The organism is Sphingobacterium daejeonense (assembly GCF_901472535.1).
GTDB lineage: Bacteria > Bacteroidota > Bacteroidia > Sphingobacteriales > Sphingobacteriaceae > Sphingobacterium > Sphingobacterium daejeonense.
Window position 1 is genome coordinate 1,036,146 of sequence record NZ_LR590470.1, and the last position, 115,343, is coordinate 1,151,488.

Annotated in this window: 110 protein-coding genes, 1 tRNA gene and 5 pseudogenes (2 of these 116 cut by a window edge); 77 read left to right on the plus strand and 39 right to left on the minus strand. The window is 37.5% G+C overall.

What is annotated here, in order from left to right; genetic code table 11:
- Positions 1 to 524, plus strand: partial view of a potassium channel beta subunit family protein gene (locus tag FGL31_RS04990; RefSeq protein ID WP_138089913.1) — the 3' portion only. Its footprint begins 466 nt before the window's first position; the window shows 524 of its 990 coding nt (coding positions 467-990); its start codon lies off the left edge, out of view; it ends in the stop codon at positions 522 to 524.
- 74 nt (positions 525 to 598) lie between these two features.
- On the opposite strand, the gene rplS is transcribed toward FGL31_RS04990, so the two are convergent.
- Positions 599 to 943 (minus strand): 50S ribosomal protein L19, encoded by a 345-nt coding sequence (gene rplS, locus FGL31_RS04995; RefSeq protein WP_099369672.1) that lies wholly within the window; start codon positions 941 to 943, stop codon positions 599 to 601.
- Between the two features lie 308 nt (positions 944 to 1,251).
- Between rplS and FGL31_RS05000 the strand changes: the two genes are divergently transcribed.
- A tRNA-Pro gene (locus tag FGL31_RS05000) sits at positions 1,252 to 1,325 on the plus strand.
- A gap of 256 nt (positions 1,326 to 1,581) precedes the next feature.
- On the opposite strand, the gene FGL31_RS30250 is transcribed toward FGL31_RS05000, so the two are convergent.
- Positions 1,582 to 1,965, minus strand: coding sequence for a phage lytic cycle repressor MrpR family protein (locus FGL31_RS30250; RefSeq protein WP_317130965.1), 384 nt, complete (start codon positions 1,963 to 1,965; stop codon positions 1,582 to 1,584).
- A gap of 70 nt (positions 1,966 to 2,035) precedes the next feature.
- Positions 2,036 to 2,350 (minus strand): phage integrase N-terminal SAM-like domain-containing protein, encoded by a 315-nt coding sequence (locus FGL31_RS24575; RefSeq protein WP_232046280.1) that lies wholly within the window; start codon positions 2,348 to 2,350, stop codon positions 2,036 to 2,038.
- 338 nt (positions 2,351 to 2,688) lie between these two features.
- Here FGL31_RS24575 and FGL31_RS27530 point away from each other — a divergent pair, with 338 nt between their 5' ends.
- The 13 genes from FGL31_RS27530 to FGL31_RS05065 all read left to right on the plus strand — a co-directional run bounded on the left by FGL31_RS27530 (position 2,689) and on the right by FGL31_RS05065 (position 9,641).
- The gene (locus FGL31_RS27530) at positions 2,689 to 2,967 is read left to right on the plus strand and encodes a penicillin acylase family protein (protein WP_138089914.1); all 279 of its coding nucleotides are present in this window, start codon (positions 2,689 to 2,691) and stop codon (positions 2,965 to 2,967) included.
- Positions 2,968 to 3,064: 97 nt separating this feature from the next.
- Positions 3,065 to 3,340 (plus strand): penicillin acylase family protein, encoded by a 276-nt coding sequence (locus tag FGL31_RS27535; RefSeq protein ID WP_138089915.1) that lies wholly within the window; start codon positions 3,065 to 3,067, stop codon positions 3,338 to 3,340.
- Between the two features lie 227 nt (positions 3,341 to 3,567).
- A complete protein-coding gene (locus FGL31_RS05020; protein ID WP_171017550.1) occupies positions 3,568 to 3,792 on the plus strand; it encodes a hypothetical protein in 225 nt (74 codons plus the stop codon).
- Positions 3,761 to 4,642, plus strand: a complete 882-nt coding sequence (locus FGL31_RS05025) for a penicillin acylase family protein (RefSeq protein ID WP_138089917.1) — start codon at positions 3,761 to 3,763, stop codon at positions 4,640 to 4,642. Before FGL31_RS05020 ends, FGL31_RS05025 begins: the two co-directional genes overlap by 32 nt.
- 2 nt (positions 4,643 to 4,644) lie before the next feature.
- Positions 4,645 to 5,094, plus strand: coding sequence for a hypothetical protein (locus FGL31_RS05030; protein ID WP_138089918.1), 450 nt, complete (start codon positions 4,645 to 4,647; stop codon positions 5,092 to 5,094).
- Positions 5,079 to 5,555, plus strand: coding sequence for an arginine deiminase-related protein (locus FGL31_RS05035; RefSeq protein ID WP_138089919.1), 477 nt, complete (start codon positions 5,079 to 5,081; stop codon positions 5,553 to 5,555). The genes FGL31_RS05030 and FGL31_RS05035 overlap by 16 nt, the downstream gene beginning before the upstream one ends.
- Positions 5,555 to 5,764 (plus strand): phosphatidylserine decarboxylase, encoded by a 210-nt coding sequence (locus FGL31_RS29625; protein WP_394366123.1) that lies wholly within the window; start codon positions 5,555 to 5,557, stop codon positions 5,762 to 5,764. Before FGL31_RS05035 ends, FGL31_RS29625 begins: the two co-directional genes overlap by 1 nt.
- Positions 5,676 to 6,245, plus strand: coding sequence for a phosphatidylserine decarboxylase (locus FGL31_RS05040; protein WP_138089920.1), 570 nt, complete (start codon positions 5,676 to 5,678; stop codon positions 6,243 to 6,245). The genes FGL31_RS29625 and FGL31_RS05040 overlap by 89 nt, the downstream gene beginning before the upstream one ends.
- Positions 6,246 to 6,263: 18 nt before the next feature.
- Positions 6,264 to 6,602: a hypothetical protein gene (locus FGL31_RS05045; RefSeq protein WP_138089921.1), complete on the plus strand. Its 339-nt coding sequence runs from the start codon at positions 6,264 to 6,266 to the stop codon at positions 6,600 to 6,602.
- A gap of 58 nt (positions 6,603 to 6,660) precedes the next feature.
- Positions 6,661 to 6,786, plus strand: a complete 126-nt coding sequence (locus FGL31_RS29630; RefSeq protein WP_394366180.1) for a hypothetical protein — start codon at positions 6,661 to 6,663, stop codon at positions 6,784 to 6,786.
- Positions 6,755 to 7,549, plus strand: coding sequence for a hypothetical protein (locus tag FGL31_RS05055; protein ID WP_138089922.1), 795 nt, complete (start codon positions 6,755 to 6,757; stop codon positions 7,547 to 7,549). The genes FGL31_RS29630 and FGL31_RS05055 overlap by 32 nt, the downstream gene beginning before the upstream one ends.
- On the plus strand, positions 7,522 to 7,821 hold the full coding sequence (locus FGL31_RS05060; protein ID WP_138089923.1) for a DUF6804 family protein: 300 nt from the start codon (positions 7,522 to 7,524) through the stop codon (positions 7,819 to 7,821). Before FGL31_RS05055 ends, FGL31_RS05060 begins: the two co-directional genes overlap by 28 nt.
- Positions 7,822 to 8,426: 605 nt before the next feature.
- Positions 8,427 to 9,641, plus strand: coding sequence for an HNH endonuclease (locus FGL31_RS05065; RefSeq protein WP_197734096.1), 1,215 nt, complete (start codon positions 8,427 to 8,429; stop codon positions 9,639 to 9,641).
- 160 nt (positions 9,642 to 9,801) lie between these two features.
- Here FGL31_RS05065 and FGL31_RS05070 read toward each other — a convergent pair whose 3' ends face one another.
- Positions 9,802 to 10,359, minus strand: coding sequence for a hypothetical protein (locus FGL31_RS05070; RefSeq protein ID WP_138089924.1), 558 nt, complete (start codon positions 10,357 to 10,359; stop codon positions 9,802 to 9,804).
- A 235-nt stretch (positions 10,360 to 10,594) separates the two neighbouring features.
- On the opposite strand from FGL31_RS05070, the gene FGL31_RS05075 reads away from it, so the two are divergent.
- From FGL31_RS05075 to FGL31_RS05130, 15 genes and pseudogenes are all read left to right on the plus strand, one after another.
- The gene (locus tag FGL31_RS05075; protein WP_138089925.1) at positions 10,595 to 11,161 is read left to right on the plus strand and encodes a hypothetical protein; all 567 of its coding nucleotides are present in this window, start codon (positions 10,595 to 10,597) and stop codon (positions 11,159 to 11,161) included.
- The gene (locus FGL31_RS05080; protein ID WP_138089926.1) at positions 11,162 to 11,437 is read left to right on the plus strand and encodes a hypothetical protein; all 276 of its coding nucleotides are present in this window, start codon (positions 11,162 to 11,164) and stop codon (positions 11,435 to 11,437) included.
- A 32-nt stretch (positions 11,438 to 11,469) separates the two neighbouring features.
- On the plus strand, positions 11,470 to 11,745 hold the full coding sequence (locus tag FGL31_RS05085) for a hypothetical protein (RefSeq protein ID WP_138089927.1): 276 nt from the start codon (positions 11,470 to 11,472) through the stop codon (positions 11,743 to 11,745).
- Positions 11,746 to 12,224: 479 nt separating this feature from the next.
- On the plus strand, positions 12,225 to 12,320 hold the full coding sequence (locus tag FGL31_RS29635) for a hypothetical protein (RefSeq protein ID WP_394366181.1): 96 nt from the start codon (positions 12,225 to 12,227) through the stop codon (positions 12,318 to 12,320).
- A pseudogene (locus FGL31_RS05090) lies at positions 12,287 to 12,487 on the plus strand (DUF932 domain-containing protein); the annotation flags it as partial. The gene FGL31_RS29635 and the pseudogene FGL31_RS05090, both read left to right, overlap by 34 nt.
- Before the next feature lie 281 nt (positions 12,488 to 12,768).
- Positions 12,769 to 12,906 (plus strand): helix-turn-helix domain-containing protein, encoded by a 138-nt coding sequence (locus FGL31_RS05095; protein WP_171017551.1) that lies wholly within the window; start codon positions 12,769 to 12,771, stop codon positions 12,904 to 12,906.
- A gap of 305 nt (positions 12,907 to 13,211) precedes the next feature.
- Complete coding sequence (locus FGL31_RS05100; RefSeq protein ID WP_262709230.1) at positions 13,212 to 13,598, plus strand: vWA domain-containing protein; 387 nt, start codon at positions 13,212 to 13,214, stop codon at positions 13,596 to 13,598.
- A 58-nt stretch (positions 13,599 to 13,656) separates the two neighbouring features.
- Positions 13,657 to 13,833: a hypothetical protein gene (locus tag FGL31_RS22520; protein WP_171017552.1), complete on the plus strand. Its 177-nt coding sequence runs from the start codon at positions 13,657 to 13,659 to the stop codon at positions 13,831 to 13,833.
- Entirely contained in the window at positions 13,814 to 14,701 is an 888-nt protein-coding gene (locus FGL31_RS05105) for a protein phosphatase 2C domain-containing protein (RefSeq protein WP_138089930.1), read from the plus strand. The genes FGL31_RS22520 and FGL31_RS05105 overlap by 20 nt, the downstream gene beginning before the upstream one ends.
- Positions 14,679 to 15,074, plus strand: coding sequence for a hypothetical protein (locus tag FGL31_RS05110; protein ID WP_138089931.1), 396 nt, complete (start codon positions 14,679 to 14,681; stop codon positions 15,072 to 15,074). The genes FGL31_RS05105 and FGL31_RS05110 overlap by 23 nt, the downstream gene beginning before the upstream one ends.
- On the plus strand, positions 15,013 to 16,710 hold the full coding sequence (locus FGL31_RS05115; RefSeq protein ID WP_171017553.1) for a protein kinase family protein: 1,698 nt from the start codon (positions 15,013 to 15,015) through the stop codon (positions 16,708 to 16,710). The genes FGL31_RS05110 and FGL31_RS05115 overlap by 62 nt, the downstream gene beginning before the upstream one ends.
- Before the next feature lie 2 nt (positions 16,711 to 16,712).
- A complete protein-coding gene (locus FGL31_RS05120; protein ID WP_138089933.1) occupies positions 16,713 to 18,101 on the plus strand; it encodes a DUF4407 domain-containing protein in 1,389 nt (462 codons plus the stop codon).
- Between the two features lie 957 nt (positions 18,102 to 19,058).
- Positions 19,059 to 20,519, plus strand: a complete 1,461-nt coding sequence (locus FGL31_RS23120) for a DEAD/DEAH box helicase (protein WP_197734097.1) — start codon at positions 19,059 to 19,061, stop codon at positions 20,517 to 20,519.
- Positions 20,520 to 21,203: 684 nt separating this feature from the next.
- Positions 21,204 to 23,255 carry an Eco57I restriction-modification methylase domain-containing protein gene (locus FGL31_RS23125; protein WP_197734098.1) on the plus strand — a complete coding sequence of 684 codons (2,052 nt, stop codon included), beginning with the start codon at positions 21,204 to 21,206 and terminating at the stop codon, positions 23,253 to 23,255.
- 12 nt (positions 23,256 to 23,267) lie between these two features.
- On the plus strand, positions 23,268 to 24,194 hold the full coding sequence (locus FGL31_RS05130) for a restriction endonuclease subunit M (RefSeq protein WP_138089934.1): 927 nt from the start codon (positions 23,268 to 23,270) through the stop codon (positions 24,192 to 24,194).
- 207 nt (positions 24,195 to 24,401) lie between these two features.
- Here the strand turns inward: FGL31_RS05130 and FGL31_RS05135 are convergent, their stop codons facing one another.
- From FGL31_RS05135 to FGL31_RS05150, 4 genes are read right to left on the minus strand one after another with little or no spacing between them, the layout of a single operon-like run.
- Complete coding sequence (locus tag FGL31_RS05135) at positions 24,402 to 25,076, minus strand: hypothetical protein (protein ID WP_138089935.1); 675 nt, start codon at positions 25,074 to 25,076, stop codon at positions 24,402 to 24,404.
- 4 nt (positions 25,077 to 25,080) lie between these two features.
- Entirely contained in the window at positions 25,081 to 25,992 is a 912-nt protein-coding gene (locus tag FGL31_RS05140; RefSeq protein ID WP_138089936.1) for a relaxase/mobilization nuclease domain-containing protein, read from the minus strand.
- Positions 25,973 to 26,362 carry a plasmid mobilization protein gene (locus FGL31_RS05145; RefSeq protein WP_232046281.1) on the minus strand — a complete coding sequence of 130 codons (390 nt, stop codon included), beginning with the start codon at positions 26,360 to 26,362 and terminating at the stop codon, positions 25,973 to 25,975. The genes FGL31_RS05140 and FGL31_RS05145 overlap by 20 nt, the downstream gene beginning before the upstream one ends.
- A 47-nt stretch (positions 26,363 to 26,409) precedes the next feature.
- Positions 26,410 to 26,739 (minus strand): helix-turn-helix domain-containing protein, encoded by a 330-nt coding sequence (locus FGL31_RS05150; RefSeq protein WP_099369678.1) that lies wholly within the window; start codon positions 26,737 to 26,739, stop codon positions 26,410 to 26,412.
- A gap of 958 nt (positions 26,740 to 27,697) precedes the next feature.
- Between FGL31_RS05150 and FGL31_RS29640 the strand changes: the two genes are divergently transcribed.
- Both FGL31_RS29640 and FGL31_RS05155 read left to right on the plus strand, forming a co-directional pair.
- Positions 27,698 to 27,886, plus strand: coding sequence for a DNA topoisomerase IB-related protein (locus tag FGL31_RS29640; protein ID WP_099369679.1), 189 nt, complete (start codon positions 27,698 to 27,700; stop codon positions 27,884 to 27,886).
- A 25-nt stretch (positions 27,887 to 27,911) separates the two neighbouring features.
- Positions 27,912 to 28,706 (plus strand): DNA topoisomerase IB, encoded by a 795-nt coding sequence (locus FGL31_RS05155; RefSeq protein WP_171017554.1) that lies wholly within the window; start codon positions 27,912 to 27,914, stop codon positions 28,704 to 28,706.
- A 69-nt stretch (positions 28,707 to 28,775) separates the two neighbouring features.
- On the opposite strand, the gene FGL31_RS05160 is transcribed toward FGL31_RS05155, so the two are convergent.
- The 8 genes from FGL31_RS05160 to FGL31_RS23140 all read right to left on the minus strand — a co-directional run bounded on the left by FGL31_RS05160 (position 28,776) and on the right by FGL31_RS23140 (position 34,820).
- Positions 28,776 to 29,054 (minus strand): hypothetical protein, encoded by a 279-nt coding sequence (locus FGL31_RS05160; protein ID WP_099369681.1) that lies wholly within the window; start codon positions 29,052 to 29,054, stop codon positions 28,776 to 28,778.
- A gap of 589 nt (positions 29,055 to 29,643) precedes the next feature.
- Positions 29,644 to 30,240: a DUF892 family protein gene (locus tag FGL31_RS05165; protein WP_099369682.1), complete on the minus strand. Its 597-nt coding sequence runs from the start codon at positions 30,238 to 30,240 to the stop codon at positions 29,644 to 29,646.
- A 52-nt stretch (positions 30,241 to 30,292) separates the two neighbouring features.
- Entirely contained in the window at positions 30,293 to 30,985 is a 693-nt protein-coding gene (locus FGL31_RS22525; protein ID WP_171017555.1) for a KGG domain-containing protein, read from the minus strand.
- A gap of 246 nt (positions 30,986 to 31,231) precedes the next feature.
- Positions 31,232 to 32,305 carry a Rossmann-fold NAD(P)-binding domain-containing protein gene (locus FGL31_RS05180; protein WP_138089938.1) on the minus strand — a complete coding sequence of 358 codons (1,074 nt, stop codon included), beginning with the start codon at positions 32,303 to 32,305 and terminating at the stop codon, positions 31,232 to 31,234.
- Between the two features lie 156 nt (positions 32,306 to 32,461).
- A complete protein-coding gene (locus FGL31_RS29645; protein WP_138094675.1) occupies positions 32,462 to 32,824 on the minus strand; it encodes an FAD/NAD(P)-binding protein in 363 nt (120 codons plus the stop codon).
- Positions 32,825 to 33,711: 887 nt separating this feature from the next.
- Entirely contained in the window at positions 33,712 to 34,149 is a 438-nt protein-coding gene (locus tag FGL31_RS27540; RefSeq protein ID WP_262709045.1) for a transposase, read from the minus strand.
- The gene (locus tag FGL31_RS27545; protein WP_262709046.1) at positions 34,043 to 34,504 is read right to left on the minus strand and encodes a transposase; all 462 of its coding nucleotides are present in this window, start codon (positions 34,502 to 34,504) and stop codon (positions 34,043 to 34,045) included. The genes FGL31_RS27540 and FGL31_RS27545 overlap by 107 nt, the downstream gene beginning before the upstream one ends.
- The gene (locus FGL31_RS23140; RefSeq protein WP_197734101.1) at positions 34,464 to 34,820 is read right to left on the minus strand and encodes a DUF4372 domain-containing protein; all 357 of its coding nucleotides are present in this window, start codon (positions 34,818 to 34,820) and stop codon (positions 34,464 to 34,466) included. Before FGL31_RS23140 ends, FGL31_RS27545 begins: the two co-directional genes overlap by 41 nt.
- 514 nt (positions 34,821 to 35,334) lie before the next feature.
- Here FGL31_RS23140 and FGL31_RS05195 point away from each other — a divergent pair.
- The 10 genes and pseudogenes from FGL31_RS05195 to FGL31_RS05235 all read left to right on the plus strand — a co-directional run bounded on the left by FGL31_RS05195 (position 35,335) and on the right by FGL31_RS05235 (position 43,570).
- Positions 35,335 to 36,216: pseudogene (locus FGL31_RS05195) on the plus strand (IS982 family transposase).
- Positions 36,217 to 36,399: 183 nt separating this feature from the next.
- Positions 36,400 to 36,957, plus strand: a complete 558-nt coding sequence (locus FGL31_RS05200; RefSeq protein ID WP_076549609.1) for a hypothetical protein — start codon at positions 36,400 to 36,402, stop codon at positions 36,955 to 36,957.
- A gap of 17 nt (positions 36,958 to 36,974) precedes the next feature.
- Positions 36,975 to 38,333, plus strand: a complete 1,359-nt coding sequence (locus FGL31_RS05205) for a Dyp-type peroxidase (RefSeq protein WP_076549608.1) — start codon at positions 36,975 to 36,977, stop codon at positions 38,331 to 38,333.
- Positions 38,334 to 38,392: 59 nt separating this feature from the next.
- Positions 38,393 to 38,797: a catalase family protein gene (locus tag FGL31_RS23145; RefSeq protein ID WP_197734102.1), complete on the plus strand. Its 405-nt coding sequence runs from the start codon at positions 38,393 to 38,395 to the stop codon at positions 38,795 to 38,797.
- A gap of 231 nt (positions 38,798 to 39,028) precedes the next feature.
- Complete coding sequence (locus tag FGL31_RS23150; protein WP_197734103.1) at positions 39,029 to 39,307, plus strand: catalase family protein; 279 nt, start codon at positions 39,029 to 39,031, stop codon at positions 39,305 to 39,307.
- A gap of 311 nt (positions 39,308 to 39,618) precedes the next feature.
- Positions 39,619 to 40,502: pseudogene (locus FGL31_RS05215) on the plus strand (IS982 family transposase).
- A gap of 236 nt (positions 40,503 to 40,738) precedes the next feature.
- Complete coding sequence (locus FGL31_RS27550; protein WP_171017556.1) at positions 40,739 to 41,374, plus strand: cation:proton antiporter domain-containing protein; 636 nt, start codon at positions 40,739 to 40,741, stop codon at positions 41,372 to 41,374.
- Between the two features lie 25 nt (positions 41,375 to 41,399).
- Positions 41,400 to 41,915, plus strand: coding sequence for a cation:proton antiporter domain-containing protein (locus FGL31_RS27555; protein WP_171017557.1), 516 nt, complete (start codon positions 41,400 to 41,402; stop codon positions 41,913 to 41,915).
- Positions 41,916 to 42,446: 531 nt separating this feature from the next.
- The gene (locus tag FGL31_RS05230; protein ID WP_138089941.1) at positions 42,447 to 42,893 is read left to right on the plus strand and encodes a hypothetical protein; all 447 of its coding nucleotides are present in this window, start codon (positions 42,447 to 42,449) and stop codon (positions 42,891 to 42,893) included.
- 404 nt (positions 42,894 to 43,297) lie between these two features.
- Positions 43,298 to 43,570, plus strand: coding sequence for a DUF4145 domain-containing protein (locus tag FGL31_RS05235; RefSeq protein WP_138089942.1), 273 nt, complete (start codon positions 43,298 to 43,300; stop codon positions 43,568 to 43,570).
- A gap of 632 nt (positions 43,571 to 44,202) precedes the next feature.
- On the opposite strand, the gene FGL31_RS05240 is transcribed toward FGL31_RS05235, so the two are convergent.
- The 3 genes from FGL31_RS05240 to FGL31_RS05250 form a co-directional block, all read right to left on the minus strand.
- Positions 44,203 to 45,162 carry a hypothetical protein gene (locus FGL31_RS05240; protein WP_197734104.1) on the minus strand — a complete coding sequence of 320 codons (960 nt, stop codon included), beginning with the start codon at positions 45,160 to 45,162 and terminating at the stop codon, positions 44,203 to 44,205.
- 146 nt (positions 45,163 to 45,308) lie between these two features.
- Positions 45,309 to 45,506, minus strand: coding sequence for a sigma factor-like helix-turn-helix DNA-binding protein (locus FGL31_RS05245; protein WP_138089943.1), 198 nt, complete (start codon positions 45,504 to 45,506; stop codon positions 45,309 to 45,311).
- Positions 45,507 to 45,516: 10 nt separating this feature from the next.
- Positions 45,517 to 46,119 (minus strand): RNA polymerase sigma factor, encoded by a 603-nt coding sequence (locus tag FGL31_RS05250; RefSeq protein ID WP_138089944.1) that lies wholly within the window; start codon positions 46,117 to 46,119, stop codon positions 45,517 to 45,519.
- 1,434 nt (positions 46,120 to 47,553) lie between these two features.
- Between FGL31_RS05250 and FGL31_RS05255 the strand changes: the two genes are divergently transcribed.
- Positions 47,554 to 48,015, plus strand: a complete 462-nt coding sequence (locus FGL31_RS05255; RefSeq protein WP_197734105.1) for a helix-turn-helix domain-containing protein — start codon at positions 47,554 to 47,556, stop codon at positions 48,013 to 48,015.
- 119 nt (positions 48,016 to 48,134) lie between these two features.
- Here the strand turns inward: FGL31_RS05255 and FGL31_RS05260 are convergent, their stop codons facing one another.
- Both FGL31_RS05260 and FGL31_RS05265 read right to left on the minus strand, forming a co-directional pair.
- Positions 48,135 to 49,040, minus strand: coding sequence for a hypothetical protein (locus FGL31_RS05260; protein WP_099371607.1), 906 nt, complete (start codon positions 49,038 to 49,040; stop codon positions 48,135 to 48,137).
- A 4-nt stretch (positions 49,041 to 49,044) separates the two neighbouring features.
- Positions 49,045 to 50,376: a site-specific integrase gene (locus tag FGL31_RS05265; RefSeq protein WP_099371606.1), complete on the minus strand. Its 1,332-nt coding sequence runs from the start codon at positions 50,374 to 50,376 to the stop codon at positions 49,045 to 49,047.
- 1,402 nt (positions 50,377 to 51,778) lie between these two features.
- Here FGL31_RS05265 and FGL31_RS05270 point away from each other — a divergent pair.
- Both FGL31_RS05270 and FGL31_RS05275 read left to right on the plus strand, forming a co-directional pair.
- Positions 51,779 to 51,961, plus strand: a complete 183-nt coding sequence (locus FGL31_RS05270; protein ID WP_138089945.1) for a hypothetical protein — start codon at positions 51,779 to 51,781, stop codon at positions 51,959 to 51,961.
- A gap of 355 nt (positions 51,962 to 52,316) precedes the next feature.
- Entirely contained in the window at positions 52,317 to 52,700 is a 384-nt protein-coding gene (locus FGL31_RS05275; RefSeq protein ID WP_138089946.1) for a hypothetical protein, read from the plus strand.
- Between the two features lie 1,006 nt (positions 52,701 to 53,706).
- On the opposite strand, the gene FGL31_RS22530 is transcribed toward FGL31_RS05275, so the two are convergent.
- The gene (locus FGL31_RS22530; protein WP_171017558.1) at positions 53,707 to 53,997 is read right to left on the minus strand and encodes a hypothetical protein; all 291 of its coding nucleotides are present in this window, start codon (positions 53,995 to 53,997) and stop codon (positions 53,707 to 53,709) included.
- A gap of 480 nt (positions 53,998 to 54,477) precedes the next feature.
- Here FGL31_RS22530 and FGL31_RS05280 point away from each other — a divergent pair, with 480 nt between their 5' ends.
- The 6 genes from FGL31_RS05280 to FGL31_RS05305 all read left to right on the plus strand — a co-directional run bounded on the left by FGL31_RS05280 (position 54,478) and on the right by FGL31_RS05305 (position 60,362).
- Positions 54,478 to 54,927: a hypothetical protein gene (locus FGL31_RS05280; RefSeq protein WP_138089947.1), complete on the plus strand. Its 450-nt coding sequence runs from the start codon at positions 54,478 to 54,480 to the stop codon at positions 54,925 to 54,927.
- Between the two features lie 80 nt (positions 54,928 to 55,007).
- Positions 55,008 to 55,607: a response regulator transcription factor gene (locus FGL31_RS05285; RefSeq protein ID WP_232046282.1), complete on the plus strand. Its 600-nt coding sequence runs from the start codon at positions 55,008 to 55,010 to the stop codon at positions 55,605 to 55,607.
- 390 nt (positions 55,608 to 55,997) lie between these two features.
- Positions 55,998 to 57,866, plus strand: coding sequence for a DUF4838 domain-containing protein (locus tag FGL31_RS05290; RefSeq protein ID WP_138089949.1), 1,869 nt, complete (start codon positions 55,998 to 56,000; stop codon positions 57,864 to 57,866).
- Positions 57,867 to 58,257: 391 nt separating this feature from the next.
- Positions 58,258 to 58,656, plus strand: a complete 399-nt coding sequence (locus FGL31_RS05295; RefSeq protein WP_138089950.1) for an RNA polymerase sigma factor — start codon at positions 58,258 to 58,260, stop codon at positions 58,654 to 58,656.
- A gap of 66 nt (positions 58,657 to 58,722) precedes the next feature.
- On the plus strand, positions 58,723 to 58,947 hold the full coding sequence (locus FGL31_RS05300; protein WP_138089951.1) for a hypothetical protein: 225 nt from the start codon (positions 58,723 to 58,725) through the stop codon (positions 58,945 to 58,947).
- A 131-nt stretch (positions 58,948 to 59,078) separates the two neighbouring features.
- Entirely contained in the window at positions 59,079 to 60,362 is a 1,284-nt protein-coding gene (locus tag FGL31_RS05305) for a Gfo/Idh/MocA family protein (protein WP_138089952.1), read from the plus strand.
- 45 nt (positions 60,363 to 60,407) lie between these two features.
- Here the strand turns inward: FGL31_RS05305 and FGL31_RS05310 are convergent, their stop codons facing one another.
- The 3 genes from FGL31_RS05310 to FGL31_RS05320 form a co-directional block, all read right to left on the minus strand.
- Positions 60,408 to 62,810 (minus strand): ABC transporter permease, encoded by a 2,403-nt coding sequence (locus FGL31_RS05310; RefSeq protein ID WP_138089953.1) that lies wholly within the window; start codon positions 62,808 to 62,810, stop codon positions 60,408 to 60,410.
- Positions 62,811 to 62,997: 187 nt separating this feature from the next.
- Positions 62,998 to 64,620: a SusD/RagB family nutrient-binding outer membrane lipoprotein gene (locus tag FGL31_RS05315; RefSeq protein ID WP_232046283.1), complete on the minus strand. Its 1,623-nt coding sequence runs from the start codon at positions 64,618 to 64,620 to the stop codon at positions 62,998 to 63,000.
- Positions 64,621 to 64,749: 129 nt separating this feature from the next.
- Positions 64,750 to 67,665: a SusC/RagA family TonB-linked outer membrane protein gene (locus FGL31_RS05320; RefSeq protein ID WP_171017559.1), complete on the minus strand. Its 2,916-nt coding sequence runs from the start codon at positions 67,663 to 67,665 to the stop codon at positions 64,750 to 64,752.
- A 313-nt stretch (positions 67,666 to 67,978) separates the two neighbouring features.
- Between FGL31_RS05320 and FGL31_RS24595 the strand changes: the two genes are divergently transcribed.
- The 4 genes from FGL31_RS24595 (at position 67,979) to FGL31_RS05335 (ending at position 69,737) form a co-directional block, all read left to right on the plus strand.
- Positions 67,979 to 68,146 carry a VOC family protein gene (locus FGL31_RS24595; RefSeq protein WP_232046284.1) on the plus strand — a complete coding sequence of 56 codons (168 nt, stop codon included), beginning with the start codon at positions 67,979 to 67,981 and terminating at the stop codon, positions 68,144 to 68,146.
- On the plus strand, positions 68,143 to 68,337 hold the full coding sequence (locus FGL31_RS24600; RefSeq protein ID WP_232046285.1) for a VOC family protein: 195 nt from the start codon (positions 68,143 to 68,145) through the stop codon (positions 68,335 to 68,337). Before FGL31_RS24595 ends, FGL31_RS24600 begins: the two co-directional genes overlap by 4 nt.
- 77 nt (positions 68,338 to 68,414) lie before the next feature.
- Positions 68,415 to 69,443: an SDR family oxidoreductase gene (locus FGL31_RS05330; protein ID WP_138089956.1), complete on the plus strand. Its 1,029-nt coding sequence runs from the start codon at positions 68,415 to 68,417 to the stop codon at positions 69,441 to 69,443.
- Positions 69,444 to 69,737 carry a Crp/Fnr family transcriptional regulator gene (locus tag FGL31_RS05335; RefSeq protein WP_138089957.1) on the plus strand — a complete coding sequence of 98 codons (294 nt, stop codon included), beginning with the start codon at positions 69,444 to 69,446 and terminating at the stop codon, positions 69,735 to 69,737. It abuts the gene before it with no gap.
- A 289-nt stretch (positions 69,738 to 70,026) separates the two neighbouring features.
- Here the strand turns inward: FGL31_RS05335 and FGL31_RS05340 are convergent, their stop codons facing one another.
- Positions 70,027 to 71,349: a PQQ-dependent sugar dehydrogenase gene (locus FGL31_RS05340; protein ID WP_138089958.1), complete on the minus strand. Its 1,323-nt coding sequence runs from the start codon at positions 71,347 to 71,349 to the stop codon at positions 70,027 to 70,029.
- A 278-nt stretch (positions 71,350 to 71,627) separates the two neighbouring features.
- Between FGL31_RS05340 and FGL31_RS05345 the strand changes: the two genes are divergently transcribed.
- From FGL31_RS05345 to FGL31_RS05375, 9 genes and pseudogenes are all read left to right on the plus strand, one after another.
- On the plus strand, positions 71,628 to 73,199 hold the full coding sequence (locus FGL31_RS05345) for an arylsulfatase (protein ID WP_232046286.1): 1,572 nt from the start codon (positions 71,628 to 71,630) through the stop codon (positions 73,197 to 73,199).
- 46 nt (positions 73,200 to 73,245) lie between these two features.
- Positions 73,246 to 74,577: a sulfatase family protein gene (locus tag FGL31_RS05350; protein ID WP_232046287.1), complete on the plus strand. Its 1,332-nt coding sequence runs from the start codon at positions 73,246 to 73,248 to the stop codon at positions 74,575 to 74,577.
- 18 nt (positions 74,578 to 74,595) lie between these two features.
- Positions 74,596 to 75,951 (plus strand): sulfatase-like hydrolase/transferase, encoded by a 1,356-nt coding sequence (locus FGL31_RS05355; protein WP_138089961.1) that lies wholly within the window; start codon positions 74,596 to 74,598, stop codon positions 75,949 to 75,951.
- 1,188 nt (positions 75,952 to 77,139) lie between these two features.
- Positions 77,140 to 77,811 (plus strand): ATP-binding cassette domain-containing protein, encoded by a 672-nt coding sequence (locus tag FGL31_RS05360; protein WP_171017560.1) that lies wholly within the window; start codon positions 77,140 to 77,142, stop codon positions 77,809 to 77,811.
- A gap of 96 nt (positions 77,812 to 77,907) precedes the next feature.
- Positions 77,908 to 79,243, plus strand: a pseudogene (locus FGL31_RS05365) (dihydroorotase).
- 2 nt (positions 79,244 to 79,245) lie between these two features.
- A complete protein-coding gene (locus FGL31_RS24605; protein ID WP_262709047.1) occupies positions 79,246 to 79,680 on the plus strand; it encodes an LD-carboxypeptidase in 435 nt (144 codons plus the stop codon).
- 10 nt (positions 79,681 to 79,690) lie between these two features.
- Complete coding sequence (locus FGL31_RS27560) at positions 79,691 to 79,807, plus strand: hypothetical protein (protein WP_262709231.1); 117 nt, start codon at positions 79,691 to 79,693, stop codon at positions 79,805 to 79,807.
- Complete coding sequence (locus FGL31_RS24610) at positions 79,797 to 80,294, plus strand: S66 peptidase family protein (protein ID WP_232046288.1); 498 nt, start codon at positions 79,797 to 79,799, stop codon at positions 80,292 to 80,294. The genes FGL31_RS27560 and FGL31_RS24610 overlap by 11 nt, the downstream gene beginning before the upstream one ends.
- Before the next feature lies 1 nt (position 80,295).
- Positions 80,296 to 81,804, plus strand: a complete 1,509-nt coding sequence (locus FGL31_RS05375; protein ID WP_138089963.1) for a M14 family zinc carboxypeptidase — start codon at positions 80,296 to 80,298, stop codon at positions 81,802 to 81,804.
- A 331-nt stretch (positions 81,805 to 82,135) separates the two neighbouring features.
- Here FGL31_RS05375 and FGL31_RS05380 read toward each other — a convergent pair whose 3' ends face one another.
- From FGL31_RS05380 to FGL31_RS05405, 8 genes are all read right to left on the minus strand, one after another.
- Entirely contained in the window at positions 82,136 to 83,557 is a 1,422-nt protein-coding gene (locus FGL31_RS05380; RefSeq protein ID WP_138089964.1) for a SusD/RagB family nutrient-binding outer membrane lipoprotein, read from the minus strand.
- A gap of 11 nt (positions 83,558 to 83,568) precedes the next feature.
- Positions 83,569 to 85,908 (minus strand): SusC/RagA family TonB-linked outer membrane protein, encoded by a 2,340-nt coding sequence (locus FGL31_RS05385; RefSeq protein ID WP_232046289.1) that lies wholly within the window; start codon positions 85,906 to 85,908, stop codon positions 83,569 to 83,571.
- Positions 85,909 to 85,918: 10 nt separating this feature from the next.
- Positions 85,919 to 86,308 (minus strand): TonB-dependent receptor plug domain-containing protein, encoded by a 390-nt coding sequence (locus tag FGL31_RS24615; RefSeq protein WP_232046290.1) that lies wholly within the window; start codon positions 86,306 to 86,308, stop codon positions 85,919 to 85,921.
- 60 nt (positions 86,309 to 86,368) lie between these two features.
- Positions 86,369 to 86,725 carry a carboxypeptidase-like regulatory domain-containing protein gene (locus tag FGL31_RS24620; protein ID WP_232046291.1) on the minus strand — a complete coding sequence of 119 codons (357 nt, stop codon included), beginning with the start codon at positions 86,723 to 86,725 and terminating at the stop codon, positions 86,369 to 86,371.
- 244 nt (positions 86,726 to 86,969) lie between these two features.
- Positions 86,970 to 88,421: a RagB/SusD family nutrient uptake outer membrane protein gene (locus FGL31_RS05390; RefSeq protein WP_138089965.1), complete on the minus strand. Its 1,452-nt coding sequence runs from the start codon at positions 88,419 to 88,421 to the stop codon at positions 86,970 to 86,972.
- Positions 88,422 to 88,440: 19 nt separating this feature from the next.
- Complete coding sequence (locus FGL31_RS05395; protein WP_138089966.1) at positions 88,441 to 91,614, minus strand: SusC/RagA family TonB-linked outer membrane protein; 3,174 nt, start codon at positions 91,612 to 91,614, stop codon at positions 88,441 to 88,443.
- A gap of 38 nt (positions 91,615 to 91,652) precedes the next feature.
- Positions 91,653 to 92,708 carry a dipeptide epimerase gene (locus FGL31_RS05400; RefSeq protein ID WP_138089967.1) on the minus strand — a complete coding sequence of 352 codons (1,056 nt, stop codon included), beginning with the start codon at positions 92,706 to 92,708 and terminating at the stop codon, positions 91,653 to 91,655.
- A 2-nt stretch (positions 92,709 to 92,710) separates the two neighbouring features.
- Positions 92,711 to 93,922 carry a C40 family peptidase gene (locus tag FGL31_RS05405; RefSeq protein WP_138089968.1) on the minus strand — a complete coding sequence of 404 codons (1,212 nt, stop codon included), beginning with the start codon at positions 93,920 to 93,922 and terminating at the stop codon, positions 92,711 to 92,713.
- A gap of 175 nt (positions 93,923 to 94,097) precedes the next feature.
- On the opposite strand from FGL31_RS05405, the gene FGL31_RS05410 reads away from it, so the two are divergent.
- From FGL31_RS05410 to FGL31_RS05445, 8 genes are all read left to right on the plus strand, one after another.
- Positions 94,098 to 95,138, plus strand: coding sequence for a glycosylasparaginase (locus FGL31_RS05410; RefSeq protein ID WP_138089969.1), 1,041 nt, complete (start codon positions 94,098 to 94,100; stop codon positions 95,136 to 95,138).
- 288 nt (positions 95,139 to 95,426) lie between these two features.
- Positions 95,427 to 96,986 carry a DNA/RNA non-specific endonuclease gene (locus FGL31_RS05415; RefSeq protein WP_138089970.1) on the plus strand — a complete coding sequence of 520 codons (1,560 nt, stop codon included), beginning with the start codon at positions 95,427 to 95,429 and terminating at the stop codon, positions 96,984 to 96,986.
- A gap of 29 nt (positions 96,987 to 97,015) precedes the next feature.
- Positions 97,016 to 98,173, plus strand: coding sequence for a fimbrillin family protein (locus tag FGL31_RS05420; RefSeq protein WP_138089971.1), 1,158 nt, complete (start codon positions 97,016 to 97,018; stop codon positions 98,171 to 98,173).
- A gap of 2 nt (positions 98,174 to 98,175) precedes the next feature.
- A complete protein-coding gene (locus tag FGL31_RS05425; RefSeq protein WP_138089972.1) occupies positions 98,176 to 98,409 on the plus strand; it encodes a hypothetical protein in 234 nt (77 codons plus the stop codon).
- 122 nt (positions 98,410 to 98,531) lie between these two features.
- Complete coding sequence (locus tag FGL31_RS05430) at positions 98,532 to 101,231, plus strand: carboxypeptidase-like regulatory domain-containing protein (RefSeq protein ID WP_232046292.1); 2,700 nt, start codon at positions 98,532 to 98,534, stop codon at positions 101,229 to 101,231.
- Positions 101,232 to 101,243: 12 nt separating this feature from the next.
- Positions 101,244 to 102,590, plus strand: coding sequence for a DUF5689 domain-containing protein (locus FGL31_RS05435; protein ID WP_138089974.1), 1,347 nt, complete (start codon positions 101,244 to 101,246; stop codon positions 102,588 to 102,590).
- A gap of 35 nt (positions 102,591 to 102,625) precedes the next feature.
- Positions 102,626 to 103,636 (plus strand): endonuclease/exonuclease/phosphatase family protein, encoded by a 1,011-nt coding sequence (locus FGL31_RS05440; RefSeq protein WP_197734106.1) that lies wholly within the window; start codon positions 102,626 to 102,628, stop codon positions 103,634 to 103,636.
- Positions 103,637 to 103,651: 15 nt separating this feature from the next.
- Positions 103,652 to 104,815 carry a clostripain-related cysteine peptidase gene (locus FGL31_RS05445; protein ID WP_232046293.1) on the plus strand — a complete coding sequence of 388 codons (1,164 nt, stop codon included), beginning with the start codon at positions 103,652 to 103,654 and terminating at the stop codon, positions 104,813 to 104,815.
- A 115-nt stretch (positions 104,816 to 104,930) separates the two neighbouring features.
- Here the strand turns inward: FGL31_RS05445 and FGL31_RS05450 are convergent.
- Positions 104,931 to 107,736 (minus strand): annotated as a pseudogene (locus FGL31_RS05450) (DNA gyrase/topoisomerase IV subunit A).
- Between the two features lie 123 nt (positions 107,737 to 107,859).
- Here FGL31_RS05450 and FGL31_RS05455 point away from each other — a divergent pair.
- From FGL31_RS05455 to dinB, 3 genes are all read left to right on the plus strand, one after another.
- Positions 107,860 to 108,396 carry an alpha/beta hydrolase gene (locus tag FGL31_RS05455; RefSeq protein ID WP_317130966.1) on the plus strand — a complete coding sequence of 179 codons (537 nt, stop codon included), beginning with the start codon at positions 107,860 to 107,862 and terminating at the stop codon, positions 108,394 to 108,396.
- Entirely contained in the window at positions 108,350 to 108,664 is a 315-nt protein-coding gene (locus FGL31_RS28805) for a hypothetical protein (RefSeq protein WP_317130967.1), read from the plus strand. Before FGL31_RS05455 ends, FGL31_RS28805 begins: the two co-directional genes overlap by 47 nt.
- 61 nt (positions 108,665 to 108,725) lie before the next feature.
- Entirely contained in the window at positions 108,726 to 109,916 is a 1,191-nt protein-coding gene (gene dinB / locus FGL31_RS05460) for a DNA polymerase IV (RefSeq protein WP_138089976.1), read from the plus strand.
- On the opposite strand, the gene FGL31_RS24625 is transcribed toward dinB, so the two are convergent.
- Genes FGL31_RS24625 through FGL31_RS05475 form a run of 4 tightly spaced genes read right to left on the minus strand, consistent with a single transcriptional unit; the run spans position 109,913 to position 113,292 of the window.
- Complete coding sequence (locus tag FGL31_RS24625; protein ID WP_232046294.1) at positions 109,913 to 110,668, minus strand: glycosyltransferase family 4 protein; 756 nt, start codon at positions 110,666 to 110,668, stop codon at positions 109,913 to 109,915. The two genes, dinB and FGL31_RS24625, sit on opposite strands and share 4 nt — an antisense overlap.
- Positions 110,649 to 111,116 (minus strand): glycosyltransferase, encoded by a 468-nt coding sequence (locus FGL31_RS24630; protein ID WP_232046295.1) that lies wholly within the window; start codon positions 111,114 to 111,116, stop codon positions 110,649 to 110,651. The genes FGL31_RS24625 and FGL31_RS24630 overlap by 20 nt, the downstream gene beginning before the upstream one ends.
- Complete coding sequence (locus FGL31_RS05470; RefSeq protein WP_232047130.1) at positions 111,097 to 112,089, minus strand: lysylphosphatidylglycerol synthase transmembrane domain-containing protein; 993 nt, start codon at positions 112,087 to 112,089, stop codon at positions 111,097 to 111,099. The genes FGL31_RS24630 and FGL31_RS05470 overlap by 20 nt, the downstream gene beginning before the upstream one ends.
- A gap of 27 nt (positions 112,090 to 112,116) precedes the next feature.
- Complete coding sequence (locus FGL31_RS05475) at positions 112,117 to 113,292, minus strand: glycosyltransferase family 4 protein (RefSeq protein WP_138089978.1); 1,176 nt, start codon at positions 113,290 to 113,292, stop codon at positions 112,117 to 112,119.
- A 207-nt stretch (positions 113,293 to 113,499) separates the two neighbouring features.
- On the opposite strand from FGL31_RS05475, the gene FGL31_RS05480 reads away from it, so the two are divergent.
- The gene (locus FGL31_RS05480; RefSeq protein WP_138089979.1) at positions 113,500 to 114,516 is read left to right on the plus strand and encodes an endonuclease/exonuclease/phosphatase family protein; all 1,017 of its coding nucleotides are present in this window, start codon (positions 113,500 to 113,502) and stop codon (positions 114,514 to 114,516) included.
- Between the two features lie 90 nt (positions 114,517 to 114,606).
- A protein-coding gene (locus FGL31_RS05485) for an endonuclease/exonuclease/phosphatase family protein (protein ID WP_138089980.1) crosses the window boundary here: on the plus strand, positions 114,607 to 115,343 show its 5' portion. Its footprint extends 193 nt past the window's final position; 737 of the gene's 930 nt are visible here — the first part of the coding sequence; its start codon is at positions 114,607 to 114,609; its stop codon lies off the right edge, out of view.

Genomic DNA, 115,343 nt, shown 5'->3' on the forward strand with positions numbered 1-115,343 from the left:
CAGAATGGTCTGCTGCAGAGATTGTAGAGGCTCATATGATTGCGCGAGAATTTGGATTGGAAGGTCCTGCTGTGGAACAGCCCGAATACAACCTCTTCAATAGAAGAAAAATAGAGATTGATTATGCTCCCATTTTCAAGAATATAGGGATGGGTACTACTATTTGGAGCCCATTGGCGTCAGGGTTGTTGACTGGAAAATATAATGATGGGATTCCAGAAGGTTCAAGGATGACTTTAGAGGGCTATGAATGGCTTCGTGACAAATCTGTAGTTGATGACAAATTAAATCGTGTAAAGGCTTTAGGTGAGTTTGCAAATGAGTTAGGCGTAACATTACCTATCCTTAGCATTGCATGGTGTATTAGCAATCCAAATGTGACGACTGCTATATTGGGAGCAACAAAAGAAAGTCAACTTACTGAAAACCTTAAAGCATTGGATGTTCTTCCTTTGTTGACGGAAGATGTTAAGCAAAGGATAGATTCCATTATGGGTACTAGTCCGGTTGTTATCCAAAACTAGCTGGCGTATAGAAACAATAAATAAGGGCTTCGCGCATTGCCAAGCCCTTAAATATAATTTTTTGAGTTACTCGATTATCTTTTTGATTTGATACGAGCAGCTTTTCCGGTAAGACCACGTAAATAAAATAATTTAGCGCGACGTACTTTACCAATGCTGTTAACTTCTATTTTCTCAATGTTTGGAGAGTTTACAGGAAAAATACGCTCTACACCAATACCGTTAGAGATTTTACGAACGGTAAAAGTAGCATTAGCTCCTTCGCTGTTTAATTGAATTACCACACCTTGGTACACCTGTACACGCTCTTTATTTCCTTCGCGAATTTTATAATGAACGCTGATGGTATCTCCGGCTTTGAAAGCGGGAATTTCATTTTTTACTACCGCTTGTTCTTCTACAAATTTTACTAAATCCATGATTCTGAGTAATTAATAACGATATTTAACCTGTAAAAATCGGAATGCAATATTACAGCTTTATTTTGATATTTGAAAATACTTTTTTAAAAATATTCTAGATTTTCTAGAATGCCTGCAAAAGTAATCAAATTCTCTTCGATTTCCATAGGATTGAATCAATAAAGTCCAAATAATTGAAAAATAATATTTGTCACAAAAAATAATCCTCATAAAATGAGTGGATTAGGAAATTTTATTAAAAAATCCTTGACATAATTAATTTTCGCCGTATATTTGTGCCACACAAAACAAAGGTGATACCTTTTCGGGGTGTAGCGTAGCCCGGTATCGCGCCACATTTGGGATGTGGAGGTCGTAGGTTCGAATCCTGCCACCCCGACAAAAGCCACTGATAATCAGTGGCTTTTTCTTTTTTCGGACACATTTCGGACAAATTATATCTGAATATTGATTATTCAATAACTTAAGCAAAGTTAAGTTAAACTAGAAGAATAACCCTTCTTAAAGAATGATTGGAGCATAATGCTTGTTTCTATAGAGCGTGAAAAGTTCATCTTATTCTTATAAAAAATCAAGAGGGCTAGGAGTCTTTTGCTTGTCTATGTCAGTGATATGAGTGTAGATCATAGTCGTTTTTATATTTTCATGACCCAAATAACTCTTTTACAATTCGGATATCGATACCTGATTGGATTAAATGTGTGGCATAAGAATGTCGCAATGTATGTACAGAGCCTTCCGACTGAACATTTTGCTTTGATCAATGCTTTTTTCAGAATCAACTGTACACTTCGTTCGCTATACTTGCCACCCTTCTCACCTTCGAAGAGGTACTCCTTTGGCTTGAATGCTTGATAATAATGTCTCAAAGTCGCCAGCAATTTGTCTGGTAATGATACAATCCGATCTTTACTACCTTTGCTTTGATGGATTCTGATAATTCCATCGGAAGATTTTATGTCTTTGATTTTGAGATTCAACAGTTCGCTAAGACGTAGTCCACGACTATAGATTGTCATCAGAATAGCCTTGTGTTATAGATTTTGAGTGTTATCGAGAATATTTCTTACTTCTTCTTTTGAAAAGAATTTAGGTAATTTTAGAAAATGAGCGTTTCGGGTATAAGTAATCCAGTTGGATTTTTTTGTCCAATATCAGTTCGTACATCTTCTTGATTGCGCCCACTAATCCTTTTTGATAGGAAACACTAATTTTCCCATTTTGAACTTTTTCGTTTATAAACGCCTCAATATCTGACAGAGGAATTTCTTCAAGGGAGGGATATTTGCTAACATGTTTAAGAAATATACTAGCGTAATCCTTGTACGATCTAATGGTATTGCCAGCATATCTCTGCATCAGCAATCTCTTTTCGAAGGTTTCAAGTATGATTTCGCTATTCATATCAGGGAAATAGTATTTTATAATATTTTGTTTCGCTAATTATGCGGTTTTATTTTTAAAAATACAAAAAAAATCAATATCTTATGTAGAAAGAAAAGTCAAATAACGAAACACGTATATAGGGTTGGTTAAGCGAAATTTTCCGTATATTCGTTTCGTTAAAACAGATGTTAGCTGTCACCCTAAACCAGCGAAAGTGCATAAAATTAAGAGAGGAACAATTGACCAGACAAGCCAACGCTTCGGCAAAATCAAAAGAGCTGCAGCCAACCGCACAAAGCAAACGCTTTCCAGCACATTTGCTTTTGCCCCACCCACTCTAATACACCAATAATTAAATGACAAAAATTTATAGAGACAATTTTGGCGTTCCACACATTGAAGCTAACAAATATAGTGAAGCTGTTTATAGTATTGCGTATGTACATTGCGAAGATGACTTTTATACCATTCAACAATGGCTATTGGCAAGTCGTAAGCAAAGCGGACATATAGATGATTGGGATGCTCCATACATAGATTTTATTTGTGAATTTTTAGAAATTGAAAAGTATGCTAATTGCTTAAAAAAAAATATTTCCGAAGAATATCTTGATTTAATTCAGTCATATTGTTAGTGGAATAAATGAATATGCAAAAGAAAATCCAAAAGAAGTGCTAAAAGGAAATCTGTTTCCAATTTCGGATATAGATATTATCAAAACTCAACACCTAATGGAAATCTTAGGAATTCAGTTAGACAAACCGTATTCTTACATAAGTAATAACAGAAAAATTGAAATCCCAAAACGACAAGGTTCTAATATCATAGCAATCACTAAAAGTAAGTCTGAAAATGGTAATGCACAAATAGCTATAAACCCACATCAACAAATGGAAGGATTGTTTTCCTTTTATGAAATACATCTAAAAATTAAACAACCCAATATTGAACTATACGGATTTATTTTGCCTTGTACTTTTACCATTTTTATGGGAACAAATTTTTAAAACAGCTTGGGGATTTACAGCTAATTATCCCGAAATGTATGATGTATATAAATTGAATGTTTTGGGATTAAGAGATAAATATTTCACTATTGACGGACATAAGGAAACGATAACACCTCAATACTACAAAAACTTCACAAAAACTATACGGCAAATTTCCGTTTCCAATCTTGAAGAAATATTATAAATCAAAATTTGGAAACATTTTAAAAATCAATGACGAATACTTGCTTATCAAAATACCATTATTGGGAAAAACACTTGGTTCTGAAATCAATTACGAATTAGCAAAGTGTACATCAAATTCTGAAATAAAGCAATTATGTTTTGAAAAAAGATATGGCTATCTAAATTTGGTATCAATTGATACTGACGACAACATTCTATTTGTCCATAACGCTCTTGAACAAGTGAAAGAAGATGATGACACACATTATCAAAAACTTTATTAAACTTAAATCTGAAAGACAGATCACAAATCAATTTTACGATTTTGAAAACCTGATTTACAAAGAAAACCCTAAATGTGATTTTGTTGTTTCTTCAAATCAATCTCCTTTCAAAGTAACAGATGAAGACGATACACAATCTTCAAATTATAAGGGTTTACTCTATTTTAATGAAAATTCAAGGTCTTTGAGAATTAAAGCTCTCATAAGAGAAAAAGAAAAGTTAAATATTGAAGACCTTAAACAAGTTCTATTTGACACAAAAGTCATTAAGCCAATTATCCGAAATGTTGATTTTAGCACTTTGTTCAGCTTAAATGAACAAGAATATCCAAAATTATCTCAGTTATTATCCATACTAAAGAATTGGGACGGAAATGCAGATTTAAATTCCAAGGGTGCGGCTTTGTTTTCATTGATTTATCATCACTATAAAGAAAAGTATTATGTGTCATCCAAAAATCCTGATACAATCCAAATAGCAGGAATTGAAGAAATAATAAACTGTTTGATTTGGACTTCAGAATACCATAAACCAGAAATGACATTGAAAGACATTCAGTTTATCAAACGAGGTAATATTGTCTTTCCAATTAATGGTATACCCGACTCTGTAAATAGTGTTAGACCTTATTTTCAAAAAGGCAAATTATATGCAGAAGAAGGAGGTGCTTTCCGTTTAATAATAAATTTGAAAGATAGGCAAATTTTTGTATGTCATCCTTTCGGTAGTTCAACCAATTTGGACGATGAGAACTCCATTAATCAAATGAAGTTGTTTGTTAACAATCAATATCGAGAAATCAAAGATTTTGATTTCTATAAAAAGAATTATAAATATTATAACCTGTGATTATGAATGAGGCTTTACAGACACCTACTTTTATGATGAATATTCCAACTTCGTTTTCTACTGATGTAAGAAACAATGTATGGATGGAAGATTACAGCGATGAGGAAATTATCGTAAATGTTCCAAAAGCTATTCGGGAAATGTGGGAAGTTTATTCTTTCATTGCTAATCAAGGATTTGTTTACCTACTCCCAAATCCTCTAAATAGCAAACTTCAAGACCTAACTTATGTTGCAAACAATGGAATAGTGTTGCATAACCTTAAAAAACCAATATTCGTCGGTTCAAATTTCAAAGCTAAAAATAGAATTGGAGAGGAAATTTTAGGTTTAAATTTCTTTGAACAATTAGGGTATGATACAATCAAATGCCCCCACGTTTTTGAAGGAGAGGCAGAGATGAAGTTCATCAAAGACAAACATTTATATTGGTGGATATGGGGTCAGAACTGAAAAAGAAGCCTTCACTTGGTTCAAGGAATAATTTCGGACTTGAAATTATAGAACTTGAACTAAAAGACCCTTATATGTATCATTTAGACTGTGCTATATTTCCTTTGACTAAGGATAAAGTCATTGTTGCAACAGAAGCTTTTTCAAGAAAAGAACTCAAACAACTGGAAAAGTATGTTGAAATTATTCCTATCACAATCGACCAAGCTCATACAGGATTAACGAATAGTGTGCGAGTAAACAACTATATTCTAAATGCTTCGGATATTGATTTCTTAAAGAAAAATAGCACTGATTATAAACTTGAACGTAATAAAAACAACAGACTTGAAGAAATCGCATCAGCAAATGCTATGGAAGTATGTTATTTCAATTTAGAAGAATTTCTTAAAGGCGGTGGTTTACTTTCTTGCTTGGTTTTAAATATAAATTATCAGTCATATAAAAATGACTTACTGTAATGGCACAATCTGTTTCAACTTGGTCGAAAAAAGCAAAATCCGAATGTAAAAATAAGAGCATTGAAGAATTATCTTCGAGCTATTTTTTCAGAGACCCAATACGTCCAATCAAAAATAATAATGAACTTATTTATTCTCCAGCAGACGGTATTATATTGGATTGCAAAAGAGGTTTCTTCAATTCACGAAAGTATATTCACAAAATATAATGATGTAACCTTAGATAATCTTTCTTATAGTCAAATAGAAGATGGTGCTTATTGGATTGTAACTATTTTCCTAACTTTTTATGACCCACACATTATTAGAATTCCAACGAATGGTAATGTAAATAGACTTGACCTACCTGCTTTTTATTCTGAAAATAAGGCTATGCTTGATATAGAAAACAAACTTTTAAACAATAATATTGCAAACATAAAACAAGAGCTATTAGCATCAATTTCATTCAATCAAAGAGTACTGCTTAATATAAAACCACCATTGAAAAAGGAAAACTATCATATCATTCTTACAGCAGATTATGATATTGATACTGTTGTTTCTTTTTTCTCTAAACCCGAATTTTTCAAACAGAATAAACGAATTGCATCTGTAAGATATGGCAGTATGGCAACTTGCATATTGCCAAAAGAGTGGAATATAAATCCGTTGCAAAAAACCAAACATTCACATCGAAGCAGGGATTGACCCATTATTTGAATTTTTATGAAAACAGATAAATTATCATTATTCAAATACACATTACCATTGATATTTAGTGGTTTGGCAGAACAATTATTGCTCTTAACAGATGTATTTCTAATTTCATTCAAAGGAGAAATATATTTGGCAACAATCGGACTGATTGATGCATTTTTATTATGCTCATTGTCTTATGGTTTTGCCCTAAATGATACTTTTCAAAATTTTTATTCCAGAAACATTGAAAAATCAACATTAACAAAAAGTGTTTATCAAAAATCAATATTGGTGTTTCTCAAACATTCAATCATAATTTCTGTATTATTTTCGATTATAGCATATTGTGTAAATATCTTGGTTTAGCAATGATATTTATCAATTATTCTTAGAAAATGTTCCCATCGTAATTCCACTCATTATTCTGAACTACATTTCAATGTCGATGAACGCATTTTTATTGGGATTGGGAAGGACAAAACCCATAGGGATTATATCTTCTATTTGTATTGTAATCAATGCGTTATTGGGATATTTTTTTTCTGTTTGAAATTAAACTACAAATATCGCCATTAGCAATCATTCTATACACTTCAATCATTGCCGAAATTATAGGAATAATGATGATGTGGAAAGTTATTAGAAAATCAACTCCTGAAATTTTAAATCCAGCACCTATTAAACAAAAATTAGTGGTAACAATGAGAGATACTTCATACTATCCAGCATTTTCTGATCTATCATTTCATATAGGTTCGTTTATTTTATTCTTGTTTTGTTCTACATATTTTGAATTGAATGAAGTTGCATTATTGACAATGGTTTTATCTTATTGGGGAGTATTGCTTGTACCTACGGAAGCTTTTTCAGAAACTGCATTAAATTATTTTTCGTCCATTTATTCAAAAAAGAAGCCTGAACTATACCAAACCTTAAAAGAAAACATCATTGAAACGTCTCTTGTTGTGTCGGGAGGTATTTTAATAGTTTTAGTTTTATTAGATTACATTCTTTACGGAATTGACATTAATAAACTAATCCTACTTTTGATAGTGTCAATTATCATTTTTATTACAAACTTCAATGAAATATTTTCAATATCATTAATAGTAAGGTTGAAAAACAATTTATTTGCAACATCAAAAGTCATTTATGGATGTGTTGCGGTTATTTTAATTGTTACTTTAACATTCTTATGGAGGAATGGAGCAATTTCAATTCTTCTATCATTATTATTTGCACAAATAGCGATGTGCTTATTTCTAAAAACAAAATCAAATGAAATATGGAAAAACTCATCAAAATTACGTTAGCAATTCTTTTTTTCTTGTGCTTGGCTAAAATGCCTTACGGCTATTATCAATTTGTACGTTTTGCTGGTTTAATCGGTTTTGCAATTCTTGCTTATCAAGCAAACCAACAAAACAAGCAAGCAGAAATGATTGTTTTTGGAGCTTTAGCGTTACTTTTTCAACCATTTTTCAAGATTGCATTAGGCAGAGAACTTTGGAATATAGTAGATGTAATTGTGGGAACTGGACTTATAATATCATTATTTATAAAACGAAGTGAAAATCCACGCTAAAGCAAGCACATTTGCAATTTGCACAAGCCAACTACACAATTCAAAAATTGCAAAAGAGCTTGCTTTGCCAACGCAGCACAACAGACCCAAAATGAGTGAACAACCAACATTAATAGAAGATGGGCGAACAGCTAACAAGGTATTGCCAAAAGTGGGGGCTAAAGTGCTAAATACAAAGTTTGTACTTCTCTAGCCGCCAAAAAACGAATTATATTCGTTTTTTTATTAAATTTATCTCATATAAATTCGTTTTGGCTAGCCTTGGTGCAAAATAGAAACTTTTTGCTTCGATTTCCCCGCCTTCGGCAATACCCAAAACCTTACCTGTAGTGTAGAACGACATAACAATGACAATAAACACGGACATATTAGAAAGAAATTTTTTAGCATTTTCTGACTTCATTAAGAATCAGGACGGACAACCGTTTAAAACATTCGCAGACTCAAAATTCATTGACGACCGAGAAAATTACAAAGACAGCGTTTACAATGAAGCAAGAGAGAATTTAGGAAACAAATGGTGGAAACCTGAAGATATTGGAACGGGAAAAATACAAAAGGCGGTTAGTTCTGCCATTCAGACGAGAGTAAACCATAACTACCAAATGGTTGACAACAATCTTGTTGATTGGAGAAAGAAAGATGATTTCAACAAGCAACCAAAGAAAAAATCTCTTGAAAGTTTACTTTTCGACTTCTACAAAAGCAAACGAAAAGACAGTGACTGTTTTCAAGATTTTATAGACGAAGGGCTTTCCTATCAATTTATTGCTTACTTGTATTTCATTAAAGACTATCAGCGGTTTATGCCAATTTCACAAAGCCGATTTGATTCAATTTTTGAGATTTTAGGTGTGGACGATTACAAAACAAGTGGCAACGCTTCTTGGGAAAATTACGCTTCATACTTGGACTTAATTAAACAAACAAGAGATTTTTTAAGAACAAAAGACAAAAACACAACCCTTTTAGATGCACATACTTTTCTATGGATACTTGGTCAAATTCACTTTGATATAAAAGAAAGTGAAAGAACAAAGCCAACAGAAAAACCAAAAGAAGATATTGAAATCAAAAATGAAGTTGTAGAAAGACCAAAAATAAAACCTTCAAATGCAACCGAACTAAATGTTTCAGAATGGTCAGACATACTTTTAGATAATGAACTTACAAACGAACTTGACTTGTCAATTTTTCAAGCTTTGTATTCATTTCAAGACCAAAAAGCATATGCAAGTCAAATTGCCCTAATCTTAGAAACTACACACCCACCATTAAATCTTGAAATTGGCAGATATGCAAAAAGAATATCAACCAAGTATGACATAAATTTCACAGAGAGAAGTGAAAAACAATACAAGTTTTGGGACTTGTTTTTTAATGGTTGGGATGAAGGAACAAGATTCGTTTGGCAATTAAGACCAGAGTTAAAAATTGCATTAGAAAAGACAAATCTCACGGGTGACATTTCTTATGCAGAAGAACTACCACTCGAAATTGAAACCGATTTTTACGAAGGTTTAAAAAAGACAGTAACAGTCAATTCATACGAACGAAATTCAAAGGCAAGAGAATTATGTGTTAAACATTCGAAAGCGATATGTGCAGTTTGTGATTTTGACTTTGAAAAGGCATACGGAGAAATTGGGAAGGGTTTTATTCACGTTCACCACTTGACACCAGTTGCTAAAATTGGCAAGACCTATCAAGTTGACCCCATAAAAGACTTGATTCCAGTTTGCCCAAATTGCCATTCAATAATACATAAAAAAGAACCACCTTTTTCAATAGACGAAATGAAGAAAATGCTAAGAAAATGAACGAGTTAACAAACAAGAAAATAAGAACACCAGCAGGTAACAGGCGTTTGGCTCAATGGCGGGTGAAGTGGTTAATTGAACATTCTACCTCGCATCAACTTTTGTGGTGTATTGACAGTTTTGTGCTCCGAAATCCGCCACTGCGCCAAGCGCCAAAACGTTATTCAACCTCTTTTAGCTTTTTGATTTCTTCTCGCCTCCTATCTATACTGTATAATAGTTTGTTTTCCTCTTCTCTTTTAATCACCAAATCGTGGAATTTATCAGAGTTTAGAGAGTATGCGGAATCGATGTGCGCAGTAATATCTGGCTTTTCTAAAGTCATCATCCGGTACCGAAGTTCATACGATGTCTTATCACCGATCTGTCGATCCTTTTCCAGTAACATACCTAATCCCAATGAAATAATGACCGAAAATAATATCATGATAATAATCACGGGTGTGGATTTAAGGTCAACACCGTAAACGTGTTTTATATTCACGCTGTCGGGTATCTTGGATAATTTGGCAACTATTTCATTTTCCTTTTCAGTCAATATTGAAAGGTGTTTGCGTGTTGCTTCGGAACTCCTGTTTGCTACATCTTCCAAAGAGCCGTAATCCTTGATGATCTTGGATAAGATGTTGTGTTCCTGTTTGATAAAGGCTTTTATCTGGGTTAGATGTTCCTGATCCTTTGCACGCAATATCGTGAAATTCCTGCATCGCTTTTTCATTTGCCGAGAGCAACGATACAATGGTCGGCAGGATGCGTACAATATCCTCCTGTAAATAATAAGATTTGTTTTCGCTATTCATGATTTTTAAATTAATTAATCGGTTAAATAATAACGTATTGCATTATATTTAATGCTTGTGACACGCAATTCGTCTATAGTGTGGATTAGCTAATATTTTTGTAGATTAGTTTCGTGAAAAAGAATTGTTGTACACAATTTTAAAATCGAACCGATGAACAAAACTATTTTCGTAATTACCTTTTTATTTTTTTCAAATTTCATTTTAGCTCAATCTGTAAATGATTTGGATGTAAAAAATGGATTTAGACACCTTAAGTTAGGTAGCAGTCCTTCACAAATTAAAAATATAGTAAAGACGGAAAATCAATTTTCAAAAAATCCAAACGTGGTAGAATATGATTATGTAGGAAGTGATATTGACAATGTTTTTAATGTAAAAGTTGATAAAGTAAGTTTAAGCTTTTTCAAGAATAAACTTTTCAATATTTCTGTTACATTTGGAAATTTAGAGTATTCCAAAGATTTTGAAGTTTATGAATTTAATAGCATATTTTCAGCATTAGAAAAAACATATGGAACTGATTGGTTCAGACCTCAAAATAATGATGGTATAATTTTAAACGGAGCTATTTGGGATGGGAAAAATATTAGGCTTGAATTATTTAGATTAGATTTTAATAAAAGTAAATCAAATCCACAAGATTATGGCTTCATAAGTGGATACATAAACGTTTTTGATAAAAAATTGACTAACGAAATGTTTTCAAGTGATTTTTAAATGTGGTACAAAGAAGAACTTCCAAGCGAAATTAACAACGAAGATTTAGATAAATTGACAGCTTATGTTGGTCATTCAAATTCTGATATGAACTTGGTTGGTCAATATGAAAATGCCGTAGATATTTTGATAAATCAAATCATAAAAGAAAAACATAGAGTTGATACTATTGCTCATCCTTTGCTTTATTTAATGCGACATTCAATAGAACTCAGTTTAAAAGAGAATATTAAATATCTCAAAAAATATAGTAAGCTACCATTTCTCAAAAAGTAAAACTCACACTTTAAGTAATTTGTTTTTAGAATTTGAAAAAGCATTACAACAAAATTGCAATTGAAAATAATTTTGAAAAAGAACTAAATGAAGAATATAAAAAATACTCTTCTGATTTGAAAGACATCATTAAAGCTCTTGGAGAAGAAGCAAGTTCATTCAGATATATTTACGCTATTGACGGAAAAAAAGTTTTTCAAAATTCGGAAACTATCAATGTTTATGAACTAAAGAAAAAATATGACAGTTCCATAGTTTTCTTAATACATACAGTTGAATGTAATTTCACCCTATACAGATTTTATTGATTATCTAAACTTTGATAAAACTATAGAATATGACAGTTTTGGTTTTGTAAGATATTGTTTTGATAAAAGCCAAAAAGATTGGTTAATTGAAAAGTTAAACGAACAACATAAAATTATAACCGAAAAAAGCATTTGGTTTGATGAAGAAGAAAAGTACTTTTTGCATCTAAAAATAGTAAATAAAAAATGTTACGTCATTCCAATGAAAAAATAAAAAACTGTGTACAACATTGTATTGGCGAAGTGGCGGGATAAGGGAGAAATTGAAAGTTTCTCCTTTTTTTGTCGCAACAGCCTTTTACATTTCCTTTTTTCATAAATTTAGAAAATAATAAAAGCCTGTTGCTTAGCTTAGTGCAAAATTGAAAACTAAGGCTTTCTAATCCGCCACTAATCGCCAATACGCGGCCCGTTATGTGTCAGCTTAAAAAAACAAAATGGAGAAATTGATTAAAATAATATTGGCAATTCTTTTATTAATGTGTCTGATTGATTTTCCGTATGGATTTTATCAATTAGTTAGATTTTCAGCTTTAATTGGATTTGCACCGATAACAATGCAGTATTGGGTGTAGTCGGCAAGGATAACCACATTGTACAAAACCGTGAATCCTTTAATTTCTTTGATTGCATTGTAGGCGGTGGCGAGGGCATTCTGTACGAAACCGCAGGTGCATTAGGGAATGGAGAACGCATTTTCATCACAGCCAAACTGCCAGACTATATCCGTGTAGGTAATGGTGGATATTCTGGAGTAATCTGACCCCAGCAATCTGGACAAATAAGACGCCATCTGTATTTAGAGACTTTTAAAGCATGGCATTCTTGCGGATATTGACCGCTCAAATATGGGTTTGAACAATTTATTCTGGAGCAAGCTGACCCCTCTTTCGAGATATGATCATTTTGTTCTGGACGATGTTGAACCCTTTATAACCCACTCATTTTTCATGGGTTTCTGTTTTTTGGTTTATTTGGACTAGACCTAATCGATATATTCCAATGGCCGGTAAATCAAGACCTATGAGTCAGATCAAACAGTTAATACGATTGCACAGGGAGGATTATCCCATTAAAACAATAGCCCGTCATCTTTCCATCAGTAAGAATACGGTGAAGTCCGAATGGATTAGCGAATATTTTTGTATATTAGTTTCGTGAAAATGAACTGTTAGCTGTCACCCTAACAAGCGACAGTGCATAAATCAACGGACGGACAAATGACAAAAAAAGCCAACGCTCCAAGAAACAAAAGAGGTGCAACCAACCGCACCAAACCAACACTTTTGCACCACATTTGTTTTTTCCAACATACGACAGCCACGTTTACGGAAAACCGTATTTTTCATTCACAACAACTTTCTATATTTATAACTAAGAAATTTTAAAATCAAATACAATGAGTAACATTACAGAAATTCCAGACGTTTCATCGCCAAGAACATTTCATCAATTAGGTATTTTTGGTGCTTGACGGCAGTGGCTCTATGCAACACTATATCGGGGATGGAAACCGACCTTTAGCGGACAACGTAAACGTTTCTGTAAGGGACTTTTTAGGTTTTTTCAAGAATAGTTCAATCAAAAATAACTTCTCAATTGCAGTTGTAACTTTTGATGACAATGCAACTATTCACACTCCTATTACTCCATTAGAGGACATTGACGATTATGCCGACTATAATCCGGTAAATAACGGACACGGTGGCAGAACCTTTATTGGTGGTGCATTGCAAAAAGCGGAAGAACTTGCCAAAGAGTTTTTATCTTCTCCCGAAGCTCTGCAAAATAGTATTGACCACAAAGTAAGTATTATCGTTTTGTCTGACGGTTTATGTTTAAAAAGCGGATGAAACGCTTAACATTTCAAAACAAGTAAAAGAAAACAACAAAATTCAAATTTGCACAACCTTGTTTTTAGCTAAAGAACAAATTGGAGAAGAAGAAACCAAGTTGGCTAAAAACGTTCTTCTTGATGTTGCTTCTGCACCTAACTTTTTCAAGACAAGTTATTCAGAAAATGATTTGAGACAATTTTTCACATCGTCTCTATCTGCAAATACGAAGTATGGAAAATCAGACATTTAATTTACTTACCGCAACAGGAACGATTACAAATAAGTCGGAAAATCAAGATGCACATATTGAGCTTGAAAATTCAATTATTGTTGCTGACGGTTTAGGAAGTCTATCTTTTGCTGGGGTGGCTTCTCAAATAGTTGTACAAAGTATCAATGCAGAATTGCTGAACAATTTCGAGAAGTCTGAAAGAAATGGCTTCAAACAAATTTTTGAAAATGCAAAAAGAAAATTGATTAATCAAGCAGCAGAAACGGGCAATGATGCCAATCACTACGGAACAACTGTAATAGTTGCATTAGACAATCAAGAAGAATTGGAAATTGCCTACGCAGGAAACGGAGCAATTTGGCATATAAAAGGAAATTTTAACGAATTTCCAAGTACCTATATATTTCCGTGGAATGCTGTAAATCTATTAAATCCTCATTCTATACCACAAGGAGGAAAAGAAGCTTTGTATAGATTAGTATCAGCGAATTCTTCATTTCAAGAAGCAGAACCAAGTATAATCAATTTGAGGAAAGATAATTTTTTCGGAGATATTTTAATGATTTGTACGGACGGTATTTTTTCTAATGACCAATTGAATATGGGAAGCAATTCTGCTGGTAAATGGATAAAATTAGAAGAAACAATGAACATGTTTTTTCAAAAGCTAAAGATATATTTTGAAGAAGTAACGGAACCTAATCGAGAAAACTTAAACGAGTTTGTTACGAATTATTTAGAAGCAATTAAACCAATAATTGATGATGATGCAAGTATTGGCATTCTAATCACACCTCAGGTTTTGCAGTATCAAAATAATAAAAGAGTTGAAAACAACAATAACCTTTCAAATGATGTAGTAATTGAAAACAATCCAGCTCAATAGTAATCGTTACAAGACTACCAATCTAAACAATGAGTTTGACAACATCAATCACATTGTTATTGAAGACAAACCTTTTGCAAGTGGTGGGTTTGGCGAAGTATATCTATGCAAATCAGCCAACGGTAAAACACTAAAAAGCATTCAAGTAATAAAAATACTGCTGAATGATGGAACAGGTAGCGATGAAAGAGGATTTAATACCATTAGAAGATTTCAAGAGGAAATTTCAAAATACAATCAAAAACTAAAAGACAATAACGAAAAAACTTTAGACAAGGTAAACGGACTTGGAGCTTTACCACAATTTAGTTTTGAAGGAACACTTAATAATAAAAAGAGTAATTGGCTATTCTGCGAATCTCTTGGAGAGTAAAAAATGGATTGAATTTGATAGTTTTTTCAACGAAGCAGACATTGATAAACGAAAAAGATTAAAAGGAGAATTTTACAATCTTTCTGCAAATCATAGGTTAAAAATGGCTTATGATTTAGTTGAAGCTTTCAAACACTTAGGCAATATGAATTTCATATATGCCGACCTTAATCCCAAGAACTTCTTCGTTAATATGACCGAAGGAAAACTCTGCCTTATAGATTATGAAGGAGGTGCAATAAATGACAATCCTGAAACATTTGGAAAACCTGGCGACTGGCTTGCTCCCGAAATTCAAGAACAGTTGAGAAGTGGAAAGTCTCTGATTACTGTTGATTTTAATACTGATACTTGGGCTGTTGCAATTGGTGTACATTTTCTTCTATTTCCTTTTCATCCATTATTTTTCTTAAAAACAGTTGGACGAGATGAGATGAATAATTATTTGTTTAAATACAAATATCCATCCATCGACAAAAAGGATAACAACTTTAGAGAAGAGAAGGCTTATGATTGGTATATTGAGAGATTAAAACAACTTCCCAATGGCATCTTAAAGGCTTTTGACGATACTGTAAATGCTGGTTACAAAAATCCAAGTAAAAGGTTAAGCTATAACCAATGGAATAGAGTAATTGGTAGTTTAATGACTAAACCAATTATAAAAAGTTTTACTTCCAATTCTTCTACAGTTCTAAATGGGAAAAGTATAGAATTATTGTGGGAAGTTGACGATTTTGAAAGCATCAATATTGCTGGAATAGGAAATATAATAGGCAAAAATTCAATTTCTGTAACTCCTACTCAAACAGAAACATATAAATTAACAGCTGAAAACGTTTTCGGAAAAACAGAACAAGAAATTAAAATTGTAGTTCTTCCTTTACCCAAAATAAATGAGTTCAGAAGTAAGCAACATAAAATCGAGTTTGGAAAATCAACAGATTTAAAATGGGATGTAGACAATGCTGAAAAGGTTGAACTATTTTATGACGGCAAAAGTGAAGTGTTAAACATTGGTGGAGAAAAAAACATTGAGCCAGAAAAACACACACACTATAAAATAGTTGCGACAGCTTTAGACGGTATTACAAAAATCGAACAAGAGGTAATTGTTGAAGTTTACAGCCGTATTAAAATAAAAAGTTTCACTTCAAATTATTTATTCGTGGTTGCTTCTGTTCCTGTCACTTTGAATTGGGATATTGAGAATGCAAGTGAAATTATCTTGGAAGACAATATTGGAAACAAAACAGATGTATCAAACAAAACAGAATTTACAGAGCATATTAAACAAGATGGCACATACAGATTATGGTGCAAAAATGAATTATTCAATGAATCATCTGTAAAACTTCATGTCACAGTTATTCAGAACAAATATGAACTTGAATTACAAAATTTAGTACCAAGCTTTGACCAAGTCGTTCCCGATATTGGCAAAGCCGTAAATCTCGATTTCAATTTCATTCCTGCAATAGATTATGATACAACTATTAATTTTGAAACAATTGACTGTAATCTAACCATAAACCACAGCGACGGCGATATTTCATCAAATATTGCAAAAAAAGTGACGAAGCCAAAAAATATAAAATCAATAGTAGATAAAATCAAATCCTATATTCAACCTTAACAATGAGAGATTTTTTTATTTGGTGCAGTGGTGCCAGTGTTGAAATCGTCAAAAAATGTGACGATAAAGAAATTAGCAAATACACCAACATTGGAATTGTTGTTTTTTGTGTGGCATTTTTGTCCATTTTTTCAGCGACTTATTTTTTGTCTTTCGCATTTAATACCGAAGGCACAAACTTCGTTTGGCTTTATTTGCCGATTGGCATTATTTGGTGTTTTATTATCTTGTCGCTTGACAGAGCAATTGTTTCTACAATTAGCAAAAATGACACGTTAAATATTCAAATATTAAAGTCAATTCCACGTGTAGCATTGGCTTTGATGATTGGAATTGTGGTTGCAACACCACTCGAATTTAAAATTTTTGAGAAGGAAGTAAATAATGAAATAAATGCTACCGTTTCAAAAAAGGTTGAAGAGGAAAGTGCAAGAACCATTCAAAACGAAATTAAGACGAAGAAAGATGAAGTTGCTAATAGAGAAAAGACTAAAGAAGATGCAAGGATTAATCTAAAAAACGAAGTTGAAGGAAAAACAGGTCAAGGCGTTGGCTACGGAACTTACGCAAAGCTTTATAAGGAGGAATTTGACAAAGCCACCCAAGAACTAAATAAAGTCAGCAATGAATTAGCAATATTAGAAAATCAAAAAGTAACCTTGCTCAACACAATCGACTTAGAAAGAAAAGTAAATGAATACAAGGCTCAAAAAATAGGAGTTATAGAACGTGTAAAAGTTTTGTATTCTCTGGGCGGAACACATTTGGCAATTACAATTCTATTTGTTTTGATTGAACTTTTACCATTATTGACAAAGCTGATGAGTAATAAAGGTGGCTATGACGAACTTATTTTGGAAGAAGAAAATAATAAATTAGAACTGGCGAGAATGGAACATCAAAAAGAAACTGCACTTAAAAATGAATTGAAAGACCTTGAGAACCAAAAATACACACAGAAATCAAAAATCAAACTTGAAATTGAAAAAGAATTACAAGAAAAAATATTAAAAAAATTGGCGGAAGCACAAAATGAAATTGCCATAAAACGAATTGAAGAGTTCAGACAAAAAAATATTGCCTACCCGAATATTCCGAATAGTCAACAACCAATAAATAGAGCTAAATTGGAAGACAAATTTTGGAAACAGAAAAATGCTTTGGACAATATCGAATATTTTTTCAGAAATGGTCAGTCACACGACAACGAACTTATCTATTCGGAAGCAGGAAATGTTAGTAAAGGTGTTTGGAATTACAATCAAACCAAAACAGAAATATCAATTGACATCAACAATCAAAAGACAGACTTCGAAGTCGCAGATATTAAACAAGATTATTTAAAGCTCAAATACAAAGGTTTAGATGACAGCCTAGAATTTGAAAGTTAGCAACTATGTGCTATCGCTTTTGGTAGCACATTTGCATTTTAGCCAACGCACAAAGCCAAGAAAAAAGGCAAAAGAGCTACCAAGCTAACGCACCACGAAACGACCAAATGAATGAACAAACTACCCACGAACAAAAGGGCGAACAGCTAACAAGGTATTGGCTGGTTAAGTGATTCGATTGAGCATTTTTGCAAGGTTCAATATTCGTTCTCCGATTGAACTTTTGTGCTAAAAATCCGCCACTACGCCAATACCCGAAAGGTTAATGGCAACCTTAAACGAACAACGCTCAACGAAATGATATTACTATTAGATTTATACGGAACTTTGACGAACACTGCACACGAAAAATTCAACCCATACAAGTATGGACTTGAAGAAACATATATGACAACTTAGTAAAATGAGTAAATGAAAAGTTAGGACACCTTGAAAGAGCCGAATATTTTTGCTGCAAATGCAAATTTGAAACGACGGAAATAAGCAATGACATTTTTCAATGTTCAAATTGCAATGTGAAATATGACACAACAAAATACAAATTCAAAAAGACCACATATTCATTTAAAAAAAGCTAGAAAAACGACAGAGAGTAACGGGATTGACAATGAAAGCGATGACTTTTACTTTCCATTTTAACCAACGCTTTTGGTGGCACATTTGCTTTTTGTCGGCACACAAAGCCAAACAAAAATGCAAAAGAGCCACCAAGTCAACGTACCACGATAGACCAAATGAACGGACAAAAGACATATATACAAACAGGGCGAACCGCTAACAAGGGTTTGCCAAAAGCGGGCTGAAGGGGTTTGATTGGACATTTGTGCAAGGTTCAACAGTAGTATTTCTATTGAACATTTATGCTAAAAATCCCCCCCTTCTGCAAGTCCCAAACCGTTAGGCAACATGCTAAAAGACACCCGAACAACAATGCAAAATAAGTTATAAAAAGAGATTATGAGTAACATAACACAAAACATAAAAACTTATAAAGTTGTATATCCTCAGATATATTCCTACACTCTTCCTGAACTAAAGCCAAATGAAGGTTCACAAAAAATCGGATATACTGAGCATAAAGATGTACGCAATAGAATATTACAGCAAATAAAAACAGCTGCTATTAGATTAAAATATGAATTGTTATGGAGTGCACCTGCTTTTTTTAAGGACAGTGATGAGTCTTTTATTGACAAAGTATTCCACAGATTTCTTGAAAAGAAAGGCATTGAAAGAAAATGGGAACTAGGGCAAGAATGGTTCTACTTTAATGGAGAACCGCTCAAGTCAAAAGATTTATTTGATTTATTCCGTAAAGAAAAGTTTTCAGCTTTACAAAACGATAACGGTAAAATTGATTACACCTTGCGTTTTGAACAAAATGAAGCTGTTGAAAAAGCTATTGACTATTTCCAGAAAACCGAAAAAGGAGAATTTCTATGGAATGCCAAGCCTCGATTTGGTAAAACCCTTGCAAGTTATGACTTAGCAAAACGACTAAGGGCTAACAAAGTGCTTATTGTAACCAACAGACCTGCCATCGCCAACTCTTGGTTTGATGATTTTGAAATGTTTGTTGACGGATATAGTTTTATTTCAGAGACCTCTTCTTTAAAAAATAGAACTACTATCACAAGAGAGCAGCATATTGCTATAAAACCAATCAAACCACAGATTACATTTCTTTCTTTGCAAGATTTAAAAGGCTCTAAATACTTCGGAGGAAATTACGAGAAATTACGCTGGGTGGCTGATTTGGAATGGGACTTATTAATTATTGACGAAGCACACGAAGGAGTAGATACAGGAAGAACAGATGCCGCTTTTGATGTTATTAAACGTAAAAATACCCTTCATCTATCGGGAACTCCGTTCAAAGCATTGGCTAATGAAAAATTCCCCAAAGAAGCCATTTACAATTGGACCTATCTTGATGAACAAAAGATTAAGCAAATAGAAATTGAAGAAGGCGAAATTGGAGAGCATACAGATTTACCCGACCTAAAACTGTTTACTTATCGCATTTCCCAAATGATTACAGATGAGGTAAATGAGGGAATACAAATTGATAATGAAACTCGTGATTATGCTTTTGACCTGAATGAGTTTTTTAGAGCGAAAGACAAAAAGTTCATTCATGAGGGCGAGGTAAAGGAGTTTTTGAAGAACCTTTCCACAAATAAAAAATATCCATTTTCCACACCAGAACTAAGGGAAGAGTTAAAACATACATTTTGGTATGTGGGTAATAGAGTTGATTCTGTTAAGGCTTTAGAAAAACTGCTTAAGGAGGATCCTATTTTCAAAGATTATAAAGTAATTGTTGCAGCGGGTGACGGAAGAAGTTTTGAAGAAGAAGAAAATGATTTTAAAGGCAACGAGTCTTCTTTTTCAAAAAGTAAAAACTGCAATTGTTAAAAATGATAAAACCATCACTTTGTCATGCGGACAATTAACCACTGGGGTAACTGTTAAAGAATGGACAGCTGTTTTAATGCTTACCGACATTAAAACGCCTTCACTTTATATGCAAGCGGCTTTTCGAGCTCAAAATCCTTTTCAAAGAATTAAGAAATGGCGAATTATACTTTAAAAAATCCGCTTATCTTTTTGATTTTGCTCCTACTCGAGTACTTGAAATTTACGACCAATTTGCAAATGGCTTAAATCCAAAAGCCGTAAAAGGTGAAATCACAGAAAAAGACAGAGAAGAAAACATCAAAGAACTTCTGAACTTCTTTCCGGTAATATCAGAAGATGTTAATGGGGAAATGATCGAGCTTGATGCCAATAAAGTGCTGACTTTCCCGAATGCACTGGCAGCAACAGAGATTGTGCAAGCTCGTTTTTATGACCAATCTACTTTTTAATGATAGCTTAAAGGGTGTTTTCAATTTCCCTAAAGAGGTTGAGGACATCTTGGATAAAATGCAGGTTGAAAAGAATAAACGTGTTCAAAGATCAAGCAACACCCTTGATTTAAATGATGCCAAAGCTGTAAACAATAATAAAACCAAAGAAATAAATACCAACACAGAAATAATTCTTGGTGAAAAGATATTCAAAACAAACACTGAAAGGGTTGTTGACAATTTATTGGAATTGAATACTGAACAAATTCACGCTGAAGAATTAGTTCAAAAAGTTTCAGAGGTTGCCGAGCCACTCATAGCCAAGTATAAAGAAGTATATAAAGCAACCGTTGCAGAAACCAACGAGGTGACCAATCAAATAAAAGAAAAAGTAAAAGCTCTTGCCGAAGAATTTAATAATGCCGAGGTAAAAGACAGCGAGGCACTTAAACAAAAATTGATTGATACTATTGAATTGGATTTTGTTACGAATAAAGTCACTCAAAAGGAAGATGAAAAGGTAGAAAAAGTTCAGAAAACTAAGGAAGACGAAATAAGAGATAGATTGCGTTCTTTTACACGCACCATTCCGATGTTCATCATGGCAAATGATTCGAAAGATGAAATTACCATTGATAATTTTGATTTAGAAATTGACGACAATGACTTCCTTGAATTGACAAGTATTACCAAAGAAGAATTCCACAAACTGCGAGATGGTTTTGATTACGAGGAAGACGGAGAAAGAAAAACCTTTCAAGGTGTATTTAACAAATATCGATTCAATGCGTCTATTGCAGAATTTAGGCTTAAAAAAGACCAACTTGCCAACTATTTTACTGCTGAAGAAGATATTTTTGAGTTGTTACCTAACCAAAAAACAAATCAAATATTTACACCAAAAAAGGTGGTTCAGATGATGATTAACCAACTGGAAGAACATGACCCCAGTTTGTTTACCCGCATCGACTGTACCTTTATAGACTTGTACATGAAATCTGGCATGTACATAACCGAGATTGTAAAAAAACTGTTTACCAATACCCGAAAGCACTACAATAGTGACGATGATTGCTTGAAACACATCTTGGAAAACCAAGTATATGGCTTAGCCCCAACACCAATTTTGCAAGGTATTACTCAATCATACATTTTTGGGTTTGATTTGGGGAGTAAAATTTCTCGCAAGAATTTTATTCAACATGATATTACACTCGAAGCCAAAGAAGGCAAAGCAAAAGAAAAATTACAAGAACTTTTAAATCTTACAGTAAATATGAAGTTTGATGCAGTAGTAGGCAATCCACCTTACCAGGAGAGTAGAGATAATACTCGTGATGACGCTATTTATAACTATTTTTATGATTTAGCGGAACGAATCGCATCTAAGTATTGCTTAATTTCACCAGCTAGATTCCTTTTTAATGCAGGTAGTACTGATAAAAAATGGAATCAGAAAATGCTTCAAGATAAGCATATCAAAGTATTGTATTATCAACAAAACTCATCTGTTGTTTTTCCTAATACAGATATTAAGGGTGGAGTAGCGATTTTATATCGTAATGCAACAAAAAATTTTGGTGCAATAAATACATTCACAAGCTTTGAAGAGTTGAATGCAATATCAATTAAAGTAAGTAAGTTTACTACCGAAACTCTTGATTCAATAATGTCAGGTCAGGGAATATATAGATTTACACCTAAAATGCATCATGAAAACCCACAAGTTAAAAGCATTTTATCAAAAAGTCACCCAAATGATGTTGGAACAGGAGTATTAGAAACTCTAGATGGAATATTGTTTTTTGAAACTATTCCAGATAACAATTACGAGTATTCCCAAATTTTGGGAAGATATAAAAATGGTAGAGTTTATCGATGGATTAGAAAAGACTATGTGAATGAACCGTATGCACATTTTAAGTACCGTGTAGTATTACCAAAAGCAAACGGTTCTGGCGCAATAGGTGAAGTTCTGAGCACCCCCTTAATCGGGGAACCCTTAATCGGTTTTACTCAAACTTTTATTTCTATCGGGTCTTTCGATACAAGAGAAGAAGCAGAAAACTGTTTAAAATATGTGAAATCAAAGTTTGCTAGAACAATGCTAGGTATTTTAAAAATTACACAAGACAATCCAAAGGACAAATGGCAAAAAGTTCCACTTCAAGATTTTACAAATAATTCAGATATTGACTGGTCAAAAACTATTTCAGAAATAGACCAACAGTTGTATAAAAAATATGGTTTATCGGCAGAGGAAATTACATTTATTGAAGAGAACGTTCAACCAATGGACTGAATGCGGTATTAAATGAAAGAAGCAATTGATATATCAATTATAGACATTCGTGAAGATTATCTTTTAAAAAAAGACAATCTTCTGGAAATACTATTGCAAGATAAAACCACTGGTAATAATATTTTATGGGCAACAGATTCTTATGATTCTAATGGGCACTTGTTTGCTCCTACTGCAAATATTACTACTGATTTAATAACAGGTGCCTTAGGTAATTTAATACAACCAAGGGCTTTAAAGAGTAAAACAGAGCAAATTTACAGAACCAGAGATAAGGCAGAAGTTTTTACGCCACTTTCTATGGTCAAACAAATGAATGATGCTTGCGATACCAAACGAGTTACTAAAAACAACTGGCAAGAGTATGTGGCTTTGCTCAAATTAGAAATTACTTGTGGCGAAGCACCTTTTATTGTATCTCGTTATGACCCAATTTCTGATAAACAGGAATTACTGCCTTTAGCAGAGCGTGTAGGATTTTTAGATAAAAAGTTGACTGTGGTTTCAAAATATTGCAACACAAAAGAAGAATGGATAAAGTGGTCAAAAATAGCTTTTCAAAGTTCTTACGGTTATGAATGGCAAGGCGATAGTTTGCTCATCGCTAGAGAGAATTTGCTTTATACGTTTATTGATTATTATCAAGACAAATTTAAAGAAACGCCAAGCACAGAGCTTCAAAAAGAAATTGCTGAAATCGTTGTGTGGAACATCTTTCAATTGGACGGTTTGAAGTATGTGATTCCTATGAGTTGTAAAACAGAGGCCATTACTATCAAAGGCGTAGAAACGTTATTTGGCAAAGAGGATGACCAAATAATAGAAAAACCATGTGAAGGCTGTGAAAAAAAGACAGCTAAAAATCATAATGGGACTTATGTGCGAATCATGAACTGGAAGGAAGACAAAGTCATAAGGTTTGTAGACATTGTAAATTAAGATATCTATGCAAAGCGGATATATACATTTGACAGAATACCAAAGTGTTCAAGTACTAAACACACATGAAAAGAAGCACGATTGCCTAACTAAGATTTTGCAAAAGGGGGGGGCGTGCTTCTATGACAGTGAAGTGGTTAATCAAAATTTAGTGCTACGAATTAAGTTTAGAGATATAAATCGCCACCTTCGCAAAGCCAAAAAACGTTATTCAGAATTGCTTAAGTTCTCAATCTCTTGGCGTTTTCGTTCGATGCTGTTTAATAATTTGTTTTCCTCTTCCCTTTTAATCACCAAAGCCTGGAATTTATCGGGGTCAAGAGAGTAGGTGGAATCGATATGCAATGTAACATTTGGCAACTCCAATTCCATCATTCGGTAACGCATCTCGTATGATTTTCTATTATCCAGTTGCCTGTTTTTCTCATGTAGAGTTCCTAAGCCCAGTGAGGTAATGATCGATAATAATATCATTACAATGATCACGGGCGTTGATTTTAGATCGATACCATAATGATGTTTTATATTGACCTGATCAGGGATTTCAGCGAGCTTTGAAGCAATCTCTTTTTCCTTGTCAACCAATCTGTTTACCTCTTGCCCTGTAGCATCGGCAATCTGAACAGCAAGATTCTGCAATGAACCATAATCCTTAACGATCCTTGACAGAACATCATTTTCACGCTTCATAAAAGTTTGTATCTGGCGTAACAGTTCCTGATCCTTCACGCGTGTATCATGAAATTCCTTCATATTCTTCTCGTTCTCGGAAAGCAGGGATAAAATTGTCGGCATGATCCGTACGATGTCCTGCGTAATAAGGTCTGTATTCTCCTCTAAAGTGTTTACCTGTTGCTGTAGGTTTTCTAATTCTGTTCGCATATTCCTAACGTTTTAACCTGTAATTTTCTTTCTTTTTTCTCTTCTTGATAAACGGATCTTCCTGCTCCGGTGCAATTTCAGGGACCGAAAACAGAGCGGATGCTAAGTAACCGATAGTTTCCCCAATATTGGTATCCATAGACCGATCTGTCGAAACATTGCCTTCCATCCGATGGGTTCGTTCCATAGTATTATCGATCCCGTTTAAAGCCCTGTCGATCTGTCCATAGCTCAATGAGCGGTCAATGGCTGATCCCCGAAATGTCTGTCCGTTTTTGCTGAACGAAATGCCCTGAACCTCATTCGTTCCCGATCTGTATTTAAACTGCATTTCCACCCCTCTGTAGCGGATATAGTTCTTTAGTTCCGACCAGTTCCTGCTGTTACGGATTCCCGCCTTCACGGTATCGTAAATCTGGTATCTTGTCCTGTCATTGCCTTTGAGCCTTCCCCTGTTGACATTCTGCTTCCCCTCGGATTGCTTGAAGCCATACATGGCGTTGAGTTCCTTACAGGCTTTAAAACTCTTGTACCGCCCATTGCTGTTGGAGATAGTCTTGCCATAATCGTTCACCCGATTATAGATGATGTGGATATGATCATGTTTGCGGTCGTGATGTCTGACCATCAGGCACTGTGTATCCCTGATGCCCATTTTGGAAAGGTAGCGTTTAGCAGATGATACCATGATGTCGTTGTTCAGCATATTCTTATCTGCCGTATTCCACGAGAGGATGATATGCCCTACCGCCTTTCCCAATCTGGGGTTCAGCATCCGCTGAAAATTAAAGTCCTGTACGATGGTCTTTGCCGAATCCGTCCGCAATCCATTTGCATGGATAATCTCACTGTCTTTCTTTAGCACGTACCCAACGCATCCCCCAAATGACCGCCCCTCAATTATCTTCGCTATCATGGTGCAATAGTTTATCGATACAGTGGTTGATATGGCCGATCGTATTCCGGCATTCCTGTGCCAGCTCAAACAATCCGGTCTGGTGTGCTTTTTTCGTCAGCTGGTTAAGGTTGTTCGAAGCACCTGTGATTGCCCTGAACGCTTTGATCTGCTCTTCGTTAAACCTCGGTACGACCTTTCGCAGGATCGCACTTTTGCGCACCCATTCCGATTTGCTCATACCTGCGGTCTCTGCGTTCTGCAGAACCCTTTTATGTTCCATTTCATCGAAGCGGACGTTGATCCTGAACTTCTTTTTATTTTCCAGTGCGGGTCTCCCGCCTTTCTTCTTGGAGTCTTTCATTTTATTGTTACTTTTAGCTGTGACCATCGGGAGCTAATAGGTTTTGGGGTCACCAAAACACAACCTTGCTCCTTTTATCTACGATCAATTTCCTGGGATAAACCACGACCTGAAGAGGTCTTTCTGTTGTAACCTTCCATGGATTCCAATACCTCCCTTTTTCTGAAATATACCCGCTTACCCATACGCATATAGGGGATGCGTCCATTTTTCATCCATTCGGTCAGGCTGACAAGTGAAATATCGAGTTCGTCCGCCATCTCCCTCTTGGTCAGGAGCCTTTCGGGCAATCCGTTTCTTTCAGTGTCAGAAAAGCCCCTTATCTTTGAAATAAAAGGCTGGAGTTCTTCCCTTATCGCATCCTTGATACATTCCCTAAGGGCTTTTTGATCAAATTGAATCATACTTTGTTCATGTTTGCACGTTTAACGGTCCGAAGTCGTGGCCACTTTCTTCGAGTGAATTAACATGGACAAATTTGGGAATTGAAGAAATTAAAAATCCCCATGAACCTAAAGTGTATGGGGATTTTTAATTATGGATCTCAGAGGTAATTTTGCTGAGACAGCCATTAACTGTTGTGTTCGATCAACTTTTCTCAGAGATAGATATATGTTAGGTCCAACCCGGTTCATTTACCAGCTCTAGGTTTCGATTTGATCAGTCTCTTTCTGGTCTTTATCTATTGCTCATTTAAATTGATTTTAGTTAGCTGTTAAATATTGTCAGATATTATCCTGCCTCATTCGACGATTACGTTAATACCTGCCATGTTCGCCTTGTACCTGATCTTTTCGATCAGGCCATAGTAACCCCAGTTGCGCAACAGGAATCTGTCCTCTTTAGCGGCCTCTTCTTTATTGGATTGATTACGAACTTAAATTCAAAAGCCGAGTAATATATATCTGGTAAATAGGTTCTCTTAAATGCCAGCCATTTAGGTTGGCATTTAAATTTACAGAACGATACTATCTTAAGAGCCATAGCGCGGAATCTTCATATACCCAAAAAAGGCCTGACAATAGAAGAAAATTAGCGCCTAAAGCGAGTTCCCATTTCTAACATTCAGAAATATCATTTAAAACTGAAATTCTCAATGGGAATTGATTTCCGACCCTTTCTGATCATCATGTCTGATAAAAAAAGTTAAATACCCCATGAAAGTTGTATCGACATTCACGGGCAGAGAATTGATCTTAAACCTGAAAATACATCAGGAATCCGCAAAATGAAAGGCACAGGTGCTAAAAATTAATGGTGGTGCCTCATCTATAGCGTGATTTATATCCTTAAATCATACATGCTTAAAACAATATACCCAGGAAACAGATTAATGGAATAGGAATAATTCAATGATATTGTATGGAAACAAAGAAACCTTTTAAATATGTAAACAGCAATTCAAAGGGATTCTCCAGGATCCACAAAGGTGAGGTATTTGAATACCACGACAAAAAAAAGGTGAGGATCGTGGATCCAGCGGTCCTATCTCGGATCCATTCCCTTGTGATCCCTCCAAATTGGACCGACGTATGGATCTGTCCACCATAAAAATGGTCATATCCAGGCTACGGGCTTGGACAATAGGCAGCGAAAGCAATATATCTACCATCCGCTCTGGACAGCTTTTCAGGACCGGGATAAATTCAGCAGATTATATCTGTTCGGAAAGAGCCTGCCAGTCTTGAAAAAACAGTTGGAAAAGGATATCAAAAGGGACCTGTGTGACCAGAGATATGTCTGTGCACTGGCCATCATGATCATCCAGCACACCTCCATACGCCCAGGGAATACCATCTATAGAAATTCCAATGGTTCCTTTGGTCTTACCACGCTCCAGAATAGACATGTTAAATTACATCAAGGAAAGGTAATATTGAGATATAGGGGCAAGAAGGGCGTAAAGCAGGAGAAAACATTTAGGAACAAAAGGCTGTATGATAAGGTTGAAAAGATATTGCAACACTCTGGAAACCAGTTCCTCCAATACCTGGATGAAAGGAATATAAAAAGGGCCATAAAGCCATGCCATCTGAACAGCTATCTTTCTGAAATATATGGCGGGGAGGTGACCATTAAAACCATTAGAACGTGGAATGCATGTTTTTTGGCTCTGTTACATCTTTTGGAAACCTTTCCTGAAAACACCAAGAACAGGAACAAAAGTTGCAGGGAGCTTGTCAGTTATGTCGCGCACGTTTTGGGAAACACGCCATCGGTGGCACGAAAGAACTACATCTGTCCCGTTATCTTAAAAAAGTTCGCAGAGGGCGGTCTTGACGGCTGGATGAGGAGGTATGCAAACATTGCAAACAGGGATAAGGATACCATTGTCCAAAAAAAGCTCCTGATGCTATTGAAAGAGTGTTAGATAGACCATCTTTCTTTTTATCCTGAAAATCTGGGGAATTTGCTAAGGTGGAAAAACTTGCGTCACCGATCAAACGAACCTGAGACCATGGTTTATTCCGTGATCTAGGGCCTCTTCGTACATATTCCAATAAACTGTGGAGCTAAGGGGGGGATGGTGATAATAGATTGATGAAGGTTCAAAAACCTGATAGGAAAACCTAAAGTCCCCCTCATCAACCTCCCGGAGCGTTACCAATACGATCACATCCTTATTTCTAAGCCACCTTTGGATATCTGTCGGGTCGGGATATCCGTCAAAACCTTTTTCTTTCGCATATTCAAGGATGTTCATATTATTGCTTTCCATAGGGTGGTGGTGTAGATTTAGTGACCTTTAATACTAAAATATATAAATTCCATCCTTCGGAGAGAATTCTGGGGGAAATTGGATGATTTGATCAAAAAATTGTAGACAAGGAGCTACGGCCTATCGATTCTAGCCATTGTTGAGGACAAGATTTACAAAAGTAGGTGATCTTTTTTCCATGAAAAAAGTCGATTATAAAATATTTCAAGAAAATCCCTTAAAAAAATATAAAGTTGAACGGTCTTTGAAATAATATCTAAAAATAAATCAACTAAGGGAACTATTTATGGAAAATTTTAAAAACAGCAGAAGAACTTGGTCTGGAAAAGGGATATTATCTATTACTGTTAGCTATCTTGGAAGAGAATGGTCAAGAGCATGGTTCTAAGGAAGATAGATGGAGTGGAAACATTCCCGGTTAATTAAATCTTTTGAGAATGTCGCCCTTCGAATTGCAGAAAGTTTGTTGGCTCTTATTTCTGAGTAGAGGGAGAGCCGTATAATTCGAAAAAACCCAAAGAATGAAAAACGTCCATAAAAATGGACGTTTTGTGATATTAGAGACTATGGATATGTTCCAAATGTACGCTTAATCCTCTTTTTCAGCTTCTGGATTTATATGGTTCTCTGCAATAAATGTCAGATCCTGATCTGTTTCTTCTTCTTCTTCAAGCGTTCTTTCCAAAAGATCCGCAATCTTATCAAATCCCAGGGTAATTGCCAATTGGGCAAGCCCTCCATAGGTAGCGATCTCATAGTGCTCGACTTTTTGGGCCGCAATGATAAGACCTACGTCCCTAGTGGCCGAACCCTCGGGGGTATTCTTGATGATCTCCCTTGCCTCTTCTAGGATACCTTCTATTGCCTTGCACTCCTTGGCTTCCGCCTTTTCCTCCAATATACCGAATATCTTGTTGAGCCTGCTGACGTGCTTCTTGGTCAACAGATGATGATCTTCAAAGGCATCTTTAAGCTCCTCTGAAGAGGCTGCACCTTCCATCTCCAGGAGAGCTTCAACCAATTTGTTTTCAGCATAGAGAACATCCTTTAGGCCAGAAAGAAAAAAAACATATAACTGAGAGCCCTTTTGAGGAGATTGCTCAGCTTTTTTATCAGTTTCGTTTATTTGATCGGTATCCTGGGTACCTGTGGTCTGCCCTTCTTTGAGCGATTCTTTTTTTGCCATAAGTATTTTTTTTTTCAGTGCCCTTAATAGGGCACCGAAAGGATGATATTAATTAAGAATTCCTTCTGCCCCCGATTCCCGATCGGCCGGATGAGCGTCCTCCACCGTGGGATGCCTTGCCTCCCATACGGGCGATACGCGTACGTTCAGCCTTGCTCATCGATGCAAATCCGCGTTTTGAGCCTGAACCAGAATTGTTAGAGGAAGAATCCATACTGGATGAGGAGTTCCCTGATCTCCCCCTGGAGCCCGAAGAACCTCTACCTGAACTGCTTGAGCTACTTCTTCCTGAATTTCCCGATCTTCCCCCGCCCGAGCTATTTGATCCACGGTTTGAGCTGCTGGATCCACGGTTCGAACTGCTGGATCCGCGGCGTGAACCACTTGAGCTCCGTCCCGAACTGCTTACTTTCCTTGAACCAGAGCTGGTTGAGGTAAACCTTCCATCGCTATCGCGGCGTCGGTTTGATGATCTTCCGCCCGAGGAGTCGTCATCATCCTCATCATCCTCCTCATCATAATCATCCTCATCCTCATCGTAATCGTAGTCTTCGTCCTCGTTATCATAATCCTCGTCCTCATAGTCATCATATTCCTCTTCGTCGAATTCATCATCATAATCTTCATCATTTGATGCGTCGCGGAATCCATGACTATACCCTAATTGGTAAATGTTTTCCAATGAATGTTCGTTATTGTCGGAAGATCCTCCTCTTGAGCTGTTGCCTGAATTATTTCTTTTCATGATAAATTACTTAAATTAAACTGCTTTGAAACAGTGGTTTATAATAATAATTAACGAAACACTCTCTAGAACCGGTTTCTTGAGATTGAACACGTGTAAATATAAAAGGTTCATAAATAGTGTAAATATTACAATATATTCTTAATCTGGGAGAATTGTCAATCTCCCCCAAAAAAGAGACTTTCCCTAAATTCCCTAAATTCCCTAAATTCACTAAATGGGCCCATTGGTCTGCTCTATAGTATTTCATTCCATTCCGTTAATCACCAACGTCCTGACAATTCTCTCAGCCGCCGTATCGCAAAAATCGAGTCCAGAAAAATCTGGATTTATTCCACTGATAAATGGCACTGCCATAATGAAGAGTGCCGGATCTGCTACCCCGAACCTGTCCAGGGCCTGAAAGTTATCATTTATGGCCAGTCCCGTCACCCTCATAAAATACTTGCCCATGTCATCCCTGTAGACATTCGCTGCACCTTCTTCAATAAGTTTTTTGGCATTTTCCTCTTCCTTGAAATATAGGAATCCGGAGGTGACCTTACCCTTCTTAAGTCCGTCAAAGGGAAGGTCGTTGAAGTGCATGGGCCTCTGCCCAATGGCATCTACAAAAATCTTATAGTTTTCTTCAAATCTGTTATCTTCGTCCTCGAAAGTAACCTTGCATCCGTTACCTGTTTCATTGGGAACGAACTCGCCTTTCTCACCAACGGCATATGTACGAAGCAGATCCTGTTCATACAGGGCAATGATTTCATGGTAGGAAGCTTGGGGGAGGGATGCGATCACAATTGAAATGAGCGGCATAAGCACTTTTTTGTGCCGGACCATATCTTCTGCACTGAAATGCTTTGCCGGATAGTTGACGGCATAGCTAAAGGCAGACAGAGCTTCCTTCCAACTTATCGACTGCTTACGCTTTATGGACTTTTCAGCTTCCTTAAATTCTGCCATAAATAGCTTTATGGCATCGATATCTTCCCGGAGTTGAAGCATTGTTTGGGTAAACTCCTCAATTTCAAGGCCTTTCACCGTAGCGTAGAAATCAGGGTCCCTCTGACTGAGGGGGATCAGGAAGTTCCTTTCAAATATATGGTCGAGGTCCACGAATCCTCCGTGTTCCGCTTTATATTCAATGATTTCGTCCCTATCCATCGTCCACCCACTTGAAAATGACTTATCCTCCGAATGGAACCTCAGTGCGGGCAGGAACCCTCTAATGGAAAACAGGTCGATCCGAAAACCGACGCTCTCTTCGCTCAATTCGAAATCATAACCACCCTGAGGTCTTTCCTTGAATTTTCCGTTTGCCCTGGCCAAAGTTTTTTATGGCATCAACTGCCGTAAGTGAGGCCCCGCGGATCGCTACCGGAAAATCTGCTTTCAAGGACAGCTTGGATGGCGGATAGGGAGAATCGTACCATGACTTGGTCTTCCCTTCATTTTTACGGGGCCAGACGTGACCCGTGCACAAGATCACAGCGTGCGCCTCGATGATCCTTGGGTTGTCACGATCCTATATGGTAATCCTCCATTCCCGGGAATAATGTCCTCCACACATGTGTTCAGACGTATATCTACGGAAATCCCCAAAGTCCTAGCCATTTCGATATAACTATGGAAAGAATGTTCCAGATAATCCCCCAATAATCTCCGGGGGATCACCTCAAAAGGATTTACTTTGTTTTCTTGAAAGAAAGAATCAAACCCCTTTGGCGGATATCTCTGAACGTATGATTCAAAATCCTCAGCAAGTAATGGAAGTTCATTTGCAGAAACATTTGCCAGGTGTTTTCCGTTCCCGCGCCCATTTTGCCGTAGGGCATACCCACCCCCAATCTGTCGAAACTTTCAAAAATGGTAAGCTTTTGAGGGGTGATTTTGCTTTCAACAAGGTGCTTGACAATAAAAAGTGCTGCTGGGCCGCCTCCCGACAATCGCAATATTTTCCTGTATCTTATTTGTGTCCATGGATTTATTATAAATTAATTTGATATTAGCCAACTGCTAATCTTAGCGTCCCATGATTAGGGCGACTAACCTTAAACATAAACGGTATGGAAAAGTTAGATGTAAATGCACTTTTAAAATGGCGATATCCTCTATTTCAGATATTTCCTTTAAAAAGCACATATTCCCGTTAATATTTTGATATCAGCGTGTTATTTATATATTTATATAAATGTTGCGCCAAGCTGAACAATGACCAATGAACTAAATCTTTTGAAATATAAAAAACAGTAGGGAAAATGAAGTATGAGAGATTTTATACGGAGACTTAAGGAATACCTATGGGAGGCAGGATATGAAATAGATCATGAAGATAGGAGAATGAGATATTTTTTCTATTCCTATATCTTATTAACGGTACTTTTCATGCTTAGTATGTTATATATCTTACTTAAAAGGCCATGGTAAATTAATGGGGCCCTGGATCGGCGGCCCAGGACCCTATTAACCAAAACAATTATTATCCTATAAATAAACTCATAATTATAAAGATAACATGACATAACTGATCATATTCACATTATTTAACTTTAATATTTAAAGATTTGGGAAGGTATTCGGGTTCAAACGGTAGGAAATATGAACTTGAAAATCATTATAAAATTATAGAAGTAAAATCAGTACTGTCCTAAATAAATATTTTGGCATAAAAAATCCTTCTCCATTCGTGTTCAATTGAAGAATTCGGTTAATTACTGGCAAGTTATTCTGTGTTACTAAATGAGCGTATATTGTCCTTTTTTATCAGGTGGTTTTCCTGAAATGAACGGATCATCAGCCCATTTCCATAGATCAATTTTCACGAATATGTTCATCCTGATAAAGTTGACCAGATTCGAGAGGTTCCAATTGTATTTTGCCTTCTTCTGGATGTACTTAAAGAGCAGGATCCCGATAAGTGCAGTCCATATTTGGATGTACACTGCATTTTCAGATGTTCCCACAAAACTGGTTACCTTAAGCCGTTGTTTGAGGTGCTTGAAGAAGGTTTCAATCTCCCAACGTTCTTTATAGAGCGCTGCTACGGTGGCTGGTTTCCAGGAGAAATTATTGGTCCAGGAACTCGTATTCCACGTTTTTGGTGCTGTCCCAAACGCGAACCAAACGCATCTTCTTTCCTGCATACCTTTGATTGGCAAGTCCGTCAAGCTCAACAAGCTGATCTTCAAGGATCCCGCCAGTACGAAGCTCTTCGCTCTTTACCGTTTTCACTAGTGTGTATTTCATGTTGGATTTCGCTCGGGTGACAAAGAAACAGCCGGTGCTGTCCAAAACGTTCATCCAGGCATAATCCACATAGCCCCGGTCTACAATAACCACGCAACCTTTGGGAAATGACATCGACTTAGCAATTTTGGATTCATGCTGTTTGCCATCTGTAATATGGACGAAACTTGGCATACAGCCATCGTAATCCAATACGGTGTGTAACTTCACCGCTCCCTTGGCACTACGGAACTTGGCCCAATCAAATACACTCAAGCACAATGGAATAACGGTAGCATCCATCAAAAAACACCTTACGTTGTAATCTTCGCAAGTCCGCCCTTTTATGAGTATGCTGTTGCCATAGGTGATCCAAAAGCTTATAATACAGATCCCTGAAAAGACCGTGATCCCGATGAGCGTTCATATAGGAAAGATTGGACTTGCTCGGCGTTCTGGAGATACCCATATGGTTCATGTTGCCAGTAGTGCTGCGGAGTCCATTAGAAATGTCACGAACCGAATCTGCCGAAGAGAGATGGCAGAATAGCATGCTCACAAAATGCGTCCAACTGTTGATGCCCTTGTGATGTTTGTCAGATTGATGTTCGTGAACCATTTTTTTTTTTGAAAATGTTCCGATCTACGAGTCCCAAAATCTTAGAGAATACGTTTATATTTACCATGGCGATGGATCAATTTTGGCGAATTAAATATAGCATTCCCTGCTGTATAAATCCACCGCCATTTTTTCCCTCGTTTAGGACGCTACTGAAGTAAAATAATAAGAATTATTAGTAATTAAACAATAAAAAAAATATTTAATTTAATTTTAAGTAAATTATGTTGTATCATATTTTTAAAAACCTTATTTAACCTTTATTTAATGTCAATAAAACCTTACATACAGCGTAAACTTGAGAATTCCTTGGAAGGCGTGGCCAGTTTCTTCAATATACATCATCGTAAATCCGATCAAAATATGCAAATGGAAATGGGCATACCCTTAAATACAGATATTTTTATAGTTTGTTTATTAAACAAACTATATAAATACCCGTAGTGCATTATAAAAAAGGTTACTCATAATACGAAAATTTCGTATATTGTATTGACTACCAATCTAATACATTATGAATAACCTAGATGCAATTTACGATTTTATTTTAAAGGAATTAAGAAAATTAACCATCAAAGAAAATTTTTATTTCAAACCAATTAAACCAAAATTATCTGATTTAGAACTCATTGCAATAAATATTTCTGCAGAATATTTATCGATAGATTCAGAATATCAGTTGTTTAGATACCTCTCTAATTCAAAACTAAAGGGAATGATTGAGAGAAGTGTGTTTAATCGCAGAAAAAGAAAGGTTTTCTTACACTTGGAAAATATAAGAAAACTTATGGTTGCTAAATTTAATGAGATGGAAACCACTTTTATTGTAGATTCGATGCCTTTAGAAATCTGCAAAAACGCAAGAGCGAACCGCTTCTAAAATTTGTAAGGAAAATGAATTTTCGTTTCCCAGCAAAGGTTATTGCGCTTCTCAATCGAGTTATTATTATGGTTACAAATTACATACAGTTTGTTCTGTTTCCGGAGTTTTCCAAAGTTTTGATATTTCTACAGCAAGCATTCATTATATTCATTTTTTGCAAGATATCAAGCATCAAATGAACAATTGTATGTTGATTGGAGACAGGGGTTATTTATCCACCCAAGTGCAAACAGATTTGTTCAATTATGCGAATATAAAGCTGGATACACCCATGAGAAACAACCAAAAAAATTATCAAAAACAAAAATATATTTTCAGAAAATCCAGAAAAAGAATTGAGACTTTATTCTCTCAACTTTGCGACCAATTTAAAATCAGAAACAATTACGCAAAATCTTTTAACGGTTTTAAAACAAGGGTATTGAGCAAAATAACAGCATTAACTTTCATTCAGTTTGTAAATGTTTTTGTTTTCAATAGAAAATGAATAGATTTAAAATTGAATTAATTTAATAATGCACTACGAGTATATTTAATATAAAAATAGGACCAACTAAGAACTGAGCAATGTTAATTTAATTGAATTTTTTATTTCTATTCAATGAATAGTTTTAATAAATAATTTTAATTAAAAAATTAAATGATGGTTTAGTTTTTGATTTTAAGTAAATAATTATTAAAATAAATCTTTTTGTTATGAGTTTCATCGACAATGTAAAATTAACAGCAGAGCTTATTAAAGCAAATTTTTCAGAAGGTATTGATGATGGATATGATCATTCCACAACTTCTGCAGGTAGAAAAGGATTACGATCAGGTCGGGTTTCTGAACTGACTGCAATGGCAGATTTGAAGCCCGGCGGCGCTGATAATCTCCGAAAAATTATGGAGATTGCAAATGGTAATTTGAAAGGTGCTACAAAAGTTGGAACCTTACACGATTTACGAATTGTTCTTTTTGATAATGATACTAAGATTTTGTTCTGTACAGCTTATGATGGGGATTGGGATGCTTATATCGATGATTTTGCAACCAAAATTCCCCAATTGATGGATATTATTTTTGGAAATGTGGAAGGTTGGCCTGGAATTAAAGATCCAACAGTTAAAGATTTTATTCTTAGCAAACAGATTACTGCGACAGGTTGGTATGTGGGAGTACCACATCTTACTGTAAACGACATTAGACGTAACGATAAGATTATTACTGGCTTAAATAAAGCCATTGACGATTCTAATAAAATTGAAAAATAATTTTTAATAAATAAATTATGGCATTTGATTTTATAAAAAGAATTTTCAATCCGGACAAAGTTAATATAGAGTTGAAGGAAATTCAATCTTTAATTTTGAGAAGTAGGCCAATTCCTTATTTTGGAACAGTGGCATTATTAGAAATCACGGATAAAGAAAGTGCGAAAAAGATGTTGAAAGATTTGATTCCATTAATTGATTCTGCAGAGGAATGGAACAAAAACGAAGGAGCATCTGTATTTCTAACTTTTACCTATAAAGGTTTAGAAAAAATTGGTGTACCAAAAGAAAGTTTAGATTCTTTTCCGGAATCTTTTAAAGAAGGAATGGCTAAAAGATCGTCTTATCTTTATGATATTGGCGTGAATGATCCCAAAAATTGGCAGAAAGAATTTAAAAATCCTAACATTCATATTGCTTCTGCAGTGATCTCCAATAATGAAGCCGATTGGAAAAGCAAATTGGAAGAATTTCGTACTAAAATTTCGGAAAACAATGGAGTTGAAGTTTTGGTGAGTGAAGATTTTGGTGCTACAGAAGAGGTGAAAAATGTTTTCGGTTTTCGCGATGGAATCAGTAATCCCGAAGTTGAAGGTAGTGGGATTGATGTACCTCAAGGTTTTGACCGCCCGATTGCAGCTGGCGAATTTATATTAGGTTATCCAGGAGAAGGTGATATTACAAAACCTTTTCCTCAGCCGGACATTTTAGGGAAGAATGGGTCTTTTATGATTTTTAGAAAATATCAAAGCCAGGTTGCAGAGTTTAACCAGTTCATTAAGGATAATAGTTCTTCTCCAGAAGAAGGCGAACTTTTGGCTGCGAAAATGGTAGGCAGATGGAGAAGCGGAGCTCCACTAGTTTTATCGCCAGAAAAAGATGATAAAGTGCTTGGAGAAAATCCTGAAAAAAATAATAATTTTTCATTTAAGAACGATGAGTTTGGAAAAAAATGTCCTTTCAGTTCTCACATCCGCAGGATGAATCCGCGAGATTCCAAAACTTTTGTCTTGGAAGATGAAAGGCTTCACCGCATTATACGTCGCAGCGTAACTTTTGGGGATATTGTTCCGCCGGAAGTGACAAAAAATGACGGTAAAGAACGCGGTCAATATTTTATGGGAATTAGCGCGAATGCAATGGGGACTTTGGAATTTTTGCAAAAACAATGGATTAATGATGGCAATTCACAAAATCTGGGTAGTGAAAAAGATCCTATGGTTGGTTTGCAAGATCAAAATAGTTTGTTCAGTATGCCTGCAGACCCGCTAATAAAAAGATACCGAGGTTTACAAACTTATAATATCGTGAAAGGTGGTGAATATTGCTTTATCCCAAGTCTTTCAGCTCTCAAATGGATCAGTGAATTAAATTAATACTTATAAAAATTTAACTATTTTTTTTTAAAAAATCACTAACAAAAAAATCTAATTGCATGGAATACGTTAAATATGATTATAAATTGGAAGAAATTCCTGAAAATTTCGAAGAGTATATCAATAAAATTAATAAGGATATTGTAGATTATATTCGAAACACGCCGCAACTAAGCCGCGCTCATAATTATACAAGAGATGCGCACGCCAATGGCTATGCAGCATTAAAGGCAGAGGTGGAAATTCTGCCTAATTTGCCTGAAGAATTGGCTCAAGGTATTTATAAAAATGCAGGAAAACACGAAGCGGTGGTTCGTTTTTCAAACGGATCCTCTCGTGTGTTGCCTGATAAACTAAGTGGAAATGCGCAAGGTTTTGCACTTAAAATTTTTGGAATTGAAGGCGAAAAAGTTGCTCCTGGTGAAGAGTCATCACCAAATGTGGATTTTCAACCTAATCAATAATCCGGTATTTTTTTGCAATACTGCGGAACATTATGTTTTCATCTCCAAACTGTTTCTTAAAATCACCGATTTTTTTGAAAAAGGTGCATTAGGAAAATTGGAATTTGCTTCAATCTGGGTTACAGAAAATAAAAAGCTTTCCCAAATTTCGAAGCATTAAAAGAATTAGCCGCACTAAAAACTTTTGAAAAAATCCCATCAATTAACAGTTTTTTATACGAGTATTACAGTATGGGCGCAGTTCGTCACGGAGATTATATGGCAAAAGTAAGAATTGAACCTACTGACGAAACGAAAAACTTAATTATTGATAAGGATATTGATATTGACAGCGAAGATTGGCCTTACAGAAAAGCTATTATTAAAGAGATCGCAAAAAACGATCTTACATTCAATCTACAAATTCAATTATGTAACGATTTGAAAAAAATGCCAATTAATGATCTTACAGAAGAATGGTCTCAAGAACTATCGCCATTTCGCACGGTAGCTAAAATCAAAATATTTTAAACAAGAAGTTCCTGAAGATGGTAATTTTAATGTGATGGACAATCTTTCGTTTACGCCGTTTAGAACTCTAGAAGAAAATCGTCCCATAGGTAATTTGCAAAGTACGAGAAGATCGGCCTATGTAACCTCTTCAACGACCCGTCACGAATTAAATAACAAAAAAAGAAAAGAGCCAAACAATTTGCAGGAGGCATTTGATGAGAAATTTTATCAGAAATAGTTTTTATATTTACACCCGTAGTGCATTATAAAAAAGGTTACTCATAATACGAAAATTTCGTATATTGTATTGACTACCAATCTCATACATTATGAATAACCTAGATGCAATTTACGATTTTATTTTAAAGGAATTAAGAAAATTAACCATCAAAGAAAATTCTTATTTCAAACCAATTAAACCAAAATTATCTGATTTAGAACTCATTGCAATAAATATTTCTGCAGAATATTTATCGATAGATTCAGAATATCAGTTGTTTAGATACCTCTCTAATTCAAAACTAAAGGGAATGATTGAGAGAAGTGTGTTTAATCGCAGAAAAAGAAAGCTTTTCTTACACTTGGAAAATATAAGAAAACTTATGGTTGCTAAATTTAATGAGATGGAAACCACTTTTATTGTAGATTCGATGCCTTTAGAAATCTGTAAAAACGCAAGAGCGAACCGCTCTAAAATTTGTAAGGAAAATGAATTTTCGTTTCCCAGCAAAGGTTATTGCGCTTCTCAATCGAGTTATTATTATGGTTACAAATTACATGCAGTTTGTTCTGTTTCCGGAGTTTTCCAAAGTTTTGATATTTCTACAGCAAGCATTCATGATATTCATTTTTTGCAAGATATCAAGCATCAAATGAACAATTGTACGTTGATTGGGAGACAGGGGTTATTTATCCACCCAAGTGCAAACAGATTTGTTCAATTATGCGAATATAAAGCTGGATACACCCATTGAGAAACAACCAAAAAAATTATCAAAAACAAAAATATATTTTCAGAAAATCCAGAAAAAGAATTGAGACTTTATTCTCTCAACTTTGCGACCAATTTAAAATCAGAAACAATTACGCAAAATCTTTTAACGGTTTTAAAACAAGGGTATTGAGCAAAATAACAGCATTAACTTTCATTCAGTTTGTAAATGTTTTTGTTTTCAATAGAAAAATGAATAGACTTAAAATTGAATTAATTTAATAATGCACTACGAGTTAATTATTGTTCTGCCGGAGTTCTAATTTCAAAAACAGTAAAATAAGCCGTGGCGGGATATTTGATATTTTCACCTCAAGCCGCTTGAGTATTACAGCTTCGCCTAAACGTACTGAATATTACAGCAATTCAAAAAATACTTTTAGCAATAATAAATTTACGTTCTCTATGGATCAATATCTGATTATTTTAGTAATACTCGGCGCTGCCATTTTCAGTGTGTGCATGGATGCCCAAAATTTTCAAAAAAAACTGGCATCTCGTACTCTATTTTTTATGTAGCAACAGGGTTTGCCCTTTATCTACTGGCTCCCGATCTTCTGCCAAACCCAATGCCTCAAAAAAATGAAAATCTGACGCTTCATTTAACCGAGTTGATTGTTATTATTTCGCTTATGGGTACTGGGATCAAGATCGACCGAAAATTTTCTTTTAAAACCTGGTCTTCCCCGTTGAAACTTGTAAGTTTTACCATGTTATTGTGTATTGGTGCAGCAGCGGTAATGGGCTATTATTTTTTAGGTTTCAGTCTTGCTTCAGCAGTACTTCTTGGTGCTGTTCTTGCTCCGACGGATCCTGTCCTCGCATCGGATGTACAGGTGGGACCTCCAAATGAGGGAATGAAATCAGAGACCAAATTTGCGCTCACGTCAGAGGCTGGACTCAATGACGGAGTCGCTTTCCCATTTACCTGGCTTGCCATTACTATTGGTCTTATGTTCACAGGCAAAGAAAGCAGCTTTTTAGATTGGTTTGCTCTTGATGTTATCTACCGAATAGTTGCCGGTATTGTGATCGGATTTCTATCAGGCAAAGGTTTTGGCATTTTGTTATTCAGAGTGGTCCAAAAAATATGAGATCCTAAGAACCAGAGATGGTCTGGTGGCAGTTGCTGCTACTTTACTAGTGTATGGTATAACAGAAATTGTTCATGGTTATGGATTTATTGCAGTTTTTATCTGTGCAATCACACTAAGGCATTTTGAGAAAGATCACCAGTATCACGATACACTTCATTCTTTCACCGATCAGATAGAAAGGCTGCTAGTCTGCCTGCTACTGATTATTTTCGGAGGAGCATTAGCAATGGGTATTCTAGAACCCATAACTTTGAAAATGGTTGTGTTTTCGGTAACTTTCCTGCTAATAGTAAGACCTGTCTTTGGATGGCTGGCATTGAGTTCCTCAAAAATGAAAAACAAAGAAAGGCTGGCGATCGGATTTTTTGGCATCCGTGGGATGGGTTCGATATTCTATCTTGCATTTGCTTTCAGCAAATATAATTTTGAACATCAGGATGAATTGTGGGCTGCTGTTTCTTTAACGATCCTCTTTTCAATTTTGATTCATGGCCTTACGGCGACGCGTGTCATGGAATATCTTAAAAGAGAAGCATAGGATCAGTAATACAGGGTTCTACAGAAAAAAACCTCAAATTTTAAGAAAATATATTGTTCCTGACCGCAGTAACGTATCCTTAGCGTATTGATGGCCTTGAATTCAATTATAATGATTTTGAATCTACATAATAAATTCTCTGTAATACTAAATGATATATTAGCGCACCTGAAAAGTAGCAGATAATATCTATAAAATCAGCTGTATATCTTGCTGATAGTAACGGACATATAATTTCAAATACAATGGTCAGATTAAGTGCAGCTCCCAGCAAAAACTTCAGATCCGGTCTCCAATCCGGATAATAGGTGAGCTTCATGATTTTCATTATCGTATAAACTGAACATAGGGACACTATATAGATCAGTCAAATGATCATTGATTAGAGGTATGAGTATTCCATTCCTTCTCAAAAATGCGATAATTCCCCAAATGATAAGCCCTCCAATAAACCAATATGAAATATTTAATTCTTTAAACATGCATTGCGCCTAAGATGATGCTCTATAAGACTAACCTAACACAATATAAATGGATAAAAAACTCTACAACTTACAAAGGTTTTTACTTCTTCAAACGAAAATATATCCGCAAACAACAAATGCAATTCCTGACGCTTATGCTTATGCTTGGTATGAGGAATGCTATCCAATGTTTGATGAGGGAGTACATCAAGAGTATGAAAATAATTTCAAAATTTCTAGAAAGCAAATTGAAATCATCTCGGCTTATGCAGACAGTGAATGGCTTGCGAAAAGATATTATACCTTCTATCAATATGAAGATCACTTTGCAGTTAGGAATGGAAATTCAAACGGAATAGACCGGATTTCTTTGACACGTGCCTTCAGATATATGTTTTTAAATAACCTTTTTGATAACCAATTTTGGGATACACTTCTAAAACCTACGGAACATCCAACGGAAGCCAGTGGAATAACAAGAGGTTTTAACCTATCTGATATTTATCTAGTCTAACAATCTTCTCATTGCAAAGATTTAAGATTTTAAGAACATATAAAAACTGCAAGTTTTAATAGCTAGCTTTCGGTCTAAATTTGGCGCTGTCTCACAAAACAAATGTTTCGAAAGTGGATCAATTAGTAGAGATCTTACAAAGTGTTCTTATAAATGCGTGAAGTTTCGCACCACGGATGGTATTTTAAAGAAATTAGTTTACGAATAATGGCAGATTCCGAAATTATCGCATGTAAACACTGTGGAAATATCTCCAAAATGTATATTGAGGGAGATACATGTGTAAATGAGACCCGTCACAGCTCGGATGATGATTATCATCCAGTGTCAGGAACTCATTATGAGGTGTTGCGTTGTCCAGCATGCAATAAGATTAGTATCGTATCATATTTTGGCACGAATATATGGACGAAGAGGATTACAACGAATATACATTCCTATATCCTGAAAAGCCAGAGTATCCAAAAGGACTTCCAGATCATATTTTGTCGTCTTTTATAACAGCTGAAAGAGTAAAATCTATCGATGTAAATGCTTGTGCAATGTCGATGAGAAGATTTTTAGAGCAAGTTTGTATTGATAGATCAGCTAAAAAAGGTTCATTGGCGCAGATGCTGGCTGACCTGGCTAATAAAGGTGAAATTCCTACAAAACTTGTAAAGGTTGCAGAGGGTTAAAAAAACTTTGGCTATATAGGGGCTCACGCAGATAGTGGTGACTTAAGCCAATACGAATTACCAATTGTTTATGCCCTGACAAATGCAATCTTAGATTACGTATACAGTGCTCCACATTTAGTAATGATTGCAGAGGAAAAATTACGTGAAATAAAAGCTAAAAAATCTAATAATGCCACAAACTTATAATTCAGTAGATTGTCGAGCGGGTAAACGTTAGACGATTTCGGATATCTATTCCGTAAATCTCGTCCAAATTCATCTGATTAAAAAATTATTAATCCCCTTCAGGATTTTCGAATTTATGATCTATCGTAGACGGTCTGTCTCAAAAAACGAACGTATATTGAAGATACTTTTGATCAAATTGGATTATCTCAAAACGAACCTACTTTTAGGTTTTTGATGAGAGAAGATATTGCTGGGGATCACATAATCATCAAAGAGGCGGCTAAAGATCAACATAATAGATTAACGCTTTTTCTTATCCCGAACTCACGTTATGTTAGGTCCAACCCGGTTCATTTACCAGCTCTAGGTTTCGATTTGATCAGTCTCGTTCTGGTCTTTATCTATTGCTCATTTAATTTGATTTTAGTTAGCTGTTAAATATTGTCAGATATTATCCTGCCTCATTCGACGATTACGTTAATACCTGCCATGTTCGCCTTGTACCTGATCTTTTCGATCAGGCCATAGTAACCCCAGTTGCGCAACAGGAATCTGTCCTCTTTAGCGGCCTCTTCTTTATTGGATTGATTCACCAAAAGCAGCGTGCCAGCACCTGAATTGACGCAGACATCTATCAAACGGCGGCTATAGAGATGGAGTTTGCTATCGACATAGCGCTTTTCCCTTTCGGTAAAATGCTCCAAGCTTTTCAACTTCTTCCTGCGTCCATGTCCCCCCCTGTTGAATGCCACAGCTTTTTGTATACGGTGCCTTGCGGCCTGGATGGCCAATCTCCGGTATAGGAACTCCTCTTTGTTCCCTATCTGAAAATTGTCCCTGTCTATGGAAACGGTGATGGGATGTTCGACCGAAAGCGAGGCTTCCGCAATGATGTGTTCTTTGAGGTCATGTTGCTTCTTAGGGAGTTCCAGTGCCAGTAAAAGGAATATTTTGCCCTTCACCATCTTGATGGAACTGGTGCATATCTTGATCTGTCCCACCAAGCATCTCTGTAACAGGATCCTTTTATCGGACCGATCTTTCCCTAGGTAAGTGCGGAAAGGGATCTTGAATAGCGTGAACCTGAAATCCCGTCCTTTCTCGTCATTGCCCAGCTTCAACTGATCTCCACCGAAGGGAATGGGCATGTCTTTCCTATAATTGCGCAACGACTTTTCACCCTTCCAATAAGATGATCGGTCAGTGCTATATGCCCTGTTCAACGTCATGTTCATGGCCGAGATAATTTTTGAAGGCAGCTTACCTTTAAAGTACAGCGATAGTATACGATAGGTGGTATTCATTTTCGAAGAATTGAATATACCTTCGGGATCCTTTTTGAAGTCTGCCAGCTTTACCTTCACATCATCGCGCAGATAGATCAGGTCCTTTATCTGTTCCTGTACAAATTGATGTGTCATTACCATATTGGCGCCACGATAGACCATGTCCTGCCACTCGAAGAGCTGCTTGAAATATGCCGAGCGCTGCCCTTTGTCGTCGCAGTCCAGATATATCTGTACTTTCCGTGTGAGAATGATGCTTTCCTTTTCCATATTTTCTATATTTATGTTCTCTGTGCTGTCCTTATCTTGGTGTGCGCCTGTACAAAAATCTTCCTGACCGTGGATGGATCAAGATGCAGTGCTTCTGAGATCTGATCGAATGACAACTGCAACTGGTAGCGCATGTGAAAGATCTCTGCCTGTTGTTCATCAAGTTCCCCCTGCGCCACGATCTTGCTCGACCTGTTCATCTGCTCCATTTTTTGCGAACTATTGAATATAGAACGTAGGGTATCGATCGTTTTTCTCTACCTGTAGACTGACCTGGTAATCCGAGATCCCGCCAAGGTAATAGGCTATACGTTCATAGTTGAAGCTGTATTTCAGACAGAGTTTGATGAACATTTGCTGCTGGCCGTTCAGGCTTGGCATTAAATTATCAAGTTGTATCAGGCGTTGCTGTTTTTCTTGATCTAATCTTTCGAGATACACTATGTCCATTTCTTCCTCTTCTTCCATTTCATGGCCGAGAAGGAATTCCTGATAATCCTCGATGGAATCCAACCGGAGCAGACTTCTATGGAACCTATTCCGTGTCTTATTATAATAGGCATTGATTGAGGACCTGACCTGTGCCTTTAAGAAAGCCTGGATATCTTCAGCATCTTTTAGCTGCTTTCTGAAAAGCCATAGACGCAATAAGGCTTCCTGGGCGATGCTTTTTGCTGCACAGTCGTCTTGTGTTGCACGGAATGCCCTTGCGAAGATATATCCGTAAAAACGCCGGTAGAAAAAGTTCAGCCCTTTCTCATCTCCCTTTCGGAGCAGAGCGATATGCCTATCTGTTTCCTGTTGCCTTAAAGTTTCGTTCATGATGGATCTATTGGTCATGTACCTACCCAGGTCCCGGCCGGCCCTAACGGATTTTCTGGAAAACCGAGATCATGTGATAGGTTTATAGTAAAAGTGAATGATACAATGATGTTATCTGTATGGAAGGATTTGATCTGATCAAATATTCTTTAAACAAAAGCGTTGGTTTTTAATCAAGCGTCATGTTTTATATAAATTTTTTTGATCTGAAAAATAAAAGGGGAGCAAGGGTCAATTTTGTATAGGTCACTATAAAATTCGATCAAAAAGAACCGACCTTATGGTGTATTCTAATCATAGCCTTCCATATATCAATATACCTGAAAAGGCGATGGTAATTCTATGACCTGAACTCTATTTAGATTTACAGCAGACCTAGCTGCGTATAATATCAATGGGTCTACAGCAAGGCCCACTCTTTGTTCATACCGATGCATTAAACCACCGTCTGTTGCATATAATTAGTATTTAGTGAGTGAAATTTTCCTCACCCTGTGGCCTCACAAGCGGCCTCAATATCATTCAATTTTTATGATTTTATAGCTTCCTCCTGGACAAACATATTTACTTAAAAAATAATAGGATGAGCAGAAGCCCACTAAAATTATCCCATCGGTTAGAAATAACGCAAGAGGTTCATAAAAAAAGTTTTTTAGATAATCTATTCCAAAACTTACGGACGTACCACCGATTTCAGTCCTATGCGATAAGAAGGATTCAATAGAATTTTCCCTGTTTTCAATGTCAGAAAGAACCAATTTATTTTTCCCTATATGCTATCGGTTGAGACCATAAATTTATTTGTGGTACCGTCTAGAACGTTGTGTTTTTCTATAGAAGAATTTAGTGAGTGAACATTGTCCTCACTCTGCGGCTCCACAAGAAGCCTCCTTATTATATTTTCTCGATCAAAATCAGGTTTCGTTAAAACTGCTCTAAAACAACTCTATAGATGATCGTAAATATCCAATATAGGCTGTTATCTGGATACCATGAATTAACCTATTCTAAGTTGATTTAAGGACAATCATCGAAGTCGGTATAGTCCTTTATCCATTTTTACGATATCATCTAAATTATTTTTAGATGATCGCAGTATTCAACAGGCCGTTGTGCATAGATAAATAGTCTAAATCTCTATATGTTTACGGTTTATCGGGAAACCGCTAAGTAACATTGCAAAATATGATAATATTATTTAGTGAGTGAAATCTGTCCTCACCCTACGGCGTCACAAGCAGCCTCAATATATACATTTTTATAAATACAAGCTAAAATACCTTTCAATACCAATAAGTCAAAGAAAATCCAGCTATTGCTGTTCGTTACAATAATGCGTAACTTTAGACCAAAGTTATTCCATTACATGTTATTTTCAGGTATGGTATCCTACCGATTTACCGGTAAAAAACCAGTCCATAAATTTGCTTGATCATGAATGCTATTTTTAGAGAAAAAAACGAAAACATGCACATCGGCCATAATATAAAACGTATCCGTGAAATCCAGGGGATCAAGCAGGAAGCTTTCGGTCAGCTCTGTCGAAATAGGTATTCACAACAACGGATTTCTGACTTTGAAAATATGGTCGCCCTGGACGAACCTCTTTTAAACGAGTTGGCTTCTGCTTTGGGGGTTACTCCCGAATTCGTTAAATCTTTCAAAGAGGAAAATGTAATTTATAATATCCAACATTCACATACCTTCAACGATCACTCGACCAATTCTAGTCAACATACTCAACCAACCTTTAACAGTGATGGATCGGACAAGCTTGTTGCACTGCTCGAAAGATTTATCGAAGAAGATCGTGCGAAAACCCGATCCATTGCCGAATTGAGCAAAGCTGTGTTGGATCTCACAAATGAGGTAAAGAAAATAAAGGAAGGTAAATAAAATCTTATGTATTCCTATTATCTAGAATTTGCAATGATTGAAGTATTTTAATCTATGCTTATGTCAAATAATAAAAACTCTAAAAAAGCAAAGATATTTTAATTTAAGACGAGATTATACTAAATGTAATGACGCTTGGACTCCTTGATATGGAAATACTTTTCCCTGTTCCGGGATTTGATAAGTTCGGTGCCGCTCCTGGCCAAGAAATAATCCCTTATGCTGTTCCAGTTGATATTCCGGTCGATCTTGTCCTTGGGGATGTTGTTTTCGCCATATTCGAAGTAATTGGAAAGCAGTGATGCCCATGTGTCTGGACTTCCCTGAAGATAATTTCTTCTGGTCGACGGATTTTCTAGATCTTTGATCTGGAGCAGAAGATCTAGCAAGGGTTTGTGATCACCGCTAACGATCTGGATCTTTGTCATGGGCGCTACGGACTTGTGCTTTTTCTTCAGTTCGTTCATTTCGGAGATTTTATCATCCAGTTCAGCTTTTAGGCGGTCTCTTTCTTCGATGATGTTTTTGTACTCAATGAAAAACCTGTCCGAACCAACTTCATCAAATAGCAGTTTGGAAAGGACGGTCTTGGTGTCGTTTATGTTTTGCCAATCCATCATTTCCTGCACGTAGGAAACAGATTTTTTAATCCGATCCTCGTTTGTTAAGGTAAGTTCCCATCTGTCGACCTGTTTTAACGCTTGCCTAAATTTTGTGAGTTTGTATATTCTTGTTTTGGTTATTCTTTTGTAATAATGCAATGTTTCTCTTGACCTGATGTCCTTATCAACGTACCCGATAACTTTGGTTAGAAATGTTTGCTCATTGCCGAAAGGATTGTTTTCAAAGTAATATTGTAGGTGGTAATTGTAAAAGGGCAGGTATTCGTTCTCTTTAAGGCTAAAAATGCACATCACTAAATAACCGGGAATATGGAAAGGGTCATTTTTAAAAAATCCACCCAAATCAAATTTGTTCTCCCGGAGCTTCCAGGTTCTTCTCAACTTAAAAAAATTTTCTTCCATAGTTTTAAAATTTATTCAGTGCATCGATTAACGAATCAGTACTTGCCGATTCATACTTCATTAAAGTCCGTATATCGGAATGCGCCGTCAGTTTCTGTACAAGGGTGATAGGCACGTTCCTATTCAATAGATTTGTGACCATTGACCTTCTACCGACATGGCTGGATAGAAAATCGTACTTCCTTTTTTCTATCACTATCTTTTCCTTGCCCGAGTACCTCGTTATCTTGATTCTCTCGTCCAGTCCTGCGAGTTTTCCGACCGTTTTTATGTATTGATTGAACTTCTGGTTGGATATCTTGGGTATGCTGTAACCGATACGCTCCAGAATATCCTTTGCAGGGGAGATATACCCCTCAAAAGGTATGATCACCCTTTTTTTGACCTTTACCGAGATAAAGTCCCAGGCATTGTTCTTTATGTCATTTGGATCAAAGTTGATCAGATCATCAAATCTTTGTCCAGTGTAGCACAATAGACAGAAAAGATCCCTTACTCTTGCCAGACTGGGCTTGCCTGAAAGATCAAGGTTCATTATCTTCTCGATTTCCTTTTCAGACAGTGCAATTATTTCGTTATATGCTTTCTTTTTAAAATTTGTTTTCTGTGCCTTAAAAACATCGGCATGGACCAAATAGTCATTATCGTTGCACCACTTTAGAAATACCTTTAGCGTGGATATATACTTGTGTATGGTATCATTCAACAAGCCTGTCTTATCCTCATCGTTCGCGTTCTTTTTCTTGCTCAGGAATACCTCAAAGCGATCTAGAAATTTCCCGTCCATTTCCCTCAGGACAAGATTTAGGTTCTCCTGTTTTTCAAAGTCTTCCAATCCTTTAAATACTGTCCTGTACTCTTTTAAGGTTCCTTCTTTGACAAAATTGGATTTATGGGACAGGAATTTTGTTTTTAGGTGAGAAATGGATATTACTTTACCTGTTGCATTGTCCCTGTCGATACAGTCCTGTAAGACCTGCTTATAATCTTCCTTCGATAGAAATTGGTTTCTGTCCTTTTTGGTGATTGCTTCCCGGATGCAGAGATTGGCAAGGTTGTTCAGTTCTACGTTGAATTCCAATGCCCCGTTGGCACTTGGTTTAAGCCTTTCCTTTTCAAAATCCCAACTTTTGGGCAGTACCTTAAAGTTAGTCCTATATTTTATCCTACTGGACTTATCCGGTGAAAAGAATAGGTACAGAGCAGTGGGAGATGGATTCCAAAATTTCTGTGCAAGGTTTTTCTTTTTCCCTCCGACCTTGACCAGTTCCTGTTTGACCTTTTCGGTTGCAATATCGGGATTATAGGGCTTGTCTAAATAAAAATTCACTTTCATATATATCGGACATATTTCGGACAGAAATGGTTAATATTACCATATTCTATCTTTCCAAAGAAAGATAAAGTTAAGTATTAAATTTTATAAATATTTAATAATCAGCATAAAATAAGAAAAGTAAAATTAGGGTAAGATAACAGTTCGAATCCTGCCACCCCGACACAATAAAGCTCGACTTTCGGTCGAGCTTTTTTTGTGTCCGGGTGTGGCAGATTCGAACCGTGGTTCGATCCGTAGGAGGCTCAGGGCTGTGTTGGGGGATGGAGGGGCTGAGCCAATCCTGCCACCCCGACACAATAAAGCTCACTTTAGTGAAAAGCTTCGATTTTGTTTAAGTCCACCCAACACCAGGATGGCTGCGGCCAAGAGTGCGGGGATTAGAGCGACGCAGCCAATCCTGACACCCCGACCAAGAAGCCTGAAGGCGGTCAAAACCCTCTAATCGTGTGATCAGAGGAGTTTTTCTTTTTTTTCTTACCGCAAATTGTCAAGTAATAGCAAACCAAATGGGACTTATTCGGTAACCCATTTTCTATTCCTAATTTTGGATAACCAGAAATGGTTCAAATATCTAAAAATCAGTTTGTTGTAGTTGTTTGTTCTGGAGCTATTTGTAGCTGTTTGATACAAGGTTTTTCCAATAGGTGATCCCTTTTTATATCAAGTCTGAACAAATAGGGCCAGAATACGGATATGCAACCATTAAAGTAAGATATGTGATATGGCAATCTTTTAGGTTGTAAAGCAGCTGAATAGAATGAGTTCTAATAATGTGAATAATTTTTTCCATTTTCATATAATTTTATGTTTATAAGATAGCGAAGCGGTGGAGTAATCAATAACAAGATTGGTTGAATCAGAAGTTTTAAATGGCGCGCACGGGTCGGATGCCCTGAGCACGTTCACCTCCAGCTATGACAGGCTGGACCGTCTGACCAACCGGGACGAGCAGCGGTGCCCGGGTGATGAGCGAGGTTCAGGGCTACGATGACATGGGAATATAAAAAGCTTGAACCGGGACAGTCGGGCTACAGCATATGGCTACCTGAACTCGGGCCGGAGCAACCGTCTGGACAAGCTGACGGGAGGCTTTGTCGGCAGCACGCCAAAGAGTTACAGCTATGACCCGAACGGGAATGCGACATTGGGACCGGACGGGTACTGCCTTTGCCTATAACCACCTGAACTTGCCCAAGACGGCCAGCAGGGCAGGGGTTTCGGTATCCCACCGGTACGATGCCCTGGGCATCAAGCTCCAGAAGTACTCGAAGGTCGGCGATATCGAGACGACCCGCGACTACGTAGGGGGCATAGAATACAAGAAGGAGGGAACGGGCCCCCTGGCCATCGACTGTAATTCACCTTATGATTACAATACAAATAACGGTGGGGCTCGAATATGTTGCTTATAGTAAATACAAAAGGCATTGATGTAAAAGTTAAAAAAGGTTTTGATAATCTATCTGACGGTAAGGATGTGGTTTGGTGGAATCCGAATACTGCCTCTGAAGTAAAGACAAATACTGGCGAAAATGTTACATTATCACCAGCAACTTTATTGGAACACGAATTCGATCATTAAATTGCTAAACAGACTGATCCTGAGGAGCACAAAGAAAGGGTGGAGACAAGTGATCCAAATTATAATAATTTGGAAGAAAAAAAGGGTAATTAAAGGTTCGGAAGCTACGACTGGACACAATAATGGCGAATTAAAAAATGGACTGCATAAAGCAGGCCACAATAAGGAAACTTTAATTAGGCATATAAGAGTATCTGATCCTACATCAAACAAAGAATCTAAATAATATGAAATTAATATATTTTTTTATTTTATAATTCTACTTCTTTCCGGATCATGGTTCTTATGCTCATGTAAATCCCCGAAAAAGGAAATTTTAATATATTTTCAAAATAATAATTTTGATGATGGACCTTTGACTTGGCCAGAATTTAATATGTATGAAGATCTACCTGATGAAGCAATAAGAAATCTAGATGATATTTTGTTAGATACCGAAGATTTTAATTATTTAGAAAAGAAATTACTTAACATAACTGAAAAACCCATTGTCTCAAAAGTTGAAAATAGCATTAATGGTTATGATGAAAATATTTACATAATTATCAATCAAAAAGACAGTATATACTTTAACAAGAACAATAAGTTTTTTTCAAAGAACGATTTATTTATTTGTAAGAATGAAAAAATTGCTAAATATATTAGAACTATAATTAGATATGGAAGTTATTTTTCTGAAGAAAAAAAAGTGAGTTCCATTTATTCTAAAGTAACGATAAAATCAGAGTCTTTATTTTAAACGCAATGGTGTTACTAATTATAAGAGATTGGGCAGAAAAGTTTCACCTTTCACGTACTAAAAAATGTGTTGAATATGAATATGATTAAGACATTTCTGTTTGTTATATTGGTTATGTTGTTTACTACTAATACTACATTCGGACAGATCAGTTGTATCTGTGGAATCTCTTAAAAATCACGGAGATACAACTGAAAAAAAGCTAATTGAAAGAAAGAAATGGCATAGCTTTTTATGAGAATATTCGCAACAAGTTAATTGCTCAGGATAGCTTGAATTTTATCGGCCTATGCGATACCAGAATAGTCCGAAGGGAGAGGGAGATAAATTTCTCTTATTTATGGAAAAGGAGCTTTTCCCATTTATTAAAAAAAATATTCGGTATCAGATATTCGATCCATAGGAGGTAATTCAAGAGGTGGACTCCTGGTAATGTATTCCTTTCTTATAAACCAAATCTGTTTTAAGGCCGATTTTGCTTTCATTATTACTCAACTTAATCACCAACCCGCAATATTATACATGGAAAATGGTCGTGTTAAATCATGTCAGATTTTTGATGTAATAGAAAACAAAATACACCGTATTGAATCCATTATCGATTTTAAAAAAAAACTTGAAAAATTATATCAATAATTGATCAAGTCCAGCAAGTTGGGGTTTGTTTGATCAATAAATTGCTATATACTATCTGTCCTTAAAAATGATTCGACCCTTTGTTGTCCTGAAAATTGTTTGCGGTTTTACTGCTTCTAGGAATTTATTATTTTCACGAGTCGGTCGCGTTATATAACAGTTGTTTATTTTTTAGCCAGAATAAAGCAGATTGGAACCGAGGTTCGATTCACAGGAGACTCAGGGCCGTGTTGTGGGATGTAGGCCTGAGCCAATCCTGACACCCAATTGAAAGTATTTAGTATTTAGTATTTAGACTTCCCCTTCGCTCAAATCCCCTTTATCAAAAATTATTATAGCTAAAGCAATTAAGTTATATTCTCAAATCAAATTAAAAATCCTGCCACATATTCTCTTGGTTATATGGAACTCGGTTCTTTTCTATTTCATTCCATGATTTATACTTATAGTTCCTACTAATAGAAATATAGTAAGACCATCTCCAAAAACACAGGGGATTAATTTTATAAAGACGATATACTTGTTTATTTTCATTGGAAGGGTGAGTTTCTTCAATGAAACGATTTATTGACCAGTATGTCAAGTAAGGATCTTTAAATGCAAATGACTCTTGTTGTAAAAGATGCGTTCGAATTAGAATATTTAAATGGATTGTTTCCATCCATCATCAATAAAACGTTCTTATTAACAATTGGTAAGTTTACAATGATGACGATGATGACTATGGTTACTAAAATAAATTTCCATTTCATACTTTATTAATTACATCTTGTACTAACACACTGGTATTTCCACTTTTTCATTGATCATCTCAGGATTTGTATAGACCAGCTGTTATTGTAAATCCTATATTGCAATTTAGTTCATTTAACCTATTGGTGTATTATTTGGTGAATCAAATAATTCAATAGCAAATTCCGTACAATTAAAATTATTCAGACCATAATATTTAAAGCCAATGGTCTTGGATAAATTTTAGACAAACACAAGGTAAATACTTAGATTAACATTTTTTCTCATAATTGATTATAATTTGTGCCAAAGAAATTTATTATTCTCTCAAAAAAAACACATTTCTCATCTATTTATATTAATGATATTATTTTTACTTTTACGAATAAAATAATAACACATATTCCAAATGACCATTTCAAAGTTTAACTTGCCAACCATTTTAATCATAGCATCAGTTTTATTCCTATCATTTCCTAGCAATGCCCAAACTACAAACCCCGACCAATTCAATCATCATTTGGAAATTTCAAAGATAAAATCAAAACAAGCAAAAAGGCTACTCATCATTGGCGGCTCAGGGATCGTTGTTGGAACTTCCGCAGTAGTCTTACACTCAGCAGGGGCTTTGTCGCCAAAACGTGAAAATGCAACTGGAGAAGTCTATTCCACACTAGGTGCTATGACGGTTTCATTTATAGGAATAGGTGGAGGTGCCATTGGTTCTCTGATCAGCATTCCAAAGTTTATTAGCGCAAATCGTCACAAGAAAAAAGCAGCTCAATTTGCTCCAATTGTTCAATCTGTAAATATCTCAGGTATCTATGTGAACACTTACGGAATTCAACTAACATTTTAACTCATCTCTAAAATCGTTCTCTTTCTTCGGCTTGTTTCACAGACTTACCATTTTTCAATGTTTGGTTCTTAAAGGAATGCGTGGAATGGATAGATGATCCGCGTAAAATGCTGGATAGGCTTGATTCCCTTTCTTTGTATGATATAGCAATTTTGGATGTCATGCTGCCTCATATGAATGGGTTTAAGCTAGCAGAATTGTTCTTTTCATCACATCCCAAACTTTCTATCCTTTTTCTAACAGCCAAAGATCAAAAAATCGATAAGTTAACAGGCTTAAAGATCGGAGCCGATGATTATATGACCAAGCCCTGCGATCCAGAAGAGCTGACCTTACGTCTCCACAATATTATAAAAAGAACAAAAATCCAACCGGCATTGCATCAGATCATTTCTATAGGTACTTATACTTTTGACCAAGAAAAAATGCTATTAATACACCCTCAAAGCGGTACGGTCCAACTAACTGAAAGAGAAAACAAATTGCTTTCTTATCTTATTCAGCACAAAAACCAACTGATTGCAAGAGATGATATATTAAGGGAAGTATGGCAAAGCAATGACTTCTTTGCAGGTAGAAGCATGGATGTGTTTATTTCTCGACTGAGGAAGTATTTGCAGAAAGATGATAAATTAAGTATTCAATCAATAAGAGGAATAGGCTTTAAAGTGAGGTTTTGAAAAGCTATTTTAATCTTTCTTGCTTTCTCACTAAAAACATTCTTGTCCCTAAATAAAAGCTTTCCCTTTAAACGTATATTTGACACGCTTAATTATTCAATATTACCAGCGGCTCAATGTCTCGTTTTAGATTCATATTTATATTATTTATTATACTTTCAATTCCAGCTATGGCTATTTCCAAGGAAGAGCTTAATAACTTTGACTTTTCTGTCTTGAAGATTTTTATTGCTTCAAATGTTGATCAGGAAAGTCAAAAAATAACAAATGAATTCGTTGGCCAAATAAAATAGAAGAAAAACCGAGAAGAGTAAGTTAGTTATTGCTAGGTCCACAACAGAATCACACCTTGATTCCGAAAATACCATCTATTTTGAGATATCCCCCGAAATGTCTTCGGATTATGAAATCAGAAATAAAAGAGGCAGCCTTTCTATCATTGCGAAAAATAAGGAAACTTTGAAATGGTTGGGATATAATTTAATCTCAATTCTTGGAGATTACCATTTTTTGGAGAATTCTGATTTACCTCCTTCTTACCTTAATTTCCATACAGTTCATTTTGATTTTCACATGAAATATCGAGAACCGCATCTCTTGCCTAACACAGATGTCAAAATAACGGAAGTATTGCACACTCATAGTGTAGACAAAGATTGGGGGATTTGGGGACATAATTTAGAAAAGGTATTTGTTGATGGCGTTCCTTTGAAGGCTCGCGCACTCACTCCAAATGGTAGAAACAAAAATCAACTATGCTTTTCATCTGAAGAAACTTACAGAGCAGTCGAGACCTTTATAAAAAATCATTATGGAGAAGTAGAAGAGAAAAGGTTTATGATAGCACCTAATGACAACAAAGTAGTCTGTACATGTGCTAGTTGCAAAAAAAATGGGAACACAAACGAATCTGCTACTCCTGCGGTCTCAAAATTATTAAACAAATTAGCGAAGACGTTTCCTAAGCATCATTTTTTTACCATTGCATATCATACAACTATTGAAGCTCCAAAAATAAAAATGGAACCTAATACAGGTGTTTTTATCAGTACGATCAATTTTCCAAAGACAGTGCATATTGACCGCAAAAATCAATCTGTACAAGATTTTTCAAGATTGGTTAAGCAATGGAATAACAAGGTAAATAATATTTATATCTGGGAATATATTTCAAATTTTGACGATTATTTATCCCCCTTTCCAGTTTTAGCAAGATTCAAAAATCAACAAAAGTATTTCCATTCCTTAGTGGTATCCGGATTTTTCTTAAATGGTAGTGGATATGATTATTCTCCATTTGATGATATTAAAACCTTTGTGTTGAGTGCTTTAATGATAAACCCGTCTTTATCAGTCCAAAAATTGATAAAATCTTATTGTAATAAATTCTACCCTGTTACAGGATCTTTAATTAGTGAATATATCATTGGTCTCGAACAGCAGAATATTTCATCAAATAATAACATCAATGTGTATGCTTCCTTTAGGGAAGTTACTACAAGTTACTTAGATCAAGATAGATTTCTATTGTTTTATGAAAAACTAAACCAACTGAGGGATAAAGCAAAAGACCAAGAACTGAAAAGCATCGATAAACTATTGACAGCATTAAGCTATACTCGATTGCAGATGTTCTATCATAATGGTCATCTGAGTAATGGTTTCTTTAATCTCGTTAATGGCAATTTGGAGGTTTCCAACAAAGTTGAACCCATACTCAACAGATTAAAAGAATATCCAAGATTTGAACATTTTGAAAAATATAAAGAGGATGGAGGCTACCTCAATACTTATTTATCAGAATGGGACAGCTTAAAATCAAAACCTCTTATTTCCAATCTGATCCTAAAAACACAGGTAAGAGAAATAAGTTCGGGACAATTTTTAAAAGAAAGTGTCTTATTATCAGATAATATCCCGGGTTTCACATCAGATTTCCATCAAGGCTGGCTAATTTTGGGAGAAAATCTGAACATAGAATGCATTTTGAAAATGTACTCTAAATCTTCATCAACAATTGAAATGAAGTTCCTGATCAATGAAAGATTCAGGATGCTTCATCCTCAAAAAATTGAAATAATCCTTAATGGAAAAGTGATGGAAACTTTTTCAGAAAAGGATTTGACTCAATCAGGGAATACAATGTTGTTAAAGAAAAAACTAAAAGTAAATAACAAACAAAAACTAGAGGTTAGAATTTATAAAAACTCGACATCTACCAGAGCTTTAATCGCCTGTGATGAGATACTTTTATACTAGCCTTTAATTAACCATTATATTAAATTAATTATTTGCCTCGTGAAATATCCAGAGTCGACTAAATTAGAAGCAGTTGTTTCTATAGTTTCCGGTGAATTATACCTGGAAGAAGCAATGTCAAAGTATAATATAAAAGATAAAAGAACAGTGATTATGTGGATGAAAAAATTACTTCCACAAGCACGTAGTTCTATTTCTTCGTTAAAATCGTAGTTATATATTTAACTTAAGATCCATTATTACCTTCCTAATACCTTTCTAGCTATTTCAATTTCATAGCTATACTCTTCACCTAACCCCTTATAATTCATATTAACTGCCGTTAACTTAATAAAAACTTAACCACATGTTAATTTTAAAAATATCAAATTTACTATAGTTTTTACCCCCTATGAATTATAAACTGAAATCTGATATTGAGATATGGCAAGCCTGCAAGCAGGATGATGTAAATGCGTATAATGAATTGTTTGATAGATATGCCAAGATTCTTTATCGGCAGGCTGTATCCTATGTGAAAAGTGAAACCGCTGCTGAAAACCTGGTCATAAATCTTCTGTTGCAAATTTGGGAAGACAGAAATAACTCAAATCTTAGTATGGGTAAAAATGTTAGAGCTTACCTCATGCTGTCAATGAGAAACCAAATTATCGATTATATCCAAAATCATATTTCCGGTTTAAAAATAATAGACTTCAGCGAAGAAAATATCAAGATTGAATCAAATAGAACTGATTATAGGATTAATGAGGTAGGAATGGAAAGTTTTTATAAGTGGTTATATAGTTAGTTTTTTAAATGGAAACCCAAAAAAAGACATCTTTTAAAGCGATTTTTAGATGGGCAATGTTCCATTTTGGAGGAACTTCAGGTCGATAGATTGCTTGGAACAGAAGAAGGAAGATCTTTTTTCAGAGGATATATGTTAGAGCTTGATTTGGAAGCAGGCTTATATAAGATGAAAGGCATTAATGAAAAAGATCTTGACAATAGAGTTCTTCAGTGGAAATCAAAACTCAATGAAGCTATTAATCCCAAAAAAAGACCAAATCGTCAGAACCCAATTAATAGGTTTCCTTAAAAAAAGTAAGGCGCTGGACCCAATCCCTTATGAGGAAATTCGCTGCAAGGTAGTGGACTTAATTTATTTTTTTGCTGAATTCTTAAGCAATTTTGGTAAATTAACTTCATAACCTAAAACAGCCATTATAAATGAAAAGAAAAGATTTCTTGAAGAGTGCTGCAGTTCTAGCGGGCTCATCCATTTTATTTCGTGCGGAAGCATTTGCAAATCAAAATTCACCATTGAAAATCGGCTTGATTGGCGCCAATGGAATGGGTTGGTCAAATCTGAATGCTATTTTGAAATTAGATAATGTGACCTGTACAGCACTTTGTGATGTTGATGAAAATGTGCTCAACAAAAGAACTGCTGAACTAGAACAAAAAAATATCAAAACGAAAAAATATATAGATTATAAGGATCTTCTAAAAGATAAAAATGTTGATGCTGTTATCATAGGGACGCCAGATCATTGGCATTGTATGATAATGGTTGATGCTGTCAAGGCCGGAAAGCACGTTTATGTAGAGAAGCCGTTAGGTAATTCCATCAAAGAATGTGAGATTATGTTGGCGGCAGACAAAAAATATAACAAAGTTGTACAGGTTGGCCAATGGCAACGCAGTCAACAGCATTTTAGAGATGCAATGGACTTTGTACACAGTGGGAAATTAGGCAAAATCAGATCGGTTAAAGCTTGGGCGTACCAAGGATGGATGAAAAGCATTCCTGTAAAACCAGATTCTGCAGCTCCAGCAGGTGTTCATTATGATAAATGGTTAGGACCCGCAACAACAAGACCATTTAATCCAAATCGTTTCCATTTTGATTTCAGATGGTTCTGGGATTATGCTGGCGGATTAATGACTGACTGGGGCGTCCATATGTTAGATTTCGCGCTTATAGGTATGAAGGTGTCTGACCCGGTATCTATTATGGCAACGGGAGGAAAATTCGCTTATCCCGAGGATGCTGCCGAAACCCCAGATTCATTGACAACCGTTTTTGCATTTGATGATTTTTATCTCCAATGGGAACAAGCTACTGGAATTGATCTAGGACCTTATGGCAAAGATCACGGTGTGTCTTTCATCGGAAACAATGGAACATTGGTAGTCAATAGAGGTGGTTGGGAAGTAATCCCTGAAAAGGGGAGGATGGAAGCCGTAGCACATCAACCCTCAAAAGACGATGGTCTATTCAAACATATGGAAAACTTTGTGTCTGCTATCAGAACCAATGACAAAAGTAAATTAAATGCCCCAGTTGAAGCTGGAGCACATATCGCTATCCTCTCGCAAATGGGTAACATTGCATACCGAACTGGAAAGAAAATTTATTGGGACAAGAATAAAAAGCAATTTACAGATGAAGAAGCTAATACTTATCTGGCCGCCAAATACAATAATGGTTATAAATTGCCAACCGTTTAATCAAGAAAATAAGAAGCCCCAAAAATCATTTGGGGCTTCTTATTTTTATTCTTCTCTTATTTTTTCTATTGGATTAAAACGCGTTGTTCTGACTAAAATCAGAAACATCAAAACACTTAATAGGAAAGTCAATAATATGACCGGACCTAGAAATGTAAATACGGAGAGGTCTACTCTAAACTCATAATTCTCTAACCATATTTTCATTAACAAATAACTAATTGGAACAGCGAACAAAATTGAACAGATAAAAATTATATAGTATTCTTTGGAGAATAAAACCAATAGATCATAAAGGGTAGCTCCCAATATTTTCCTCATTCCTACCTCCTTGTTGCGAGATTTTATTGCCAAAGAAACTAAGCCAGAAATCCCCAGACAAACAATCAACAATGAAATAAAAGTTGCTGAAATTGAAGCCTTCTGTAACTTGAGTTCCGTTTCATACATCTTCCTGATGCTGTCGTCGATGAATTGATATTGAAATGGTGAATCAGGCATCAACTCTTTCCAACGTTTCTCCAATTTATCAACTGAATTAGCAATAGAACCAGCTTCTAGTCGGATATTAAAGTATCTAAAGATAGTATTATGTGAAACATTCGTCCAGATAATAGGAGTATTCGCTGAATGCATAGAGTTAGCTATGAAATTTTCTGTAACTCCAGTAACTATCGCCGGTTCATCGTTGTCTAGAAATATATTTTTCCCAATTATTTCATCTACAGATTTGAAACCTAAACTCTGAACTGCCTGTCTATTCAAAACTATTTCTTTCAACCTATTACTGTCTACAATATTATTGCTGAAAAATTTGCCAGCTACCATTGGAATTTCATAAGTTATTCCATATTGCGAATCTGAAGTAATCATTTGCGATGCAATTGGATTTTGATTGCCGCTGGTTGAAGAAATAGTAGTTCTTCCTACAATATTATTAGGAGTTTCATAAGAAAGACTAATATTTTTGATCTCATTAAGCTCTGTCAATTCCTTCTGAATGGTCTGCATTTTTTGAACACCTTCAACAGACCAATCTCTAGGAACTTGAACGGTTAGTAAATAGTCTTTTTTGTATCCCATATCTCCATTGATAAATAAATTGATCTGCTTGGAGATAATAAGGGTAGAAGTTAAGATGATGATAGCAACGCTAAACTGAATAAATAATAGTACTTTCCTAACCTCATTTTTCTTGTTGACTCTGTTCAGTTGTAACTTCACTGAATTTAGAATTCCATTTTTTGATAATTTCAGTGCAGGATAAATTCCAGATAGTATACCTATCAAAAAAGTCAAAATAAATAGGGCACCATAGAAATATACAGGCAATTCATTTAAATTAGGTAGGTTCCGCATGAAAATATTTTCAAATACTGGTTTGACCAACATATAAACCGGAAGACAAAATAAAATGACAACAAACACCAAAACGATATATTCAATCAATAACTGTTTGGCAATTTGTGAAGACTGTGCACCCATGATTTTCCGGACTCCAATTTCTTTGAGTCGACTTATATTCTGACCTATACTGAAATTTATAAAATTGATAATTGCCATCAAAAGGATAAATCCCGATATATAAATCAATATCTTGATCATTTTCTTAACAGCAGCATTATTGTCATCCAGATAATAGGAAGATAAAGGATTGATTTGCGGGCCATAGTTTTTTGAAAACTCAGGATCCATATTTTTATTTACCAATTCATTAATGGGATTAATTAATTGACCGGGTTTTACACCTTCTCTTAATTCCAAAAACCCAGCAATATAGATGTTCTCCCAACTATCGATGTTTCTTCCGAAATATTTTTCAGAAGCAATGGGTAAAAATATATCACTTTGCATAGCAGGAGTAAGTTCAAGTACCGAATTCTGCAACTGAGGCTTGATGACCCCAGTAACAACAAAATCATGTCTATCCCCCCTGAAATTGCTGATTTTAATATTTTTTCCCAGTACGTGTGTATTCCCAAAATACTTAAGGGCAGCCTTCTCAGTTAATACCACACTGAAAGGATCTTCTAAGGCAGTTTTAGGATTTCCTTCATAAAGATCAAATCCAAACATAGATAATAGGGTAGGGTCTCCTAATGATACACCTTCCTCAAAATTATCTGAACCATTTGAAATAATGCATGTAAGGCCATCTAGACGGTAATAATTGGCTACTAATTGTGGATATTCTTCATGCAAAGCTTTTGGCAAAGCTCCAATAGTGGTCAGTGGTAAACCAATGCCTTCAGTTTTATAGGTGCTTTGTAGGATGTATTGCTGGTCTTTGTTTCTCAATTGCGTGTTTACTTGATAGGCATCCCAAATGAATGCTCCTACCAACATAATAAACGTCACTCCACAGACCAACCCAATGAGGTTAATGGTGTTCTGAAGCTTTCTCTTAGAAATGTTTCTCCATGCAATTTTGAAATAATGCCAGTTCATTGAATTATCTATATGGACCTAAATTTTGAATTAAATTTCTATATGCAATTTATTCGCCGAATATTTAAGCCGTTGATGTTAAATTAGTTGTGAGTTTTTAAATTCCGAACATGTCCATTAACGAACATTTGTTGTCCGAAAATGGACATAAAAAAACCGGCATTAGCCGGCTTTTTTTATCCTTTTTTTACAACTTTTTATTTTCAACATCCCACCATAATCTAGTTCCGCCATTATCAGGGCCTCCTAACATCTTAACAGCGTCATTGACTGCTGTGCTATTGCTGTTATATTCTCTTTCTGGGTATGGCATTCTCCTGATTCCAGGAACCGTTGGAATCGTGTTATTACTGTAATTCACTACCACAGGGAATACCAATGGATAACCTGATCTACGATATTCTGCCCAGGCTTCATCACCATCAGGAAACATAGAAATCCATTTTTGTGTAATTATCCTTTCCAATTTACGGTCCTTGCTGTCAGCCTCATTCCACTGAATAGTAATCGTGCTCAATAGGGGAGATCCTTCCTTAATATCATTTTGACCTGCTTTTACAGCTTTGGGGTCAATATAAGGTTTCGGTTTTCGAGTAGAATTGCTCTTGTAAGCACTTGACTGAGCCCCCAAACCGTACATCTCAAAAGAACGGTCGATTCCATTCTCATAATTTGTTTTTGCATCTCCGGCATTTGTCCAACCCCGAAGTGCAGCCTCCGCTTTTAAGAACCAAGCTTCTGATGAAACCATTAACTGCATCTTATTTGGTAATGGAAGTAATTTGGAATAATTGTCATACCTGCTCTTGGCATCAATCTCAATTCCTGAACGTATACCTTTAAATTGTCCCTGCACTGCTTCATCTGTTGCTTTAGCAAAAAGTTTTCCAAGCCGCGGATCTTCATATCCACCTAAGATAGATTCAATATTAGCATGCATTCTTGTATCGCTCCATGTCGTGGTTATGATGTTCAATGGATGGTCTGTGCTTAATTTAATAAAACAATTATCACCCACTGTTTCCATTAAACCTCCATTTGCAGGATTTAAAGCTTTTTCTCCCTCTGCTTTTGCCAAAGTGGGATCTTTATAAACAATTCGCAATGCTAATCTTAATCGCAAGGTATTGGCAAATTTCAACCATTGATCATAATTGTTCGATGCATAAGCCAGATCTGATTTTTTCATTGCAGCAGAAACTTCCTTGCCCTTTAAAGATTTGAATACAGTTGTTGCACTGTCAAGGTCTTTAAAGAAATTTTTATAAGCATCTTCTTGAGAATCATATAGAATTTGATCATTCTCATCTGGAGCATTGTATTTACTATAGATAATTGGTCCTACCTTATCAGAGGTTCTGTGCATGGCCGAAACTTTCAGAACTTTGGCAAAGGCAAAAATATCCTGCATTTTTTCATCAGCCCTAGTCAGTGTTTCAACCCTATATAATGGGTTCATCGCGCGGATATAACGATCCACCCATAATGAAGAATACCACCCCGGAACTAAGGCATACGTTAGGTTGTTTGCATTGCCAACAAAAGGTGCTTCCGCTGCCAAATATCCACCATATGCATCACTCGTCAAGTTTATAGATGCTTGGTATTCACCAACATTTTCAGGAAGAATAGCGCGTTGTGCCTGTGCCAAAAATGAGGCAACTAGAGCAAAATCTCCCATTGCCTCTTCGTCAGTTACTCCTGCTGGATTCGTATTTAATTCTGTGAAATCTTTTGTACAACTAATGGTCAAGAAAAATGCACTTAACAAGATTCCCGACAAGGTATAATAGGTTTTAAATTTTTTCATCTTCATTCTCAATTAAAAGGATACTTTTAGGTTTAAACCATAACTACGGGTTGCTGGTAAAGCAAAAACTATCATAACCTTGCGCACCAACTCCGGTTGTCGTATTCAACTCCGGGTCATAGGGGAGCATCATTTCGGAAGAAAAATAGATTTCTTCCCGTTAATGAAATAGAAGCCACTCTTAACACCTTTCCATTGGATTGGAAGCCCATAGGTTAATGAAATTTCTCGCATACGGATATTGGTCGCATCATAAACCTGACCTTCGATTATACCATCCCGATTACCTACAGCACTGTAATATGCCTGCGCAGGAATCTTCCCTTCCCAAGGTGTTCCATCCATCTTTACAGCTGGGATATCCAATCCGCCAGCATCTCTCGCAGCAGCACTTTCTTCACTAACTCCAAAAGAATTTAAATATCCGTCCGTCACACTGATAACCTGTCCACCAAACCTTGCATCAATAGTGAAACTTAAACCGAATTTTCCGTAGTTGAACGTATTATTCCACCCGATAATGGATTTCGGATTGTTATTGCCAACATAGCCTTCAGGTCCAATCTGAGGCCTACCCGTATCATCTACCACCATTACACCATTCTCATCACGTAAAAATGTCCTTGCCCAAAAATCCCCAAACGATCCATTTAATCTCAACACATTAAAGTTTCCACCAATAGAATATCGCTCACCTAATTTTGGCGCCAATTCTAAAATCTTATTTCTGTTAGCAGTGAAATTCACCGAAGTATTCCAGCTGAAATTGTCTTTCTTTATGGCGTCAATCCCTAATGCTGCCTCGATGCCTTTATTTTCAACATTGCCGGCATTTAAGAAAACCGTGGTGAAAACTTGGCCAACAGGGGCTTGATATGAGAAATATTGATCCTTGGTATTTGTTTTATACAATGCCAGGTCGAAATTAATCCGGTCATTCCAAAACCTACCTTCATAACCCACTTCAAAACTTCTACTGATCTCTGGTCGTAGTGGCAAACCTTGGTAAGGGCCCGAAACATTAGCATTCAATATCCCGGTAGCCAAAGTGTTCGTTGGGATGGTACTATAGATCCCGACATCGTTTCCAACTTCTGCCATAGTCAACCTCAACTTACTGTATGTAATAAATGCAGGCATCTTTACCATATCTGATAACACCGCTGATAGTCCTGCTGACCAATAGAAATATCCCTTTTTCATCTCGGGGGTATTAGCCAAGGTCGATGACCAGTCATTCCGAGCAGTCAAGTCCAAGAAGATTTTGTCCTTAAATCCTAAGTTTGCAGATGCAAACAAGGATTGCAATTGCCTTCTGCTGATCGATTCATTCAGTACATTTATCGGAGCATCTCTATAGATATTGCTCATTAAAAATTTATTGGCAACAGCCAATTTCAATTGGTCAAGATTCCATCCATTGGATTTGGTGTCATTAATGGATGTTCCCGCTGTAAAGTTTAAATCCCAATCCTCAGCAAAGGTTTTATTACCGATTAATAATAAGTCGCCATATAAGGCTGTACTTTCGGTCTCATCACGGATGAAACGACCATTATCCTGGAGAACGCCTTCGATAACTTCTCCTGATAAAACACCTTGAGTTCCGGCGTAAACATGACGCTCAAATTTATCCCAACGCTTGTTCAAAGTTCCCCTAGCACTAACAGATAGCCAATCATTAATCGTATATTTTAATTGGCCCTGTGCAATGATATTGTCTCGAACCTGAAACGTAGGATTACGATTTAAAACCCAAAACGGATTTTGGGAATGATGAGTTCCAGTTAACCCAGCATCTGCATTGATATTCCACCAATCCTGAAGGTTAAGATTTCGACTAGTGGATAAATATTCAAAATTCTTGTATTTGTCAAAATCCAGACCTCTCGGGAAAAGATATAATCCGGCAATAGGACTGAAATATAAGCCTGAAGTTGGGCGATTATGAATGTCCTGCCTAGAATACATCATGCTCCCATCGAAACTGAGTTTGTTGTCAAAGAAATTAGTAGAGTTCCTGAAAGTTGCTGAATGTTGATTAAATGAATTAGTAGGCAAAATCCCTTTATTGCTGGTATTACCATAAGAGAAATAGTTTTGCATTTTTTCTGTACCACCACTCAAGGAAATCGTATTGATTAATGTGGTACCTGTATTATAAAAATCCTTGACAGGATCATTGAATGACCCTTTCTCGCCCCAGCTTTCCTCACTTCCTTCTGTTGTTTGAGCATATCTGTATTGTAGCTTTGGTAAATAGAAAGCCTGATCAGCTGTGATGCTTGAAGAAACATCGATTTTGAGGTTTCCTTCAGCTCCTTTTTTTGTCGTAATCATAATCGCTCCATTTGCTCCTTGGCTACCATAAAGGGCGGAAGCAGATGCTCCTTTCAATACATTGATGTTTAAAATATCGTCTGCATTTAAGGTGCTTAAGATATCTCCTCGATCAGGCGCACCGCCAAAAGCTCCTTCAGATCCACTACCACCTGTGTTTGTAATAGGGAGTCCGTCGATTACATAAAGTGGCTGATTGTTGCGGTTTGATTTAAACCCGCGAAGGATAATGTTGACTGATCCTCCAATTCCGGATGAACTACGGTTGATTTGCATCCCTGAAACTTTACCAGTCAGGTTATTCATCGGGTTGGCATCCTTTACCTTCGTCAATTCCTCGCCTTTCACGGTTTGTGTAGAATAGGAGAGACTTTTTGCCTTTCGCTGAACACCCATAGCAGTCACCACAACATCATCAATTTTATTGGCTTGTGCTGCTGCCAAACTGATGGTTATGGCTGTGTCAGCAGGAGTGATACTCTGATTGACCTGGTTATAGCCCATAGTACTGACATTGACTCCTGTGGTACCGGCAGGAACTTCTATCGTAAAATTTCCGGAATCGTCAGTCGCCGTAGCTTTATTGTTTGGAATCAGTTTTACGGTCGCTCCAGCAATGGGAGCCTTTGATTGTTCATCAACAACGGTACCTTTCAATATCCGCTCTTGAGCATAAATTAATTGAATGGCTGTGAGCCATAGCATTAGGAAGGTTAGTGTTTTCCGCATAATGTAAGTTCAAATGATAATCTATTAGTTATTGTAACGGTAATGATACAATTGATAAGAAAACGAACTTATTTTGATTATATTTTATATTAAATCCTGATTTGAGGCCATTTTGTGATTAGATAGGTTTTGGTAAAGCATGTATTCTATTGATTAATAAATGTTTATATAACTGTTATTTTACGTGTTTTTATTTTAAAAAAAATGTGATAAACAATAGCTTTAAGAAAAAATCCTCATCTTAAAACTTTGAATTATAACAGTTGTTTTAAGCTATAAAACCCTTAATATGTTAACAGCAGTATGCCCAAAACTCCCAATGCGAGTTAAGACCATCACTAGAGAATTTTATGTCAATCAATTAGGTTTTCAAGAAGACGGATTTGAAACCTATGAAAGCTATATGATCTTAAAAAAGGATAATCTAGAACTTCATTTCTTTATCTTTTTGGATTGATCCCTGAAGAAAATTATGGTCAAGTATATTTCCGAACAGATAACATAGACTTACTTTATCAAAATCTGATCAATGATGGCGTTACAATACATCCTAACGGAAGCTTAGCTGTCAAGCCATGGGGAATGAAAGAGTTTTCTATATTAGATCCAGATAACAATTTGATCACTTTCGGACAATACGGTAATTAATATTAATTATTTACCATTTGGTAATTGAGAAATCTTTGTTGTTCAGGTACTTTGTGATGTACAAATTATTAAAGGCTATGAACAACAAAGAAATATTACTAACTGGAATCACTGGATTTTTAGGTTCTCATACAGCAATTGAGCTATTGAACAGAGGGTATAAAGTTACAGGTACACTCAGGGATTTAAATAGAATAGATTCAATACGATCCATAATCTCAAATCATACCGATAACATCGATAATCTTAGTTTTTTTCAAGCTGAGCTATTAGATAAAGAGGTTTGGAAAAAAGCTACTGCTAATAAGGATTATGTAATCCATGCCGCATCTCCATTTCCTAGGGAATTGCCAAAAGATGAAAATGAATTAATTATTCCTGCCAAAGAAGGTACATTAAATGTGTTAGCTGCCGCTAAGTCAAATAAGGTCAAAAGGGTGGTTATCGTTTCATCCATATCAACAGTAGTTTATGGTAAAAAGAAAGCTGAGCTGGAGAACGTTTTTACCGAGGAAACTTGGACGGATACGGCGAATAGAGTAGATACAAAACCATATATAAGAAGTAAAACCATAGCGGAAAAAGCTGCCTGGGATTTTATTAAGAAGGATAGTGATGGCATGGAGATGGTGAGCGTATTGCCCGGAGCAATGCTCGGTCCAGTATTAGAAGAAGATTTTGGTACTTCGGCGAATATCGTGATCAAAGCTTTGGATGGAAAGATGCCGGCAATGCCTAAAATTGCATTTGAAATAGTGGATGTCCGTTCTGTTGCTCAATTGCTGGTAGATGTCATGGAAAAACCTCAAGCAGCCGGAAATAGATTTATGGCCTCTGCTGGTCATATGACAATGAAGCAGTTAGCAAATGTTCTTAAGTCCAATTTCCCAGATAAAAAAATCAGTACCTCAGAATTACCTAATTTTATGTCGAGATTTATAGCTCTATTTGAACCCTCCTTGAAACCAATCTTGTTGGATTTAGGAATTACAAGAAAAATAGATGCTACTAAGGCAAAGCGAGTATTGGGCTGGAAACCAATCTCAAAGGAAGATGCAATATTGGCTTGTGCCAAAAGTGTTTTGAAAATTGGAATCGTCAAATAAATGGAAAAACTAAAATCAATCCTAAGATTTGGGGCTATCTTATCAGAATCAGATATCGAAGAGATAGCCTCAAATTTTAAAGCTAAAAGTCTAAGTGCAACCGAGCATGTTTTAGAAGTTGGTCAGATTGCTCATGAAATCGCTTTTATAGAATCTGGAATTGTCAGAATCTATAAACCTGATGGTGATGGCAATGAAGTCACAAAATACTTCTTTAAAGAAAATCAATTTTTCGTTGATCTCGAAAGCTATTACTCAGAACGGCAGCAAGTGAAGCATTCCAAGCAGTTGTAGATTCTCAACTCTATACTATCCATAAATTGAAAATCGACAAGCTCTGTGAAAATATCCCAAACTTCTTTATTTTTTTGAAGTCCATTACTGAGGCCACACTTTTAAATAAAATTAAAGACAATGATTTTTCTCAACTTTGGTAGCTCTAAAACTAAATATCTGGAATTTATAAAGCGTTACCCGAAGTTAGCTTTGCAAGTCCCACAACAATACATAGCTTCTTATCTAAAGGTAACGCCACAGTCTTTGAGCCGAATCCGAAGGGAGTTGACTAAATAATCCTTGAAATCTATTTCTTAATCACTGACCAAATTATATTTGCAGCGTCATCAGTAACCAACATATAGTTCTTTGTAAAGGCTACAGAAACAGGTCTTCCATATACCTCATTATTTCCTTTATTTGCAATAAAGCCTGTCAGAAAATCCGTCGGTTCACCAGAAGGTTTCCCACTTGAGAAAGGAACAAAAATAACCTTATACCCTGAGAATTCTGATCGGTTCCAGGAACCATGTTGCCCTACAAATGCGCCTTCAGGGAAACCCGCAGCCTTATTGAAAGCCAATCCTAAAGAAGCCGTATGAGATCCGACGGCGTAATCAGGTCTGATAGCATCTGGAATATTATTAGGGATGCTGTCTTTCCACCGGGGATCAACATTGTTCCCCCAATAATAGTATGGCCAACCATAAAATCCCCCTAATTTCACTTCTGTGATATAATCTGGGACGATTTCATCGCCCAATTCATCGCGTTCATTTACAGCAGTCCATAAGATTCCGGTTTGAGGATTTAAGTCCATGCCCACAGGATTACGAAGACCTGAAGCATAAATTCGCTCGCCAGAACCATCAGGATTGACCTCTAAAATCGCCGCACGGCGTTCCTCATATTCCATCCCGTTTTCTCCAACATTACTCCCTGAGCCTACTGAAATAAAAATTTTATCACCCGCCTTATTGCTGATCAAGTTTCTAGTCCAGTGGTTATTATATCCGCCAGCAGGAAGTGTCAGGATTTGCTCCCCCTGTGGTGAAACCAAAGTGCCATCTTCGGGATTGTATCCATAGCGAATAAGACCATCTGTATTTGCTACATAAAAGAATTTGCCTAAAACGAGCATCCCAAACGGTTGCTTTAAATCCTTCAAGATTACCTGTTGGCTATCATGCTTGCCATCATTGTCGGTATCTTTAAATAAAATTATTTCATTAGGACTTTTATCCCTGAACGCGTTTCTGCTATCAATTTTTTCTGCATCTTCACCTTCTTTTTCTGTTCTAGCCTGAGCCACAAATATATCTCCATTGGGAGCTACATAAACGTGCCTAGGGCTGTTTAAACTGTCAGCAAATCTCACTACTTCAAATCCATCGGGAGCAGTAGGTGCCTGGTCAGGACCCCAACCCAAGATTTTAGAAAATTTATTCTTTGGTTCCGTGCTGAATGGCTCCGCTAAACGTTCCAAACTCCCATATTCACCGTAATGACTGGAATCAGTTGAAGTCGTATCACTAGAATTATTCTGTTTGTTCGATGAGTTACAAGAAGTAAAAGTCATCGATATGATAGTAAAAGAGGCAAAGAGTATAATAAAGTGATTTCTTTTCATAATTCTATTTTTTTAATAGAACCATTAACTAGTTAAATGGTTTAGATAAATTGTAAACTATAAAGTCAAGGAAATACGATATAGTTAATTTGTTACAAATATTGCTTGGCATAAATAGCTTAGCAATTACAATCAACTATTTGAAACACAATAAAATTCCATCGTTTGGGTAGTGATTAAATAAATTTTATATTTATATAAGTAAACCTGGAAAACCAAATTCATTTCTTATGAAAACTCCCTTCTACCTCCATTGCTTTGCCTTACTTTTTTTGTATTTGCCTTTAAATTTATTTTCTCAATCCAAGCCGAATATTGTAGCTGTTCTGGTGGATGATATGGGATATTCGGATTTAGGTTGTTACGGTGGTGAAATACCAACTCCTAATATTGATCAACTCGCAAAAGATGGATTAAGATTTACTAATTTTTATAATGCTGCTAGATGTTGTCCATCTCGTGCGGCTTTACTTACGGGTGTATACCCTCACCAAGCAGGTATAGGTCATATGATGGAAGACAAAGGCGAAGAGCACCCAGCTTATAGAGGGCACTTGAATAAACAGACTGTCACCATTGCTGAGCTGTTGAAGTCAGCTGGTTATTTTACTATCATGACCGGGAAATGGCATGTTGGCCAACCTAAAGGTGTAACACCTGCTAACAGAGGCTTTGACAGATCATTGAATGCTCCTGCGGGAGGATTCTATTATGGTGACCATCAGAACGCACGATTATTTTTAAACGGAAAAAGAATTCAAAATGATTCTCCAGAACTTCCCAAGAATTGGTATTCCACGGATTTATGGACAGCGTTTGGACTTAAGTTCATTGACCAAGCTGTTGAAGAGAAAAAACCCTTCTTACTATATCTAGCACACAATGCTCCGCATTTTCCTTTGCAGGCACCATTGGAAGAAATTGAAAAATTCAGAGGTAAATACAGAGAAGGCTGGGAAAAGTTCAGGGAAAGAAGATATCAAAAACAGATTGAATTAGGATTAATTGATCCTTCATGGAAATTGCCGCCATTTAATCCCAATGTTCCTAAATGGGATAGTCTTTCTGAACAAGAAAAGGATAAATACGACCATTTGATGGCAATATATGCCGCGGTGGTTTCTCGCCTGGATAAAAGCATTGGTGATTTAGTCAAAGGCCTTAAAGAAAAAGGAGTCTATGATAATACGGTTATCCTTTTTGTGTCTGATAATGGAGGCAATCCTGAACCAAGTGCAGAAGGGAGATACCAAGGAGAAAATCCAGGAGATTCTAAATCTAGCATTTTCTTAGGACAAGGATGGGCAGAGGTAGGTTGTACGCCATTTTGGTCGTATAAACATCATACCCATGAAGGCGGAATTTCTACAGCGGGAATCGTGTCATGGCCAAATGGAATAAAACCCGACAAGAAAGGTACTTTTATCAATGAAACCGCACATATTACAGATATACTCGCTACTGTGGCCGACTTTGCCGGAGCGAAATATCCAGAAACTTACAATGAAAATAAAATTACTCCAACTGTAGGTGTCAGCTTAAAACCATTAATCGAAGGTAAAAAACTAAACCGTACAAAACCTGTTTATTGGGAGCACGAAGGAAACAAGGCCATTCTACTCGATGAATGGAAATTGGTTGCTGAGAACAAAGAAAATTGGCAATTATATAACTTGAAAAACGACCGTACAGAACTGAAAAATGTAATTGAAGATAATCCAAAAATAGCCAATAAATTAAAAGACCTTTACCAAGATTGGTATAAAAAAATAAATGCTGAACCTTGGGAAGGAAACCCAGTTTGGTTTTATGACTATGAAAAAGCAAAGGAGGAAAATGCTCGGAATTAAAAAATCAAAATTGTTTTTAGGATGGTTAATCATCCAATTATTGACAATGCAATTCGTAATTGCTCAACAACCTGCCAATTCAGAAAAGCCAAATATCCTCGTTATTATGGCAGATGATTTAGACAGTCACCAGCTGAGTTGTTATGGCGGAGAGAATATTCAGACAACACATATTGATGGTTTGGCAAAAGAAGGGTTGAAATTCAACAATATGATTGCTTCTGAAGCGATGTGTGTGCCAACACGAGCATCACTTTTTACCGGTTTATATCCTGCTAGGCATGGAGCTTATCAAAACCATAAACCCGTTAAACCTAATTTGAAAAGCGTAGCACATTACCTCAAAGATGCTGGATACAGAGTCGGACTTACAGGGAAAAACCATGTTACTAAACCTACCAGCATTTTTCCTTTTCAGATTATTCCGGGATTCGAAGAAGATTGTGTAGCTTCTCATGATGAATATTCTCTGGATAGCATTTCCAAATTTGTGGACAACAAAGCGGACCCTTTTTGTTTATTTGTGATGAGCATAGATCCGCATATCCCTTGGAATGTTGGAGATCCGACTGAATTCAATGCCAATGAACTCAAACTTCCAGCTCATTGGGTCGATACCAAACAAACAAGAGAAGACTTTAGGAATTATTTGGCAGAAATCAGAAGATTGGACAACCAAGTAGGCGATGTAATGAAGATGCTCAAAGAGAAAAATCTATTAGAAAATACCATTGTTATTTTCTTAGGAGAACAGGGACCGCAATTCCCGGGCGGTAAATGGACGCTTTATGATAATGGTCAGAAAAGTTCAATGATTATTCGATGGCCAAAAGAAATTAAAGGAAATTCCCAAACAGATGCCATCGTCCAATATGAAGATATATTACCCACGTTGATCGAAATTGCAGGAGGAAAAAATGTGGACTCATTGGATGGGAAAAGCTTCTATCAGGTATTGCATAACCATAAAAAACAACATCGGGATTTTGCCTTCGGAATTCATAATAATATCCCAGAAGGACCTGCTTATCCAATTCGAAGCATTAGAGACAAGAAATATAAATTAATCCTGAATCTTACTCCTGAAAATGATTATTACATCAAATATATGATGAACCTGAACGACAAAAATCTTGCTTATACAACTTGGATGGAGAAAGCCAAAACGGATAAAAATGCCAAATTTTTGACGGATAGAATTTACAGGCATCCTGCCGTGGAATTATATGATATTCAGTCTGATCCTGATGAATTGATTAACTTGGCTGAGGAACCAAAATACAAAGCTAAAGTAAGTGAGATGAAATCAACTTTGGAAGAATGGATGCTTCAGCAAGGAGATACCGGAATAAGTATGGATGTGCCAATTAAAAAATAAATTAATCCTTCAAAAGACATGAATACTAACTTATATATAAAATTAATTTTATCGTTATTGTTTTCTTTTGCCTTGTCATTTGTTTCTGCTCAAGATTCTAAGAAACCCAACATTATCCTGATTCTATCAGATGATTTAGGAATCGGTGACTTGAGTGCCTATTTTAATAAATATGAAACACCAAATCTAGATAAGTTAGGTCAAGAAGGTATTAGATTTACAAATTATTACAGCGCTTCTCCAATTTGTTCACCTTCCAGAGCCGGTCTGTTGACAGGGCAGCAGCCAGCCAAACTGCATTTTACGACATTCTTAAACACGCGAGCAGATAATAGGAAGAAAAATCAAGTAGATTATTTAGATCCAAATGTCCAAACGATGGCCAAAGTTTTAAAAAACAACGGTTATAAAACTGCACATTTTGGGAAATGGCATTTAGGTGGGGGAAGAGATGTTCAGGACGCACCGAATTTTGATAAATATGGGTTTGATGCTTGGTCGGGAACTTATGAAAGTCCAGACCCCGATCCTGCATTAACAGCTACCGATTGGATATGGTCTGATCAGGATAGCGTCAAACGTTGGAATAGAACCAAGTATTTTGTTGATAAAACCTTGAACTTCCTAAAGGAACACAAAGGTGAGCCTTGTTTTATCAATGTTTGGACGGATGATGTCCATACTCCATGGGTAGCTGGAGATGATGAAACCGGAAAATATCCCGGTAAACCCAATGAAGAAAAAAGCTTCCAAAATATCTTGAAGGAATATGATAAACAAATCGGTCGTTTAATGGACGGATTGAAAGAACTCGGTGTCGATGATAATACTATTGTGATTTTTATTAGCGATAACGGTCCATTACCAAACTTTAGACAAGATCGATCCGCAGGATATAGAGGTAGCAAATTATCATTGTATGAAGGCGGAATCAGATTGCCATTATTAATCCGTTGGCCGGCAAAAATAAAACCAGGGCAGGTAGATTCTACAACGATTGTATCTGCTTTGGACTTCTTGCCTAGTTTTGCAAAAATTACAGATTCTAAAATTCCAAAAAGAAAGGTCTTGGATGGTCAGGACATCAGCAAAGCTTGGCTGGGCTCTGCGGTCAAAAGAAACAAACCTGTAATCTGGGAATATGGACGTAATGACACGACTGCCTTTAGCTTCCCAAAAAAGATCAATAAAAGCCCAGCACTAGCGGTTCGGGATGGCGACTGGAAGTTCATGATGAACAGCGACCAAACAGCAATGGAACTTTATAACTTAAAAACTGACCCTAAAGAACAAAACAATCTGATTAAAGATCAACCTACGCTGGTGAAAAAATATTCAAAAATCCTTAGTGACTGGTGGGGCAAAACTCCCTGAGTTTCCAAAAGGATAAGGTCATTTATTTTATAAAAAAAGAACTTGTCTTCTCTAGAATAGTTACACCCCTACAGGGTTGCATAGCGTTGTGTTATCATTTTCTATAATAGTTACACCCTTACAGGGTTTTATAGCTTCTTATAATCCTTTCTATAATAGTTACACCCCTACAGGGTTTTATAGCGTCTTATAATCCTTTCTATAATAGTTTCACCCCTACAGGCAATGTCATTAAGTTAAGAAAATAAAAAGGCCATTGGCATTTTTTCAGTGGCAGGTGGGGACACCTGCCACGGCGAGAAAACCCCATCGGGGTTAAATGCCGTAGGCATGAAATATCTCTTAAATGCCATCGGCATGCAATATCTATAGAAATGATGTCACCTCAAACACCAACGCCATAGGTGTGGCATGTTTGTTAAATTATTATGTCGTAATGCCAATTCTAATGTCTTAAAAGATTGGGGTGGTGAATTCAACCCAACAATGGAATAGTATATAGTCCTATTTTACAGAAAGCTCCCAATTGGGAGCTTTTTTTTGTCAATTTTTTCAACTTCCTGTATCAATTCCTGCCATTCTGAAACCGCTCTTGTTATACTCTCTTTCGTCTCTTGTTCGCAGCTCCTTCGGACCTTGTTCGGACCTCGTTCGGAAAACATCCGAATGAGGTCCGAACAAGGTCCGAACGAAAGAGGATGGAGAGTGGAACAAGGTACCTATCAGACCTAAGTCAATCGACCTTAGAAAGATGAATATTAAATGGAAAATAATATTTAAGTCTTGGTGTGTTAGTTAATAATTTATACGAAGTGTCTTGAAAATGCTTAATGCGTTCATTTCTAGTGAATTTATTTTGCACTTGGATTAATTCTTAGTAGATTTAGTCATGCCCATAGAATTAAAACACCTTTGGCAATTTTATAAGCCTATACTGTTCATTAATCTAGTGTTGTCAATTGCGCTAAGTAGGGGTTATTTTGAATATTATCCATTTGTATTTATGACTGTCGGCTATCTATGTTCTGCTGGCATTGTCCGTTTTTTCGAGGGAAATACTAATTTTCTCTTTTACAATCTTGGTTTAAGCAGAAAGGATCTATTGGTCTATACTTTTCTTGCCAATCTAGTTATATCGATAATTCTAATCTTGATTGTGCATTATGGAATTAAAAGATAAAGAGTTATTTGTGGACTCCGTTCAATTCAGTTTATACCAGCGACAAACAATTGCTGACTGGAGGGTATTTGGTACTAAAAGTCGGAGATGTAATAGGACTTTTGGGACGAAATGGAACTGGGAAAACAACATTGATGAAAATAATTTTTGGTGCTCTTAAAGCTCAAAATGCTTATATCCGAGTGAATGGCAAAAAAGTAAGGACCGCATTTTCAACCCGTGAGGTATGCTATTTGCCCCAAGACAGTTTTCTTCCTACTGCTTTTACTGTTAAAAAATCCATTGAATTTATGCTTTCTAACAAAGAAAGAATAAGAAAAGTGGAAGAAGATGAAATCATCAAAACTATTCTTAATACCAAAATAGCGGATATTTCTGGCGGTGAACTACGTTATCTCGAAATTATACTTCTGATCGAGCAAGAGGCAACATTTATCCTATTGGACGAGCCCTTTTCTGGACTATCACCTCTGTTGAAAGAGAATATACAGGAGGTAATTGTCTCCAAATCAAAAGAAAAAGGATTTCTGATCTCTGACCATGATTATATGAATGTTTTGGATATCTCTAATCAATTGATGTTGTTGGAAAATGGAGGTTGCCGGAAAATTAACAGAAGAGAAGAGTTGGAACAGTTCTATGTTCCTATTGGTACTTTTGATAATGACAGAAACCATTGATATCACTGTTTTCTCTTCTAAAAACACCCTTGTAATCAGGGAATGCCCCTTCAATTTTAGTATATTTGCTAACCGTAACCATAAAAGATAAATTACATGTCTACAATATTGATAAAGAATGCCCAGGTTGTTAATGAAGGAACAATTCAGGTGCAGGATCTTTTTATTAAAAATGGTCGTATCGAGAAGATTTCCACATCTTTGGATATGGACGCTGACCAAGTAATCAACGCAGAGGGCCTGCATCTATTTCCAGGATTAATTGATGATCAAGTTCATTTCCGTGAGCCTGGTTTAACCCACAAAGCAAATATTTTCACTGAAAGCAGGGCTGCTGTAGCCGGAGGTACCACCTCTTTTATGGAAATGCCCAATACCGTTCCCAATACGCTCACTCAAAAATTATTGCAGGACAAATATGATATAGCTCAAGATAGTTCATTGGCAAACTACTCCTTTTTTATGGGTGCTGCAAACGATAACTTGGATGAGGTTTTAAAAACAAATCCTCGCGATGTCTGTGGGATCAAGGTTTTTATGGGGTCATCAACTGGGAATATGCTGGTTGATAATGAGGCTGCCTTAGAAGCTATTTTCAGCCAAGCGCCAACATTGATAGCTACTCATTGTGAAGATGAACTGACCATCCAAGAGAACCTTGCTAATTATAAGGAAAAATATGGCGATGATGTTACCATTGAAATGCATCCATTGATTAGATCAGCAGAAGCGTGTTATCTGTCGTCGTCTAAAGCAGTGGAGTTGGCAAAAAAGAATAATACCAGATTACATATTTTACATATTTCAACTGCTAAAGAGACAGGTTTATTTGAGAATGATATTCCATTAGAACAAAAGAGAATTACAGCTGAGGCATGTATTCATCATCTTTGGTTCTCAGATGCAGATTATAAAACTAAAGGAAATTTCATAAAATGGAATCCAGCAGTTAAGACTGCGAACGATAGAGATTCAATCCTTAAGGCTGTGTTGGATGGTCACATCGATGTGATAGCAACAGACCATGCGCCGCATACCTTAGAAGAAAAGTCTCAAGCTTATCTTCAAGCTCCATCAGGAGGACCGTTGGTTCAACATGCGTTACAAGCTCTATTGGATATGGTAAAACAAGGTAAATTGACCTTAGAGCAGATGGTTCAAAAGACTGCGCATAATTACTGCCATATTATTTCAAATAGAGCAAAGAGGTTTTATTCGTGAAGGTTATTGGGCAGATTTGGTATTAGTTGATTTGAATAAACCCTATAAAGTGACTAAGGAGAATATACTATCTAAATGTGGATGGTCTCCTTTTGAAAATCATACATTTACATCTACTATTGAACATACCCTAGTTTCTGGATTATTGGCATATACCAATGGTCAGATTCAGGAGGTAGGTTCAGGACATCGTTTACTTTTCAATCGTTAACAATGAATAAACGTTCATTTATTAAATCTTTGGGAGTAGGATTGGCTGCTATCCCTATGTTTGGAAAATCTGAAGCATTGGCGATGGCCAATCAAATCCAACCCCTATTAAAAGGGAATGTCTTGAAAGCTGGTGATACCATTGGTATCATTGCTCCGGCAAGTGCAGTAACTGGAGAAGACTCCATTACCCTGACGAAGGAAGTTTTGGAATACTTTGGATTTAAGGTTAAGGAAGGTAAATATATTCGCGAGCGATATGGAAATCTTGCCGGAACGGATGACCAACGATTGGAGGACTTGCATGCTATGTTTTCAGACAAATCTGTTGCTGGCATATTATGCGTCCGCGGAGGAGCAGGCGCATCTAGGTTATTGCAGCGCATCGATTATGATATGATTGCCAAAAATCCCAAAAGCTTTGATCGGATACAGTGATATCACTGCTTTGATAATGGCATTTCAGGCTAAGATTGGCTTGGTTACATTCCATGGGCCAGTAGGCACGGAGTACTTGGAGCAATTATGTTGCGAAGACCTTTACGGATCAATTTATGGAAAATAAATTGGCAACCTATAGCAACCCAGATAAAAAAGGCGATGATATCGTGCAATATAAGGATAGAATTACGACCATCAATCCAGGTGTTGCTGAAGGGAAATTGTTGGGTGGTAACTTGACGTTGATTTCAGGTCTTTGTGGCTCGCCATTCTTGCCGGATTTTACAGGCAGCATTTTGTTTTTGGAGGAGATCAACGAGTCTCCGGAAAAAGTAGACCGTATGTTCTGTCAACTCATGAACGCAGGCATCCTTTCAAAAATCAAAGGCTTTGTTTTCGGTAAATGTACAGATTGTTCACCTTCAGGTGGTTATGGTTCCTTGAATTTAGACCAGATCCTGAATGATTTTATAAAACCATTGAACATTCCTTCTTACTCTGGTGCGGTTATTGGTCATATTAATAATCAATTTTTGTTGCCGGTAGGGGTAAGAGCGAAAATTGATGCCAATAAGGGTACAATAGAAATTTTAGAGAAAGCGTTGGTATAATATGAAGTTATTTGTCCTTTCCTTAGGTCTTCTGGCCGCAACAACTTGTAGTAATCCATTTTCAGGGTCTTCCTCTGCCGATATTCCAGGATATAAACTGGACACTGCACAGATGAATAAAATTTATGAAACATACAAAGAACCTGCTTTAGTTTCCAGAAGGTTTAAACATAAAGACATTGATTCTTTATTGCAGCTGCATAAAAAAACAGATGTGTTCAAGATTACTCAAATTGGCAAATCCGTCGAAGGCCGTTCTATCAATGAACTGGAATACGGAAATGGCGAAAAGAAGGTCATGCTATGGTCTCAGATGCATGGGGATGAACCCACTGCAACGATGGCCTTATTTGATCTGTTCAATTTTCTGGAAGGAAAGGATGATGGATTTGATAGTGTCAGGAATATCCTGAAGAATAATTTGAACATTCATTTTATTCCGATGTTAAATCCAGATGGTGCAGAGCGTTTTTTGAGACGCAATGCTCAAAGTATTGATTTAAATCGAGATGCTCGAGCTAATCAGACTGTTGAAGGTGCTTTGTTGAAATCTAGGGCTAAAGAGATTAAGCCTCGTTATGGTTTCAATCTCCATGATCAAAATATATATTATAATGTTCCTGGAACAAAGAATCCAGTTACGATTTCCTTATTGGCACCGGCTTACAATACAGAACGGGAGATCAATGATGTAAGAGAGGGCGCGATGCAGATCATTGTTGGAATGAACAATATCTTGCAGCAATATGTTCCTGATGCGGTCGCTAAATATGATGATACGTATACACCAAGAGGATTTGGAGATAATTTTCAATCCTGGGGCGCAAGTACTGTTCTTATTGAATCTGGTGGATTAAAAGGAGATCCGGAGAAACAGCAGATTAGAAAATTGAATTTTATCATTATTCTAAACGCCTTAATGGAAATCGCTCAAGGAACGTATGAAAATTACGATGCCCAAGGATATGAAGATATCCCATTTAATGCAAGCAATATGCATGATGTTGTAATTCGTGGATTGGAATTTGGTTCTGATTCAATTCCTTTGAAAAGCGATATTGGATTGAGACGAGGGGAAGTGACGGATGGCAGAGATTTCTATGTGCGTGGCAGGGTAGAGGATATTGGTGATTTACCGGAATCGTTTGGCTATGATGAGGTACAAGGCGAAGGGCTGAAGTTTATCCAGGGAAAAATCGCAGAAAAACCTGTTCCATCCTTTGAATCGATAACTCCTGAAATCGCCTATGATCTGTTGAAAAAAGGCTATATGGGTGTTCAAGTACAAACTTTAAAACCTGAGCAAGCCAACATGTTCCATAATCTGCCTATCCATGTATTTACCGGAACATCCTTTGCAACAACCCCAATGATAGACCTTGGAGGTACTGCAAACTTCTATATCGGCGACTCCAACGGCAACCTCAAATACGCCATCCTCAATGGCTATTTAATTGACCTCAGCAAACCGCTGAGCGAAGTAGGACTGTTGAAGAATAGGGTATTGTAGATGTGAGATGTGAGATATGAGATTTGCGATAGGAAGGGTATTAGAGATTGGAGATTTGAGATTTGCGATAGGAAGGGTATTGTAGATGTGAGATTTGAGATATGAGATTTGCGACAGGAAGAGTGTTATTGGGGGGTAAATAGGAGGGTTAATTATCAATTAAACATGATTGGATTTTATTGATAATTCAAATTATAAAGAAAGGGTTCGCATTAGCGAACCCTTTCTGTTTTGAAAAAAAATGAATTTAAGTTTTAATATCTCACATCTCATGTCACAGATCTCATATCTAAACTTTGATATCTCACATCTCACATCTCACATCTCTCTCTCACGGCTTATCCCACCATAATTCTGTGCTTAATGGCACTTCAGCTGGGACATTGGATCCGTTTTCTGTGATTTCTTCTGCTGGGTATGCTACGCGGCGGATAAATTTATCGCCTAGTACAGCTCCGACTGGCAGTTTGAAGTCTTTGTATTTATAGTCAAATCTGCGGACATCGTTCCATGCTTCGGAGTTGAGATAAGTAACAACATATTTTTCGCGGAATATATCCAAAAGGGTAAGGCTTGCCTGTCCTTTTGAAACGGCCGTGATATATTTGGTAGCGTCTGCTGCAGGCACTCCTAATTTGTCCATACTGGCTTTTATTCCGGCTTGGTACGCAGTATATGCCAAAGCCTGGTTATTGTCTCTGAATGCTGCTTCTGCCTCGATGAATTTTACTTCAGCATAGGTCAGGATCGTTAATGGAGCTGCATCATTTGACAATGGTGAATTATAGCTGATATAGCATTCATCACGGACTGTGTTTGCAGCACCGGTGTTACCTTCGCCATTTCGGGTTCCTTTATAAACACCATGAACGGTTTTCTCGGTGATCTTAGATACCCTAGGATCTTCTATGCCATAGGTCGTTCCATTTAATTGATCAATAAAGTTGCTGGACAACCAGCCATCCAAAACATTTTGAAGGTTGCTTCTCGAAATAGATGCCCAAGGATTCACCCCGTCAAATGTGGCCATACCAACATCTTCGGCATTAGATTCTAAGGATGCTTGAGCTGCTGCGATTACTTCTTTTGCATTGTATGTTGATTTTTTGCTCACTTTGTTGAGCGCTCTTGCTTTCAGTCCATTTGTAAAACGGATCCATTTATCGATATCTCCACCATTCAACAGATCGTCTTTTTCTGTCAATGTTTGGGAACCGTCAGTTTTCTTAAAGTTTTCCAAAGCTTTGTTTAGCAAAACGATCTGTTCTTTATATAGATCTTCTTCACTATCATAAGGAACGGTTAAAATGGGTTCCTTTCCAAAAGCTTGGCTGTAAGGTACTGATCCCCAAGTATCAGATACCAATGCTAATTGATACGCTGTAAGAGCTTGAGCAACCCCGAGATGGTGATAGGCTGCAGCCTCTTCAGATTTTACCATATAGTCATATAAATCAGCCAAGGCATAGAATAAGTTATTCCATGTGGTAGAGTTATTGGTTATTTGGTAAGTATCGGTGTCAGATCCTGCTGAAGGACTGGCAAAATATTGAGCATAGTGATTATTAAAAGTTGCAATTCTATAATTGTTGAATGCAGCTTTATGTGTTGCTGTTGTTAACAGCGCATTTAAAGGAGGATTTTGTACCAAATTAGGGTTTTCAGTTAGATCAAAGTAGTCCTTACAGCTATTCAATGATAACAGCCCTAATGCTAAAATGGATATCTTTCCTATTTTGATGAATTTTTTCATGATCTTAAGAATTAAAAGCCAACATTTAAGCTGAATAAGAAACTCCGAACAGCAGGATAGGTCATCCCTGCGAAACCTTCGATATTGGATCCGCTTGCAGTGGTTGAGTTTTCAGGATCATAACCTGAATATTTAGTCCATAGCAATAGGTTGTTACCTGTAACTGAAATTCTAGCATTCTTAATAAACTTGTTTTCTAACCATTGTTGAGGAAGCCCATAACCAATCGAAACGGATCTCAGTCTCAACCAAGAGGCATCTTCAACGAAGAATTGTGAGTTTCCGCGATAATAATCTCTATAGTATCCATTGCCATAGTTTACATCATTTTTAGGATCTTTCCCTTGTCCTAACCAAACTTCTTTGGTGTTTTTATTTCCGTCAGCTGTTACACCATCGAAAACAGTATAGTCATTGCGGTTTTCGGTATAATCTGCTTCTCCGAATGCTGCCATAAAGTTTCCTAATTGGTTGTAACGGTATTGTCCTACACGAGCATCAAACAAAACATTCAATGAAAGGCTCTTGTAGTTGAAGGTGTTATTCCATCCTCCAATCCAACTAGGTTGAACATTTCCGAGTTTTTTTGGAACTGAGGTAGATTCCAATACCGGGAATCCATTTGCACCAATTAAAAGCGGACGGCTTTCGTCGTATTCACTGGTTTTATCCAAGCCCTGTGCGATTTCATCTGGCGTATAATAACGTTTGTAGGTTCTTCCATACAAAGTACCATAAGATTCTCCAGGTTTAATACGCATCGAAACAGTAGAACTTAGATATCCGAATTCTGAAGATACCACAATTTCATCGTCTAAGTCCTCACGAATTTCCAATACTTTGTTTCTGTTGAAAGAGAAGTTAATATCAGAGTTCCATGTAAAATTTTCCTTTTTAACAGGTACTGTATTCAGTGTTATTTCTAAACCACGGTTTCTAATACTTCCGGCATTAATTGCGGCAGTAACATATCCTGTGGTTGATGTTACAGGTACTTTAATAATTTGGTCTTTACTCACCGAATTATAAAAATTCAGGTCAAAGCCTAATCTGCTGTTATAGAATTTCATTTCCAAACCAGCTTCTATGGTATTTGTAAATTCAGGTTTTAAATTTTCATCACCCAAAAGTGCAGGTCTTGTGAATCCAATATATCCCGTTGGTAAGGACGTATATGGTCCAAATCCTTTACTCGTAGAGTATGGAGCAGCATCTTTACCAATTCCGGCATAAGAAAGTCTCAGTTTTGAGAAATTTATCACTTCAGGCAATTTTATATGGTCTGAAAAAACATAACTCAAGGATGCAGAATTATAAGTAAAGGCTCTGTTTTTAGGATTTAGGGTTGAGGTAATATCTGTTCTGCTGGTTAAGGTCAAAAACAAATAATCTTTGTAAGTCATTTCCAGCTCTCCAAAAAAGCCCATCAGTCTATATTTTTCATTATAAGATGATGACTTTAGAATATTTGCATTGCCAAGATCAAACCAATCATACACAGTCAAATCGCCTCCTTCGGTCGCATTTCTCTTGGTTACTTGATCGTAAATATCTTGTCCTACCCTTACTTTACCACCGAAATCTTCGTTGAATTGATGCTTAAAGGTTGCAATGAATGTACTGTTCAATGCTCTATAATTATTGTTATAGACATTGTAAAAACCTCTACCATCAGCTCCTTCGACACCATTATCATATACGATACGTTCGTCAGTCAGTCCCTGAAAACCGATTGCAGTAGCTTCTCTGTCATCTCGGTAGGTGTCTACCCCAATGCGATACATTAAGTCTACCCATTTGGCAGGTGAATAAGTTAGATCAAATCCTCCGATTACACGCAGGACATCATCTTTGAATCTGTTTGTGTGAGCGATGTAAATGGGGTTGTCCGTTTCACCATAAGAATTCATGGTTCCATTTTCAAGAACATAATCTCTGATATTATGTCTTGGAGACCAGTAGATAAGTTGTTCAGCGTATCTATTGGCATTTCCACGATAACCACCCGAGTTATTTACTGATATCGAAGAAGTACCTTTCAGTTTTTCATTGATAGTAAAATTTGTATTTAATCTGGCTTGCAGATTTTTAAAATCTGTAGCAGGTAAAACACCATTATGTTTCAGTTGGGAAATCGATGTTAAGAATGTGAATTTTTCGGATCCTCCAGAAAAGCTCAACGAGTTTCTGAATTGGTTACCAGTATCGAATGCTTCTTCAAACGGTTTATATAATTGAGCAGGGTGAGTAGGGTCTAATTTAATAGCCTCTTCAACTGTTGGTCCAAATGCTGGCCAGAAATCGTCTTTGTTATAAACTCCTTGCCATCCTTGGGAATACGTATCCTGCATTTTAGGGAATTTATTGACATTTTTCAAATCCTACTGTTCCCTGATAATCTATTTTTATCGTTCCAGCTTTTCCACTCTTAGTGGTTATAACAACTACACCATTAGCGCCCCGCAAACCGTACAATGCTGTTGCGGCACCTCCTTTAAGGATATTGATGGTTTCAATGTCGTCGGGGTTGATATCGACTGCCCTGTTACTCATTCCTCGAACTTCAGCAGTACCGCCTTGTGTTGATGTTGAGTTATCCATCAGGATACCATCAATTACAAATAGAGGTTGACTAGGACGAGTAGGATCGATGGAGTTAATACCGCGGATTTGGATATTAGCACCTTGTCCTGGGGCACCTCCCGTGGAACTAATGTTTGCACCAGCAATTTTACCCTGGAGGGCATTCACTAAGTTGGATTGTTTGGTTGGCGTTTAGGGTTGCACTATTTACTCCTTGTGCACCATAACCTAGGGATTTTGGATTCCTTTCGATTCCAGCGCGGTTACTACGACTTCGTCAATAGCATCATCGACTTGTTGTAATTGGACATTGAAATTTGTTTTGCCGGCGATCGGTACTTCCAATGGGGCGTAACCTACGGCCCTGATTTGCAAGGTTCCATCGCTAGGGGCATTTAGGTTGAACAATCCGTTCTCATTGCTGGCGGTACCTGTTTGCGTACCTTTTACAAAAATGGAAGCCCCAGCTATGGGTTCACCATTTGCGTTTGTAACCTTTCCAGCTATGGACAATTGTTGCGCGGAGAGCATCTGTATGGAGCATAACGATGCAACCGCAATTGATAAGCAAGTTGGTAGTTTCATCTTTAGCGTTATTGGTTATTAAGATAAACGAATATAACGGATTCATGTTAAAAACAATGAATTATTTGCAAAATAATGCAGGAAATTATAGAGTTCTTTTAGTTAAGAGGAGAAATGGTAGTTATTTTCTTAATTTCTTTGCGGTTTTTTGAGCGTTTTGGAAACGGTTCCAAAAATTTTAAATTTCTTGCTAAAAAAAACGGGAAAGACTAAATCTTTCCCGTTTTTTATGTGTTTAAACTTATTAATATCCTGGGTTTTGTTGTTCTTCTAAGCCTGGATTGGCATCAAGTTCTAATCTTGGGATTGGTAATATAGTTTTATAGAATGTTCTGTTGATGGATTTTTCGCGGTGCGTCATCGATACACCAACATGTTCATCATTAAACGTGATCGTTTTGTTCGTTCTGATCATGTCCCAATAACGGAATCCTTCGCCATATAGCTCTTTACTTTTTTCGTCCAAAATCATTTGTTCTGTAACAGTAGCAGCAGTTGCCAAAGGTAATTTTGGAGATCTTTTACGGATTTCATTAAGATAAGTTGCAGCTTTCGTTTTGTCTGGAGAAGATTTCTTTAAAGCTGATTCAGCAGCATTCAAGTAAATTTCAGATAAGCGCACAACTTTAATGTTTACAGCAGTATAAGTATCCTTACCATCACCATCCATCTCTACGGATCCAACATATTTGTAACATGATGCCTGTCTTTCCAATTCATCATCTGTGAAAATTCCCCAGCGAACATCGGTTTCATCTTGTCCTAATCTTTCTAGGAAGTAATCTGATGCTGTAAAATTACCCAAAGCATTATTGACTTTGTTTTTTAGATAATAGAAACCTAAAGAAGATGACCCCAAATCTCCCTGATCTTTGGCAATTGTTATTTCAAAAATTGATTCTTTTCCAAATTGATTTGCCCAAGAGGATACCCATTCTGAATTTGAATAAAGGGAGTAAACCTTAGAATCTATGATTTCTTCAGCCGTTGCCAATGCTTTATCATAATTACCCATAGTCATATAAACCCTTGAAAGAATGGCTCTATTAAGGTAATAATTGATATATCCATTTGATTTTGTTTTTGAAAGCAATGGTGCTGCAGCTTCTAAGTCAGCAATGATTTGTGTGTAAACATCAGCAACTTTGCTTCGTAATGGCAGGGCAGAGGTTTCCAAAAGTTCTGTAACAACAGGTACGCCATGTGCATTTGGATCCTCTGTATATGTTTTTCCATATAGCTTGACCAAGTCAAAATGTAGCAAGGCACGGAATGTCAAAGCTTGACCTTCATAATTATTGAAGTCTAGTTCAGTTCCAGCAGCCTGCAAGCCATCAATACTTTTTATGATGTTGTTCGCTTGCATGATAGCGTTGTATCCATCTGTCCAGAAGTCTGCATAATTATTGTTGTTTACAGAATGGTTGAATACATATAGCGCGTCTAATCCACGTCCTTGCGATACGATGGTTAGATCACCACCTTTAGTATCTCCATAAAGTAACATGTTTCTGCCATATAGGCTTGATTGCGCGACTTTTCTTGTCAGACCATTGATCATTACCTTAGCATCAGCTAAAGTTTGGATGGTAACACTTGAGTCTGTTGAATCCGTTGGCTTTACGTCTAAGAAGTCCTTGCATGAGAACATTGTTAAACTGGCTAAAGCTATTATATAAAGTGATTTCTTTTTCATAATGACATTAATTGATAGGTTATAAACTAACTTCTAAACCGAATGTATAAGTTTTTCCGAATGGGTTTTCCCATCCACGAGTACCATATTGGTTAACCTCGGGATCTGCCCATTTGAATTTAGAAGCTGTTAATAAATTAGTACCATTAAAGAATATTCTTGCGTTGCTCAATCCTATTTTATTGCTAACTGTAGCTGGCAATCTGTATGAAACATTTACATTTTTTAAGCGAATGTAAGATGCATCATATAGATGACGGGTTGAACGTGTGATACCATCTTCAGGGTCATTACCACTTACGAAAGGATATAATGAGTTTGGATTGTCAGGTGTCCAAACATTTTGAATGGCATAGTAGGAGCGTATTCTTTCCCAATAGTAACCGTCTTCAGCCACATCTCTAGAACCAGAATCGAATATTTTACCGCCTAATTTGTAAGTGAAATTGAATCCTACTGATATTCCTTTGTATTCAAAATCGGTATTAATACCACCATAAGCTTTAGGGATTGGAGACCCTGCAATGATTTGTTTTGCGTCAGCTACTTTGTTTGTTGCGCCACGGCCATTGTGTAAAAATTCGCCTTCAGTTCCATCATTTGTATACCAAATAGGCTTACCATTACTTGGATCAACACCAGCCCATTCTGCCAAATAATATGAAAATACGTCTTCACCTTCTTTATAAATAAACTGAACACGGCTATCTCCACCAGTTGGATCCCACCATGTCAGATCTTTACCTCCATATAATTTTGTAACCTTAGACTTTTGGAAAGATGCATTTACATTGGCAGACCATCTGAAATTATCCTTTCTGATAATGTCTCCACCCAATGAAACCTCCAAGCCTTTGTTATTGATTTCACCAACGTTCATCAATGTTGAATTGAAACCAGTAACCAATGAGATGTTTACATCTTGTAATAGGTCTCTGGAATCTCTGGTGAAATATTCAACGGAACCGAATAGTCTATTGTTGAACAATCCAAATTCTACTCCTGCATTGAAGGAATAGTTTTTCTCCCATTTTAGGTTTTGATCGGCAATGGTAGTTAAATTACCACCTGGTTGATCCATGTAATTGAATCCATAGGTAGCAAGTGATCTCCAGCCATAGTCATTCATGGGCAAAGTACCATTTGTACCATAAGATGCTTTAATTTTCAACAGGTTTATTTCCTCAATATCAGAAATAAAACCTTCGTTCATGAGATTCCATGCAGCAGATAGTGACCAAAAGTTACCCCAGCGTGTGTCTGGTCCAAATCTCGAGTTACCATCCCTTCTTAAAGATCCAGATAAGAAATATGTGTTTTTAAAGTTATACTCTGCTCTAGAGAAAACGGACATCATATTGTTTCCCCACAAAAATGCACTCGCATCCTTGATACCTGCTGTTGCTACAGTATGTAACGAACTAGAAGGCAGGTTGGAACCGCTTGCATATTGGTAGTTGGTTTCATTTTTTTCAGCCTCAAAACCTACGAGTAAATCAAGATTATGGTCGTCAGCAAAGGTCTTGTTATAATTTAATGTTGTCGAAGAGATAATCTTTTTGATATTGGTGTCGTATTCAAATACAGTTCCATTTGCCGTTGCTCCATATGTCGTATGGTAATGAAGTGGGCTATAATATAAATGATCTTTGACCACTGCGTTATCATAAGAGAAAATGGTTTTACCTGTTAATCCAGGCAAAAACTTAACAGTTAATGAGGGTGCAGCAACAATTCTCATGGTTTTTGAATTATTTTCCCATTGTTTATCATAGAATAGAGGGTTATAACCTAAGGAGCTATAACGCAACTTATATTCTTCACCAGTCTTATAGTCTGTTGGCCAATAGAATGGAAACAAAAGATTGTTTGCCAAGTACATATAATTGGTACCTGTGTTACGGGTATCATTATAACCTTCTTTATTGTTGTGGCTCAAATTGAAATTTGTGGCAAATTCTACCTTATCTGTCAATTGATGAGAAAAATTTAGTCTTCCCCCGATTCTTTCGAATTCATTGGTATATGCACGGCCTTTGTCCGTGGTGTATGATAAGGACGAATAGTATTTTGTTTTATCCGTAGCTCCACTTGCAGAGAGGTCATTAGTTTGATATTGTCCGGTTCTGAAAAGGGCATCATTCCAGTCGAAATACTTACCGTCACGATTTTCTACACCATCCGTTTTACCTTTGATGATGATTTTATCATACAAACCGATTCCCTCGCTTGAGAATTCATAGCCATGAATACCAAATCTGGTATTCATCCTGTTCAAAGCATAGGTATTTGCCTCCTCTTCGGTGTATCCATTTGAGGTTCTGTAGTCGTGGAAAATCTGATAGAAATATTGGATTTGTTCCTGAACATTCCCTGGTTTGTAATTATCTGTTGCCCAGGTTGGGGTGATTCCAAGAGATGTCCTGAAGTCAATTTTTGGTTTTCCACTTTTACCGGATTTAGTAGTGATGATAACTACGCCATTTGCAGCCCTTGATCCATAAAGGGAAGCTGCTGCAGCATCTTTTAGGACAGATACAGACTCGATGTCACTAGGGTTAATAGTTGACATAATGTTGTTGGTTGTACCTGACAATGCACCGGTCATTTGGCCTGTGTTTCCAGATGAAACTGGAACACCATCAACTACATAGAGTGGTTCATTAGATGCATTCATTGATCCAATACCTCTGACACTGATGGATGAGGTTGCGCCTGCTTGACCGGAAGTCGATGTGATTTGAACTCCAGGCATCCTTCCTGTTAGTGCATTTTCAAAGGAAGTGTTTGGAATATCCTTTAAATCCTTGTCATAATTTACCACGGAAGCAGAACCGGTAAATGAGCTTTTTTTGGCCGTTCCATAAGCTACGACCATTACCTCGTCGATAGCTTGGTCATCTTGTTGAAGACTGATGTTTAAGGTCTTTCTTCCATTTAATGGGACTTCTTGTTTGTTATATCCGATATAGGATATCACTAAGGTTGCGTTGTGGTCTGCATTGATACTGAACAAACCATTTTCGTTTGTGCTCGTGCTGATTGATGTTCCTTTAACCGATACGGTTACTCCGGCGATTGGAGCTCCGTCTGGTCCAGAAACTTTTCCAGCTACTGCGATTTGCTGTGCATTAACGACCTGCATAGACGTACAGGCCATCACGCACAAGGTTGTGAGTAGATGATGTTTCATAATTATGGTTATTGTTTTTCTAGGTAATCTTTTACTATTTATTTTTTGAGGATCCCGATACCAGGTCTCTCTGGAAGTATGCACTTTCCTTTTATTACTTGCATTCCGTCGTAGATGTCGTTTCCAATCAATAAGGCTCCATCCAAGTCTGCCCAATCAACCAATGGTGCCAATTGTGCTGCAGCACTGATTGCGCAAGATGTTTCTGTCATACAGCCCAACATTACTTTCATGTCCAACGCTTTGGCTAGTTCTGCCATTTTTTTGGCCTCCCGCATGCCTGTACATTTCATTAATTTGATGTTTATCCCGGTATATACCCCTTTCAGACCAGGGACATCAACTAAACGTTGGCAACCTTCATCGGCAATTGTAGGAATTGGAGAATGTTCAGTCAACCAAGCATTTTCGTCGATCATCTCTTTAGGCATCGGTTGTTCTAGAAAAACAACATTCTTTTCCTTTAACCAATGCGACATTTCTAAGGCTTCTTCTTTGTTTTTCCATCCTTGGTTTACATCTGCACAAAGCGGTACATCAGTAACAGAACGGATGGTATCAATAATCATTTTGTCGGTATCTAAACCTAGTTTCACTTTCAAGATCTTGAATTGTCCTGCTTCAGCGACTTTTTTTCGAATCATCTCCTCAGTGTCAATTCCGATGGTGTATGATGTCGGTGGAATCAGGTCAGGATTCAATCCCCATATTTTATAAAAAGGCTGTCCCATCAATTTTCCAAGGACATCATGCAGGGCGATGTCCACAGAAGCCTTTGCTGCGGTATTTTTGCTGTCAACTTGATCGATGTATTGCAGGATCTCTTCGGTCTGAAAAGGTGAATCAAATCCTGAAAGGTCTACTTTATTCAAGAAATTGATTACAGATTCTTGAGATTCTCCAAGGTAGGGTGGCATGCTGGCTTCACCATAACCGATGACCCCATCGTATTCCAATTCTGTCAGAACAACAGGTGTTGTAGATCTACTGAAAGATGCTACGGTAAATACATGACGTAATTCTAAAGTATATGGCTTATAGCGTAGGGTAAATTTTCCCATTTTTTTGCTGTGCCATTCGTTGCTGTTCATCATTATTATTGTTTGTAATAAGGGTTTTCTTGGATTTTTTGAACCTGTTGGTCCTGAATTCCGATGTATCTTTTGGCAGCTACAACGGTTCTGGTTTGAAAGTCATCATAATTGCTAGCATCCTTTAACATCGAATTGATGCGAACAGTTCCAGCTGAATGGATAAATTCTCCATTTCCAATATATAAGGCTACATGTGTGACGCGTGCATTTGGGTTGCTATTCTTGCCAGAAGCAAAGAACAACAAATCTGCGGGTTTTAGGTTCTTTAAGGCTTTGTTTGGATCGAAGTGACCATCTTTATCTAAGATATCAATTGCTTGACCTGCTAGTACTTGTTGTGAGGCATCCCGAGGAATAATGTATCCATTCATGTAGTAAGCGGTTTTAGTAAAACCACTGCAATCAACACCTTTTACGGAAGTTCCGCCCCATAGATAGGGAAGTCCCATCATGGTCTTTGCACTGTTAATAACATTTTCAGGAGTGAGTTCTCTAGATTTTATCCAATTTTCAAAGGTTAAAGCCTCCTCTTTCGGGATGAATGCAATACGATTGTCTGGATAGGATACTTTATAATAATTTCCTTCTTCGGCAACCAAACCTAAAATATCACCATAAACCAAATCAGAAACGCGCAAGCTTTTTGGGTCGGCTTGGGATAGTGATTTTCCGAATTCTGCAGTATATATGATTTTCGGCATTTCTCTCCACTTATCGAGGCTATTTTTGTCCATTGCAGCAACTGAAGAAGCCGGGACATAAGAAATATAACCTTCGGGAGTTCTGGCTCTGAATTCGCCATCTACCTTTTGAAGGAGATCTATTTCAGTGCCTAATAATGCTTGTGTAGCCATTTCAGAAGCATTTCCTGGTTTAGTCCTAAAGTTTGCAACCGATAGATTGACTACTCCATGTATTTTTTCGCCAACTGATGAGTCTGGGAGCGCATTAATTTTGATAGTTGCAGGAAGATTTGCAGTCTTTGTTTTTATAAAAGAACTTGCTTCAGGAATCGTTGATTCAACCGTGTAGGTATTGTTTATCGGATTAGCCGAAATTAGGGCTACTATTTTTGTTCGTTTATCAGGGGCGAATTGTTGTTTGGCATCTTGAACGATTTGATCAACTTTTTTATAGATCGTAGAGTCTGTTTGTGCGTTGGAAATATTACCTAAACAGAGAAATGTGCAGAATAGAGAAGCTATACGTATCATTATTCTAGTCTTTAATAATTGTTATATATGGTAAAACCGCATAAATATGCGAAAATTTGGATGTAATGAAGCATATTAATACGTTTTTTCCAAATAATTAACTGTTAATAACGCATAATTTACAATTGTTTAAAGCTTGTTCTTTGTAAATGCAATTCCTAATATTGTAATTACTATGCATTCAAGAAGAAAATTTATAAAACAAGGTATACTAGGTGCTGCCAGTATTGGAACTGTAGCAAGCGCTCTCTCGTGTCAAGGTGAGGAGAAACCCTCGAAGACTGTCCGTAAACCGATTGTTATATCGACATGGGATTTTGGTGTTGCCGCCAATTTAGCGGCTTGGGAAATATTAAAAAATAATGGCCGAGCGCTCGATGCTGTTGAGCAAGGTGTTAAAGTTCCGGAAGCTGACCTGAAGAACACGACAGTTGGTAAAGGTGGATATCCCGACCGGGATGGACATGTGACCTTGGACGCATGTATCATGGATGAGTTGGGGAACTGTGGTTCTGTAGCTGCCATGGAGGATATTGCACATCCAATTTCTGTTGCCCGATTGGTTATGGAAAAGACACCTCACGTGATGTTGGTGGGTGATGGAGCACGTCAGTTTGCCTTGGAAAATGGATTTACTGCCGAAAAGCTTTTGACAGCAGAATCTGAAGAAGCATGGAAGGAATGGCTTAAAGAAAAGAAATATAAGCCAGTGATGAATATTGAGAACAAATCTTTTGCCACAGAGAAACTTCCAGGCAATAAATATAACCATGACACCATCGGTATGTTGGCACTGGATGCTGATGGAAACTTGTCAGGCGCCTGTACAACCAGTGGAATGGCCTTTAAAATGCATGGCCGTGTAGGAGATAGCCCTATAATCGGCGCAGGACTGTATGTAGACAATGAAGTTGGTGGCGCGACATCAACAGGAGTTGGAGAGGAGGTCATTCGAAATGTAGGGAGTTTCTTAGTAGTTGAATTGATGCGACAAGGGTATTCGCCCGAGGAGGCCTGTAAAGAAGCTGTTATGCGAATCGTGAAAAAGAAACCCGAAATTGCTAAAGATATTCAGGTTGGATTTTTAGCCCTGAATAAAAATGGAGAATATGGATCTTATGCACTTCAAGATGGTTTTACATTTGCAATTTGCGATTCAGCGAAACAAGATTCAATAGAAAAAGGGAAATTCCACTATAAACCAAAAGAAGGATAAGGAAATAATTCTGACCTGCTAAAAAAGGCAAAAACGCGAATACCGTTTTTGCCTTTTTTTTATTTATGCCCTTTTATGAGCCTAGAGGCATGATTTTCTGTTAAAATTTAATAAATAATTAAAATTAACTCTTTTTAGTAATAATAGTTTAATAATTCATTAATTTAATTTTTCAATAACCTTTATAAATTTGCTTGTAACGATAATACCAAACAAAGCAAGCTTATTATGACTTGAAATTTAATTTAAAAGAAACAAAAAATTATTTACAAAAGAATTAATACATTAATGATTAAAAGAGTACTCCTGTTCGTTAGTTTCCTAACCCTATTCTATTCTTGTCGAAAAGACATCGAATTGCCATTTACAGAAAAAAAACAGTCTGTTTTATTTTCAAGTCAAATCTCAGGTCAAGTTCAATCCCGTGTATCGGGTAACCAATGGGATCAAAATGATTCCATATCAATTTTTATGTTTGAGGGGAATACGCTCAATGCTAACAGTGTACTAGCTGAGGGTTTCAATAAACAATTTATAACTAATAGTTCTGGAAATTTTTCTCCGAAGAATTCCAATAATGAAATTCGATTTCCAAAAGGGAAATCTGTGAATTTCAAATCATTCTATCCATTTCAAAGTGGTGATACATTTAACCGCAGGTTAGATATCTCCGACCAACAAGATCAATCCCATATTGATTATTTGGTTGGGGGAAGTGCAAGTAACTCCTCTGTACAAGAAGGTCCTGTCAAGTTGACAATGGAAAGGATCATGTCCAAGATTCAGTTTTCTGTTAAAGGGAAAGGTATTCAAGGAGTAACAGCGAAATTTCATGGATTAGAAACTGAAGGAGTTTTCAACTTGGAGGATGGAAGTCTTAAGCAAACCAAATCATTCAAGGAGGTTGAAGGAAAAGTTATCAAATCAGGGGAAGAAACCATTATTGAATGGATAGTTTTTCCGGGTAAGCTTAGCAAACAATCAAAAATTGTTTTCAGGAATAATAATGGGGATACTTATACTTGGGATATTGCAAAGCAGGACATTGACTATGCTGCCGGCAACAGATACCAATATTCTATTATCCTTGGGGATGAGGGGGAGGTGATCACCAAACCGAATATTTCCTACATGGAACTGCCCATCATTGCAAACTCTTCTGACTTGGAGTATAATTTCAAGATGACACCTGACCGTTCCAAGCGTAATTTTGCGATGCTGTATGACAAAAAGAACCGGTTGGCACTTTGGGTAGCGTATCCATTGAGCCGTGATTATTTAGGTAATCAGAAAAGATCCAATGCCTGGGCATTTGACCCTGCCTTTCCGAATCAATTTCAACCACATCTTTCAAAGGGATTTGGTCGTGGTTTTGACCGCGGTCATCAAATTCCTAGTGCTGACCGAACAAGAAACAGGGCAGAAAACGCAACAACATTTTATTTTACGAACATGACAGCTCAGGCCTCTTCAATGAACCAAGGTGTTTGGGCGAAACTGGAAATTAAAGTCCGTAATTGGGCCAAAAGTGCGGGTGTAGATACCATGTATGTGGTAACCGGAGCAGCAATCCAAACCAAAACGGATTCCCGTATAGATTATGTTAATGACAATTCTGGCAAGCAGGTAGCCAAGCCGAAATATTATTACAAAGCCTTGGCGATGAAGCGCGGTAAGGAATACTATACCATTGGGTTCAAGATCAACAATGAACCAATGAATACTCAAGCCGACCCGAATACGTACCGAATCACGGTCAGTGAGCTTGAAAAAGAAACAGGATATACTTTCTTTCCAGGGCTTTCGGAGGACAAAAAACAGACGATCAACAATTCTGTCTGGCGATAACCATGGATTTTATCAATTAAATATATAAAATGAAAACAAAACAATTCTTAAGCGCAACATTAGCTATCGTTGCCCTTATGGCATCTTGTAAAAAAGATGATTACCGAAAACTACCTTCAACAGAAGGTGTTCAGTTCACTTCAAAAATTGAAGGGAATGCAGCAACAAAAGCTTCAGGAACTACTTGGGGAGCGAATGATGAGATTGGCGTATTCATGAAGCAAGGAAGCGGATTGGGCAACGCATTGGCAGCCAACAAAAAGTATGTTACTCCTGGAAATGGAAACTTTACAGCAACTGGTGCTGATGTGATCAACTATCCTGATCAAGGAAAAGTTGACTTTATTGCCTACTATCCATATGCTTCGGCTGTAAGCGGAACTACATTACCGATCAATGTGAGCAACCAAACAGCTCAAGAGAAAATTGACGTAATGTATTCTAACAATGCTACAGGATTGGACAAAACATCAGGTAATCCAGCATTGACATTCCAACATAAATTGTCAAAAATAGAAATCAACGTTACTGGAGGAACTGGAGTTAATATTTCAGGATTAAAAGCTGTTTTGAATGCTGTTAATACCACTGCTTCCATGGATCTTGCTACGGGGGTAATTTCTGCAGGATCTAACTCAGCGAACGTAAATGCTAAAATCATCTCAGTTGATGGTAAAAACACAGTAGAAGCAATCTTGATTCCAGGGGATTACGCTGGAAAAGAAGTTGTTTTCACTTCCGGAAATGAAAACTTTAAATGGACTTTGCCTGCTAACCTTGCTTATGAAACAGGTAAGAAATACTCTTATAATGTGTCATTGGAATCGGGTGAGACTAAACAAGTAGTGGGTGAAGGAAATGCAACAATCACTGACTGGACTTCGATTATTGGTGGATCATTCAAAGCAGGAAAAGATGGTGGAACAGTAACTACTACACCTGAACCAACAACAAATGCAAAAGAACAAACTTTTTATCAAGAAGGATTTGGTGAAAAAGGAAAAGATAGATTAAAAGTTGAGAAATATATGGATTTTGAAAATAAAGGTGTTACCTATTCATCCATATTTCCAGGTTTCGCTGACATCCGTGCAACAAGCTCCATGAATTCACACCTATGGTTGCCAGCTAATAGAAACTCAGGTCTTAAAATTGAAGGATCAAATCAGAAGGATTTAAAGATGTAGTATTGACATTTGATATTGCTGCACAAGAACTAGGGCCTGTTAATGGAGTAACCGTAAAGATAAATGGTAAAGAATTGTCAACATCAGGAGATTTAAAATCAAAAAATAAATTTATTCCAGTTAAAGTGTCTGGTATTGAATCAGCTTCTACGATGACTCTTGAATTTGTTGGTACTGCTGCAAATAATAAAGTTGGCTACCGCGTTGACAACGTCAAATTAGTAGGAAAAAAATAATTTTTCATTAATAAGATAGGGGGCCGTTGCGGTCCCCATCTTTTCTCATATACTCTTCTTATCCAGAAGTAACTATGCAAAGAATTTTACCAATTATCATATTATTGACCTGTTTCAGATTTGTGGGATATTCTCAAGAAGGAATCCAACTGAAAGGGAAGGTAATACATGAATGCACCAAAGTCCCCTTGGTGGGGATCACGATTTTCCTGGAGCAGAACAAAATGACCACGAGTACAAATGAAGAAGGTGAATTTGTATTTGTGAACCTCAAACCTGGTAATGAGAAACTGACCATCCAATCTGCAGGATTCAGAAGCTTTGAGCTTAACTTAGAATTATTAGATTCTGGGTCAAGGACATTAGATGATATCGAACTTCTGGCGGAGAACCAGGTCGATGTACAGACCGTTCTGGGGGTCATCGACGATGGCATCATCTCCTCGGAAGGGGACATGAGCACGCAGGACATCCAGGTATCTGTTATCCTTTCCAATGACCTGTACCTCAACAAGGTCGGGTTCAAACTGTCGCCCTACCGATTCAGGGTAAGGGGCTACGACAACTTTTACGAACATACCTATATCAACGGTGTTCTGGCCAACGACCAATACCGCCGTGTGTTCAACTATGCCTCTATCGGGGCCTTGAACGACCTGACCAGGAACGGTGACGTCGTTAACTATAATCAAGTAGGCACTTATACGCTCGGGACCATCGGCGGTTCCGAGAACATCAATATGCGGGCGAGCTCCTATGCAAAGGGGGGCAAGCTCACCCTGTCCTATACGAACAGGAATTATTATGCGCGCTCGATGTTCAGCTACTCCACGGGTCTGAACGAGCGTGGCTGGGCCTTTACGGGGGCGGTCGGTGGCCGGTACTCCGACAAGGGAGCAATCCCGGGCACATCGTACAACAATCTTTCATATGCACTCTCCGCAGAGAAGCAATGGCAGGATGGAGATCATTCCCTGTCGCTCTTGACCTTTGGTTCACCCGTAGTCCGTGGACAGCAGGGTTCCTCTTTTCAGGAAGTGTATGATTTGGTTGGAAACAATCTTTATAACCCAAATTGGGGTTACCACAACGGGAAGGTAAGAAACTCCCGGATAGTAAAGGCTTTCGATCCCACAGCAGTGGTTTCGCACCGCTGGAAGATCGATGACAAAACCAGTCTGACCTCTGGCGGTATGTTCCATTATGGACGCTATAGCAACAGCGCACTGAACTGGTACAATGCCATGGACCCTAGACCGGACTACTACAGATATTTGCCGTCAAACTATGGAAAGTTTACACCTAAAATAGATATTTCAACGGTTGAGGAATACACTGGTCTTTGGAAATCTCGCGATCCAAGAGTTACCCAATTGAACTGGGACGAAATGTACAGGCAGAACATGAACCCAGAAAATGTACGCAAGAATGCTGGAGCAGCTCTTTACATGCTGGAACGTCGACATTCGGATGTGCTGGAAGGTACATTGAGCACTACTTTTCATAAACTATATGATAACAACTCCATTCTCACAGGAGGAATTGAAGCCCGTTCGAGCAGATCTTACCAGTACAAGACGGTAGATGACCTGATGGGCTCGAGCCACGTGCTGGACCTGGACAAGTTCGCCGAGCGCGAGAATCCGGGCAACGAGAGCATCAAGCAGAACGACCTTAAATATCCGAACCGCAAGGTGTACGAGGGTGATATCTTCGGCTATGATTTCGACATCGACATCGAGAGCGTGAATGCCTGGATAGCGAACAGCTACCAGACTCGGAACCTTGACATCTACTACGGCACGAAGATCGGCTATACGGATCTCCAGAGGAAGGGCAACATGATGAACGGCCGTTTTCCGGACCACTCCTATGGGAAGGGGCCGAAGTACGGTTTCGTCGATTTCACGGTGAAGGCCGGGGCCACGTATAAGTTCGACGGGAGGCATTTCCTGTCGGCGAACATGGCCTACATCACCGAACCGCCGTTGCCCGACCGCGCCTATGTGATGTCCAGGGTGACGGACCGTGTGGTGAAGGGCCTGTCGAGCGGGAAGGTGTTCCATTCGGACCTGAACTACGTGTTCTCGATGCCGAAGCTTGCGGGCAGGATCTCTGTCTTCCAGACGAATTTCTATGACCAGCTGGAGCGGATGAACTACTACCACGACTCCCAGCGGACCTTTGTTTTCCACAACCTGAGCGGTGTCGACCGCCGGCACAGGGGGATGGAGGCCAGCCTGACCTACAGCCTGGACCAGAACTGGAACTTCGATTTCATAGGGAGCTTTGGGGAATACTATTACAGCAACAACCCGATGGGGACGATGAACTCCGAGAACGGGCTGCTGGTGAACGTTGAGGAAACGGTGTACATGAAGAACCTCCATGTATCGGGGACACCACAGGCAGCGGGGATCGTAGCTGCGAGATACTTTTATGACTACTGGTTCTTTGAGCTGAGCGGTAACCTGGTGGGCAGAAATTACATGTCTGCAGCCCCGCTAAGGCGTACATCTTCAGTTTATTCAACCGTAAATCCCTATACAGAGAGTTATGAGTCGTATCAACAGTTGACTACCCAAGAACGTCTAGAGAGTAATTTAACAATTGATGCTTCTGTTGGTAAGCTCCTATATCTCAAAAACAGGAGGGCATTGAACTTCAATCTCTCGGTCATGAACCTTTTGAACAACAGAGGTATCGGAACTGGAGGTTTCGAACAGGGACGTCTTGACCTGACCTACCCGGATCGCTTCAGTTCAAGGTACTTCTATATGCAGGGACTGAACATTTTTTTCAACACAAGTTATAGGTTTTAAAATTAATACAACATGAAAAATATAGGCTACATATTATTGTTCTTCATCAGCATGTGCTTTATGTCCTGCGAGCGTGAATATATGCCACCACCGCTGACAGAGCCACAATATAAAGGCAAAGCTGCAAACATCACCATCAAACAGCTGAAAGATAGATATGCTACTCTGACAGCACCTACCTTGATAGAAGAGGAATTGATCTTCAAAGGCATTGTGACTGGTAACGATGAGTCTGGAAACATCTACAAACAGATCTATGTTCAGGATGAAACTGCTGCCATCAATATTGGGGTAGAACAGAATGCTGTATATGGCAAGTTTCAAGTTGGACAAGAAGTTTTTGTAAACTTAAAGGATCTCTATATTTTGAAATATGGCGGTGAATTGCAGATTGGACTGAGCACCACAAATGCAAACAGAATATCATGGTTAGATTTTCAAGAAAAAGTGCAGTTGAATTCTTGGCCAAATCCTGCCAATGCTATTCCTAAAGTTATCGAGTTAAACAAACTTACAGATGACATGGTAAACCAATTGGTGGAAGTTAAGGACATTCGCTTTTCCAATGGCGGGAAAAATCCTTTTTCTTCGAAAGATGCTACAACCAATGAGGAAATCAAAAATAAGGATGGAAATGTAATGATTGTGAGAACAAGTAACTATTCCAACTTTTCACAAGATATGCTGCCCTTGGGCAATGGAGGTTTAGTCGGTATCCTGGGGAGATTCAATGGAACATGGCAATTGTTATTAAGAACCAGCAGAGATATTAAATCATTTGATGGTCAAGAACCAGAAGGCAATAAACCTGTGTCAGGCAGTTTCTTCAAAGAAACTTTTGGTAAAGGGACTTATCCATCTGGAAACCGACCTAAAGTAGCTGATTTCAATGATTTTGACATGAAAGCACCTGTAAAATATACAGAAGAACTTGGAAGTGCAGATGTAAGAAGTGTTTCAGGTGATAATGGTGCTCACGTTTGGCTACCAGCAAACAAAGAATCAAATTTGAAAATCACTGGAATTAATACAAGAGATAAAGGCGATGTTACTTTGAACTTTCAATTGACAGCGAATCTTTTCGATGCTACAGCAGCTGCAAACTTAAATCAAATCCAGGTGAAGGTCAATGGTAAGTTGATGAATATCCCTAGCAAAGAAGTTTCAAATGCAGCTGGTGACAATAACAAATGGTACACCATCAGTATTCCAAACATTGAACAATCCAACAATGTGACCATTGAATTCATTTCTAAGTCTGATTTGAACAAAGTTGGTTTCCGTTTGGACAATATCGAATTGATAGGGGGTGCTGCAGGTCAAGAGGTCATCATCGTTAAGGGAGACAAGAAAAGATGATAAGAAGGTACATACGACCAAGAACTTGTGCTTTATTGGGATTTCTTCTTTCGAGTTTATTTGTCCAGGCACAACAGAAAAGTTATTCGGTATATCCGATAGCTTTCTATAATGTAGAGAACCTTTTTGATACCGAAAGGGATACAACGGTCTTGGATGGAGAGTTCACTCCATCAGGTGGCATGAACTGGACACCTGACAAATACAGGAAGAAACAGGAAAAACTTGCTTTTGTTCTGAGTCAAATAGGTCGAAGAAACTGCCCCGTTGGTCCAGCGCTGATCGGTCTGAGCGAGATCGAGAACAGAAAGGTTCTGGAAGACTTGGTAAACCAACCTTCCCTGGCAGAAAACAATTATCAGATCGTGCACTATGACTCTCCCGACCGCAGGGGGATCGACGTTGCCCTTCTGTACAATCCAGCGCTGTTCAGGTACGTGGATTCTCAGGTGCTGGGCTATAAAATCCCCAGCAGGCCGGACTATGTGACCAGGGACGTGCTGTTGGTGAAAGGGGTGATCGCCAATGAGATGGTCCATATTTTCGTGAACCATTGGCCATCGAGGTTCGGGGGCAAGTCGTCCGAGCTCCGCGAATTTGCGGCCAGCATTGTCAAGTCCGCCGTTGATTCCATCTATCACAAGAACCCGAACTCCAAGATCATCATCATGGGTGACCTGAACGACGATCCTGTCGATATCAGCGTCCGGGAAACATTGGGTGCCAAGAGCAGGAGGGAGAATGTAGTCCAAGGAGAACTCTACAACACCATGTACAACCATTATTCGAAAGGCATCGGCTCCTTGGGCTACCAGGCAAAATGGAGCCTGTTCGATCAGATCATAGTTTCCGAACCCTTGCTAGGCGAGGACCGGAAAACACTGAAGTTCTGGAAATCGGAGATCTACAATCCCGAATACCTGATCACCAAGGATGGCAGATACAAGGGCTATCCACTGAGGACTTTTTCAGGGAATTTGTTCCAGAATGGATATTCAGATCACTTCCCGGTATTGATCTATTTGCTGAAGGAAGTGGAATTGTAAAATAATTTTTATGTAATGAAAAATAGGAACAGATTTTTAGAAAAAAGAAGTGCATTGATAAGCATGGTTTTATGCTTGTTGTTTCTATTCAGCTCCTGTCAAAAGGGGGAAGAAATAGATGTCCTTGTTTCAAAATCTGTTCTGGTTTATATGTCGGCGAACAACAATTTGGCTGCAGAGGCGATGGACAACATCAACCAGATGGAGTCCGGCTTCGGCGACTTCGATGGCAAGCTGATCGTTTATGCACGGGTCTTCGGTCAGGCGCCCAAGATCTACGAGATCGTGCATGACCAGAGCCCTCGGATCGTCAGCAAGGTGCTGAAGAGCTATCCGGATCACAACGCCTCGGATCCCGAGGTCATGAAAATGGTTTTCCGTGACATGCAGGAGCTATCTAGGTCGGAGAGGTATGGCGCGATCCTGTGGTCGCATGCCACGAACTGGCACCCGGGCACTGAAAAGAAGATGGCCAAGCTGAAGTCCTTCGGTGAAGACGGCGGGAAGACCATGGACATCAAGGACCTGAAGCGGGTCTTGCCCCGGAACCTGGACTACCTGATATTCGATGCCTGCTCGATGGGCTCGGTTGAGGTGCTTTACGAGCTGCGGGACATCGTCCCGCTTGTCCTGGCATCGCCGACCGAGGTGATCAGCGTGGGCATGCCCTACGACCGTATCGTGGAGTTCCTGTTGATGCGGGACAGCCGCGAGGGGCTGAAACGGGCAGCCCAGCTGTACTACGAGTTCTACAGCAGGCAGCAGGGCCAGATGCAGTCGGCAACATTCTCGCTGGTCGACATGGGAGAGATGGGCAACCTGGCCAAAGCCATGCGGGAGGTCATCGAAAAGCATCCGGGAACCGTGGTGCACAGGGAGAGCGTACAGCGCCTGGACCTGGATGTGAATGCAGTGAACACAGTACCTGCATTCGACCTCCTGGATTTCTGTGCGAAGAACTATCCCAAACAGGACTATGAGATGGTCAGGCAGCAGGTGAACAGGACAGTGCTCTACAAGGTGAACACCAGCCATTTCCTGGGAACACCGATCAATGCTTTCTCGGGACTGTCCTGCTATATACCCTCAAGATCTGAATCTCGATTTTTCAAGTATTATCAATCCTTTAACTGGAGCAGGGTGTCGTCCTACTTCAGATTGTTCCAAGCTTATTCATAATTTTTTATAATTACTATTTTCGTTTGAAAGGGGTCATTTTGGAATGGCTCCTTTTTTTTGGAAACAAAAAAAGCCAGGTCCTATCAACCTGGCTTTTACAATTATGTTCAATGTTTTATTTATCATCCTCAGGGTCACTCTCTCCAAATAATCCCAACTGACCATTATTGTCAATCTGGATATCATCTGGATTGGTGATTTCAAAAGGAATATCATCGACTGGTTTTGATTCAGGCTCTTTTTTGTCTTGAGCCTTTGGTTTTTCTGCCTTAACCTCAGGTTTTGCAGATTCTTTCTCAGATGGACCAGCATCTGGCGTTTCTGTAGTTTCCGGAAGGTCATTTTCGACAGATGAACTAGATTCAGCTGACACTGGAGTATCTGCCAAAGGAGTAGTTGATAAGTCTTTCTCCTCAGATAGAAGTTTGATCTTCTGGACGGTGTGGAAAGACAATCTATTTCCTTGAGCTTTCATCCCTTTCACATCTACGATTTCAGTAAGTTCTTGTTCAAGATGTTCGTGAGTTTGAGACTTCCCTTTCAAGATGTCCAATGAAACTACTGGAGCGTCATTATTGGTCAGCAATATCAATTTACTGTCATCACCTATAAATCGAACGCGTTTGCCTACGGGGTTATCGTCGAAATTGAAGCGTTTAACATAATAAGTACCTGTCTTCGCATCCTGGTGAATGGCTGTATACACTTGTTCAGGAGTATATTTTTCCATCCGAATCATCTTTTCATCAAAGTGATTGTTCAGGTCAAAATTCGAAAGCTCATAAGAGCCATCTTTCATCACGATCAAGATTTTGTCATCGCCATCGAATTCACCCAGGAATTTACCTCTATTATCAGCGTTCAAACGTTTTAAGGTCTCATCATACCAGATTTTTCTTCCCGCTAGGGTTGAAACGCCAGCACTTTTGAAAGAAACTTTTTTCACAGGATACTTGCTGACGATATTTCCTTGCGAAGCACGGCCTTTGATTGCAATTTCCGCAAAGTCCATATCAAAATTCAGCTTACGTAATTTAGAGTGTGGCTTAAGCTGGATATTCACAACTTCAGCTTCTCCGTTTGGATTCGCAGTGAAGTAAAGGAATTTAGAACCTTTGCTGCCTTTTCCAATGTCATAATCCTTGTCTCGTGTCACACCTGTTACAGAGAAACGCTTGATATAACTTGTGCCGGTTGAACCGTCTTTATAGATGGCATTGTAAACTGTTCGGTCATCGCCTTTCTTGAAGACAGCAACATGGATAATATCCTTGCCAACAAATATTTTGTCCTGGATTTTAACCACGGAGTACTTACCATCACCACGGAATACAATGATATCATCAATATCAGAACAGTCACCAACCAACTCATCTTTACGCATATTTGTTCCGATGAATCCCTCTTCCCGGTTTACATATAATTTGGCATTTGCCAAGGCTACTTGAGTTGCTTCAACCTTATCGAATACGCGAAGTTCGGTTTTGCGTTCTCTGCCCTTGCTGTATTTGCCACGGATATATTCAAACCATTTGATGGTATATTCAGTCAGGTTCCTTAAGTTCTTTTTAACCTCCTTGATTTCATCCTCTAGGGCCTTCATCTGTTCGTCAGCCTTTTTCACGTCAAAGCGAGTGATGCTACTCATTGGCTTGTCGATCAATCTCTTGTAATCTTCAGGAGTGATCGGACGATAGAATTGGTCAAAGAATGGGGAGAACAACTGATTCAATACTTCAACTACGGTCTCAAAGTCGCCTGCGTTTTCATAATCAGGATGTTTATACATCCCCTCTTGAATAAAGATTTTCAGTAAGGAACTGAAGAATATCTTTTCAAGAAGTTCGTGCAACCTGATTTCGAGTTCTTGCTTTAGTAAGCTTTTGGTTTGTTTTGTGTTTTCGATCAAGATGTCATTCACGCTCATAAAATGAGGCTTATTGTTCTTGATGACACATGTATTTGGCGAAATGGAAGTTTCACAGCCTGTAAATGCATAGGAGTGCATCGATGGTTACGTCCGGGGAGATTCCTGGAGCAAGGTGTACCATGATTTCTACAAATTCAGCTGTGTTGTCTTCGATTTTCTTGATTTTGATTTTTCCTTTTTCATTGGCGGAGACAATACTGTCGATCAAGGATCCTGTGGTGGTTCCGAAAGGAATTTCAGTGATCGCCAATGTTTTTTTGTCGCGTTCTTCGATTTTTGCGCGGACACGGATTTTACCACCACGCTGGCCTTCATTGTATGCAGTCACATCGGCCATACCGCCAGTAGGGAAGTCCGGATAGATTGCCGGTCTTTCGCCTTTCAGTACTTGGATAGACCCATCGATCAATTCAATGAAATTGTGGGGCATAATTTTGGTAGCCAAACCTACAGCGATACCCTCTGCACCTTGAGCCAATAGCAATGGGAATTTTACCGGCAGGGTGATAGGCTCTTTATTACGACCATCATAACTCAGTTGCCAATCCGTAGTGTCAGGATTGAAGACCACTTCATTGGCAAACTTGGACAATCGTCCTTCTATATAACGAGGAGCAGCCGCAGAGTCCCCAGTAATTGGATCCCCCCAGTTACCCTGACAGTCAATCAATAAGTCTTTTTGACCAATCTGAACCATGGCATCGCCAATCGAAGCATCCCCGTGTGGGTGATACTTCATGGTATTTCCAATCACATTCGCAGCCTTGTTAAAGCGGCCATCATCCATCTCCTTTAAAGAGTGGAGGATGCGTCGCTGCACCGGCTTGAAACCATCATTGATATGTGGTACAGCACGGTCCAAGATAACATAGGAAGCATAATCTAAAAACCAATTCTCATATAGCCCCGATAAGGGGATGGTATTGCTTTGTTGGTCTTGATTTGGATTTGAGTCGTTATTTTCTTCTATATCGTTGATTTCGTCACTCATGTACTTTTCCGTAAGTTTTTGATGGGTTTGCAGACTTGATTTCTGCAAACCTCGTAAAAATACGAAATTCATTTTATTTGTCTTATTTTTAGGATTATTCTACTTTTAACAAATTCCTATATCATGAAGAGATTACTTTTCTTATTTGTTCTCAGCTTTTCCGTAAGCCTATTGTTCGCGCAAAATGGCAATTATGAGCTGAAAGAAAATATTTCATACGCAGCATCAAATGCCGATGCCTATAGCAAGGAGCGCTGTCAAATTGATGTGTATTACCCAAAGGATAAAAAGGATTTTGTAACTGTGGTTTGGTTTCATGGCGGCGGATTGACGGGGGGTGAAAAAGAGATTCCGGCTTATTTAAAAGACAAGGGTATTGCTGTGGTTGGAGTAGGGTACCGTTTGTCTCCGAAAGCCAAGGTCGAGGACATTATCAAAGATGCTGCAAAGGCAGTCAGCTGGACTTTCAATCATATCGGAGAATTTGGTGGCAGCAACCAAAAAATCGTTCTTTCGGGCCATTCTGCCGGAGGGTATTTAAACCTAATGTTAGCTCTCAACCCGAGATACCTCAAGGAGGAGGGAATTGATGCTGATAAACTGTTTTGGAGTTGTGCCTTTCAGCGCACAATGCATCAGCCATTTTACTGCTCGTGCTGAAAAAGGAATTGATATCAATCAGCCTGTCGTGGATGAATTTGCACCTTTATATTGGGTACGCAAGAATCAAGTTCCCATTACCTTGATTACAGGCGATCGTGAGTTGGAAATGGTGGGACGATATGAAGAAAATGCATACTTGGCTAGGATGTTGAAAATTGTGGGACACTCCCAGACAAAATTGCTCGAATTGGATGGATATGATCATGGAATGACCTATCCTGCATTCCCGATCCTGATTAGGGAAATCGAACGCTGGAATAAATAAAATAAAACTTGTTTTACTAAAAATTTTAGTAATTTTGAATAATTGCATATTCGGAATTACTATGGATTTGTTTGATAATAAGCGGTTTGTTGCTCATTTGGACTTGGATACGTTTTTTGTAAGCGTAGAACGTCTCAAGAACAGTAAGTTCATTGGCAAGCCTTTGATTGTCGGGGGGATGAGCGATCGGGCAGTGGTTTCGGCATGCAGCTATGAGACTCGGAAGTTTGGCGTCCACAGTGCGATGCCCATGAAATTGGCGATGAGGCTTTGTCCGCATGCCATTGTCGTCCGTGGAGACATGGATAGCTACAGTTATTATTCAAGAGTGGTAACGGATGTAGTACGAGAGACCGTCCCGGTAATGGAAAAGGCCAGTGTAGATGAGTTTTATGTAGACCTCACCGGGGTCGATCGTTTCTTTGGCTGTAGCCAGTTTATGGTCGAGCTGAAGAATAGGATCAAAAAAGAAAGCGGGCTGCCCATCAGCTATGCGTTGGCATCTAATAAATTGATCAGCAAAGTAGCCACAGATGATGCCAAACCCGATGGACGCAAGGAAATCTTGCATGGACTGGAGAAGGATTATCTAGCCCCATTAAAGATACAAAGGATGCCCGGAATAGGGGAAAAGACCAGTGTGCTCTTGCTGCAGATGGGTGTAAGTACAATCAAGATATTAAGTGAGATTCCGGTGCCTATGATGCATAATCTCCTCGGGAAAAATGGAATTGACCTTTCCCGGAAAGCCAATGGAATCGATCCTTCACCCATTATCCCATATTCAGAGCAAAAGAGCATAGGGACTGAAGAAACCTTTATGCAAGACACGATCGACATGCAGTTCTTGAACAGCGAACTGATCCGCATGACCGAGCGCTTGACCTTTCAATTGCGAAAGCAAGAGCGATTGACCGGTTGTGTGACCGTGAAACTCAGGTATGCCAATTTCGATACGGTGAGCAAGCAGATGGTTATTTCGTATACCGCATCTGATACCGTTCTGTTAAAGAAAGTAAAGGAGCTTTTCGCCAAATTATATGATAAACGGATGCTGGTACGCCTGATTGGGGTGCGATTCAGTCATCTGGTTCAAGGTTCCCAACAGATCAACCTCTTTGAAGATACGGAAGAAGCAGTAAGGTTGTATCAAGCTATGGATGCCATGCGAGCTCGTTATGGTGATGAAGCAATCAAAAGAGCTATATCTGTCAAGGAAAGAGAAAAAAGAGAGCGAAGCCCTCATTTTTAAATCTCTTTGCTGTGTACCAATTTTAAGGATGACTTGGGGTAAGCCAATTTCTTGAAAGTTTTGAAATATTCTTGACCCATGATTTCCCAACCATAGTTTTCTCTACTGAATATTTGATATAATTTTGCGTCTTTCTGATACTCAGCCGAAAAATCCATGATCTCTTCCAACCGATTGATCCAAGCCTCACGATCGCCAGATTGAAGCAGAATGCCATTCTTTTTGTCCTGAACAGCATCTGTAATGCCTTCAATGGCAGCCGCAACAACCAACGTCCCTGAAATAGAGGCCTCCAGGCAAACCAGACCAAAACCCTCCATATCTCCGCTTACTCGAATATTGGGCATCAAAAATGCCAAAGAATGAGCCAATAAAGACTGTAGATGAGAAAACGGAATTTTCCCTAAATGCTGTACTTTTTTACGGATATGATTCTCTTTCAAAAGATGCCTGATCTCTCTTTCATCAGAGGGATAACCCAAAAATAAAGTAATTAGATGATAAATTTTAGGAGGAAAAACGCGAAGGAGTTTCTCTGTGAAACCAGCTTTTTTGTTGAATGGACCAATCATCAGCAATTGAAAGTCATCGGGCATATGAGGAACTACTTCCTTCAGCAACCAGGAAAATCCCTTTCTTTTTACAGGTCGGCCCAAAGTCACGAAATACTTCTTCTTGACGTTCAATTGAGGATAGTAAGCCAACAATTGTTCTAATGGTATGATTTCGGAACTAGCGAGATGGCGATTCACCCCATTTTTTAATGACTGTCACTTTTTCTTTAGCAATACCACGTTCTATTGCAGCGGCAGCGGTTGCTCGGCTAACGGCAATGATATGATCGTATTTGTTGAAACGAGGAAGGATTTGTTTCTGGAAATAAACCAAAGGAAAGACCACGTCCAAACCATGGATGGTTACTACGCGTTTTATATGCTCATAACCCGAATGAAATAAGGCTAAAGATGCAATCAGACCATCATTGAAATGTATCAATTGAATACCGGGATGTAACTCCAGCATATTTTTGATATTGGAATTGAGGTTCCAAAAGAATTTCAAAAGACTTCCTTCGCCCTTTTGGTATACCAATTTATGTACAATTGCATGCCTTGAAATAGCATGAATGAGTTCATAGCTTTGTTTTTCCATCCCTCCGGTCGAAGGTGGATATTTATGGCTAACAAATAATATTTCCATTCTGTAAAGTAGATGCTTGTTTGCTGTCTTTTTTTAAAAAGGGATAAAGGATGAAACCTATGGCGATCCAAAATAATTGTCTGGCTCGGCGAAGAATAGATGCTGAAACCCAAACGCTCCCAGCAGAAATTCCAACTATACTCAACATCATTTTGTTCCCAAGCTCCTCAATCCCCAATTGACCCGGAACAAATGCACCTGCACTCTTGAAAACAATAACTCCCATGTCCAACAGTAGGCCATGCATAGGAACCACAGAATAACCTAAGAAAAGAAGAATAAAGTAAAACTCTAAACTGCCAATAACCCAATGGACCGTAGCTAATAGATAGGAATACCAAAAGAATCGGGGATTATACCGATAAGATTTTCGAATATTGAAAGACAAATCCTTGATCTTATAAACCAACTTCCTTAACAAACCATTGGAATTTTCTTTCAAAATTGGCTTGGACATAGATTTACTGAAGATCAACCAATAAAAGAAAACAAGATTGAGAAGAATCAATAAAGCAATGAAAATATAGAATACGATTCCAATGCTCTTTAAAGCTGTTTGACCAATCTCCATTTTGCTCAACCATAAACAAGCGATTAAAAGCAATAAGATTTGTGACAGGACAACTGTAATCCTAGAAGTAGCAACTGAGCTCAATGCAACTTCACTGCTAATACCATAAGGTTTCAGCATTTCAGCCTTTAATAGATCGCCCCCAACAATACTGGTCGGGTTGTATTGACCAACGGTTTCACCAACTTGCCTAACAGCAAAGAGTTTTAGAATACTGATTTTTTTACGATTCTCTCCCAAGCAAATATGCCATGACCAAGTCCCAAAAAAATAAGCGATGAATGTTATTCCAAGCAAATAAATAAACCGAAACCCAATGGCCCGTAATTCCTCCTTGGTAGCTGAGAAATCTGTGTTCAAGATAAATATGCCTATGAAGACAAGAATGACAACAATCAACACCAACTTAATGGCCTTTTTTGTTGAATTTTAGTTGCTGGCCCATGCCAATGAATTTATGGGTGATGCCGCCAATTCTTCGATATCATCAAAATAAGTTTCAGCCAACTTTGCCCAGTCTAATTTCCTGACATATGCCAACCCAGCTTCTCTAAAATCTTCTCTAATGTTGGCGTCACTAAGAATTTTATGGATGAAATAAACGTATTCCAACGCATTATTGGGCACACATTTATAACCTGTTCGACCATGGTCTACTAAACTGGCACTACCACCGCCATTTGCAATGACACATGGAAGTCCCGACGCCATGGCCTCAATGACAACATTGCCATAGGTTTCAGAAGTAGAAGTGAAAACGAACACATCCGATGAAGCATACAGCTTGGATAATTCCTCATGATCCAATTTTCCCAGAAAAAATGCAGTCGGCATAAGTTCTTGTGCCTCCTGTTTGGCAGAACCATCACCAGCGATTATCAAATTGTATTCTATTTTTGATTTTTTGAGCTGATTATAGATATCAATCAATGTCTGTACATTCTTTTCCCAGACCAAGCGACTCGCAAATAAAATATTGGGTTTGTCGTTCTTGGTGATTTCACGGATATAATGGGAATCTGCTTTCTCAGGATTGAAAAGACTTAAATCGATACCTCGTTGCCATAATGTCAATCGTTCGGAGTCAATCCCTATTTCTTTGAGCTCATCCATGATGTTATGCGCAGGTACATAAACCTTTTGACAGCTGTTGTAAAAGCGGACCATCGCTTTACGCATCCAATATTCTGCAGGTTTGATAAGAGAGGATAAATTCCTAAGATAATAAGCGATATAAGAGATAAAGTGGGTATGGTAAATACTGATGATCGGTATGTTTTTTCTGCGGGCATATTTTAAGGCAAAGAAGCCTAACAATGAAGGTGTTGCGATATGGATCACGTCTGGTTCAAAATTATCAAGGGCTTCCTCGAGCTTCCATCTCGACAACTGCGGAACAGCAAATGAATAATCATCATTGATCGGAATCCTAAATGTAGGAACTTGGTAAGATTGGTGAAGATGAAAATTGTCTGGCCCTTTACCATATATAAATAGGTAAGAGAAAGCTGTGTGATCGATACGGTTTATTATTTGGAACATGGTCCGGGAGGCTCCATCGAAATCTTCAATAAGGATCTCCGAAAAAAATGCAACTTTCTTCATGTAGAATGCAAATTGTCTATCCGATAAAAATAATGTACCAATGTTTCCTTAGTGATAAGCTCATGTTAAGGTATTATGAATGAACTGTTTAGAATGAGTAAAGTGTTAATGATAAGGAAATAACAAATCAACAAACCTTTAATATTGAATTAAGGTTGTGTTTAACCCTTTCCGATACTTTTGTTATAGGATCAATGATTGATATCTATGCTAATCAACCTTCCTTATCCTCAGAAAAGTAAAGCTTGGCATTTCAGGTTTTTAATGTTGTTGTCAGTTTTTTTCTCCTTAATATTTCTTTTCAGTTACAAAAAAAGCAACGGGTCAAAAGCAAACTTATTTGTTGAACACCCAGCTTTGGAAGACCGTTCTTCTGGCGAACTCTCTTTACTGACCTATAATATTGCAGGCCTTCCAGCCATTATTTCTTCAGCAGAAACCCCACGAGCATCTAGCATTCGTGAAATCGGTGAAAGAATCAATAGATTTGATATCGTCAATGTCCAAGAAGACTTCAATTACAACGCAGAACTCTACTCGTTCAATCTTCATCCATACAGGACTCAGACAATGGGTACAGTCCCATTTGGTGATGGACTGAGTACCCTTTCTAAATTTCCGATCATGGAATCTCAACGGATTGCTTGGTCAGATTGCAGTGGTAGCGATTGTTTTACACCTAAAGGATTCAGTTATACAAGAATCCAAATCGCTAAAGATGTATTCCTTGATGTTTATAATATCCATGCTACAGCCCAGGACAATAAAAACGCGGTGGCAGCAAGAAAGAAAAATTTAAAACAGTTAGCTGCTTTTATACATGAAAACTCAGAATGTCAACCCTTATTGATTATGGGCGACTTCAATGCCCATTATGCTTTTGTAGAAGATAATGTCCGCGATTTTCAGAAAGAAATCCATGTGTTCGATAGCTGGACATTATTGCGAAACAAAGGATTAGTGCCCGAACATCAAGAAGATTTTGTAGCAAGTCATGCACTAAATGTGACCGATGACTGTGAAAGTATCGACAAAATATACTTTAGAAATAGTGACCAAATCATATTCACTCCAAAAAATTACCAAGTGCAACATGACCTGTTTTCAACAGATTCTGGACAGCCATTATCGGACCATTGTGCCATATCGTTAAATTTGGAATGGGAATTGACCAATTCATCCCAAGATACAAGTGTAGTAAAAGATGAATTATTGCTGAAATGAACATATACGCAATAGATTAATGAAAAATTAACGTAGAGTTCCAAATTAGATAATTTGAAGACTATACTTTTATTTCATATAAGTTAATAGATGACCATACTTTTTATACTAGCGGGAGTAATCATAGTTTTACTGTTCTTGTTCAAGAATCTAAAAGGAAAGCTTATTTCAGTAGCCATCCCGCAAGAAGACAGCTCTTCAGAGCATTTTCTCCAAGGCAAGATATCCTTGCTTACCTACAACATTGCTGGTTTACCGCAAGGAATATCAGCAGCAAAACTACCCCGAAAACTCAGTATTGCCGAAATAGGTGAAAAAATCGAACCCTTTGACATTGTCAATGTTCAGGAAGATTTCAATTACAATACCGCATTTTATTCTAAAAACCTGCATCCCTATCGTACCGAGACAAAAGGCAAGATCCCGGTAGGTGATGGCTTGAACACTTTATCTAAATATCCAATTATTGAATATAGAAGAATCCCTTGGAGACATTGCAGTGGACCAGATTGCTGGACGGTGAAAGGATTTACGTTCGCCCAAATTCAACTGGCACATCAGGTAACCATAGATGTCTATAATATCCATGCTAATTCCAGTGATGTAGCACGTGCAGCAAGAGCAAGAAGGGAAAATTTCCGACAACTCGCAAATTATATCAATGAACATTCTGTAGACAGACCTATTATTGTAATGGGAGATTTCAACGCCCATTATGCCTATAAAAGAGATAATCTCCATGAATTCTTATTGACTACCGGCCTTTCGGATGGCTGGGTACAATATCTTAGAAAAGGAGTTTTCCCTGAAGTTATCCCAAAATTTAT

What these genes read in the sequence shown, in the direction of transcription:
- FGL31_RS05475 (WP_138089978.1), bottom strand. Translation starts at nt 113,292, where the DNA reads ATGAAGAAAGTTGCATTTTTTTCGGAGATCCTTATTGAAGATTTCGAT.
- FGL31_RS23120 (WP_197734097.1), top strand. Translation starts at nt 19,059, where the DNA reads ATGAGTAACATAACACAAAACATAAAAACTTATAAAGTTGTATATCCT.
- FGL31_RS05240 (WP_197734104.1), bottom strand. Translation starts at nt 45,162, where the DNA reads ATGACACATCAATTTGTACAGGAACAGATAAAGGACCTGATCTATCTG.
- FGL31_RS05205 (WP_076549608.1), top strand. Translation starts at nt 36,975, where the DNA reads ATGGCATTTGATTTTATAAAAAGAATTTTCAATCCGGACAAAGTTAAT.
- FGL31_RS24610 (WP_232046288.1), top strand. Translation starts at nt 79,797, where the DNA reads ATGGAAAATAAATTGGCAACCTATAGCAACCCAGATAAAAAAGGCGAT.
- FGL31_RS05080 (WP_138089926.1), top strand. Translation starts at nt 11,162, where the DNA reads ATGTGGTACAAAGAAGAACTTCCAAGCGAAATTAACAACGAAGATTTA.
- FGL31_RS05035 (WP_138089919.1), top strand. Translation starts at nt 5,079, where the DNA reads ATGGGGTCAGAACTGAAAAAGAAGCCTTCACTTGGTTCAAGGAATAAT.
- FGL31_RS05395 (WP_138089966.1), bottom strand. Translation starts at nt 91,614, where the DNA reads ATGAAACATCATCTACTCACAACCTTGTGCGTGATGGCCTGTACGTCT.
- dinB (WP_138089976.1), top strand. Translation starts at nt 108,726, where the DNA reads ATGGATTTGTTTGATAATAAGCGGTTTGTTGCTCATTTGGACTTGGAT.
- FGL31_RS27535 (WP_138089915.1), top strand. Translation starts at nt 3,065, where the DNA reads ATGGAAATCTTAGGAATTCAGTTAGACAAACCGTATTCTTACATAAGT.
- FGL31_RS05480 (WP_138089979.1), top strand. Translation starts at nt 113,500, where the DNA reads ATGCTAATCAACCTTCCTTATCCTCAGAAAAGTAAAGCTTGGCATTTC.
- FGL31_RS24620 (WP_232046291.1), bottom strand. Translation starts at nt 86,725, where the DNA reads ATGAAACTACCAACTTGCTTATCAATTGCGGTTGCATCGTTATGCTCC.
- FGL31_RS24605 (WP_262709047.1), top strand. Translation starts at nt 79,246, where the DNA reads ATGAATAAACGTTCATTTATTAAATCTTTGGGAGTAGGATTGGCTGCT.
- FGL31_RS05265 (WP_099371606.1), bottom strand. Translation starts at nt 50,376, where the DNA reads ATGAAAGTGAATTTTTATTTAGACAAGCCCTATAATCCCGATATTGCA.
- FGL31_RS23150 (WP_197734103.1), top strand. Translation starts at nt 39,029, where the DNA reads ATGGGCGCAGTTCGTCACGGAGATTATATGGCAAAAGTAAGAATTGAA.
- FGL31_RS05135 (WP_138089935.1), bottom strand. Translation starts at nt 25,076, where the DNA reads ATGCGAACAGAATTAGAAAACCTACAGCAACAGGTAAACACTTTAGAG.
- FGL31_RS05385 (WP_232046289.1), bottom strand. Translation starts at nt 85,908, where the DNA reads ATGCAGGATACGTATTCCCAAGGATGGCAAGGAGTTTATAACAAAGAC.
- FGL31_RS05060 (WP_138089923.1), top strand. Translation starts at nt 7,522, where the DNA reads ATGGAAAAACTCATCAAAATTACGTTAGCAATTCTTTTTTTCTTGTGC.
- FGL31_RS05160 (WP_099369681.1), bottom strand. Translation starts at nt 29,054, where the DNA reads ATGGAAAGCAATAATATGAACATCCTTGAATATGCGAAAGAAAAAGGT.
- FGL31_RS05445 (WP_232046293.1), top strand. Translation starts at nt 103,652, where the DNA reads ATGAAAAATAGGAACAGATTTTTAGAAAAAAGAAGTGCATTGATAAGC.
- FGL31_RS23140 (WP_197734101.1), bottom strand. Translation starts at nt 34,820, where the DNA reads ATGGTTCACGAACATCAATCTGACAAACATCACAAGGGCATCAACAGT.
- FGL31_RS05145 (WP_232046281.1), bottom strand. Translation starts at nt 26,362, where the DNA reads ATGGTCACAGCTAAAAGTAACAATAAAATGAAAGACTCCAAGAAGAAA.
- FGL31_RS05055 (WP_138089922.1), top strand. Translation starts at nt 6,755, where the DNA reads ATGCGTTATTGGGATATTTTTTTTCTGTTTGAAATTAAACTACAAATA.
- FGL31_RS05455 (WP_317130966.1), top strand. Translation starts at nt 107,860, where the DNA reads ATGAAGAGATTACTTTTCTTATTTGTTCTCAGCTTTTCCGTAAGCCTA.
- FGL31_RS29625 (WP_394366123.1), top strand. Translation starts at nt 5,555, where the DNA reads ATGGCACAATCTGTTTCAACTTGGTCGAAAAAAGCAAAATCCGAATGT.
- FGL31_RS05410 (WP_138089969.1), top strand. Translation starts at nt 94,098, where the DNA reads ATGCATTCAAGAAGAAAATTTATAAAACAAGGTATACTAGGTGCTGCC.
- FGL31_RS05315 (WP_232046283.1), bottom strand. Translation starts at nt 64,620, where the DNA reads ATGAAAAAATTTAAAACCTATTATACCTTGTCGGGAATCTTGTTAAGT.
- FGL31_RS05255 (WP_197734105.1), top strand. Translation starts at nt 47,554, where the DNA reads ATGAATGCTATTTTTAGAGAAAAAAACGAAAACATGCACATCGGCCAT.
- FGL31_RS05290 (WP_138089949.1), top strand. Translation starts at nt 55,998, where the DNA reads ATGTCTTCGGATTATGAAATCAGAAATAAAAGAGGCAGCCTTTCTATC.
- FGL31_RS05340 (WP_138089958.1), bottom strand. Translation starts at nt 71,349, where the DNA reads ATGAAAAGAAATCACTTTATTATACTCTTTGCCTCTTTTACTATCATA.
- FGL31_RS05045 (WP_138089921.1), top strand. Translation starts at nt 6,264, where the DNA reads ATGAAAACAGATAAATTATCATTATTCAAATACACATTACCATTGATA.
- FGL31_RS05260 (WP_099371607.1), bottom strand. Translation starts at nt 49,040, where the DNA reads ATGGAAGAAAATTTTTTTAAGTTGAGAAGAACCTGGAAGCTCCGGGAG.
- FGL31_RS05065 (WP_197734096.1), top strand. Translation starts at nt 8,427, where the DNA reads ATGGTTGACAACAATCTTGTTGATTGGAGAAAGAAAGATGATTTCAAC.
- FGL31_RS23145 (WP_197734102.1), top strand. Translation starts at nt 38,393, where the DNA reads ATGGAATACGTTAAATATGATTATAAATTGGAAGAAATTCCTGAAAAT.
- FGL31_RS05235 (WP_138089942.1), top strand. Translation starts at nt 43,298, where the DNA reads ATGGACGAAGAGGATTACAACGAATATACATTCCTATATCCTGAAAAG.
- FGL31_RS05305 (WP_138089952.1), top strand. Translation starts at nt 59,079, where the DNA reads ATGAAAAGAAAAGATTTCTTGAAGAGTGCTGCAGTTCTAGCGGGCTCA.
- FGL31_RS05095 (WP_171017551.1), top strand. Translation starts at nt 12,769, where the DNA reads ATGAGTCAGATCAAACAGTTAATACGATTGCACAGGGAGGATTATCCC.
- FGL31_RS05330 (WP_138089956.1), top strand. Translation starts at nt 68,415, where the DNA reads ATGAACAACAAAGAAATATTACTAACTGGAATCACTGGATTTTTAGGT.
- FGL31_RS24575 (WP_232046280.1), bottom strand. Translation starts at nt 2,350, where the DNA reads ATGAATAGCGAAATCATACTTGAAACCTTCGAAAAGAGATTGCTGATG.
- FGL31_RS27530 (WP_138089914.1), top strand. Translation starts at nt 2,689, where the DNA reads ATGACAAAAATTTATAGAGACAATTTTGGCGTTCCACACATTGAAGCT.
- FGL31_RS05025 (WP_138089917.1), top strand. Translation starts at nt 3,761, where the DNA reads ATGATGACACACATTATCAAAAACTTTATTAAACTTAAATCTGAAAGA.
- FGL31_RS05310 (WP_138089953.1), bottom strand. Translation starts at nt 62,810, where the DNA reads ATGAACTGGCATTATTTCAAAATTGCATGGAGAAACATTTCTAAGAGA.
- FGL31_RS05070 (WP_138089924.1), bottom strand. Translation starts at nt 10,359, where the DNA reads ATGAAAAAGCGATGCAGGAATTTCACGATATTGCGTGCAAAGGATCAG.
- FGL31_RS05250 (WP_138089944.1), bottom strand. Translation starts at nt 46,119, where the DNA reads ATGAACGAAACTTTAAGGCAACAGGAAACAGATAGGCATATCGCTCTG.
- FGL31_RS05230 (WP_138089941.1), top strand. Translation starts at nt 42,447, where the DNA reads ATGGATAAAAAACTCTACAACTTACAAAGGTTTTTACTTCTTCAAACG.
- FGL31_RS05320 (WP_171017559.1), bottom strand. Translation starts at nt 67,665, where the DNA reads ATGCTATGGCTCACAGCCATTCAATTAATTTATGCTCAAGAGCGGATA.
- FGL31_RS05030 (WP_138089918.1), top strand. Translation starts at nt 4,645, where the DNA reads ATGAATGAGGCTTTACAGACACCTACTTTTATGATGAATATTCCAACT.
- FGL31_RS05200 (WP_076549609.1), top strand. Translation starts at nt 36,400, where the DNA reads ATGAGTTTCATCGACAATGTAAAATTAACAGCAGAGCTTATTAAAGCA.
- FGL31_RS05040 (WP_138089920.1), top strand. Translation starts at nt 5,676, where the DNA reads ATGAACTTATTTATTCTCCAGCAGACGGTATTATATTGGATTGCAAAA.
- FGL31_RS05415 (WP_138089970.1), top strand. Translation starts at nt 95,427, where the DNA reads ATGATTAAAAGAGTACTCCTGTTCGTTAGTTTCCTAACCCTATTCTAT.
- FGL31_RS05420 (WP_138089971.1), top strand. Translation starts at nt 97,016, where the DNA reads ATGAAAACAAAACAATTCTTAAGCGCAACATTAGCTATCGTTGCCCTT.
- FGL31_RS05130 (WP_138089934.1), top strand. Translation starts at nt 23,268, where the DNA reads ATGAAAGAAGCAATTGATATATCAATTATAGACATTCGTGAAGATTAT.
- FGL31_RS05140 (WP_138089936.1), bottom strand. Translation starts at nt 25,992, where the DNA reads ATGATAGCGAAGATAATTGAGGGGCGGTCATTTGGGGGATGCGTTGGG.
- FGL31_RS22525 (WP_171017555.1), bottom strand. Translation starts at nt 30,985, where the DNA reads ATGAAAAGAAATAATTCAGGCAACAGCTCAAGAGGAGGATCTTCCGAC.
- FGL31_RS22530 (WP_171017558.1), bottom strand. Translation starts at nt 53,997, where the DNA reads ATGGAAACAATCCATTTAAATATTCTAATTCGAACGCATCTTTTACAA.
- FGL31_RS05335 (WP_138089957.1), top strand. Translation starts at nt 69,444, where the DNA reads ATGGAAAAACTAAAATCAATCCTAAGATTTGGGGCTATCTTATCAGAA.
- FGL31_RS05350 (WP_232046287.1), top strand. Translation starts at nt 73,246, where the DNA reads ATGCAATTCGTAATTGCTCAACAACCTGCCAATTCAGAAAAGCCAAAT.
- FGL31_RS05380 (WP_138089964.1), bottom strand. Translation starts at nt 83,557, where the DNA reads ATGAAAAAATTCATCAAAATAGGAAAGATATCCATTTTAGCATTAGGG.
- FGL31_RS05150 (WP_099369678.1), bottom strand. Translation starts at nt 26,739, where the DNA reads ATGATTCAATTTGATCAAAAAGCCCTTAGGGAATGTATCAAGGATGCG.
- FGL31_RS05165 (WP_099369682.1), bottom strand. Translation starts at nt 30,240, where the DNA reads ATGGCAAAAAAAGAATCGCTCAAAGAAGGGCAGACCACAGGTACCCAG.
- FGL31_RS24595 (WP_232046284.1), top strand. Translation starts at nt 67,979, where the DNA reads ATGTTAACAGCAGTATGCCCAAAACTCCCAATGCGAGTTAAGACCATC.
- FGL31_RS05105 (WP_138089930.1), top strand. Translation starts at nt 13,814, where the DNA reads ATGGAAAATCAGACATTTAATTTACTTACCGCAACAGGAACGATTACA.
- FGL31_RS05245 (WP_138089943.1), bottom strand. Translation starts at nt 45,506, where the DNA reads ATGGAGCAGATGAACAGGTCGAGCAAGATCGTGGCGCAGGGGGAACTT.
- FGL31_RS05435 (WP_138089974.1), top strand. Translation starts at nt 101,244, where the DNA reads ATGAAAAATATAGGCTACATATTATTGTTCTTCATCAGCATGTGCTTT.
- FGL31_RS05405 (WP_138089968.1), bottom strand. Translation starts at nt 93,922, where the DNA reads ATGATACGTATAGCTTCTCTATTCTGCACATTTCTCTGTTTAGGTAAT.
- FGL31_RS30250 (WP_317130965.1), bottom strand. Translation starts at nt 1,965, where the DNA reads ATGACAATCTATAGTCGTGGACTACGTCTTAGCGAACTGTTGAATCTC.
- FGL31_RS05400 (WP_138089967.1), bottom strand. Translation starts at nt 92,708, where the DNA reads ATGATGAACAGCAACGAATGGCACAGCAAAAAAATGGGAAAATTTACC.
- FGL31_RS05270 (WP_138089945.1), top strand. Translation starts at nt 51,779, where the DNA reads ATGTTGCTTATAGTAAATACAAAAGGCATTGATGTAAAAGTTAAAAAA.
- FGL31_RS05075 (WP_138089925.1), top strand. Translation starts at nt 10,595, where the DNA reads ATGAACAAAACTATTTTCGTAATTACCTTTTTATTTTTTTCAAATTTC.
- FGL31_RS29635 (WP_394366181.1), top strand. Translation starts at nt 12,225, where the DNA reads ATGTGTCTGATTGATTTTCCGTATGGATTTTATCAATTAGTTAGATTT.
- FGL31_RS05375 (WP_138089963.1), top strand. Translation starts at nt 80,296, where the DNA reads ATGAAGTTATTTGTCCTTTCCTTAGGTCTTCTGGCCGCAACAACTTGT.
- FGL31_RS05390 (WP_138089965.1), bottom strand. Translation starts at nt 88,421, where the DNA reads ATGAAAAAGAAATCACTTTATATAATAGCTTTAGCCAGTTTAACAATG.
- FGL31_RS05295 (WP_138089950.1), top strand. Translation starts at nt 58,258, where the DNA reads ATGAATTATAAACTGAAATCTGATATTGAGATATGGCAAGCCTGCAAG.
- FGL31_RS05280 (WP_138089947.1), top strand. Translation starts at nt 54,478, where the DNA reads ATGACCATTTCAAAGTTTAACTTGCCAACCATTTTAATCATAGCATCA.
- FGL31_RS29640 (WP_099369679.1), top strand. Translation starts at nt 27,698, where the DNA reads ATGGAAACAAAGAAACCTTTTAAATATGTAAACAGCAATTCAAAGGGA.
- FGL31_RS05120 (WP_138089933.1), top strand. Translation starts at nt 16,713, where the DNA reads ATGAGAGATTTTTTTATTTGGTGCAGTGGTGCCAGTGTTGAAATCGTC.
- rplS (WP_099369672.1), bottom strand. Translation starts at nt 943, where the DNA reads ATGGATTTAGTAAAATTTGTAGAAGAACAAGCGGTAGTAAAAAATGAA.
- FGL31_RS05355 (WP_138089961.1), top strand. Translation starts at nt 74,596, where the DNA reads ATGAATACTAACTTATATATAAAATTAATTTTATCGTTATTGTTTTCT.
- FGL31_RS24630 (WP_232046295.1), bottom strand. Translation starts at nt 111,116, where the DNA reads ATGGAAATATTATTTGTTAGCCATAAATATCCACCTTCGACCGGAGGG.
- FGL31_RS27545 (WP_262709046.1), bottom strand. Translation starts at nt 34,504, where the DNA reads ATGGATGCTACCGTTATTCCATTGTGCTTGAGTGTATTTGATTGGGCC.